Origin of the sequence: Polyangium fumosum (assembly GCF_005144585.1) — a bacterium.
Lineage (GTDB): Bacteria > Myxococcota_A > Polyangia > Polyangiales > Polyangiaceae > Polyangium > Polyangium fumosum.
Map to the genome: position 1 here is coordinate 57,672 of NZ_SSMQ01000029.1, position 83,751 is coordinate 141,422.

79 protein-coding genes (1 of these 79 cut by a window edge) are annotated in these 83,751 nt (G+C 66.5%); 41 read left to right on the plus strand and 38 right to left on the minus strand.

Features of this window, described 5'->3' with window-relative positions; translation table 11 throughout:
* Together E8A74_RS25870 and E8A74_RS25875 are read left to right on the plus strand one after the other, a co-directional pair.
* Positions 1-190 carry the 3' portion of a helix-turn-helix domain-containing protein gene (locus E8A74_RS25870; RefSeq protein ID WP_211365449.1) on the plus strand. 128 nt of this gene lie to the left of the window's left edge, so only the last 190 of its 318 coding nucleotides appear in the window; the start codon falls outside the window, past its left edge; it ends in the stop codon at positions 188-190.
* Positions 191-503: 313 nt separating this feature from the next.
* A complete protein-coding gene (locus E8A74_RS25875; protein ID WP_136931746.1) occupies positions 504-1,361 on the plus strand; it encodes a hypothetical protein in 858 nt (285 codons plus the stop codon).
* A gap of 129 nt (positions 1,362-1,490) precedes the next feature.
* On the opposite strand, the gene E8A74_RS25880 is transcribed toward E8A74_RS25875, so the two are convergent.
* From E8A74_RS25880 to E8A74_RS55610, 4 genes are all read right to left on the minus strand, one after another.
* On the minus strand, positions 1,491-1,901 hold the full coding sequence (locus tag E8A74_RS25880) for a YccF domain-containing protein (RefSeq protein ID WP_232379744.1): 411 nt from the start codon (positions 1,899-1,901) through the stop codon (positions 1,491-1,493).
* A 43-nt stretch (positions 1,902-1,944) separates the two neighbouring features.
* Positions 1,945-2,736 carry an ABC transporter substrate-binding protein gene (locus E8A74_RS25885; protein WP_170229368.1) on the minus strand — a complete coding sequence of 264 codons (792 nt, stop codon included), beginning with the start codon at positions 2,734-2,736 and terminating at the stop codon, positions 1,945-1,947.
* A 184-nt stretch (positions 2,737-2,920) separates the two neighbouring features.
* Positions 2,921-3,847 (minus strand): SMP-30/gluconolactonase/LRE family protein, encoded by a 927-nt coding sequence (locus E8A74_RS25890; protein ID WP_232379745.1) that lies wholly within the window; start codon positions 3,845-3,847, stop codon positions 2,921-2,923.
* A 669-nt stretch (positions 3,848-4,516) separates the two neighbouring features.
* Positions 4,517-4,648 carry a hypothetical protein gene (locus E8A74_RS55610; RefSeq protein ID WP_269749892.1) on the minus strand — a complete coding sequence of 44 codons (132 nt, stop codon included), beginning with the start codon at positions 4,646-4,648 and terminating at the stop codon, positions 4,517-4,519.
* A 10-nt stretch (positions 4,649-4,658) separates the two neighbouring features.
* Here E8A74_RS55610 and E8A74_RS25895 point away from each other — a divergent pair, with 10 nt between their 5' ends.
* From E8A74_RS25895 to E8A74_RS25905, 3 genes are all read left to right on the plus strand, one after another.
* On the plus strand, positions 4,659-5,285 hold the full coding sequence (locus E8A74_RS25895) for an HNH endonuclease family protein (protein WP_136931748.1): 627 nt from the start codon (positions 4,659-4,661) through the stop codon (positions 5,283-5,285).
* 410 nt (positions 5,286-5,695) lie between these two features.
* On the plus strand, positions 5,696-6,607 hold the full coding sequence (locus tag E8A74_RS25900) for a TIR domain-containing protein (RefSeq protein ID WP_136931749.1): 912 nt from the start codon (positions 5,696-5,698) through the stop codon (positions 6,605-6,607).
* Between the two features lie 13 nt (positions 6,608-6,620).
* Positions 6,621-7,322, plus strand: coding sequence for an adenylate/guanylate cyclase domain-containing protein (locus E8A74_RS25905; RefSeq protein WP_136931750.1), 702 nt, complete (start codon positions 6,621-6,623; stop codon positions 7,320-7,322).
* 72 nt (positions 7,323-7,394) lie between these two features.
* Here E8A74_RS25905 and E8A74_RS25910 read toward each other — a convergent pair whose 3' ends face one another.
* The 19 genes from E8A74_RS25910 to E8A74_RS52690 all read right to left on the minus strand — a co-directional run bounded on the left by E8A74_RS25910 (position 7,395) and on the right by E8A74_RS52690 (position 21,590).
* The gene (locus E8A74_RS25910; RefSeq protein WP_136931751.1) at positions 7,395-8,327 is read right to left on the minus strand and encodes a hypothetical protein; all 933 of its coding nucleotides are present in this window, start codon (positions 8,325-8,327) and stop codon (positions 7,395-7,397) included.
* A 140-nt stretch (positions 8,328-8,467) separates the two neighbouring features.
* Positions 8,468-9,727, minus strand: a complete 1,260-nt coding sequence (gene dndB / locus E8A74_RS25915; RefSeq protein WP_136931752.1) for a DNA sulfur modification protein DndB — start codon at positions 9,725-9,727, stop codon at positions 8,468-8,470.
* Positions 9,727-10,017 carry a hypothetical protein gene (locus tag E8A74_RS25920; RefSeq protein WP_136931753.1) on the minus strand — a complete coding sequence of 97 codons (291 nt, stop codon included), beginning with the start codon at positions 10,015-10,017 and terminating at the stop codon, positions 9,727-9,729. Before E8A74_RS25920 ends, dndB begins: the two co-directional genes overlap by 1 nt.
* The gene (locus tag E8A74_RS25925; RefSeq protein WP_136931754.1) at positions 10,018-10,437 is read right to left on the minus strand and encodes a hypothetical protein; all 420 of its coding nucleotides are present in this window, start codon (positions 10,435-10,437) and stop codon (positions 10,018-10,020) included.
* Positions 10,418-10,915 (minus strand): DUF6884 domain-containing protein, encoded by a 498-nt coding sequence (locus E8A74_RS25930; RefSeq protein ID WP_136931755.1) that lies wholly within the window; start codon positions 10,913-10,915, stop codon positions 10,418-10,420. Before E8A74_RS25930 ends, E8A74_RS25925 begins: the two co-directional genes overlap by 20 nt.
* Positions 10,916-10,988: 73 nt before the next feature.
* Positions 10,989-11,243 carry a hypothetical protein gene (locus tag E8A74_RS25935; protein ID WP_136931756.1) on the minus strand — a complete coding sequence of 85 codons (255 nt, stop codon included), beginning with the start codon at positions 11,241-11,243 and terminating at the stop codon, positions 10,989-10,991.
* Positions 11,244-11,246: 3 nt separating this feature from the next.
* Positions 11,247-12,242, minus strand: a complete 996-nt coding sequence (gene recA, locus E8A74_RS25940; protein WP_136931757.1) for a recombinase RecA — start codon at positions 12,240-12,242, stop codon at positions 11,247-11,249.
* A gap of 135 nt (positions 12,243-12,377) precedes the next feature.
* Entirely contained in the window at positions 12,378-13,310 is a 933-nt protein-coding gene (locus tag E8A74_RS25945) for a hypothetical protein (protein ID WP_136931758.1), read from the minus strand.
* Positions 13,307-14,821: a YifB family Mg chelatase-like AAA ATPase gene (locus tag E8A74_RS25950; RefSeq protein ID WP_136931759.1), complete on the minus strand. Its 1,515-nt coding sequence runs from the start codon at positions 14,819-14,821 to the stop codon at positions 13,307-13,309. The genes E8A74_RS25945 and E8A74_RS25950 overlap by 4 nt, the downstream gene beginning before the upstream one ends.
* Before the next feature lie 74 nt (positions 14,822-14,895).
* Complete coding sequence (locus E8A74_RS25955; RefSeq protein ID WP_136931760.1) at positions 14,896-15,234, minus strand: hypothetical protein; 339 nt, start codon at positions 15,232-15,234, stop codon at positions 14,896-14,898.
* A gap of 71 nt (positions 15,235-15,305) precedes the next feature.
* The gene (locus E8A74_RS25960; protein WP_211365450.1) at positions 15,306-15,707 is read right to left on the minus strand and encodes a DUF6573 family protein; all 402 of its coding nucleotides are present in this window, start codon (positions 15,705-15,707) and stop codon (positions 15,306-15,308) included.
* Positions 15,704-16,834 carry a vWA domain-containing protein gene (locus E8A74_RS25965; protein WP_170229369.1) on the minus strand — a complete coding sequence of 377 codons (1,131 nt, stop codon included), beginning with the start codon at positions 16,832-16,834 and terminating at the stop codon, positions 15,704-15,706. Before E8A74_RS25965 ends, E8A74_RS25960 begins: the two co-directional genes overlap by 4 nt.
* 42 nt (positions 16,835-16,876) lie before the next feature.
* Entirely contained in the window at positions 16,877-18,022 is a 1,146-nt protein-coding gene (locus E8A74_RS25970) for an AAA family ATPase (RefSeq protein ID WP_136931762.1), read from the minus strand.
* A gap of 76 nt (positions 18,023-18,098) precedes the next feature.
* A complete protein-coding gene (locus E8A74_RS25975; protein ID WP_136931763.1) occupies positions 18,099-19,064 on the minus strand; it encodes a hypothetical protein in 966 nt (321 codons plus the stop codon).
* A 101-nt stretch (positions 19,065-19,165) separates the two neighbouring features.
* On the minus strand, positions 19,166-19,846 hold the full coding sequence (locus E8A74_RS25980) for a hypothetical protein (protein ID WP_136931764.1): 681 nt from the start codon (positions 19,844-19,846) through the stop codon (positions 19,166-19,168).
* Positions 19,830-20,117, minus strand: a complete 288-nt coding sequence (locus tag E8A74_RS25985; protein WP_136921306.1) for a hypothetical protein — start codon at positions 20,115-20,117, stop codon at positions 19,830-19,832. Before E8A74_RS25985 ends, E8A74_RS25980 begins: the two co-directional genes overlap by 17 nt.
* Before the next feature lie 92 nt (positions 20,118-20,209).
* The gene (locus E8A74_RS25990; RefSeq protein ID WP_136931765.1) at positions 20,210-20,410 is read right to left on the minus strand and encodes a hypothetical protein; all 201 of its coding nucleotides are present in this window, start codon (positions 20,408-20,410) and stop codon (positions 20,210-20,212) included.
* A 143-nt stretch (positions 20,411-20,553) separates the two neighbouring features.
* Complete coding sequence (locus E8A74_RS52685) at positions 20,554-20,718, minus strand: hypothetical protein (protein WP_169508096.1); 165 nt, start codon at positions 20,716-20,718, stop codon at positions 20,554-20,556.
* Positions 20,719-20,930: 212 nt separating this feature from the next.
* Entirely contained in the window at positions 20,931-21,590 is a 660-nt protein-coding gene (locus E8A74_RS52690; protein WP_170229370.1) for a JAB domain-containing protein, read from the minus strand.
* 129 nt (positions 21,591-21,719) lie between these two features.
* Between E8A74_RS52690 and E8A74_RS52695 the strand changes: the two genes are divergently transcribed.
* From E8A74_RS52695 to E8A74_RS26035, 9 genes are all read left to right on the plus strand, one after another.
* Positions 21,720-22,658: a DUF1016 N-terminal domain-containing protein gene (locus E8A74_RS52695; RefSeq protein WP_170229371.1), complete on the plus strand. Its 939-nt coding sequence runs from the start codon at positions 21,720-21,722 to the stop codon at positions 22,656-22,658.
* A gap of 422 nt (positions 22,659-23,080) precedes the next feature.
* Positions 23,081-23,308 (plus strand): helix-turn-helix domain-containing protein, encoded by a 228-nt coding sequence (locus E8A74_RS26000; protein ID WP_136931819.1) that lies wholly within the window; start codon positions 23,081-23,083, stop codon positions 23,306-23,308.
* Positions 23,305-28,659: a DEAD/DEAH box helicase gene (locus E8A74_RS26005; RefSeq protein ID WP_136931767.1), complete on the plus strand. Its 5,355-nt coding sequence runs from the start codon at positions 23,305-23,307 to the stop codon at positions 28,657-28,659. The genes E8A74_RS26000 and E8A74_RS26005 overlap by 4 nt, the downstream gene beginning before the upstream one ends.
* Positions 28,656-31,487, plus strand: coding sequence for a helicase-related protein (locus E8A74_RS26010; RefSeq protein ID WP_232379747.1), 2,832 nt, complete (start codon positions 28,656-28,658; stop codon positions 31,485-31,487). The genes E8A74_RS26005 and E8A74_RS26010 overlap by 4 nt, the downstream gene beginning before the upstream one ends.
* A gap of 2 nt (positions 31,488-31,489) precedes the next feature.
* Positions 31,490-36,067, plus strand: a complete 4,578-nt coding sequence (locus tag E8A74_RS26015) for an Eco57I restriction-modification methylase domain-containing protein (RefSeq protein ID WP_136931769.1) — start codon at positions 31,490-31,492, stop codon at positions 36,065-36,067.
* Complete coding sequence (locus tag E8A74_RS26020; RefSeq protein WP_136931770.1) at positions 36,057-38,063, plus strand: chromosome segregation protein SMC; 2,007 nt, start codon at positions 36,057-36,059, stop codon at positions 38,061-38,063. The genes E8A74_RS26015 and E8A74_RS26020 overlap by 11 nt, the downstream gene beginning before the upstream one ends.
* A complete protein-coding gene (locus tag E8A74_RS26025) occupies positions 38,060-38,836 on the plus strand; it encodes an HNH endonuclease (RefSeq protein WP_136931771.1) in 777 nt (258 codons plus the stop codon). Before E8A74_RS26020 ends, E8A74_RS26025 begins: the two co-directional genes overlap by 4 nt.
* 333 nt (positions 38,837-39,169) lie before the next feature.
* Positions 39,170-39,520, plus strand: a complete 351-nt coding sequence (locus tag E8A74_RS26030; protein ID WP_136931772.1) for a hypothetical protein — start codon at positions 39,170-39,172, stop codon at positions 39,518-39,520.
* Positions 39,521-39,522: 2 nt separating this feature from the next.
* Entirely contained in the window at positions 39,523-40,923 is a 1,401-nt protein-coding gene (locus E8A74_RS26035; RefSeq protein WP_136931773.1) for a hypothetical protein, read from the plus strand.
* Positions 40,924-41,071: 148 nt separating this feature from the next.
* On the opposite strand, the gene E8A74_RS56070 is transcribed toward E8A74_RS26035, so the two are convergent.
* From E8A74_RS56070 to E8A74_RS26055, 4 genes are all read right to left on the minus strand, one after another.
* On the minus strand, positions 41,072-41,380 hold the full coding sequence (locus tag E8A74_RS56070; RefSeq protein ID WP_136931820.1) for a transposase: 309 nt from the start codon (positions 41,378-41,380) through the stop codon (positions 41,072-41,074).
* A gap of 46 nt (positions 41,381-41,426) precedes the next feature.
* Positions 41,427-43,727, minus strand: a complete 2,301-nt coding sequence (locus E8A74_RS26045; protein WP_170229372.1) for a type I restriction enzyme HsdR N-terminal domain-containing protein — start codon at positions 43,725-43,727, stop codon at positions 41,427-41,429.
* A gap of 401 nt (positions 43,728-44,128) precedes the next feature.
* Positions 44,129-46,081 (minus strand): ParB/RepB/Spo0J family partition protein, encoded by a 1,953-nt coding sequence (locus E8A74_RS26050; protein WP_136931775.1) that lies wholly within the window; start codon positions 46,079-46,081, stop codon positions 44,129-44,131.
* Positions 46,082-46,341: 260 nt separating this feature from the next.
* A complete protein-coding gene (locus tag E8A74_RS26055; protein WP_136931776.1) occupies positions 46,342-48,210 on the minus strand; it encodes a recombinase family protein in 1,869 nt (622 codons plus the stop codon).
* Positions 48,211-48,787: 577 nt separating this feature from the next.
* Here E8A74_RS26055 and E8A74_RS26060 point away from each other — a divergent pair.
* The 3 genes from E8A74_RS26060 (at position 48,788) to E8A74_RS26070 (ending at position 52,801) form a co-directional block, all read left to right on the plus strand.
* The gene (locus E8A74_RS26060) at positions 48,788-49,627 is read left to right on the plus strand and encodes a DNA-methyltransferase (protein WP_136931777.1); all 840 of its coding nucleotides are present in this window, start codon (positions 48,788-48,790) and stop codon (positions 49,625-49,627) included.
* A gap of 96 nt (positions 49,628-49,723) precedes the next feature.
* A complete protein-coding gene (locus tag E8A74_RS26065) occupies positions 49,724-52,330 on the plus strand; it encodes a phage/plasmid primase, P4 family (protein ID WP_232379749.1) in 2,607 nt (868 codons plus the stop codon).
* A gap of 291 nt (positions 52,331-52,621) precedes the next feature.
* The gene (locus E8A74_RS26070) at positions 52,622-52,801 is read left to right on the plus strand and encodes a hypothetical protein (RefSeq protein ID WP_136931779.1); all 180 of its coding nucleotides are present in this window, start codon (positions 52,622-52,624) and stop codon (positions 52,799-52,801) included.
* A 7-nt stretch (positions 52,802-52,808) separates the two neighbouring features.
* Here the strand turns inward: E8A74_RS26070 and E8A74_RS26075 are convergent, their stop codons facing one another.
* Positions 52,809-53,957 (minus strand): DUF4236 domain-containing protein, encoded by a 1,149-nt coding sequence (locus E8A74_RS26075; RefSeq protein WP_136931780.1) that lies wholly within the window; start codon positions 53,955-53,957, stop codon positions 52,809-52,811.
* A 148-nt stretch (positions 53,958-54,105) separates the two neighbouring features.
* Positions 54,106-54,972: a serine/threonine protein kinase gene (locus E8A74_RS26080; RefSeq protein ID WP_136931781.1), complete on the minus strand. Its 867-nt coding sequence runs from the start codon at positions 54,970-54,972 to the stop codon at positions 54,106-54,108.
* 1,075 nt (positions 54,973-56,047) lie between these two features.
* Between E8A74_RS26080 and E8A74_RS26085 the strand changes: the two genes are divergently transcribed.
* The 24 genes from E8A74_RS26085 (at position 56,048) to E8A74_RS26190 (ending at position 75,851) form a co-directional block, all read left to right on the plus strand.
* Positions 56,048-56,461, plus strand: a complete 414-nt coding sequence (locus E8A74_RS26085) for a hypothetical protein (protein WP_136931782.1) — start codon at positions 56,048-56,050, stop codon at positions 56,459-56,461.
* 88 nt (positions 56,462-56,549) lie between these two features.
* Positions 56,550-56,783 (plus strand): HNH endonuclease signature motif containing protein, encoded by a 234-nt coding sequence (locus tag E8A74_RS26090; protein WP_170229375.1) that lies wholly within the window; start codon positions 56,550-56,552, stop codon positions 56,781-56,783.
* Complete coding sequence (locus tag E8A74_RS26095) at positions 56,780-57,127, plus strand: hypothetical protein (protein WP_136931784.1); 348 nt, start codon at positions 56,780-56,782, stop codon at positions 57,125-57,127. The genes E8A74_RS26090 and E8A74_RS26095 overlap by 4 nt, the downstream gene beginning before the upstream one ends.
* 3 nt (positions 57,128-57,130) lie before the next feature.
* Positions 57,131-57,658: a hypothetical protein gene (locus E8A74_RS26100; RefSeq protein WP_136931785.1), complete on the plus strand. Its 528-nt coding sequence runs from the start codon at positions 57,131-57,133 to the stop codon at positions 57,656-57,658.
* 4 nt (positions 57,659-57,662) lie between these two features.
* Entirely contained in the window at positions 57,663-59,072 is a 1,410-nt protein-coding gene (locus tag E8A74_RS26105; protein ID WP_136931786.1) for a terminase large subunit domain-containing protein, read from the plus strand.
* A complete protein-coding gene (locus tag E8A74_RS26110) occupies positions 59,069-60,433 on the plus strand; it encodes a phage portal protein family protein (RefSeq protein WP_136931787.1) in 1,365 nt (454 codons plus the stop codon). Before E8A74_RS26105 ends, E8A74_RS26110 begins: the two co-directional genes overlap by 4 nt.
* Positions 60,434-60,549: 116 nt before the next feature.
* Positions 60,550-61,605, plus strand: a complete 1,056-nt coding sequence (locus tag E8A74_RS26115; protein ID WP_136931788.1) for a phage protease — start codon at positions 60,550-60,552, stop codon at positions 61,603-61,605.
* 12 nt (positions 61,606-61,617) lie between these two features.
* On the plus strand, positions 61,618-62,031 hold the full coding sequence (locus E8A74_RS26120; RefSeq protein WP_136931789.1) for a hypothetical protein: 414 nt from the start codon (positions 61,618-61,620) through the stop codon (positions 62,029-62,031).
* Between the two features lie 18 nt (positions 62,032-62,049).
* Positions 62,050-62,997 carry a Mu-like prophage major head subunit gpT family protein gene (locus tag E8A74_RS26125; RefSeq protein WP_136931790.1) on the plus strand — a complete coding sequence of 316 codons (948 nt, stop codon included), beginning with the start codon at positions 62,050-62,052 and terminating at the stop codon, positions 62,995-62,997.
* A 17-nt stretch (positions 62,998-63,014) separates the two neighbouring features.
* Entirely contained in the window at positions 63,015-63,338 is a 324-nt protein-coding gene (locus E8A74_RS26130) for a hypothetical protein (protein ID WP_136931791.1), read from the plus strand.
* Entirely contained in the window at positions 63,335-63,760 is a 426-nt protein-coding gene (locus E8A74_RS26135; RefSeq protein WP_136931792.1) for a phage protein Gp36 family protein, read from the plus strand. Before E8A74_RS26130 ends, E8A74_RS26135 begins: the two co-directional genes overlap by 4 nt.
* Entirely contained in the window at positions 63,757-64,212 is a 456-nt protein-coding gene (locus E8A74_RS26140; RefSeq protein WP_136931793.1) for a phage virion morphogenesis protein, read from the plus strand. The genes E8A74_RS26135 and E8A74_RS26140 overlap by 4 nt, the downstream gene beginning before the upstream one ends.
* Positions 64,209-64,718 carry a hypothetical protein gene (locus E8A74_RS26145; protein ID WP_136931794.1) on the plus strand — a complete coding sequence of 170 codons (510 nt, stop codon included), beginning with the start codon at positions 64,209-64,211 and terminating at the stop codon, positions 64,716-64,718. Before E8A74_RS26140 ends, E8A74_RS26145 begins: the two co-directional genes overlap by 4 nt.
* Entirely contained in the window at positions 64,718-66,766 is a 2,049-nt protein-coding gene (locus tag E8A74_RS26150; RefSeq protein WP_136931795.1) for a DUF2586 family protein, read from the plus strand. Before E8A74_RS26145 ends, E8A74_RS26150 begins: the two co-directional genes overlap by 1 nt.
* Before the next feature lie 13 nt (positions 66,767-66,779).
* Positions 66,780-67,226, plus strand: a complete 447-nt coding sequence (locus E8A74_RS26155) for a hypothetical protein (RefSeq protein WP_136931796.1) — start codon at positions 66,780-66,782, stop codon at positions 67,224-67,226.
* Positions 67,227-67,232: 6 nt separating this feature from the next.
* Complete coding sequence (locus E8A74_RS26160; RefSeq protein WP_136931797.1) at positions 67,233-67,922, plus strand: hypothetical protein; 690 nt, start codon at positions 67,233-67,235, stop codon at positions 67,920-67,922.
* A gap of 148 nt (positions 67,923-68,070) precedes the next feature.
* On the plus strand, positions 68,071-70,698 hold the full coding sequence (locus tag E8A74_RS26165; RefSeq protein ID WP_136931798.1) for a hypothetical protein: 2,628 nt from the start codon (positions 68,071-68,073) through the stop codon (positions 70,696-70,698).
* Positions 70,698-71,285, plus strand: coding sequence for a hypothetical protein (locus tag E8A74_RS26170; protein ID WP_136931799.1), 588 nt, complete (start codon positions 70,698-70,700; stop codon positions 71,283-71,285). The genes E8A74_RS26165 and E8A74_RS26170 overlap by 1 nt, the downstream gene beginning before the upstream one ends.
* The gene (locus E8A74_RS26175) at positions 71,282-71,950 is read left to right on the plus strand and encodes a hypothetical protein (protein ID WP_136931800.1); all 669 of its coding nucleotides are present in this window, start codon (positions 71,282-71,284) and stop codon (positions 71,948-71,950) included. The genes E8A74_RS26170 and E8A74_RS26175 overlap by 4 nt, the downstream gene beginning before the upstream one ends.
* Positions 71,947-72,486 carry a hypothetical protein gene (locus E8A74_RS52700; RefSeq protein WP_170229376.1) on the plus strand — a complete coding sequence of 180 codons (540 nt, stop codon included), beginning with the start codon at positions 71,947-71,949 and terminating at the stop codon, positions 72,484-72,486. Before E8A74_RS26175 ends, E8A74_RS52700 begins: the two co-directional genes overlap by 4 nt.
* A 2-nt stretch (positions 72,487-72,488) precedes the next feature.
* Positions 72,489-72,896, plus strand: coding sequence for a hypothetical protein (locus tag E8A74_RS52705; protein ID WP_170229377.1), 408 nt, complete (start codon positions 72,489-72,491; stop codon positions 72,894-72,896).
* Entirely contained in the window at positions 72,896-74,041 is a 1,146-nt protein-coding gene (locus E8A74_RS26180) for a baseplate J/gp47 family protein (protein WP_170229378.1), read from the plus strand. The genes E8A74_RS52705 and E8A74_RS26180 overlap by 1 nt, the downstream gene beginning before the upstream one ends.
* A gap of 14 nt (positions 74,042-74,055) precedes the next feature.
* Positions 74,056-74,796, plus strand: a complete 741-nt coding sequence (locus E8A74_RS26185; protein WP_136931802.1) for a phage tail protein — start codon at positions 74,056-74,058, stop codon at positions 74,794-74,796.
* Positions 74,797-74,807: 11 nt separating this feature from the next.
* Positions 74,808-75,851 (plus strand): hypothetical protein, encoded by a 1,044-nt coding sequence (locus tag E8A74_RS26190; protein WP_136931803.1) that lies wholly within the window; start codon positions 74,808-74,810, stop codon positions 75,849-75,851.
* Positions 75,852-76,237: 386 nt separating this feature from the next.
* Here E8A74_RS26190 and E8A74_RS26195 read toward each other — a convergent pair whose 3' ends face one another.
* From E8A74_RS26195 to E8A74_RS26235, 9 genes are all read right to left on the minus strand, one after another.
* Entirely contained in the window at positions 76,238-76,531 is a 294-nt protein-coding gene (locus E8A74_RS26195) for a helix-turn-helix transcriptional regulator (RefSeq protein WP_136931804.1), read from the minus strand.
* A 40-nt stretch (positions 76,532-76,571) separates the two neighbouring features.
* Positions 76,572-76,856: a hypothetical protein gene (locus E8A74_RS26200; protein ID WP_136931805.1), complete on the minus strand. Its 285-nt coding sequence runs from the start codon at positions 76,854-76,856 to the stop codon at positions 76,572-76,574.
* Between the two features lie 28 nt (positions 76,857-76,884).
* Entirely contained in the window at positions 76,885-77,523 is a 639-nt protein-coding gene (locus E8A74_RS26205; protein ID WP_136931806.1) for a hypothetical protein, read from the minus strand.
* A 275-nt stretch (positions 77,524-77,798) separates the two neighbouring features.
* Positions 77,799-78,845 carry an RNA polymerase sigma factor gene (locus E8A74_RS26210; RefSeq protein WP_136931807.1) on the minus strand — a complete coding sequence of 349 codons (1,047 nt, stop codon included), beginning with the start codon at positions 78,843-78,845 and terminating at the stop codon, positions 77,799-77,801.
* 39 nt (positions 78,846-78,884) lie between these two features.
* Entirely contained in the window at positions 78,885-79,712 is an 828-nt protein-coding gene (locus E8A74_RS26215) for a hypothetical protein (RefSeq protein ID WP_136931808.1), read from the minus strand.
* Between the two features lie 313 nt (positions 79,713-80,025).
* Positions 80,026-81,084, minus strand: a complete 1,059-nt coding sequence (locus E8A74_RS26220) for a hypothetical protein (RefSeq protein ID WP_136931809.1) — start codon at positions 81,082-81,084, stop codon at positions 80,026-80,028.
* Positions 81,085-81,249: 165 nt separating this feature from the next.
* Positions 81,250-81,735 carry a hypothetical protein gene (locus E8A74_RS26225; RefSeq protein WP_136931810.1) on the minus strand — a complete coding sequence of 162 codons (486 nt, stop codon included), beginning with the start codon at positions 81,733-81,735 and terminating at the stop codon, positions 81,250-81,252.
* Positions 81,736-81,992: 257 nt separating this feature from the next.
* On the minus strand, positions 81,993-82,808 hold the full coding sequence (locus E8A74_RS26230; RefSeq protein ID WP_170229379.1) for a recombinase zinc beta ribbon domain-containing protein: 816 nt from the start codon (positions 82,806-82,808) through the stop codon (positions 81,993-81,995).
* Positions 82,706-83,254 (minus strand): recombinase family protein, encoded by a 549-nt coding sequence (locus E8A74_RS26235; protein WP_136931812.1) that lies wholly within the window; start codon positions 83,252-83,254, stop codon positions 82,706-82,708. Before E8A74_RS26235 ends, E8A74_RS26230 begins: the two co-directional genes overlap by 103 nt.
* Between the last annotated feature and the right edge of the window lie 497 nt (positions 83,255-83,751).

Here is an 83,751-nt window from a genome sequence, read left to right on the forward strand (position 1 = left end):
GCTGTCGAGCGTTCTCGCGCTCGCGAAGGGCCTGGGGGTGCCGCCGGGCGAGCTCGTGGGAGGCATCCACGACCTCGAGCCGGCCGCTATCGAGGCAGCACGGCTCTTCCAAGGCGCGTCCGAGGACGTCCAGGATGCCGTTCTCCGCCTCCTACGTGCAGTGACGCGGGGACGGCGGCGAAGCGGGTGAGCCGGGCCTGGGGCGGGGCCTAGCGGGAGCCCGTCTGGCAACCATGGGGACCATCACCACGGTCGCTGCGGACTCCCCCGCCGCGCAGGGCGAGGATGCGGCTCGGGGCGCGCGTCGAATTTTATTCGCCCTGCGACCCGCCCGGCACAGCGCGTCGAATTTTATTCGCCTCGCGACCCTCGCGCGCCGAGTCCCATTGCGTCGCGCGGCTCAGCGCACGCGTCATCCCCACGGAGGAAGCAGCTTGACGGGCCGCAGCAGGAGGAACGAGCGCGCGACACGATCTTGGGGCTACGGTGTGGCGAGGTCCAAGGTGGGCACGACGCAAGAACAGAGCTTCCCGCGGCTGTACGTCCTGCGGGCCGCGGCCTCGTCGCGCGCTGTCGTCTTCGTCAAGCACCGCCAGAAGCGCTGGTCGCTCCACCTCTGGGACCTCGACACCCAGCGCGTCGAGCTCGGGGCCGTGTTTTCAAGGACGCTCTACCCGCGCCGCTGCGACCTCTCGCCCGATGGGCGGTATCTGCTCTACTTCGCCATGAAAGCGCCTGGCAGCCCCAACTGGCCCTCCCAGTTCAGCGGCCTGTCACGGGCACCGTGGCTCGCGTGTCTGCTCGCGTGGCGTGAGTCCGGCACCTGGACACGCGGCATGCACTTCTCCTCGCCCGCCGCCGGCCGCCTGGAGCTCCCCGACCGCGCGTACCTGCACCACGGCACCGAGCTGGCGGATCGCTGCCCGTGGAACATTGAGAAGACCACGGCCGTCCAGCTCGCGTCCGAGCGGCGGATCGGCTTCGTCGAGGCCCAGGGCTCGCCAACGCCGGCTCCGGAAGATGTCTCGGATGAGCACCGCCGCGCCATCCTGTGCAAGCGCCGCCCTGGCGGCGGACGCGAAGAACTGCTCGTCACGCTGAGCCCCTTCGATGAGGGCGAGGCGCTGATCGAGGGGCATCGAAACCTCTACAGCATGGTGCGCAAGGACGGCCGCGAGGTCGCGCTGCCAGCCTACTGCTGGCTCGACTGGCTCGATCGGGAGCACGTGTACGGCGCCACTATCGAGGGGAGGATCGTCATCTGCGCCCTGCGCGACGGCGAGCTCGTCGAAACGTGGTCTCGAGCGTTCGAGCGGATACCCGCGAGGCGCCCGGCGCCGGCATGGGCGCGGAGCTTCTGACAGCCGCCCAAATCGAGCTTGCAAGCGACCCTGCACGTCACCTCGAACTTCTGGACAGAGTGCCCAGAAGTCGCCCCTGGTGCATCCCGCTGCCCCAGGCGACGCCCAGATGGCCACGGCGTCGACCCGTCAGACGATCTCCTTGCCGAAGGGCCAGAGTGCCAGGACGGCCAGCTTCACGTGGGCCACGGCGAAGGGGATGCCGATGATGGTCACCGCGCAGACGAGCGCCGAGCCGAGGTGCGCGACCGCGATGCCCCACCCAAACAAGAACAGCCACAACAGGTTGAAGCACGCGCCCAGGCAGCCCGATCCGAGGCTGTTCTGCCGGTCGACGACGCGGCGATTGAAGGGGAGCAGCGCGTAGAGCCCCACGCGCCAGATCGCCACCGCGAAGGGGAAGCCCACGATGGTGAGCGCCAGGACGGCCCCTGCGATCAGGTAGCCGAGGAAGAGCACGAGCCCGCCCCCCAGCACGACCCAGAGCACGTTGCCCAGGGTCCCCATCGCCGTGCGCTCGGTCGGTCGTGCGTCGCTCATGGGATCATCCTGTCTCGCTTTTCGCCGTGGGACCGGCCCCTCGTCACCGCGCCTCCGGCGTGAAGAGCGGCTCGCCGCTGGCCTTTACGCCGAAGGCTCCGATGATCGCACGCCCTTCAGGCGAGAGCAGGAAGTCCGCGAGAGCGCGCGCCCCTTCCGCGTTGACCTGCGCGCCAGCCTTCGGCTCGATCACGGCGTATGTATTCCGCAGCGCCTCGTCCCCCTGGAACACGATTGCCAGTTTCAAATCCTTCTGCTTAGCCAGGAAGGTCGACCGATCACAGAGCGTGAAAGCGCCCTCGTCCGACGCCCGCTCGAGCGTCTCGCCCATGCCGGCGTTCGCCTGCATGATGAAGGAGCTGCTCGCCGCGATCCCAGCTGCCTTCCAGAGCGCGAGCTCGCGCTGGTGCGTGCCCGAGTCGTCCCCGCGGGACACGAACTTCAGGCCAGAAGACGCGATCCGGCTCAGCGCCTCGCGCACGTTTCCAGCACCCGCCACGACGCTGATCTGATTGGCAGGCCCAACGATCACGAACTCGTTGTGCATGAACGGAGTCCGGCGTCCGATGTCGCCAGCGGCGAGCGCGGCCTGCTCCTCGGTGGGCGCGTGCGTGATGGCCACGTCCGCCGCGCCGTCCCGTAGTGCGCGGAGCGCCTTGCCAGATCCAAGCGCGCTCACCTCGACGCGGTAGCCCGTCTTCGCCTCGAACGCGGGCAAGAGCTCATCGAGCAGGCCCGCATCTTTGAGGCTCGTCGTGGTGGCGAGTCGCAGCACCCGCCCACCTGCCGGCTGCTTGCCGCAGGAGAGCCCCACGAGCGCGAACAAGAGAACCATCCAGAGCAACCCGACAGATCGGCGTGACAGCGCGTGCATGACGCCCAAACCCTACCACCACCGCCGGTACGCTCGGCTCCGACAAGACCACTCACCCGCGGACGAGCATGAGGGCACGGGACAAGATCAGAAGGCCGAGCACAACCAGGACGAACGGCAGCGCCAGGCGACCCCAGCGCTGGCTTCAGTCGACCAGGAGAATCCGCAAGAGGTGCGTGATGCCGTCGGCCTCGTTGCGGTCGTGATCGGCGACGAACAAGCGCTTGTTCTTGCCGTCATAGGCGACGCCGCGGACGTCCTGGAAGCCGCCCGAGCGTTCCTTGACCTCGCCGCTCCCCAGGACCTGCCGCACGCTGCCGGCCTTGCCTCCGGTGAAGAACGAGCCCTCCGGCCCCGCGCACAGCAGATCCGGCTCGGGCACCTTGGCGACGACAAATTGCTTGTCCGGAGAAGCGATGGGCATGCGCAAGACGGTGCCCGCGACCTGATCGCTGACGACGAGCTCGCCCCCGAGCGCGAGCACCCCGACGGGCTTCTTCAAGCCGCCGACGACCTCGGCCTCAGTCCCGGCCAGGTCGATCCGCGCGATGCCGCCGCTCTTCACGCCGTCCTTCGAGAAGAAGAACGCTTCGTACAGCGCCCCGTCGCTCGTGGCCGCGAGACCGATGCGACGGCGGAGAGGATCGAGGTTCGGCACCGTGCCGCTCGTACCGTCGGGGTTCGCGTAGACGACGTCTCCCGCCTTGCCGTGGCCGAAGCGCGGCACCACGAGCTTGCCATCCGGGAGCTTCACCACCTGGCCGAGGCCCCCGCCCTCGGGCGGCGCCGGGGGCAACTCCGCGACGGTCGAGAACCCGGCCGCGTCGGTCCACTTCAAGATGCGGTTGTTCTTCGCGTCGGCGATGTAGAGGGCCGCCGCGGTCTCGTCCCACCAGAGGCCGTTCGGGTCGCCGTCGACCGGGATGCTGGTAGGCCCACGACGAACTCCAGTGTCCCCCTGCGAGGCGATGCCTGGATCAGCCGTGGCGATGGCGGTCTGAGTACCGCCGCACGCCATGAACGAGAGGGTGCCGCAGAGGGAGAGTGCGAGACGAACTGCGACGCGCAGCATGCGCGGAGCATAGGCGAAGCCGTGGAACCGGCCCACGTTGTTCTGCCGATCGCGGGAGGCGTTCGATGTCGATCAGCTCGGCGAGCAAGGAGTCGTCGTAGTTGCCGACGTCGTTCTCGATGAACTCGCCGATCACGGCCGCTGTTTGCCCGTTTTCACCGACAGGTGCCGGCAAGCGGACATCGAGTTCATGGTGAAGCGCATGAACAAATCTCCGAGCCGAGGAGATGTACTCCCGGCGGTGGTCCCTGGGGGTGTGTCTGCGGGTGCTTGCGCAGCGTCAGGGAGGGGGTGGTGACGACCTCTTTTTGCAGTTGGGACTCGGTGTTGAGTACCGATATCTGATCGGACTGTTCCTAGCTAACTCCATGATCAGACATATATTTTATCTACTCAACACAGACTCCTAACCACAAAATTAAGCGCCCATCCCCCGCACCTTCGACTCAGCCGATCACAACCCTGAGGACTGGGACCGGGTCGCCGCCTGGACCTCCAGGCATGGGTTGAAGCGGTTGTAGTTCAAGGACCAGATGTTGTTCCTGGCAGCCGTTGAACTTCAACGAGGCGTCAAGAACGACGACCGTCTCCTGCTCACCCTGCGCTGCTAGCGCCGCTGTCCAAAGCTCAGCGAGAACGTCGACATGAAGAACAACGACAAGTCCCGCTTCAACCGGGAGGCTGGCGGTTGAACTTCCACGCGAAGAAGAACATCAGGTTCGAGTCGGACATGTAGTCGTTGAACTTGAACCACAACGTGACCGAGGGCAGACCGAGGCCAGCGGCCTTGTTCAACTGCACCGAGTAGAACGTGGACGAGAAGAAGAAGCCGAGCCGTACTCCTCAGCGAGCGACATCGAGTGACCCGGAGGAGCAAAAGCTCTCGTCCTTCGCGAAGTTTAGCGCCCTTGTTCGTCAGGGCAACGGCGACGAGTGCTGGTACTGGCTCGGCGCGGTGAACAACCGCGGGTACGGCGTCTTCCGCGTCGGCCGCCGCGTCGTCATGGCCCACCGCCACATGTTCGAGCTGGAGCACGAACGTCCTCCGTCTGGGATGGTCCTGCACACCTGCGGCAAGAAGACGTGCGTCAACCCCAGCCACCTCTACGAGGGCTCGAAGCCCAACCCGTTCAACTCGGACGCGGTGCTGCTCGAGGAGATCGAGCGCAAGGCGCTTCCCGCGGCTTCTTCATCGCGAGGGCGGCCGGGGATCAACAACCCGCGCGCTCGGCTCACCGAGGAGCAGGTGAAGAAGATCTGCGTGCTGCTCGATCAAGGTGTACCTCCGAGGATGATCGGGTTCAGCTTCGGCGTCGACGCGAAGTCGATCCGCAACATCGACGAGGGCAAGACCTGGAGTCACGTGCCCGAGGTGGCTCGTCGGGCGGAGGCCCCGAAGAAGAGACGGCGCGGAGGATGGCGTCGTCGAGCGCGTTGAGGCTCTGTCGAGGACCCTGCTCGGCACGCGGAGCAGCGGGCAGCTCGTTCCAACGATCGCGGCCTCCGTCATCCCGCCGTACGTTGGCGCCACGAGGCGCAGTTGTTCTGCCGACGCGATGGCGATGATCCTCGTCGATGTCGCCACGGCAGGGGACGTGCTCGCGGAACGGGGGCGCACTCCTGTTGTTCCGACGCCTTGCAGGAGATGGCGTTCAACGGATCGACGTCTGGGCGTCGCGCATCCCACCTCATGCTCCGTCCGAAGGGGTGGACGGAGCCGCGGTGCACCACAAGCGACGAAGAAAACGTCCCGCGTTGATCCCGCCTCGCCGTCTGGTTGCTATCCTCCGCTCCCACTGGCCGACGCGTCGGTGAGAACCACGCGCTCGGTCGCCGAAGGGCATCACGATGCTGAGCAGATTTACGGGGGAACAAGGTCGTCGCCGGCTCGAGGAGGCGCTACGCGAGCAGTCGGTGGTCGCGCACGATGCGCAGGTCGCCAGCGAGGTCGCCGGCTCCGTGACGCTCAAGAGGTACGAGCCGGGCGAAGCCGTGATCACCCAGGGGAACACGGACACCGACCTGTGTCTCATCCTAGCGGGAGTGGTGGGAGTCGAGATCAACGGCCGCGAGGTCGCCAGGCGTCGCGCCGGTCAGCACGTCGGGGAGATGGGCATGATCGACCCCTCCGTCAAACGCAGCGCGACGATCCGCGCGATCGAGGAGACCGTGGTCGCGTCGATCGACGAGCCGGCCTTCACTGCGATTGCCGACCGCCACCCCGTCGTGTGGCGCAGGCTCTCGGTCGATCTTGGCAAAAGGCTTCGGGAGCGCGGCGAGCTGGTCAAACCGTCGAACGAGAGACCTGTCGTCTTCATCGGCTCGACCGTCGAGCGGTTACCTGTCGCACGCGCTATCCAGGCCGCATGCCAACACGACCCGTGGACCACGCGGCTGTGGACCGATGGTGTCTTCGGTGCCGGCCAGACCCCTATCGAGTCGCTTGCCGCACAGCTCCATTCGCTGGACTTCGGACTTCTCGTCGTCACCGCGGATGACGTGGTGGAGTCGCGTGGATCCCGGAACCCGATGCCGCGCGACAACGTCGTTTTCGAGTTCGGGCTGCTCATGGGGGCCCTCGGGCGCGACCGCACGTTCATGGTCCGGCTGCGAGACGAGCGCGACATCAAGCTGCCCTCGGACCTCCTCGGGGTGAAGGCACTTGAGATTGTCCCGGGCTCGGAGGCCGATCTTCCATCGCGTGTGGCGCCAGCGGTCAATGAGTTGCGTTCGATCGTGTCCCGCCTGCGGTGCAGATGAGAAAGGAACCACAATGGCATTCACAGACGACCTCACGGCCGAGGTTATAAAAATCCTCAAAGAACAGTGGCAGACTCGCGACGGCAACAAAGTCCCCGATACGCCCGAACTCAAGCTGGCAAACGATGCCGTAAAACTCAACGGCACCGTTCTGTATGCCGACCTCGCGGATTCGACGGGGCTTGTCATGCTCCAGACACCCGGGTTTGTTGCAGAAGTCTACAAGTGCTATCTGAACTGCGCGTGTCGTATCATTCGCGAGAAAGGCGGTGAGATCACGGCCTTCGATGGTGACCGCGTGATGGCGGTATTCCTGGGCGACGGGATGGCTACGAGAGCTTGCCGTGCCGCGCTGGCGATCAACCACGCTGTCGTGAAAATCCTGAACCCGAAGGTTCGCGAGCAGTATCCCAAGCTGCCCGCCGACTTCGCCATAAAGCAGGCCGTGGGCATCGATATGAGCCCGCTGTTCGTTGCCCGAACTGGAATTCGCGGGGCGAACGATCTCGTGTGGGTAGGACGCGCTGCCAATATCGCCGCAAAGCTCTGCTCCCTACGAGAGGGGAACTATGCCACCTATATCACGAACGACGTTTACGCGGCAGCGGACAATAGCGTCAGGACGAGTTCAGACGGCAAGTCGATGTGGGAGTCGAATCCCCAATCCGTGCGTAACCTGACGGTGTATCGCTCCGGATGGCACTGGGGTCTGTAGCAAAATGGAGAGCTACCAGCATTAGGCACCCCGCGCACGTTGGCAAGGCGACCCCCGATGGCATCGGAGCCATCACGGATTCAACGGATCCTTGACCCACTCCCAGCTATAGCGGCGGTCGTCTGGTGTAAGTCGGTGCGTGCTGTTTACTGCGGTCTCGGGTGCGACCAGCCCAAGCGTTACCGCTAGCTGCAGTTCACGCCCCCTGAGAGGTTTCGGGTCCAACGCGAAGACACCATCCAAGCGTATCCGCGCGCCGGAGTTAACAATAAGGTGCGGCGTCTGAGGGTGGCTGATACCCTCGCCGAACTCATCGCGCAACCTGATATCTCGTGCATAGGTGTAGGGTCCGTCCAGATCTGCCCGGAGACCCAATGCGCACCGGTGCGTTGGTATTACGGCTTTGCCTGCGCCAACTGGCGCAACGTACATTGCTACGGTGACCTCGATGCGCGAAAGGTTGTCGTCGTTTATGCCGACCGTAAGAAAGTCGACTCCGGGCGCCATAATCATGGGTTCGAGAATGCGCAGCAGATCTTCACGACGGGCGGGGTTGGTGCTGTTGCCGCTGCGGTACGGAACCTCAAAGCGAGGGCAGTTGCACCCCTCCTGCGGGGGCACCTTGGTCACGTACGGAGCACGCCCGGTATCAAACTGGACCACGACGACAGAAGTGTTTTCATGCGGTACAACGAGAGTCTCCATCAAGTCGGGCGCGACTTCGCCATCGAAAAGCTTGCGGAGCGGTAGGTACCAGCCTGCCACGTCGCAAGTAGCTGCGCCACAGACGCTCCTGTTCCGTTCGTTTACACCGATGATCCAGATGATCGGTTCACCGCGGGCCGCATTCGCGTGGCCGGCCAGTTGGCGTGCGGTTCTGTAGGAATCCTCGGGTCTAGGCCATTCAGACTTTAATTCGACGTTCCTGTCCTCCATCTGGCGTTTAGCGATAACGCCGTCAATGATCCTGTGAACTCGTAACTCGAGTTTCGTGCGATTGGTCATCGTTCGCACGGTAGTTGTTAGCGGACGGGCAGGCAAGCGGGCGGGGCGTGAGGGCTCGGCTTCATCAAGCTTGCAGGGGCCTACACAGGGCTAAAAGTAGGCGGTGCAGCCCCCAGGCTGCACCGCGCCGTTGTTCTGGTTCAGGCCGCCGTCGCCGCGCCGTCGCCCTGCATGTTGTCCTCGTCGATCTGCGGCTCCTCGGAGACCAGCACGGACTCATGCCGCCGGTCCTCGATGAAGAGCTCCAGTCCGAGGTGCACCTTGATCAGGTTGGCCGTGAGGATGACGCTCGCGGCGTTCTTCGCGATCCTGCCGTTCACCAGAGCGCGCCCCTCCCAGCGCGGGCTCGCTCGGGACCAGTCCAGCGTCCCGAGGCCCGCCAGGACGCTCTTCCAGTCCTCCCGCCGCTCCCGCAGCAGCGCGTTGCCGGCCCGGCCGAGCGCTTCGAGCACGACCGCATGCGCGTGCACGCACCGATCCCGCAGCACCTGCGCCTTGATCTTGCCGAGGCCGACCTCGTGCCAGTCCGGCATCACGCGCGTCACCTCGTTCCAGAACTCGACGGCGATCTTCTTCGCGGCCTCGAAGCTCCCACTGAACCCCGCGAGCAGCGCCTTCGTCGCCGCGTGGATGCTCGCGAGCGCGAAGAGCTTGTTCGAGCCGCCCGAGACCGAGGTTTTCTCCCCGTCCGTGAGCTGCGCGAACAGCGGCACTTCCCGCACGACGGCCCGCGTGAGGTTCGCGAGCTCGTCGCGGTGATCGTACAGGAGCCCCAACGAGTTGTTCGGCCGGACCGCGAAGCGGTTCAAGTCCGCGAACCTCTGCTGCGCCTTCTCGAGCCCCGCGTCGACGAACAACGTCACGCAGATGCTCTCGTCCCCGAGCGATCCTCGCCGCTTCCTGACGTACTCCTGCGAGAGGGCCATCACGACGGCCGCCCGCCGGTGCTGCCCATCTAGGACCGCGACCGTCATGTCCCGCGGGATGTAGAGCGTGCCCATGTGGCTCTTCTCGTGCGCCGGCTCGAAGCGCGGCAGGCCGTCGATCGCGCCGACGAGGGCCGGCAGCGTGTAGTTCGTCGGGTTTTTCGTGATGTAGTCCGCGATCTTCGGGACACGGACCTTACTCAGCACCCGCTGCGCCCGGAGCTCGGGCGGCAGCTTGCCATCCACGGGAGCAAAGAGCTTCGCCACGTCCCGGAGATGCACCATGACCGAGTAGTATTCGCCGCCGGCCTGGACACCCCGGATGGCGGGGAAGGACCACTCGGACGCGATGTTCTGCTGCGGGGTCCTATGCGTCGCCAGCGCCTCCTTGGCCGCAGCCGTCTTCTCGGGCGCGTCTTTCTTGGAGTCGTCCCTCTTGAGGTCGTTCTTCTTGGTCTCGTTCTTCTTCCGCATCAAGTACCTCGAATAGGCTTCGCCTGCTCCAGCGCCGCGCGCTCGAGGGAGTCGAGCTCGACCGAGGCCATGGAGAGGAACCAGTAGGCGCGGCACGGGCTGCAAAGCCGGTCGGGATGGAAGAGCTGCAGGGGGCGCAACCGGCCCCTGAACCTCCGCGCCTTTTCTTTCTGGATGCACGACGACTGCTCCTCGCACTGGAACGCCTCGTGCCGGTTGAGCGTCTCGCAGAGCGTCCGCACTTGCCCTGCCGTTGCCGAAATCTTCTCGGCCTTCTCGCTCGGCGTCACTCAGACCTCCAGCAGCGGGAGGGCATGATCTGGGTATCGGTCATTCCACGACGCGATCTCGCAGTTCGCGACGCGCGTATCGCTGACAGGATCTGCCAGGCGAATGTGCACCGCGAACATGTGCTGCGGGTAGTCCTGGGCGCGCATCTCGCCGTGGCAGTGCGGGCAGATGAAGATCGGGCCGCTGCTCGGGACGGTGACGAACCCGTTCGACTCGCAGTACCCCTCCCAGTGCTTCTGGATGCTCTCCGGCGAGTATGTGGAAAAGCAGAGCTCGTGCTCGCCCCACTTCCCGCCGGTGAAGACGATCCAGAGCTCGCCGCGGTCCTCGCGCACCTCGGCCTGGAGATGCAGGCCATGTCCGTCCCGCACCATGCCCACGATGAGGCGCGTGGCAGCCTCACGCGCCTGCTCGTTCATCTTCCTCCTCTCTTCGCCTCCCGGTGCTCAGAGGCGTGTTGTTCTTGAGCCACTTCACCCGCGTGCCGCAGCCCCGGATACGGCGCAGCGGCTGCTCCGGAAGCGGCAGGTTGTGCCAGTGCGCGCCGTGCAGAAGAGCGTCCGCGTAGATCTCGCCAGCGACGATCACGAGCTGCGGCGGCGGGCGGAACGACGGCAAGATCTCCCCAACCGTCCGCACGCCCCAGCCCTCGCGCTCGCTCTTCCTGAACGTGCGCAGGTTCCGGTCATACGGGTGAAGCACGGTCTTCGGAGTGACGGCGCCGTAGAAGGCCGAGACGATGATCACCACGTCGCACGTCTTCTCGGCGTATGCGTAGGCGGCGCGAAAGAGCGCCGACGTGTAGAAGTCCTTGGCTGGCGCTGGCCTCTTGCTCTTCAGCGCGGCGCAGCCCACGAGGGCAACCCGCTTGGCCCCCGGCTGCTTGTCCGTGAACATGAACCCTCCGAGACGGCAGGGCGCACGTCAGAAGTCCTGCGAGTTGCCTCGGCGACTCCGACGACGCGCTGGTCTACTTCTTTTTGCTCCGCTGAGAACGCTTCGAGGCGATCTTGGCGACCGCCTCGGCGAGAGCGTCGTCAGCCGCCGCGAGGAGCTTCTTCACCTCACCGCGCGAGAGGCGGACACCGACAAACACCCTTCCAACCTCAGGGACATGCGGCAGAAGCTTCGCCACGTCGATCCCCAGGTGGGTCACGTTCGCGTAGACGCCCCCGTCGGACGTCACGGCGATCGGGACGTCGGAGAGCTCGTTCTTCCTGGGCACCGACTACTGCGCCGCCGTCCGCTGCGCGAGCGCGCTCTCGACCGCGCTCCGAAGCGCCACGCCCATCGGCCCCTTGATCGCCTCGCGCGCCTTCTCCCGGCCCTGGCCGAGCGTCTCCCCCCGAAAGGACAAGTAGGCCCCGCTCTTCTCGACGACACCTTGGGCGACGGCGAAGTCGAGGAGGTCACCCGAGATGTCGATCCCCGTCCCCCAGCGGATGTCGAACTCGGCCTCGCGGAACGGCGGCGCGCACTTGTTCTTCACGACCTTCACGCGCGTCTTCGACCCGACCACGTCGTCGCCGACCTTCAACGCTCCGATGCGACGGACATCGAGGCGCACGCTCGAGTAGAACTTGAGAGCGTTGCCTCCCGTCGTCGTCTCGGGGTTGCCGAACGTCACGCCGATCTTGTGCCGGAGCTGGTTGATGAAGATGAGCAGGGTCTCTGTGCGGTAGGCGGTGGCGGTGAGCTTGCGCATGGCCTGGCTCATGAGCCTCGCGTGCAGGCCCATGTGCGCGTCGCCCATGTCGCCCTCGAGCTCGGCCTTGGGCACGAGCGCCGCGACCGAGTCGATGATGACGAGGTCCACCGCGCCGGAGCGCGTGAGGGTCTCGGCGATCTCGAGGGCCTGCTCCCCGTTGTCCGGCTGGGAGATGAGGAGCCGATCGGTGTCCACGCCGATGTTGCGGGCGTAGCCCGGATCGAAGGCGTGCTCGGCGTCGATGAAGGCCGCGACGCCGCCCTGCTTCTGGGCCTCGTGGAGGGCGTGCAAGGTGAGCGTCGTCTTGCCTGAAGACTCGGGCCCGAAGATCTCGACGATCCTCCCCCGCGGGTAGCCGCCCACGCCGAGGGCCTGGTCGAGCGCGAGCGAGCCCGTGCGCAGGACGCGCACGCTGCGGTCGGAGTCGGCGCCTCCGAGCGTCATGATGGCCCCCTTTCCGTACTGCTTCTCGATGGTGGCGAGCGCGCCCTTGAGCGCGTTGCTGAGGTGCTGCATGGTCTTTGGTCCACAAAAGAAAGCGCGCACCCTCCCGAACGGGTGCGCACACTCATGCATCCGGGAGCCGAACAAGCGGCACAACCGGACTCGGGCTGCCTTACAGCAAGTGTTGTTATTCGGCCCCGACGTCGCTCACGTCGTTCCGCGTAGCCGCTCGACGAGCGCAAGGGCCTCGGGGATGCGCCGATCCCGCTGGCGGTCGTCGAGGAGATCGTCCACGAGGTCGAGCAGCTCCGGCGCCGCGGCGACGAGCTCCGCAGCCCCCTCGACGGCCTCCGCGACGAAGTGCTTGTTCTGGTCGAGGATGACCTGCCTGTCGGCGCAGCGGTAGGCGACGTGCCAGCGGACCTGCGGGGGTACCGTGGTCACGTCGTTCTGCTTGCTGGTGGGCGGCGCCAGGGTATCGGCCTCGTCCGAATCGCCCGGACGCACCGTCTTTTTCTTGAGCTCCTCGGCGTACGCGCGGAGAGGACACGACTTGGTGCAAGGCGTGTTCGGCGGGGCATTACAATCCGGGCACGGCTGGTCCGGCCACACGCCAGTCTCGATGGCCACGAGCCTGTTCTGTCGCGCGCTGCCCTTGACGTACATGTCTGGGCGGCAGCTAGGACATTGGCAGGTCCCAGGCTCGTGCGCGGGAGCAGGTGCGCTCTGCACGAGACCGCACCTCACGAGGCGCGCCCGCGCTTCGCTTCTCGTGAGGTCCCGATCTTCTGCGACCCAGAAAACCAGCGTGTTCTCGTCCCAGGTCGGGTCGAAGAAGATGGGCGCGTCGTCGACAAGAACGTCGCGGCTCTCCTGCTCATCGCCCAAAGCTACGCAGATGGTGGAGGCCAGGTAGACCTCCCGCGTGTTCTCATGCTCGATGAGGCGGTGCCCGAGCTCGACGCCCGGGAGACGGCCCAGGAGCTTGAAGCCGTACTTCCCCACGGCGTCGGTCTCGAACTCTGCGATGAAGCGCTCGCCGGTGGTGGGTTTATCCCGACCGCACAAGACGCAGTTGCCGTGCGCGTCCGCGGTGGCGAGATGTCGTCCGCCCCGCAGGCAATCGACAATGGACATCATGTGACGAGCGGGGCGGCGTTGAGGGCCTCGGCGATGTGATGGGCCCGGACGGCGTCGCTGCCGTCGAGGTCCGCGATCGAGCGGGAGACGCGCAGCACCTTGGCGTGGAGCTCGGCCGAGAGCCCGAGCCGCTCCACGGCCTGCCCCAGCATGCGCTGCCCCTTGTCGTCCGGCTTCGCGACGCGATCGAGGTCCGCGAGGCTGAGCCGGCCGTTCACCGCCTCGGTGACCACGAGCTTCTCGAAGCGGTTCTTCTGCACGTCCCTCGCCTTGACGACGCGGGCGCGCATGTCCGCGGAGCACTCGCTGCGGCTGCCCTTGAGCTCGTCCCCGGACAGGATCGCCTTCATGTCCATGCGGTCGAACACGGCACCGCGCAGCCGCTCGCGGTATGCCCGAATGCGCTCCGGCGGGCACTTGCATGTCCTGTCCTTCGTGCGGTGGAAGCCGCACGGGCACGGAAGAACCGACGCGACGGTGAGCGGTCGGGCCGGGAAGACCACGCGGGTCTGGCGCTGGCAGATGACCGATTGCCCGTCCTTGAGCACGCCATCGAGCACCGCGAGCGTCCGCTTCTTGAACTCCAGCAGCTCGTCCAAGAACAAGACGCCGAGGTGCGCGAGCGACACCTGCCCAGGTCGCACCGGAAGGCCGCCGCCGACGAGGCCCACCTCGCTCACCGTGTAATGCGGCGCCTGCAAGGGCCTCTGCGTGAGGAGCCCCTGGGAGGTGTGGAGCAGGCCCGCCACCGAATGAATCGACGTAACCTCGAGCGCCTCCTCGCGGGTGAGCGGGGGCATTACCGTGGGCAGGCGCCGGCAGAGCATCGTCTTCCCCGACCCAGGCGAGCCGATGAAGAGTAGCGGATGGAGGCCGGCAGCCGAGATCTCCAGGGCACGACGGCCGGCCACGAGACCTTGGATATCCGCGAGATCGACTTCCGCGAGCGGAGGCGCTTTCAAGAAGTCACGCGCGAACTGGAGCTGCCCCGCGCCTCGCAGCGAGCCGACCACGTCCTGCAGGTGCGCCGCGACCTGCACCTCCATGTGCTGCACGCTCGACGCCTCGGGGCCATTGGACCAGGGCACGATGGCGCGTGACATGTCCTTCACCCCGAGCAACGCCGGCAGAACGCCGCGCACAGGGCGCACGGCGCCGGTCTGCGCGAGCTCGCCGACGATGACCATGCGCGCAAGCGGCTTCTGCTCGAGGGCCATGAGCAGCGCCGTCGCCACGGCGAGGTCGAGCATTCCGTCGTTGCGGGTGCCGGCCGGGGAGAACTCGACCTTGACCTTGTAGCCGTCGAGCCACTTCCCAAGCCTCGCAAGCGCGGATAGCACGCGGGCCTTGGTATCGCGGACGCTGGCCTCCGCGAGGCCGATCAGCTCGACGGTGCTCGATCCTGCCTCGATCGTGACCACGATGCTGACCAGCGTGGCGACGAGACCCGTGAGCGCGATGGACAAAACCTCGCTGCGGAGAGGTTTCTCCGGCAGGGGATTGGTCCCCATAGTGGTCTCCTTTTTGGGTGATTGAAGCGGAAGGAAGAGGGCCCGGAGGCGTGATGCCCCCGGGCCCGTCGTGGTCAGAGGTCCCCGGACTCCTGCTTGGACCCGCCGGTGCTCGCCGGCTCGCCCTCGGGCGGCTCCTGCCCGCCGAGCTTGCCCTTCTCGATGGCGCTCCGCAGCGCGACCGCCACGTTCGGCATGATGAGCTCGACCTCCTCGGCGAAGAACTCCGTCTCGGCCCGCGTGAGGCGCACGCCCCGCCACTCCTTCCGCCCGCGCCGCTTGTCAGCGGGCAGCTCGTCCTCGTGGATGTAGACGTGCCCGTCGCTGGCGAGCGCGAACGAGGCCATGCACTCCTCCACGCGATCCTGCTCCTCGGTCTCCGCGTTCTTCGTGGGCGACTGCTTGGACGACATGTGTCTCCCTGAAAAAGCGAATGCGGCGCACGGAAGAACCGCACGCCGCATTGTTGTTGTTGGGTTTTCGCTCAATCCTCTTCGGGCAAGAGGATCGTGATGACCGCCTCGCCGTCGTCGCCGGGGCCGATGATGGCCTTCAGCTCGACGAGAGACGGTTCGATCGCGTCCGTGACGACATGCAACTCGTACCGGATTTGAGCTTCATCCGGCCGTTGCAGGGCGGCGCATCGGAACATCCAGAGGATGTCCCAGAGCCGGCCGGTCTCGTCGTTCCCCGCCTTCTCCGCGGCCGGCGACAGCTCGACGTACTTCTCCCAGACGGAGCGCGTCAGCGCCACCGGCGCCTTGATTCCAGCCTGCTTCGCGAGCTCAGTGACGTCGACGAGCGTGCCGTCTTCGAGCGCCTGCGCGCGGCTGTAAGCCGCAATCAGGACAAACTCTCCACCGATATCGTCACCTTCGTCGCTCACGTTGCCCCCGCGAGCAGCGTGATGCTCGAGCCCTTGGTCATCGCGTTGTCGTTGAGTTCGGTATACTGCGCAGCCTTTTTCCGGAGCGGCGAGTCCTCCGAGATGGAGCACTCGATCGCCACCGTCCAGAGCCGCGCGCCGATGCTCGACGCCGCGTCGACCGACTTCTTCTGCTCCTCCTCGTTCCGGTCGATGCCGTCCGTGACGAGGATGATGTCGGCGCCGTGCTGGCCCTTCTGCGCGAGCGCCTTCACCTGATCCACTGCGACGCCGAGGGCCAGGCTGATTGCCGTTCCACCGCTGAGGAAGTGAAGGATCATCTTCAAGACTCCAGCGCTGTCGTCCGGCTTCACGATCTGGACCACGGTCGAGGTCGCGTAATGCACCACGGCCACGGGCCGCTTCTCCTCCGAGGCGACACGGGCGAGCGCCACCGCAGCGGCCTTCGCCCACTCGTTCCGGATCCCGTGCATGCTGCCCGATTCATCGAGCGCGAGCACAAGCGGCCCTTTCGACTTCTTCGTCGTCCCCCGGACCGCATACTGCGCGGCCCGGCGAGAGGCGATTCGCTCGAGGGTCACAACCTCGAGCTGGGAATCGGTCAGGAGCACCGTCTCCGACGGCAGAAGCCGGGCGACGTCATTCCCCTGCTCGACCGAATACACCTCGCCCGAGACCCCGTGGGCCTTCGTCGCGTGCGCGCCGCGCAGCGAGGCAAACATGCGACCGGCCAGCCGAGCAATACGCTCGACCCGATCCATGTCCCCCTGTGCGGTCTCGACCTCCCGCACCTGCGCCCAAGCCGCGGCGAGGTCCCAGCCGAAGCCATCCGAGACGTGCCTGGCCTGCTTCGCCTTCTTGTCGAACGCCGCCCACTGCTCACGAGCGGCGCTTCGCATCTCGAAGGCCGAGGCCCCCTCCGGGACGTCTTTCCCCGCCTTCCAGAGGAGATCGAACGCGTAGGCTGCCCCGACCTCGTCGAGCGCGAGGAAGGCCATGTGCTCGGGCGGCACCGTGTCGCGCACCGCCTCCGCGAAGGTCTTTGCAGGGGGATCCCTGCCCAGACCCACGATCGCATTCCAGAGGTCGCCGGCCTTCTCCGCGTCTTCACGCGAAGCCTCTTTCAAAATGAGATGCCGGCGCCTCGCTTGCAGGAAGGAGCCCATGGCCTACGAGAGCTGGTAGCGCTTCGAGAGGTCGCCCGTGAGCGCGTCGTGGGCCTTTTTCAGCTCGTCGAGCTTGGGCTGGATGCGGGCATGGGCGCGGCGCGACACGCCGTTCTTCAGCATGTCCTGCACGCGTTTGCCCGCCTCCGTGACCTTGTCGGCGAGCTGCGGGAGCGCCGCCTGATACGCCGCCGTGTCGGTGGGCCGATTGGCGTACGCCTTGAGCGCCTCGTCGACGACATCGATGGCCTGCGCGACGACGGAGCGGTCCACCGTCTGCAACACGGCGACGACGCGCGCACGGTCCTCGGGCTTGTTCCAGAGCCCGTACTTGAGGACCGAGAGGTGATCGAGCTCGACGGCCTGCGCGTCGTCGAGCCACGCCGCCGCCTTGAGCACGCGCGTGAGTGCAATCCAGCGCCGGTCCGAGAGGACCAGGCCGTCCGCCTTGAGCGCCGTGCGGAGCCGCAACATCTCCTCGACGACGCGCTGGGGCAGCTCGACCCGCTGCACCTCCTTCGCCGCCGCCTCCCACTCGGCGAGGCCGATCTGCGCGGCGGGCTTGTACTCCGGCGGCGTGGCGACGAGGTTCATCCAGGTGGCGTCCGCCTGGACGTACTCGACCACATCACGCAGGAGGAAGCGGTCGTAGATCGCCGCGAGGATCTCCTCCTCGGGCAGCTCGTTCGACGCGCCGACGAGCAGCCGCAGGGGGATCGGCTGTCCCTTGTAGAGCCGCTCGTTCATCGCGCTCAGGAAGGCGTTGAGCACGCTGTCCGAGCCCTTGAACACCTCGTCGAGGAAGGCGCACTCGACGGCCGCGAGCCGGCCATCCAGGTTCCTCTCCCACAGGTCGTTCTTCAGCGCCGAGAGCTTCACCGGGCCGAAGTACTCGTCCTCGGTGCCGAACTTGGTGACGAGGGTCTGAAACTTCCGTGCGTCGGGGAACGACGCCAGGAAGCCGAAAAAGAGCGCGCTCTTCGCCGTGCCCGGAGGCCCGACGAGCAGGGCGTGGCTCTGCGAGAGCGCGGCGAGGATGATGCACTCGATCGCGTCCTCGCGCTCACGGAAGGCCGCGTTGAGGCCGTCGCGCACGGCACGGAACCGGGCGCGGACGGAGCCGATGTCGATGGATCCGTTTTTCTTCATGCTGGTTATCCGCAGGTGGAAGAAGTCGCGGCGCCCGCCTCGGCGTCACCCGAAGCGGGGCCGGTTTGTCGGAGAATCAGTCGGTGATGGGCACCGTGAACGAGGGCTCGCTGGGCACGCCACCACCGCCACCACCGCCCGCGAGCTGGCGCTGGAAGCTGTCCTTGAGCTCCTTCACCTTCGTGGTGATCTTGTCGGAGACGCCCGCGAGCACGCCGCGATAGAGCTCGGCCTTCGCCACGAGCTCGTTGCAGAACTGGACGCGCCGGGTGAGCGCGTCCTGCCGCATGCCGTCGGTGGTCGCCTTCTCGAGGTCCTTGAGGAGCTCGCCGATGTCGGCCTCGAGCGCACCCTGCGCCGCCGACTTCGCGGTGGCGAGATTGTCCGGCGCGTCGTGCATGACGATGGTGATCGGCTCGACGCGCAGGTCCTCGAGCGCCGGCTTGAGCCGCTGCCACCGCTCGCACGAGGAGGGCGGGAGCAGGTACATGCCGCCGCGATTGCGAAGCGGGACGCCCGAGAGGGCCTTCACCATCGCGACGAGGGCCCCCGAGATGTCCTTCGTCTCGCAGTGGGCAATGAGGTGGTTGGCTTGCGCGGCGATGTTCTCCGCGTGCGCCATGGCCTCCTCGAGCCCGGGGGCACCATCGGGCGGCAAGGAGACGACCCTGCTCGAGGCGAGAGCGACGCGGCACCGTGCGCCGCACGGGTACTGGTCGCCAGCCTCGCCCCCGCCGCTCCTCCGCACGTAGATGCCGAAGGACGCGGGGGTGTCGCCGTTGGGGTTGGCGAAGGGCTGGACGAGAATGCCCGAGGGGCGCTTCACCTCGCCAGCGGCGCGGGAGAGGGCCGTGGCGGGGTCGACGTCCAGGATGAGGTGGTCGAAGCCCTCGGGCTGGAGGAGCACGCGTGCGCGCTCGCGGGAGACATTGATGCGCTCGGTATTCCACCCGACGATGTCGCCGATATGGCGTCCACCGGCGGCGGCCATCTTGCGCTGCGCTTGACGGATGTCGGCGACAGCGCCGTTCTTACCTGCCATGGAATTGGTCCGGAGATAGGACGCAATGCTGTGCGCACGCGGTCCGGAGACGGGAGGCGCCGAAGACGGTGCTCGTCGCGGCGCCGTGTCGAAGGCGCGCTCTATGTGAAGAGCGCCATGGAGACCACCTCATCGCCGAGCGGAAAGGCCGGGCGGCGTGGCCTGGGCGGGGGCCGCGTCACCTGCTGGACGACAGGCGGCATGAGGTAGACGTGCAGCCCGAATGCGATGTCCTTCGGGGCCACGGTTTGCGAGACGAAGTTCAGGCCCCCGCGCCCGTTCTTCCAACGGAAGTGGAGCCCATCGTTGTCGAGCCAGGCGACGAGATCGTCGTACTGTCTCGTAAGAACCCCGGCCACCTGTACAAGGAATGGGCGGGGCATTCGGACCTCGAATGCCCGGACCACGTGGAAGGCGATGAACTTGTTCCCCGCGTCGGCGAGGAGTGGGCCGAGCAGAAGGAGCGGGTCGAGGTAGATCCGATCGCCCTGCCACACAGTTGTCGAGGCGAGCCGGCCGGCGGCGGAAGACGCGCGCCGGCTCATCTTCTCCACGTGTTCGGCCCGGAGCGCCTCGACGCGCGGGTGAAGAAGCGCCTGGAGCTCGGGCGCGATGTGCTGGTCGAGCTTGCCGATGAAAGACCGGAGCTTTTCCGGCTCCACGCCGAGGACAGGCGCGAGCTGATCGCCTTCCTCTTCGAGATACCAGCTCAGGCTTTTCGTATTCGGCTTGGCCAGGCGCAGCACGCGCCCGAGGTCTTCCAGGCTAGGCCGCCTCGGCATGCACGAGCTCGTGCTCGGGGAGCACCGGCTCCGGGCGGTCGAAGTCCGGCGGGGGCACGGGGGGCTGGCCGGGCGGGCGCTTCGCCTGTGTGGCGAGGGCCTTGAAGAACTCCATGTCCGGCGTGTTGTTCTTCGCCGCCCGCGCGATGCGCCGGGCGACCGTGTACGGGTTCATGGAGCGCGGGACGCGCAGCTCGGTGATGCCGAGCGAGAGGAAGAGGCGACGCTCGGCGAGCGTGCCATAGCGGAGCACGCGACCATTGACGCGCATGATCGTAATCCTTTCCGGAAACAAGAGGGCGCCCCGGAGCACGGCATTGCATGCCAGCGAGACGCCCTGGTCGACGGATGACGGAATGGGTTTCAGCGATCCCAGAGCCGGCTGGGTCGCCACGGCGGCGGCTCCTCATCGTCGTCCTGGATGAAGAGGTGCCGCTGGTGCGGTGGGACGTGCGGGCCTGGGGAGTGGTGGCCGTACGGCGAGGCCGGCCGCGTCGGCGCGTGCCGGAAGGCCAGCATCGCGACGGGCTGGTTGCGATCGACGAGCACGATGCCCGTGAACACGGAGCCGTCGGAGCTGACGAGCTCGACGCCGGGCGGCGGTCGGGCCGCCTCGCGGAGCCAGTCGATCGCCTCTTCGGCGGAGGGGCCGAGGTTTTTCAGACGGCGCCGCAGTTCTTCGAGGAGAGCTTCGCCGAGAACGTCGGCTACGAGTTCGAGGGCCAGATGGCCTCGGTCACGACGGCGAGGACGACGCCGGCGACGAGCGCGGCGGCGCCTTTCTTGGCGCTGTCATTGCCGAGCACACGCTTGATGAACGAGGTGCCGGGGTTCTCGGGATTCGACGGGGCAGCGTTGGGCGTGAGGGGCATGGCTTCTTCTGGATACCTTTCCGAGTTGATTGGAACGATGGGGCTCGTCAGCCCAGGCAGACGGTGATGATCTGCGCGACCATCGTGATGACGGCCGCCGCGATACGCAGCGCCTTGCTGACCGCTTTGGGGTCACGAAGGAAGCGAGAGAGACGGGACATCACAATGACCTCCGGGGTGATGGGTTTCCCCAGATTATTATCTCCGCGATATCACTGTTCTTGCGTTGCGCGGCGGACCCATTCATCCGCGACGAACGAGCTGAAGCGGCCCGATGCGGCGACGATGATGTGGTCGACGAGGGGCATTCCGATGAGATCTGCAATCTCCTGCACGCGGACGGTCAGCTTGATGTCCTCGATCGACGGGTTGTGATCGCCGCCCGGATGGTTGTGGACGAGCACGAACCCGGACGCTGCGAGTTCGAGCGCTGCACGCAGGATGTCGGAGGTGCGGACCGCGAGGGCGTGAAGGCCGCCGCGGGCGATCATCCTTGCGCCGCGGAATTCGTTCTGGCCGCTGAGCGCGATGATGTGCATCTCCTCGTGTGCCAGATGTCCGAGCCGGGGGCGGGCCCATGCGGCAACGTCGGCAGAGCAGGTGATCTTGGGCGCGCTCGCGCCTTCGATCAGTCTGCGGTAGCCGAGCTCGAAGGCGGCGGCGAGGCGGGTGGCCTCGTCGAGGGTGAGGCCGAAGCGCTCGGTGAGCGCCAGGGGCGTGAAGCGGGCGAGCGCGGGGAGGCTGCCGAGGGATTCGAGCAGATGGGCTGCGACGCCGGGGCGTCCGAGCACGAGGTCGATCAGGTTCTCGGTGGTGGACTGCTCGATGTGGATGATGGAAGCGATGAGAGGAGCGTCAGGCGAGCCTGTCACGGATACAGGGCCTCCTTTCCGATGCCGTGGCTCTTATCTCCGCGGTGTTCACGAGTTTTCCCAGGACGGATCGAGAGCGCATTCAGGCGACCGTCGGAAGAACCGGTACAACCACGTAGGGGGCACCACTTGGCACGAGCAGGCGCGTGGCTAAGCTGCCGAGGATCAGGTCAAGAGGAGAAGCTGATGCCGAGGTACACCGCTGCCGCCGAGGTGGAGACCACCGTCGACGAACAAGCACAAGCCGAGGAGATGGCCCCCGAGCTGCGCGAGCGATGCGACAAGGTTCGGAAGGCGCTCGCCAAGGCGGGTCCCCAGGACACCCGCGCCCGCTACCAGCTCGGGGAGCTGGTCAAGGACGCGATGACTGATGAAGAGAAGTACGGCAAGAAGGCCGTGGCTCAGATCGCGGTCTCACTAGGCTACGATGAGAAGACGCTCTACCGATACGCGCAGGTCGCCAAGGCTTGGTCCCTCGACGAGCTCAACGAACTGCTGAAGCGGTCCTCGAAGACCGACATACCGATCGGCTTCTCGCACCTGCTCGAGATCGCCGGCATCGACGACAAGCGGAAGCGTAAGAAGTACGTCAACCAGGTACTCAAGGAGGGGCTGTCGGTGCGGGAGCTCAAGGTCCGCATCACGGCTGAGCGCGTGGCGTCCGGCGAAGAGCCGGAGATCGACACGCCGAAGACCCTGAGTGGCATGCGCTCCGCGTCCAAGAACTGGCTCGGGCGCGTTCGCGACTGGGAGGAGCGCCTTCTCCCCGCGCTGAACGAGGCCCCGCCTCCCCCGGAGGTCCGTGCGAAGTTCGAGGAGATGCTCGAGCAGCAACGTGAGCTCGTGAAGCGACTCCAGAACGTCAACGAGAGGCTCGACTCCTGGCTCGGCGCGCCGCCCGCCTCGGCGGAGCAACCGACGCTCAAGGATGCACAGGAGGACGAGCTGGAGGAGGACGACGAGGCGGAGGCCAGCGTGGATGCAGAGGCTCACGACCACGCCCAGGCCGAGGACGAGGAAGAGGCCGAGGAAGAGGCGGCTGCACCCGAGCAGGCGAGAACCGCGTAGGCAGGGGCGAAGAAAGTCGCGACGTCGCGACTTTGTTGACCGGCAATTCCTAGCCAAGGCCGGTGACTGCGGGCCCGGCAGGGCATGGCGAGCACAGCGATCCAGTGGTGCGACGACACCGTCAACCCGACGATGGGTTGTGACGGGTGCGTGCTCTGAGGCCCGCAGCGCAAGAGCTGCTGCGCCAGCATCTTCCACGAGCGTAAGCAAGGCAGCAACCTGGCTTTGCCCCCGTCTTCGCCAAGCCGCTGGACCTCGAAGAGGTATCGGGCTCGGCAACGCCGCTCCGGTTGTTCCAGTGCCTCGCCGAAGGCTGACGCGCCGCCCTAACCGACTCTCTCCGACTCTCCCCAGCTCTTCCAGACGCCTCCCCCGTGCTGTACCGTTGCATGGGCAGGCGTGTGCCTATGGAGCAGCTCAAGATGCCGGAGCCTTGGTCCTCGGTCGACGAGGTCGCGAAACACTTGGGAGTGGCGCAGGACTCGATCTATCGCTGGATCGAGGCGCGAGGACTCCCAGCGCACAAAATCGGTCGACTCTGGAAGTTCAAGCTCTCGGACGTTGATGGGTGGGTTCGTGCCGGGGGCGCGGAGGGCGGCGAGAAGGTCGCCTCGAAGAACAGGACGAAGGCGAAGCGGGGGCGTTCATGAGCGGCAAGAGCATGGACGTCTTCTCGTTGAGAGACTCGATCGTCGCCGAGTATCGCAAGTTCGCCACCTCGTTCACGACGATCCACGCGGACGACATCCGCTCACAGGTCGAGGCGCTCTACGCGAAGGGGCGCTTCTGGCCCGATCCGCTCATCCAGATCAACCCGAGCTACAAGCGCGGGGCGAACATCGAGACGCTCATCGCGGGCAGCGCGCTCGCCCCTGGAACCGCTGAAATCTTCCGCGCCGACGGCGCTCCGCTGAGCCTCTACAAGCATCAGGAGCAAGCCATCGCGCTTGCCTCGCAGGGCGAGAGCTACGTCGTCACCACCGGCACGGGTTCGGGCAAATCGCTTTGCTTCTTCATCCCGATCGTAAGCGCGGTGCTCGCTGAGAAGCGCGGAAGTGCGTCGAAGCGCACGCGGGCGATCATCATCTACCCAATGAATGCGCTGGCCAACAGCCAGCTCGAAGAGCTCGACAAGTTTGTCGCGAACGTCCAAGGCGAGCGACCCATCACGTTCGCGCGCTACACCGGGCAGGAAGACAGTGAAGAACGGCGTCGCGTTGCCGAGAATCCGCCCGACATCCTGCTGACGAACTTCATGATGCTCGAGCTCCTGATGACTCGCCAGGACGAGCTCGATCGTAAGGTAATCGGCAACTGCGCCGGCTTGCGCTTCCTCGTGCTTGATGAGCTGCACACGTACCGCGGGCGCCAAGGCGCCGACGTCGCGCTGCTCGTGCGGCGCGTGCGTGAGCGCTTGTCGCCTGAGAAGCTCCAGTGCATCGGCACGTCGGCCACGATGGCCAGCGAGGGGAGCGCGCGCAACAAGCAGGAGGTCGTCGCGGGCATCGCCTCCAAGCTGTTCTCGACGACGGTGGACCCGAGCCACGTCATCATCGAGGAGCTCGAACGCGTCACCGACAAGTCGAGGCGCGCAGAGTCCGTGAAGAGCGTGCTCGGCGCTGCGATCGACGGGGGACTCCCCTCTAACATCTCCGACGACGGCCTTCACAACCACCCGCTCGCCATCTGGACGGAGACGCGACTCGGCATCACAACCACCGACGCGAACCCTGCGTGGCATCGCGCGCGCCCACGAACGCTCGACGAGGCGGCGCGAGAGCTGGCCGCCGAGGCGGGCCGCGATGAGGAGGCGTGCCGTGCAGCACTTCGGACGCTGCTCCTAGTGTCGAGCCTGCCCGAACGTGATCGAACCGGAGACCCATCCGCCACGCACCGCAGCTTTTTCGCCTTCAAGCTGCACCAGTTCATCTCGGGCGCGGGGCACGCCTTCGCGACCTTCGAGCCGCCCGGCAAGCGCTCGGTCACGGTCGAGGGGCAACAGTACCTTCCCGGCGATCCCGATAAGCGCCTCTACCCAGTCCACTTCTGCCGCGAATGTGGGCACGAGTACCACCCGGTCCGCTTCGTCTCGGACTCGGGCGAACGCGTCTTCCTGGCCCGCGACATCGACGACGCCGCGCCGGCGAAGACCGACGACGAACCGGAGAGCGACGAGGACGAGTCACCCGACCGCGAGGTCTTCGGCTTCCTCACGCTCCACGCCCGCGACCCAGAGTTCACCTTCGCCGACCGCGAGGAGGACTACCCTGAGACCTGGCTGGACTTCGATGCCGCCGGCAATCCTCGCATCAAGAGCCACTACCGCAGCGCCCGTGCGCGCGAGGTCATCGTCACGCCCAACGGCAAGGTGGGCTCCGGCGCAAAGGCCTGGTTCATCCCCGGCCGCTTTCGCTTTTGCCTTCGCTGCGGGGCGACGCACAGCACCTCGGCGCGCGACCGCACGCGGCTCGCATCGCTGTCCGCTGAAGGTCGAAGCTCAGCTACGACGGTGCTGGTCGCGAGCGCGCTTCGCTGGATGCACGGGCGTGACTCGGGGCTCACTACGCACACGCGCAAGCTGCTCGGCTTCACCGACAACCGGCAGGACGCCGCGCTCCAGTCTGGGCACTTCAACGATTTCCTCTTTGTGAGCCTCATCCGCGCTGCATTTCTCAGCGCCCTCGATGTGGCGGGCGACAAGAGGCTCCGGAGCGACGAACTCGGGGCCGCGCAACAGCGCGCGCTTGGCTTCGACCGCCCTGCGCCGGAGCTGCGCAGTGAGTGGCTCCTCGAGCCGACGCTCAAGGGCTTCAACCTGCAGGAGGCCGAGAGCGCGCTCCGGCAAGTTCTATCGTACCGCGTGTGGTTCGATCAGCGTCGAGGCTGGCGCTACACGAACCCGAACCTCGAGCAGCTCGGGCTCGTGAACGTCGAGTACCTCGGTCTCGACGACCTGGCCTCCGATGAAGAGCTGTTCGCGGCGGCGCCGGACGTCCTGCGCCTCGCGTCGCCCGCCGTGCGCAAGTCGGTCTACCTCGAGGTGTTCGACCACCTGCGCAAGTGGATGGCGATCCGCAGCCAGGTGCTCGACCCGACCGTTATCGAGCAGATGCTGCAGAAGTCCCACAGCCGGCTTCGTGCGCCGTGGGGATTCGGCAACGATGAGAAGCCGCGTAAGGCGCGCTGGCTGCTCATCTCGCCGCCGTCGCGCAAGAACACGAGCTTGCGCGACGAGGACCTCATCGTGCGCGGCGGCTCGCGCAGCGCGCTCGGGAAGACGATCAAGTCGTCTCGCGGCTCGCGAACCCCGCAGGAGCCCGATGGGCGCAAGCTCTGGGATAACCCCTCGACGGTGCGTGCCCTCAAACCCGAGTACTTCGACACGCTCATCGAGGTGCTGCTCAAGGCGGCCTGCACGCACGGGCTCGTGTCCGAGGAAGTGACGCCCTTCGGCGACCAGACGGGGTTCCGCCTAAACGACGCCTGCGTGCTCTTCAAGCGCAGCACTCCCGACATCGATCCGAACCACCCGAACGAGAACGCCTTCTTTCGCGACTTCTATGCGAACCTCGCGGTGACGCTGCGCGAGCCGATCCATCCGCTCTTCGGCTTCGAGGCGCGCGAGCATACCGCGCAGGTCGACGGCGAGAAGCGTGCCGTACGCGAGAAGCGGTTCCGCTTCGGCATGAAGGAGCGGGAGGAACTCGGCTCCGACGAGAAGCACCTGCGCGAGATCGGCGAGGCCAACCGGTTCCTCCCGGTCCTCTTCTGCTCGCCGACGATGGAGCTCGGCGTCGACATTTCCGCGCTGAACGCGGTCTACATGCGCAACGTTCCGCCTACACCCGCGAACTACGCGCAACGTAGCGGTCGCGCGGGCCGCAGCGGCCAGGCCGCGCTGGTGCTCACTTACAGCTCTTCGCAGAGCCCGCACGACCAGTACTTTTTCCGCGACCCAAAGGCGATGGTGCACGGCGAGGTCCGCCCGCCGCTCCTCGACCTCGCGAACCGCGACCTTGTCGAGAGCCACCTGTCCGCCGTCTGGCTCGCGTGCACGGAACTGCCGCTCGATCCGTCGATCGCGGAGCTGCTCGTGCTCTCGGAGACAGGGCGCCCGCTCAAGAAGGACGTGAAGGTGCCGATGGCGCTTCCGAAGGTCGCCGAGGAAGCCCGTCGTCGTATTCGGCGCGTGCTGGACCTCCTCGACGAAGATCTCACGAAGGAGCTTGCCCCCTGGTACCGAGAGCGTGGGCGCGACGTGTTCGCCGACGAGGTCGTCGAACGCGCGCTCACGCGCTTTGAGCAGGCCTTCAACCGCTGGCGTTACATCTTTGCCGCCGCCGAGCAGCAGCGCGACGCCGCGCGCCGCACGATGGACGACTACTCGGCACCGCAGAACGAGAAGCGCGCGGCGCAGGGCCGTCACGCACAGGCCATCGACCAGCTCAATCTGCTCCAGTCGGACACGCGGAACTTGAACAGCCCGTCGAGCGACTTCAACACGTACCGCTACCTCGCGACCGAGGGCTTTCTACCCGGGTACAACTTCCCGCGCCTTCCGCTGATGGCCTACATTCCCGCGACCAACGATGGGCGCGGGCGCCAGACGTACCTCCAGCGACCTCGTTTCCTCGCGCTCTCCGAGTTCGGGCCGAGGAGCCTCGTGTATCACGAGGGCCGCGCGTACCGCGTCGTGCGCGCGATGCTCTCGCTCAACCAGCAGGCGAGCGCCACGGCGGACGTGCGCCTCGCCACGAAGACCGTGCGCATCTGCAAGGCGTGCGGCGCGGGGCACTGGAACGACGAAGCGTCGATGTGCCACGCGTGTAGCGCGTCGCTCGGAGATGCGGAGATCGTCAACCACACATACCGCATCGAAAACGTCTCGACGCAGCCCGCCGAGCGCATCACCGCGAACGACGAGGAGCGCCAGCGCCAGGGCTTCGAGCTGCAGACGACGTTCGAGTGGGCCACGCGCGACCACGCGCTCGACGTCCGCAAGGGCGTCGCCCTCGACGAAGAGGGCGAGATTGTGCGGCTTGCCTACGGACCGGGCGCCACCATCACGCGCCTGAACAAGGGCCTGCGCCGCCGGAAGAACCGCACGCAGCTCGGGTTCATGATGGACCCGGTTTCGGGCTACTGGGCGAAGAACGAGGACGAAGGCGATGACGGCTCTGATCCGACGGCGTCGCCGCGCCAGTGGATCGTGCCGAGCGTGCAGGACCGGAAGAACGCGCTGCTGCTCCAGCCCAGCGATGCCGAGCTCTCCCAGGCCACGCTGACGACGGTGCAGCACGCGCTGCTGCGTGGCATCGAGGCCGTGTTCCAACTCGAGGAAGGCGAGATCCTCGCCGAGCCGATGCCCCAGCGGGACGCGCGCACGGGCTTCCTGTTCTACGAGGCGACTGAAGGCGGCGCCGGCGTGCTCACACGCCTGGTCGCCGAGCCCGAGAGCCTCGCCGAGGTGGCGCGCGAAGCGCTCGCCATTATGCACTTCGACCTGGCGGACGGCCTGCCCTCGACAGTGACCACGTTCGTTGACGCGCCCGGTGGCGCGTGCGTCGCGGCCTGTTACCGCTGCGTGATGTCGTACTTCAACCAGCCGGACCACGAGCTGCTCGACCGTCGCAACGAGGGCGCGCGCGGGCTCCTACTCCGGCTCGCGGGAGGAAGGCTTACCGGGCTCGAAGCGCCGGTTTCGCGGCGTCCGACCGAGCCTCCTCACATGCCTGCGGGCGGCGACCTCGCTTCCGCGTGGCGCATCTACGCTCACGGGCGCGAGCTTCCGTCACCAGATTCGGAGCCCCTCTTGATCGATGAACAGTCCGTTACGCTGGTGTGGCGCGGCCACTACGTCGCTGCGCTCTTCGCGCAGAACAGCGTGCTTGCAGCGAAGCTGGAGAACAAGGGCTTCGAGGTCGTTGTCCTCGGTGAGAACGAAGAGTCATGGGCCGAGCCCACGTCGTCGCTCGCGAAGCTTCTCGGGAGGCCGGCGTGAGCACGACGGCAACGACGCCGCCGCCCTCGAACGCGCGGTGGAGCCCCGGCAGCCTTGTGCGCGCACGCGGTCGCGAGTGGATCGTGCTCTCCGGAAGTGACGCCGAGGTGCTACGCGTTCGTCCGGTCGCGGGCTCGGAGGAGGACCAGACCTCCATCCACCTCGCGCTCGAGGCGACCCCGGTCGCCGACGCCTCCTTCCCGAAGCCCGAGCCCACGCAGAAGGCTGGCCACGATGCGGCGCTGCTCCTGCGTGACGCGCTCGTGCTGTCGCTTCGTCGCGGCGCCGGGCCGTTCCGCAGCTTTGGCCAGATCGCCATCGAGCCGCGCGCCTACCAGCTCGTGCCGCTACTCATGGCGCTCAAGCTCGACCCCGTTCGGCTCCTGATCGCCGACGACGTCGGTGTTGGAAAAACCATCGAAGCAGCGCTAATCGCGCGCGAGCTGCTCGACCGTGGCGACGTTGAGCGCTTCGCGGTGCTGTGCCCGCCGCACCTCGTGGACCAGTGGGTGACCGAGCTCGAAGGCCGCTTCCACCTACGACCGGTCGCAGTGACCGCAGCGAGCGCGGCGCGCCTCGAGCGCAACTTGCCGCCGAGCGAGAGCATCTTCACCACGCACTCGCACACGGTCGTCAGCCTGGACTACATCAAGGGCGAGCGCCGTCGCGCAGAGTTTCTACGCGCGTGCCCCGAGTTGGTGATCGTCGACGAGGCGCACACATGCGCGTCGACCGGTCAGGGGCGGCACCAGCGCTACGAGCTGCTGAAGGGGCTCGTCAGCGAAAAGGCGCGCCACCTGGTGATGCTCACGGCGACACCGCATAGCGGTGACGAGGACGCCTACTTCCGACTGCTCGGGCTCCTGCATCCCGACTTCGCGGCGCTGTCGGACGCGGCGGGCGACGAGCACAAGAAGCTCCGCGATCGCCTTGCAGCACACTTCGTCCAGCGCCGACGCCCGGACATCGCCGAGTGGAAGGAGGGCAACCTCTTCCCGCGCCGTGAGACCAAGGAACTGACCTACAAACTCACGGGCACGTGGGAACGCTTCTTCGACGCCGTGCTCGACTACTGCGCCTCTGTCGTTGCGGCAGCCGGGGAAGACACGAAGAAGCAGCGCCTCAACTTCTGGGGCACGCTCGCCCTCATGCGTTGCGTGGCTTCTAGCCCTGCGGCCGCCGTCCAGGCACTGCGCACCCGAGCGGGGCTCGAAGAAGAAGTCGCCGAGGACGACATCGAAGCACGCGTTTTCGACGGAGCCGCCGACGCGCTCCCGGACGACGACGTCGAGCCGCCCGCAGCGTCCGAGGAGAAGGCACTCGCGGCGCTCATCACGCAGGCCGAGGAGCTCACCGGACAGGCCGGAGACCCAAAGCTAAAGATCCTCACCGACCACGTCGTCGAGCTGGTGAAGGAAGGCTTCAACCCGGTCGTCTTCTGCCGCTACATCGCGACGGCCCACTACCTCGGACAGCACCTCGCCACGAAGATCAAGGACGTCGCGGTCGGCGTCGTCACGGGTGAGCTGACCTCGGACGAGCGCAAGGAGAAGGTCGAGTTGCTCGGCGACGCCGAGCGGCGCGTCCTCGTGGCCACCGACTGCCTCTCCGAGGGCGTGAACCTTCAGGACCACTTCGATGCGGTCGTCCATTACGACCTCTCGTGGAACCCCACGCGCCACGAGCAGCGCGAAGGCCGCGTCGATCGCTTCGGGCAGAAGAGCGGCGTGGTGCGCGCCACGTTGATCTACGGAGCGAACAACCCGGTCGACGGCGCAGTGCTCGAGGTCATCCTCAAGAAAGCCGACAAGATCCGCGAGGAACTCGGCGTGCCGGTGCCGCTGCCCGACGACGGGCACACGCTGAGCCAGGCGCTCATGAAGGCCGTGCTTCTCCGTAATCGCGAGCGCGAAGGGAAGCGTCAGCAGGCCTTTGCGTTCGTCGAGATGGACGAAGCAAAGGCCATCGAGACCCGCTGGCTCGATGCGGCCGAGAAGGCGAAGAAGAACCGTACGGTCTTCGCACAGCGCCGCCTCAAGCCCGAGGACGTGCTGCCCGAATGGAAGAAGTCGCTGGCTGTGCTCGGTGGCAAGGAGGACGTGCAGCGCTTCACCGGCCGCGCCCTCGCTCGTCTGGGTGGTGCGCTGGAGCCCGTAGGCAGCTCTGGACGTCGAGGCTTCAAGACGCCGCTCACGGCGCTCCCCGAGGACGTCCGCGAACGTCTCGATGTCGAAGGGCTCGTAGGCTCGCTGCTCATCGATTTCGAGTACCCGCCCGCGCCGCGTTGCCGCCCGGTGCAGCGGAGCCACCCGCTCGTCTCGGTGCTCGCCGAGACGCTTCTCGAACGCACCCTCGGGAACGTCGCCGGTGCCGACGTGAATGATCCGGGCGTACTCGGAAGGGTCGGATGCTGGGTGGCCGAGGTCGTTACGTCGCGCACGTTGGTGGCGCTCGTGAGACTGCGCCACCAGCTCACGTCGCAGCGAGGCCCGCAGGCCACGACGTTGCTTGTCGAAGAGGCGACGGCCATCGCATGGACCGGTGGTCCGAGCTCGCTTGAAGGGCCGGACGCGCTCGCGCTGCTCTCGCCCGTTCCCGCTTCCGATCCTCCCGCGCACGTGCGCGAGCGCGCGGTCACGCAGGCGCTCGGCCAGCTCGACACCCGCATGTCGGAGCTCGATGCGTTCGCGGAGCGGCGCGCACAGGCGCTCCTCGCTGACCATCGCCGCGTGCGCGAAGCCGCTGATGCTCTCGGTCGCTACAGCGTGAAGGCACTTCTTCCAGCGGACGTCATCGGACTGTTCGTTCTGCTGCCGAAAGTGGACTGAACATGGCAGCAAAGCGAAAGACCCGAGCCCGTGAGGCCCAGCTCGCGTTCGAAGCGCTCTCGATCGAAGGCGGCCTCCTCTCGCCCGAGTGGCTCTCGAAGGTCGCCCAGCTTCAGGCGGGAACGCAGGCCGAAGCGGACTATCGCATACATAAGGGCCTCAACCTCCGCGACGAGATTGGCCGCTACTGGCGCATCGCGCAGGCCCAGTGGGCCGACTTCAAGTCCGGCCGTGACGCGAAGGCCGACCCGAAGGCCGTCTCCGAGCGCTTCGTGCCCGCGCTCCTCCGCGACGCATTCGGCTTCACGTCGCTCGCGGCAGTGGAGCCTGCGCGCCTCCAGGAGCGGACGTACCCCATCGGGCGCGCAGCGCTCGGCGGGCGTGTGCCGGTCGTCATTGCTCCGGCCAACAGCGGACTGGACTCGCTCTCGCCGTCGTTCGGCGACGGCAGCCGTCGCCGTAGCGCCTTCGGTCTCGCGCAGGAGTACCTGAACGCCCAGGAAGGCGCGCTCTGGGGTATCGCCAGCGACGGCTCCGCCCTGCGCATCGTGCGCGACAACGCGAGCCTCACGCGCCCCGCGTGGATCGAGGGCGATCTCCAGCGTATCTTCACCGAGGACCGCTACGCCGACTTCGCTGTGCTCTGGCTCCTCCTCCACGAGACGCGCTTCGGCCGTGAAGGGCAGCCCGTCACCGAATGCGCGCTCGAGGTCTGGCGTAACGCAGGCCGCGAAGAAGGCACACGTGCGCGCGAGCACCTTCGACGTGGCGTCGAGGAAGCGCTCGTTGCGCTGGGCCAGGGCTTCCTTTCGCACGCGGAGAACCAGACGCTACGCATCGACCTTCAGAACGGCACGCTGCCGGTGAAGGACTACTTCAACCAGCTCCTGCGGCTCGTCTACCGGCTCATCTTCCTGCTCACGGTCGAAGAGCGCGGGCTGCTTCACCCCGACGGGACGAGCGACGCAGCGAAGGCGCTCTACGCCCACGGCTACGGTATCCGGCGCCTGCGCGAGCGCTCGGTGAAGCGCAGCGCCCATGACCGATTCTCCGACCTGTGGGAGGCGACCAAGGTCGTGTGCCGTGGCCTTGCTGCCGGAGAGGCGCGCCTCGGTCTACCGGCGCTCGCGGGCATTTTCGCGGCGAGCCAGTGTCCCGCGCTCGATGCCGCGAAGCTCGAGAACCGCGCGCTGCTCCTCGCCGTTTTCAAGCTCGCGTGGCTTCGCGAGGACGGCAGCCTCTCGCGCGTCAACTGGCGCGACATGGGCCCCGAGGAGCTGGGCAGCGTCTACGAGAGCCTCCTTGAACTCGTTCCGCAGATCGCCAAGGACGGACGGCAGTTCGGCTTCGCCTCTGGCGGTGAGACCAAGGGCAACGCGCGCAAGACGACGGGGAGCTACTACACGCCAGAGAGCCTCGTGCAAGTGCTGCTCGACAGCGCGCTCGAGCCCGTCATCGCCGACACCATCGCGAAGAACCCGGCGACCCCGGTTGAGGCGCTGCTGGGCCTATCGATCGTCGACCCGGCTTGCGGCTCGGGTCACTTCCTCCTCGCGGCCGCGCGCAGGCTTGCGGCGCAAGTCGCGCGCCTTGAGGCGAACGGCACGCCCTCGGCCGCCGAGTACCGGCACGCGCTGCGGCAGGTCGTCGGACGCTGCATCTTCGGCGTCGACCTCAATCCGATGGCCGTCGAGCTGTGCAAGGTCGGCCTTTGGATGGAGGCGGTCGAGCCGGGCCTGCCGCTCACGTTCCTCAACTCGCACATCCAGCACGGCAACGCGCTCCTCGGGACGACGCCGGAGCTGATGGCAAAGGGCATCCCCGATGCGGCGTGGGACCCGATCGAGGGCGACGACAAGAAGACCGCGAGCGCGCTCAAGAAGCGGAACAAGAAGGCCGCCGAAGGACAGCGTTCCCTCGACACGCTGTGGACCAAGACCGCCGACACCGAGGCGCAGGCCGTCACGCGCGCGGTCACCGAGCTCGATGCGGCGAGTGATGCGAACGTCGAAGCGCTCGCGAAGAAGGAGGAGCGCTGGGACGGCATCTTGGGCTCGCCCGAGTACCGCCACCAGAAGTTCGTGGCCGACGCATGGTGCGCCGCGTTCGTGTGGCCAAAGCAGCCGGGCGAGCTGACCGACGCCACGCCGACGAACGAGCTGTGGCGCCAGCTCCGTGATGGGCAGGGCAAGGCGCCTGCACTCACGACGAAGACGGTCGGTGAGCTCGCGGACCAGTACCGGTTTTTCCACTGGCACCTGCAGTTCCCGCAAGTTTTCGCGAAGGGCGGTTTCGATGTCGTCCTCGGCAACCCGCCGTGGGAACGCGTGAAGCTGCAGGAGCAGGAATTCTTCGCGTCACGCAGCGAGGAGATCGCGAAGGCCTTGAACGCGGCGGCCCGCAAGAAGCTCATCGCGAAGCTGCCCGATGAGAACCCGCAACTCTGGGAGGAGTGGAGCACTGCGAGCCGTAAGGCCGAAGGAGAGAGTCATTCGATCCGGCAGTCGGGTCGGTATCCACTCTGTGGCGTCGGAGACGTCAATACGTACGCGATCTTCGCGGAGCACAACCGTTCGCTCCTCAGTCCCAGAGGGCGAGCTGGGTTCATTGTCCCCAGCGGCATCGCAACGGACGACACGACCAAGGAGTTCTTCCGCTCCCTAGTCGACGAGCGATTCCTGCGATCGCTGCTCGACTTCCAGAGTGGTCCTGGCCTCTTCGGGGAAGTTGGCCATGCCAGGTTTAAGTTCTGCCTCTTGACGCTCGGCAGAGGCGAGGCCCCCGCCGACTTCCTGTTCTTTGCGCGAGGCGTAGAGGAACTGGCCGATCCAGAGCGTCGGTTCTCTCTCAGCGCTGAGGACTTCGAGCGACTGAACCCGAACACGAGAACGTGTCCGACATTCAGGTCGAAGCGCGACGCAAGGCTCAACCGCGACATCTACCGTCGGAGCGGGGTGCTTTGGCGCGAAGACGTGCCCGACGGAAACCCGTGGCGTCTCCAGATTCGCACTCGCCTTTGGCACATGGCTGAGGATGCGTCGTACTTCCACACGAAGACTCAACTGGAGTCGGAGGGCTGGGAACGGCACGGCAACAAGTACTCGCGGGGCACGACGGAAATGGTCCCGCTGTACGAGGCGAAGATGCTGCACCACTTCGACCATCGATATGGCGACTATGCCGACAAGCTCGCGTCGAGCGAAAGCACCAGTCTTCCCGACGTACCGATCGAGCGTCTTGGGGACGCAGACTACTCACCGCTGGCCCGTTACTGGGTGGACGGCGCAGAGGTTCGCGAACGCCTCGCTGGGCTTTGGACGCGAGGATGGCTGGTTGGGTGGCGCGATATCTGCCGAAGCACGGACGAGAGGACGATGGTCTCGTCGCTGCTGCCGACGACGGCAGTCGGCAACAAGTTCCTCCTGTTGTTCCCGTCGGTCGAACCGAGTCTTGCGGCGGCTCTGTACGCGAATCTATGTAGCTTCATCTTCGACTACTGCGCGCGACAGAAAACAGGTGGCACGAGTCTCAATGTCTTCACGATGAAGCAGCTTCCGGCGCTGCCGCCCTCTGCCTACGAAGCGGCCCCTTCGTGGGCAGGGGGAATGCGTGTCGTCGATTGGCTCGTGTTGCGAGTTCTGGAACTCACGTACACCGCATGGGACCTCGAATCGTTTGCTCGTGACCTCGGCCACGACGGCTCGCCGTTCCGCTGGGACCCGGAGCGGCGATTCCTGCTTCGATGCGAGATGGATGCCGCCTTTTTCCACCTCTACGAGGTGGCCCGCGACGACGTCGAATACGTGATGGAGACGTTTCCCATCATTCGCCGAGACGATGAGAAGGCCAACAACGGCGTCTACCGAACGAAGGACGTGGTCCTCGCGATTTACGACGAGCTGGCCGAGGCCGAGCACTTTGGCAAACCGTACCAGACGCGCCTCTCGCCACCACCTGCCGACCGCAGCGTGGCGCATCCGGCACGCGGTGGCGGGAAGGTCATCGCGTTCCCGAGTCGCCCGGCGGCCCGGCCGCAGCCCGAAGTTCGACCGGCTGCAGTCGCAACCACCGCGGTGGTGCCGGACCTCGCCGCCGTTGGTGCGAAGGCATGGGAGCGACCGCACATGATGGAGCGCGGCGAGATCCAGGCCGCCATCCTCGCGGTACTCAAGGCGAACGGGGCACCGATGGATCGGCGACAAGCTCGTCTCGCCGCGCTGCTCTGCTTGGAGCCGCACCTTCTCGCTCCCCAGCTCGACAGGACTGAGAAGGCCCAATGGGCGAGTGTGATCGGGCCTGACGCGAAGAAGGCAGCGACCGCCGCGATCGACGCTACGACCCAGGAGTGGGGGGCCGCGCTCACTGGCTTGCGTGGCCGCGGGAGGTTGCTTGAGGACCTACAGCAGAACACTTGGGCCCTCGGCACGGGCACCGAGGCCATCGACACGAGCGGCTGGCCCGAAGGGCGAGCGGGCTTCGTGGTGAACGTGCTGCGTCGCCTCCAGGAGTCGATGCAGGTGAACGCGATCATCCTCAATCTGCCGACGCCCATCCGGCAATGGTTGGAACATGCAGCGTGAATTGTTCAAGCCACGGGAACTGGACGTGAAGCCGACCGCCACGAACGGGCCTCGGCTCTGGTTCAGACGGCTCGTCATCTGGGGCGAGCCGGACGCCAAGCCCATCCAGGACATTGAGTTCGGGCCCGGGCTCAACATTATCTGGTCGCCCGATCCCGCCGACCGCAGCGCGCGCGACGACGGCGAAGTCCCTCCGGGCCCGGGCCACGGCGCGGGCAAGACGCTAGTCTGTCGCCTCTTGCGCTACTGTTTGGGGGAACCGCACTTCGCTTCCGATGTGCTGCGAAGCAAGATCAGCAGCGCGTTCAAGGATGGCCGCGTCGGAGTAGAGCTGATCGTTGACGGTGCTGAATGGGTTGTCGTGCGCTCGATCGGCGTGTTTGGGCATGACGTCGTGCTTGAGGGCGGAACGCTCGAAGCGGCTGTCTCGTCGAACACCGCGCCGACCGGTATTGCGCCGCTCATCGACATGCTCGTCGAGCGCTTCCTGACCGCAGACGTTGCCGCACTCGTCACGAAGTCCCGCGAAGGCGAGGAAGAGACGGAGGCTCAGCGTCGGGCATGGCTTTTCGCCATTGCGTGGCTGACACGTGACCAGGAGTGCCATTTCGGCAAGGCGACGGAGTGGCGCGCGGCAGCCTCCGAGTCCGGCTCGCCCGCTCGTCGACTCTCAGTAGGCGATGCGAACAACGTGGTGCGCGCGCTGCTCGGCGCCATCACCCCGCGCGAACACAGGTTGGAAGCCGAGGTGGAGAAGCTCGGGAGACGGCGAGAGGACGAGGGTCGCGGCATCGAGCGGCGCCGGTGGCTGATCGAGCAGTCACTCAAGAGGATTTTGAGGGCGGTCGAGCTTGAGGGAAAGCCGCTTCCCGAGGGTGATCTCCTCGGCCAGTTCTTGCGGAACGCGGCACGCGTACGCGTGGCGCAAGTTGCCGTCGTGGACGCGAAGGGCGAACTCGCGTCAGTGGACGACCTCGAGGCGAAGTACGAGAGCGAACGAAAGGAGGTCGAACGGCTTGAGGCCGAGCTCTCCAGCGCGGAGACCAAGCGGAGCACCGCCGAGGCAGTAGCGAAGCAAATCGCGAGCGAAACGCCCGGCCTGACGGCGAGCCTCGACGAGGCGGAGATACCTACGTGCCCCGTCTGCGAGGTGCCCATTGACCGCGTTCTTGCGGAGGGATGCAAGCTCTCGCACAAACTGCCCGATGTCGAATCATTGCGTCAGCGACAAGAGAAGAACCAGCGGGACTTGCGTGACAAGAAAGCCGAGCAGGCGGCTGCAGAGGAAGCGCTCAAGCGTCTCGGACCCCAACTCAAGGCGGCTACAACGAGGCGCGACAAGGCATGGGCGGATCTTCGCGCTGCGAGGAGGCAGCGTGATGCGCGGACCGAGGTTTGGTACGCCGCGAGGCGGATCGGCGACGACGTCGGCGACCTTGAGAAGCTGCTGACCGAGAACGCGGAAGCGGAGAAGACGCTCGCCGACATCGACACGACCCTTAAGCAGCGACGAGAGGCCGCCGGGGCAGAGCGCGACCAGCATGGCCAGGTCTTCGCCCGCCTCGGGCAGCACTTCGACCCGCTCGTGCGACGGCTCCTCGGCCCCAAGTCAGAGGCCACCGGGCGAGTGCAGCACGACGGAAACGGCCTGAATCTCGTAGTCGAGTACGGCGGCGAGCGCTCGACGCCCGCTATCAACTTGGTGAAGGTGCTCGCCTTCGATCTCGCGACGCTGTGTCGGAGTATCGAGGGGGCGACCAAGCTCCCGCCGCTGCTAATTCACGATAGCCCACGCAGCTCCGACCTCGGACTCAGCATCTACCACGAGCTTTTTCACGTAGTGCGGGAGCTGGAGAAGGCGGGCTCCGGCCCGCAGTTCCAGTACATCGTGACGACTACGTCGCGTCCCCCGGACGACTTGGTTGGTGACAAACGTGTGCGGCTCAAGTTGAACGGCTCGCCCGCAGAAGCTCGACTTTTGCGGCGGGACCTATGACGACAACGCTCTCGCCGATCATCGCCTCGCGTCTCGCTAAGGCGGCCACGGACAACGGCTTCGACCAGGAGTTCCAGCGCGAGGGCGACTGGCTCGTCTTTGCGAGCACGCAGTGCCCGCTTCGGGTGTGGCTCGGAGCGTTCGGTGCCGCCGTCTTCCTCGCGGCGTTCTCGCAGCAAAACGTCGCACGTGCCCTCGGCGAGTACGGCACGCCCATGGCTGCGCCGCTTCCGAAGGGCGCCATCGCTGGGCGCACGGTCCCGGACGTGCCCGCATTGCATCGGCTCCTTCGTCGCGCCTTCCAGCTCTCGAAAGCGCTGCCGACAGAGCTGCTTCACACGTTCGAGAAGCAGATTGCAGCCTTGCCGAAGAAGACCGAGGCCGAGCACCTCGTGGTTCAGCGCGTCGGCCAGAACCTTTTTCGCGACGGCTTGCTCGACCTGTGGGAGGGGCGGTGCGCCGTAACCGGGCTCGCCGTGCGGGAGCTTCTCCGCGCGAGCCACATCAAGCCGTGGGCCGATTGCGAGACCGACGCCGAGCGGCTCGACGTCTACAACGGCATCCTGCTCGCACCGCATCTCGACGCGGCTTTCGATCGAGGCTTCATCACCGTCGCAGACGACGGCGCCATCGTCGTGAGCGACACGCTCGGCAGCGCCGCCCGCGCCACGCTCAGTCTCGACCAGCCCCTTCGCGTCCGTGGACTCGCGGACGGGCATCGCTCGTACCTGCCGTGGCACCGAGAGCGGGTGTTTAAGACGGGAGGTGCGTGATGCTCGTGGACTACACCGTCGCACGGGTCTGCCTGTATGCTCAACCGCTGGTGAGCGAGCGCCCTAGCGATCACGTCCTCCTCCCCGTAGCGGGATACGCGCGTAGCCCATGCCGCGGGCTCGGTTGTCCTGGGCCCGTCTGAGCCCGCGTCCGTCGCGTCCCTGAGACGATGTTGCGAATCCCGCAGGGCGCGGTGAGAGGCGGTGCAATGTCAACGGGAATGGACAGAGATCAAAAGGAATGGACGGCGGGGGGGCGGGTGACCGCGAACAGCCGGAAGAGCCAATTGGCAATGATCTTGCTGTGAGACCGGATAACAGGAGGTTCGGGCGATGAAGATGATGTTCACGTGGACCAGCACTCACGAACGGCTTGAGGTCAGGTTCATCCTGCTGAGCGCCGTCGACGTGCAAAAAGTGCGCGGAGCCGGGGGAAATTTGCGCGAGTTGCCTGTCGTCGTGGGCAAGGGGGAGGAGATCTCGATCGATCCGAACGACGTGCCTTATGGGACCTCGAAATGGGTGGTGCGGGTCTTCCTCGCAGATGTCACGGGGACGCCGATGGAAGGATTGGACATCCTTTGCGATGGTAAGCTCGTCATCGCCTCCAAAGGGAAGGTCGAGGCCAACAGCGTGAAGGATTTCGAAGAGACCATCACCAATCCTCCGGGAGGCGTGGCATGAGGATGTCGAACCGCATCGGCCTCATGGGCGCCACGCTGCTCGTGTGTATCGGCTCGGCGCGAGGCGCGCTCGCCCAGAGCGACGAGACCGAGAACAAGCTTCCCGCCGCCGGCACCGATGTCCCCTCGGTGGGCGGGGATATCGGTGGAGGCCCGAACCTACTCGATCTCGAATACGTGACGGCCCGTGTCGCCTTCAGGCCGGGCAACACGATTGGAACGGTGACATTCGCTCCTTGGATGAAGCCGCCCTACAGGTGGTACTACTCGGAGACCCGATTCGGGTTCTCCGTCGAGCAGGATGGCACCCTAGGTATAGGCGCCGGGGTGGGTATCAATGGTCCCCGCATCCGCCTCAAAAATGAGAAAAAGTGCAAGGCGCATCCAGAGTACGAAGGGCCAGGGACGATCGCCGAGAAAGCCAGGGCGAACCTTGCTGCCCTTGAGATGCGACAGCGAGCGGAGGTGGACGTCGCGTGCAGGCTCATCGCGGATTGCAGGGCTGACGACGCGGAATGCAGCACGCTGACGAGACTGACGCAGACTGACTGCAAGCCGGATCGGCGTGTCGCCGCGCGCGCGCCTGGCATTGAGGACGCATTGAAGCGGAGCTGGGATGCCATCCTGGCCAAGGACACGGCCTATCACACGACCCTCCGTATGATGGCTTCGAGACTCGAGTCTGTGCGCGAGGAGAGTGAGGCGGCGCTCAAGGGCGCCAAGACGAGCGCGGACGACGTCCAGCTCAAGAAGAGGAACGCCTGTCGGCTGGAGGAAGCCTATTCGATGAAGGGTGGCCTCAATCTCCTCGGCTCGGCGCGGTTCTTCTCGGTGGTGAAGGCGCCGAGCATTGCGCCGAAGGGCGGCGAGAACACAGAGGAAACCCGTCGCGACGCGAATGCTCGGTTCCTGCGGAGCATCGATCTGATGGCGGCCGGGCGCCTGCACTTGACGCGCAATTTTATGTTCCAGGGGCGCGGCGGCTACCGATGGGGGCGGGTGGATGCACTAGAAGACACGACTCTTCAGGGACAATATATGCTCGGACTGGACGTGGGCGTCTTCGTCGGGACAGGGGAGACCGATGCGAAAGGCTTTACGCCGGGCGTCGGCATCGGCTTGTCGACCACTTACTTCGGTTGCCAGGCCGGCGATGGCTGCAAGACCAACATCGCCACGAACGACGAGGAGTTCCCCAAGGGCATCCCGCTCGACTGGCGCTTCCAGAACTCCCTCTTCGCCGAGGTGCGCGTGAAGCAGGAGCTCCAGTTCCGCATCGGCTTCGACTTTTACGCTGATCAGGTCCATGGCGCGCTCGACCGAGCGGATCCAGGCAGCAAGGATCCGATCATCGTCCGCTTCGTGCCGAAGCTCGCGGCGGGGACGTCGTTCTGGGGAATTTGAGGTATTTGGCGTGTAACCGCGCCCCCTTCGTCCACCGCCGTTTGCATATGGATCGCCTTATCGAAACCGCGTAGCCGCCTCCCTGAAGATAGCCGCGGAGGCCGCTCAAGCTAGTGCCGATCACGGAACGGCACCCGCTAGAACTCACTCACGGACCGTCCAACCGTCCAGGAGCGTCCTGAAGGAACAGGATCATGCATCCGAGGCAGACGAAGCCGAGGGAGTTCTCGGCATGGCGCTCGTACCGTACCACGATGCGGCGGAAGCTTTGGAGCCAGGCGAAAAGGCGCTCAAGCTTCCAGCGGCGCTTGTATCGGCGGAGGGGGCGGAGGTCTTGGGTAAGGCGCTTGCGATTCGAGCGATTGGGTGCGATTAGCTCGATCCCCCGCTCCTTCGCAAGCCGCGCGTCGAGCGCGTTGCTGTCGGAGGCCTTGTCGCCGATGAGGCGCTTGGGAATCTGGGCGAGGAAGCAGTTATCGAGGGTTCGCTCGACGAGCGTGAATTCACTCTTCGTCTCCCTCGTCGCTCGCTCTTTGCTCCCACTCGACTGTCTCTAGCCTTTCTCCGATGAAAGCGTGAAGGTGCTTCCGAGCGACTTCAGCATGTATGCGGATGCTCTCATTTGCGATTTGGGCCGCAAGGCGAGCAACCGTGTGCACGCGCCAGGCAAGGTGTACCTCGTTCTTCTCGACAGCGGCGCGAGCGAGCAGAACAAGCTCATCCGGGCGATGCTGGGCGTGCGTGAGCATCGACTGCGCCAGTGGCTCAACGAGGCCCGCGTCGATGCATGGGAATGCGCCCACGCCAGGCACTTCATGGAACGGTATGCCGTCGAGCCGGTCGGGAGTTGATGGCTCGACATATCGAAGAAGGTATGGCGTTTTGCCAAGACGCGCGAACAACTTGGCGTTCGCCGTAATACCGTCCCCCTCATCGAGCACCGCCCCTAGGAGGTGTGAGAGCACAAGCCACGGGAAAAGATTACCGACGAGTGGCGCTGGCTCTTGGCCGAAGTTCATGTCGATCGCGCCACCCTCAAGCAGCAGTACGGCACGCGACCCACTGGTCGGTGTCGCGACATTGGGCTCGTCCTTGGCGAGCGTCATGAGTATTGCGTTGGAGGTTGCAGGATCCTCAGCGTGCTCCATGCGCAATAGGAGAGCGAGCGCCGCGAGCACTGCACCATGCGGCATAAGCTCAGCTTGGGCGATCACCTCACGAACAAAGTCCTCGGGTTTCGCGCTGTCCCCAGCACGAGCAAGCTGCCAGGCCGTAGCGTGTGCGAAAAGCTCCTCTGGTCGCAGGATCACGCGCCCGCCGAGTGTCTCGTGCTCTACTGCCGCAGCGAATCCTTCTCTGATTAGGCGTTCGATTCGACCTTCGCCCACGGCACGCTCCGCGATGTCGCGATCAACTGAAGGCCGTCCGTACGTGGCTGCCGCCCAGTCTACGTCGCCGCGCCTTGCAGCACGTTCTGCAAGGAGCGCTTCGACGACCTTGCGTATATCGCGTGCCAGTTCCGGCTCGCCGCCGATCCATGTGTTCCAGGCGGTAATAAGGGTGCCTGGGCCGAGCATCGGAAAAACACGGACTACTTCACCGGCCTCCACGTCCTCCGCGGCGGGGACCGTGGCCGCGACGACTCGCAGCATCCGGGGGGCTCGAAGCTCGCGTGCGTACATTGCGCCTGGGAAGAAGGTGACGTGCCGGCCGCGGAGGAGTTCGGTCGCGTGCGCGAACTCGTCGTCCGAGAGCGGCTCCACGGGAACGCTCGCGGCGCCGCGCGCAAGCGGGCTTGCCTCAGTGCGTCCCACGCGGCGGGTGAGGCGTTGGTGCGCGGCGTCGCCGACTCCCACGACCAGCGACATGCTGGTGCGGTCGATGATTTCTCGGAGTTCCGATATACCCTCACGTGGTTCCCCATCAATGGCGAGCAGCAGCGCCGGAGCGCCGGGCTGCGCGAGGCTCGATATAAGCCACCTGCGCACGTCATCGGCCGTTGTCGTGGTGAAAAGCTCTCGGCTCAGGAGGTTCGCGAGGTGCTGGAGCACGTTCGGTGCAGCGGCCGCGTCGATGAGAAGCACAGGGAGCGAGGACGGTACCTCTTCGGATAGCTCAGCGAGGATGTTCGTAACGCCAGACAGGGGCGGGCCGTGCACGAAGACTAGCTTCGTTCCGTTCATGATCAGCTCTCGCACGCGCACCGTCGCCTCCCGCGGGATGCGGAAGTCCGCGACGAGAGGTGCGCGCACGTCGGCAACCGTGCTGGTGCGGGCCGCTCGTGCCTCGCGGCTGAGCTTCTGGGAAAGTTGCCGCCAGACGCGCTCGTCCGAGCCTAGAAGTATCCGAACCGTCTCATCAACATCGTGTGCAGCGCGCCTCGCGCCCGCGGCGATCGATGCTTCCAGTGCTTGAGCTCCTGCGATCCCTGGATCGAGCGGAGCGCCATCGTAGGCTTGAATGATACGCGTGTCGGCACCGTTGGTTACCACCACAAGCGGCGCGACCTCAGGCAGGTGGAGCGCGTAAGAGCGCCCTTGGATGACGTCCGCGTCCTGAAGCGCAACCCCTGGCGCCTTCAGCTCGAACACGATGCGTGGGCGGCCTTCGACTCGGATGAGTGCGTCGAGCCGACCGTGCACGGGTCTGTCCCCCGCTCGTTCGTAGCCATCAACCTGGATCGTGTGATGGCCAAGGCGCAGTGTGAGCCATCGTTCAACCTCCACGCCCCTGCTCCCGCACAAAAGCGGGAAAATTCGATCGAATTCCGCGATGATGAGGGCCTGGAAGTGGGCTTCGTTCACACGGCTGATCTTACCAGTCGTGCGGACGGACGCACGAGCCTTGGAGCCCCGCTCATCATCATCCACGTGGGCGGGCCTGTGGCTGGCTGGCAGGCACGACCTTGTCATCGAGCGCATCGCCCTCGCGGGCTCGCAGTCGCACCCGAGGCGCCCGAGGACATCGACCCGAACCCGGAAGTCGGCGCCGTTGCCACCCCCGGTGTGTCGGACGCGCGCGCTCCCCATCGCCTGCGCCGGTGAGCCAGTGTCCGGTGGTCTGAGCATCGCGCTACCGATCCTGGCCTCGCGCCACTCGTGGTGCTCCTCGAACGGTTCCACCCACGATGAACGAGAGCGACCCCGTACAGGGACAGAGGCCACGCTCAAAGGGGCCACGCCGGTTCCCTGACGGGCGCCTGCCATCACGCAGCCGGCAACAGCGCCCGCACCAGATCTTGTGCGGCCTGCGTCGTCTCCGGCGGCCAGTTTTTCTTCTGAATTGCCTCCATGACATGTGCGGGGCTCGCCAAGACACCATGCAAGTAGTCGGCAAGCAGGGCGCCGACTTCGTTTCGGACGTTGATCGACGTGGCGGACGGTGTGCTTGGCCGTTCGGGCACTGTCGGTCCCTTCGGCACACTGGCAGGCGGCACCCCACGGGCGCCTCTGTGCGGCACGGCAGGAGGCGATGCAGGACCTCCCCTTGCCCCACCGTGAGATGCAGCCGCTGCGAGCACGTGCGCTCGCTTCGGCCGTGCGGTGAAGTCCTGCATGCTCTGCAGCACCTTGTCCGAGAACCGATTCAGCGCCCGGAGGTACGCCACCATTTCCTGCTCCATCGCCCGCGCGGCGACGTGAAACGCTTGTGGATCGGCGCGGTATGCCTTGAGGTAATGGACGTACGAGAAGCTGTTGTCGATGATCGCGATGCCACCGTTCTCGAGGAAGCGGTCGATCTTCTCGCAGATCCGCGCGCTCTCCGGGTTCTCTGTGCGCGTCGCCGCGTACTCGTTGTAGATGGGCTCCAGCGTCGGCTCGTGTCGCTCGAGATAGCGCTGAACCGTGCTGTACGTCTTATACGACAAGAGCCTCCCGCCCTGGTCGACGACGTCGTTCGCAGGCACGACACCACGGCCGCACCTCGATCCCCGCGATTCGCGCGCTGCTCGTGTCTGGATCATCCCCCGCACCTCCGCGAGCTGCTTGCGAAGCCCCTGCGGATCGGTCGGATCCGCGCAGAGGACGTCCATGAAGGTCATCGGCGGCGCCTTCAAGATCCCCTCGCGCTCAAGCTCGAACATGGCCTCGACGGCAGCGAGGACATCGCTGCGCGGCGTGTCTGGACGCTGCGGCGGTAGCTGTTGCTGCACCTGCACCTGTGCGTCGCGGGTCGGCAAAGACCTCGCCTCGACCGAGGTTGCAAGCGCGCTGAGCTTCTTCTCGACCGCCGAGATCTCCTCGCCCAACGCCTGCGCCTCCTGCGCGCTCGCTGTGTCCAGGCCCGACGCGAGGCGTGCCAAGCGCTTCTTGGCGTCCAAGAGGGGCTCGACCACGCCGCGTACGAGGGATGCGATGCCTCCGCGTGGGTGGCGAGGCTGGGGCTTCTCCTTCACGCCGAGTTCGATAACGGCCTGCTTCACGGTGCCGCATCGCCCCGAGGCAACCGCGTCGGCGACGGCCGCCTGCTTCTCCGGCGCGATCCGGGTGATCTGCAGGAGCACGCGCTTCTGGTCCTCGAGCGGCGTGCCGCGGATAGCCTTCTTCGTGTCGTCGCCGAGCCGCGCGATCTTCACGTCGTCCTGGATGGTCCGGACCGAGGGGCCCGTCTTTGCGGCGGTGTCCTCGGCGAAGGACGCGACGGTCGCGTCTTTCGCCTTCTTCCCGCCGCCCTTCTTCCCAGGCGCGCCGCCGTGCTTCGTCTCGGGGTAGAGTTGCTCGTGGATCTCCTTCCGCCGCAGCAGGTGTTCCCCACGCTCGAGCACCGTGAGCTCGGTTCGCATCAGGTTTTCGTCGAGCTCCATGAGCTCGGCCTCGAGATCGGACACCTCGATGATGCGCGCGAGGATCGTGTCACGGCCGAGCTGCCGATGGGCGTCCAGCCGGTGCGCCCCGCACACGAGTACGAGGCGCCCGTTCGGCAAGCGACGCACGACGATCGGCTCGATGAGGCCGGATTGCGCGATGGACTCGACGAGCGCCGTGACGTCGCGCAGCCGCCGGGCACGCTGGCGGGGCACAATGATGTCGGCGAGCGGAAGCTCACGAACCTCCGCCGCCGAGACCGTGCCCGTCGCCGCGTTCTGCATCTGGGTACCAGGCATCTTCTTGCTCTTCATCTCGGCCTTCTTGCCGGCGCTGAGCGCCACGGTTGCCATTTCCGCTGATCTTCCGCATCTCGTGCGCTGCCAGCACCCGGCGAGCAGCAGTTCATCTAAGCTCCGGCCCGCGAGACCGCGTGCGGCCCGCCAGGGATTTGCCGAGCATTCATCCACAGGGCACCTCGTCCTCGACGACTGCCTTGCTGCCGCGCTTGGTTGAGGGAGAGCCAGGGGGCTGGAAGACTTCCCGCCGGACGGGCTTCCATCCACTCAGCAGAAGCGATACGACCGCATCCCGTTTATTGATGTGGTGCGTGTTACAAATCAGTGCGGTCTGCTCCCTGGTCAGGGTGTGAGCACCGATGTGCGCTAGCGTCCCACATGGGGAGTAGCCGGCTCGAGCTCTGAATTCGACAATAACGTCCAAGGCGGACGGGACGACGACGGGAGGATAGGCGTACCTCACGCGACCGCTCGCATCGCTCGCGGCAACTGGAACCCCTGCAAAGTGGCTGGCGCACGCCGTTTTGACGGGTGCACGACCGTGCGTACCCCGCTGGGGACGCTGATTTAAGACATCCAGCCGCGAACAGGGCCCACAGGTTCGCGGATCCCTCCACCCAGAACCGCTTCCCTTCGGGGGTCTCGATCGGCGTGAGCTTGATCGGGCCCTCGAAGAGCATGCTGATCACCTCGCGGGCCTGCTCGGGCTTGCGCGTCAAGGTGCCCTTCAGCTCATCGAGCCGCCGCCGGGCCTCCGCCTCCATCCGTCGGAGCTCGAGCTGGATCGCCTCGGGCGCTGCCTTGGCCCCGCGAAGCCGGGCTTCGAGCGCGGAGAGCTCTTCTTGACGGTCGGCGATGGCGCGGATCACGGCCTCGGGCTTCTGGTCGATCGTCGCCAGGGCCGTGACGAGACGATCGATCTCGGTCCGGAGTCGCGCGGCTTCCTTCTCCATCCGGGGGAGATCCGTCGTCGTCTTGGTCGTCCGCTCGGCGAGGAGGGTCCGCACGTGCTGGATCACGTCGAGAAGGAGCGCCTCGGACAGAACGGTCTGGGAGATCCACCGGGCGACGGCGTCGTTGATGCCGTCGACAGGCCGGCGCAGCGTGTTCGCGCAGACCGTCTTGCCCCGATCGCGGCTGTAGGCGCAGCCGTAGACCTTCACGGTCTCGTAGCTGCGCTTGCCGTTCGTCACGGTCATCGGGCCGCCGCACTGGCCGCAGCGGGCGAGGCCTGAAAGAAGATGGCGCGCGGGCCGCCCGGCGCCGCGCCGGGTCTCGCGGTGCTCCTGCGCTTGGGCTCGGGCCTGAACGGCAAACCAGAGCTCATCGTCCACGATCCGGAGATGGGGCACCTCGGTACGGATCCACTCGGAAGGATCCCGCGCGATCCGGACCTTGGTCCCGCCCTTGTAGGTCTTCTCCCTCGTGTTCCAGACGAGGATCCCGCGGTAGCGCTCGCGGCGAAGCATCGACCAGACGGCCGAGGTCGCCCACGAGCCGGTGCCACGCTTCCCCGCGCGCGGCGGTGGGACGCGGCGAGCGTTCAGATCCTTCACGATCGAGCGTAGCCCCTCGCCGTCCGCGTACCGTTTGAATAGCTCACGGATGATCGCCGCCTGCTCCTCGTTGATCTTGTATTCGACGCGGATCCGCTGTTCGCCGCCTCGGACTTCGGCGTTATCATAGCCGTACACGCGCCCGCCGACGACGAGCCCGCGCCGGGCCTTCGTCATCAGATGCTCGTGGGTCCTCTGGCTGATCTTCTCCCGCTCGAGCTCGGAGGCGAAGTTCCGCACGTTGATCATGAACTTGTCGACAGCGCCGTCGATCGTCACCTCTTCGTCCGTGAAGTAGTAGAAGAGACGGACGCCCGCATCGAGTAGGTCCTGGATGAATAGCGAGGTGCGGTTGGTGTCGCCCCCGAGGCGCGACTCATCGCGCACAACGACAACATCAAATTCGCCGCGCTCGGCGGCGTTCAGCATGGCAATGAGGCCGGGCCGCTTCTTGAACTCGGCGCGGCCGTGGTCGGCATCGACAAAGACGTGCTCGGGGGCGAGTGTGCCCCCATGGTTGGTGAGGTACCTCGAACCCTCCCCGGTCTGCACTTCGATGGATGCGGCTTGATGTTCTTCTTTGCTGCGGCGGGCGTAGATGGCGCAACGTAGACCGAAGAGCTTCATGGCTTCTCAGGAGGATAGTCCAAAAGGTCTGCCACGACAAGCGCGGCGAGTGCCCGGACGAACGCTTCGCGATCAAAGGGTTTTCCCGCGGGGGAAGGGCTCACGGTGATCCTCAGCTTGTCCTGGGGCGCCGTGGTGCTCGGCTTCGTGGTCCCCTCTCCCGTTCCTCGCGTAGACCGCGCGCACGGCGTGCGGGGGTTGGGCACCTCTGCACCCTCCTCGCGGCGCTTGCTCGGCTCATTCTTGGGACGGGTCGCTCGACGTGCCATCGCGTGCGAGGGCACTATCGGCCGTGCAGTGGGCGATCTGCCAGTATGGAATCGCATCACTTCGGACATTTTGTGTCCTACGCTGAGATGACATGAATCATAGGTCGAGACGTGCATTCGTCATGGAAACGGCGTCGATCCGGCCGTGTTCGCGGTTGTCTCGGCCTACGCTCGGAAGGGCGCTCTGCACCGTTACAGTGTCGGTGCGATCGGCCATTCTCTGTCTCATTTGGATCGGACCGATAATGTCCACCATTGCGACTTGTTTCAGTTGAGACGTTCGATCGCGGGCTGATACCGTCCTCGCCATGGTGGCCAGGTCCAAGCCCTCGCTCCTCGATGGCGCTGCAATCGGGAAGGAGGGCTCGCCGGATGAGGTGATCGCCGGATCGGCCGGGTGGCACGTCGCCACGGCCGACGCGCTCGATTTCGCCGAAGCGCTCCCGGACGCGTGTGCTCACGCCGTGTGGACCGATCCGCCCTACTGCTCGGGCGGGTACACGGAATCGGCCAAGCGCCAAGCGCGCGGGATGATCACGCACAAGAGCGTGAAGTCCATGGGCTGGTTCATCAATGACAACATGGGATCCGCCGGGATCGTGTGGCTCCTGCGCTGCGTCGCGGTTCAGGCGTTCCGGATCCTGGTTGACGGCGGGAGCCTCGGCGTCTTCTGCGACTGGCGGATGGTTCCGCTCCTCGCTCCCGCCCTCGAATCAAGCGGGCTTCGCTGGCAAGGGATGGTGATCTGGGACAAGCGAGCTCCTGCCCTCGGGACGGGGTTCCGGCGCCAACATGAGGTCGTCCTCCACTTCGTGAAGGGGACCGGCGTCTTTCATGACGCGAGCACGGGGGACGTACTGAACGTTTCGCGGCTCCATCATGAGGCGCGGAATCACCAGACGGCCAAGCCTCCCGAGGTGATCGAACGGTGCCTCGCGGTGGTGGCTCCGCCCGGGGGCCTGGTCGTCGACTTCTTCACGGGGGGCGGCTCGACGGGCGTTGCCGCGCGGCGGCTCGGGATGCGGTTTCTCGGGAGTGAGATCGATTCGAGGATCGCGGCGCGAGCTCGTGAGGCGATCCGGGCGCAGAGCACGGACGCGCGACGCGTGGGCAAGGCGCATCAACTCGGGCTCTTCGACGGCGAATAACCTTGTCGATTTTCAGTGAAGACCATGGACCTCGACCCGAAATATCTTCCGGATCCTGACGATCCGCCTTCGCTCGCGGCATCCCTCTACGTGAGCATGGGCTGGAGGCCGCTTCCCCTTTGGTCCGTCGATCCGAGGACAGGGGCCTGCGAATGCTCGCGCGGCATGCGCTGCGGTGGGAGCGCGGGCAAGCACCCGCGCATGCGCGCGTGGCAGGATTTGCGGCCGACGCGCGAGGACGTCCTCGCGTGGTGGAAGAAGTGGCCCGATGCGGGGGTCGGCCTGGCGATGGGTGGTGAGGCGCGGCTCGTCGCTCTGGACATCGACGGGCCTGCCGGGCGGGAGAGCTTGCGCGCGCTCGAGGCGGTCCATGGTCCCCTCCCCCGGACCTTGACTTCGCGCTCCGGGCGGGTCGACGGGGGCGAGCATCGCGTGTTCGTCGTGCCGCGCCACTTCGACATGAGCGCGATCCGGAACAACGCGGGGAAGCTTGCGACGGGGCTCGACGTGCGCGGGGATGGCGGGCAAATCGCGACCTGCCCGACGGTGCATCGCACCGGGAGCGTCTACACGTGGATTGATCGTGTTCCGGTGGCGGAGTTGCCGAGGTGGCTGTTCGAACGGATGGCATCGGCGAGCACGCGCGCGGCGGCTCCGGCGCGCACGGAGGCGAGCGTGGCGCCTGAGGCCCCCTCCTTCGGCGAGGATCACGCCCGGTATGCGCGGGCGGCGTTGAATCAGGCGATCGAGGTGGTCGAGCGGGCGCCGAAGGGCTCCCGGAATGACACCCTCAATCGTGAGGCCTACTCGCTCGGTGGGCTCGTCGCGCGTGGGCTGCTCTCGGCGAGCGAGGTCGAGGATGCGCTCTACGGCGCCATGCTGAACGGTCGGTGGGATCCGGAGGCGATCAAGGCGCAGCACCTTCGAACCTTGCGCCGGGCGCTCGAAGATGGGCGCGCGGCTCCTCGGACGGTTCCGCCGCGGTCGAGCCATGGGCGAGGCGCTTCGGATTCGCTGCAAAACGGGAGGTCGCGCGAAGCGGGTCGGGGGGCGGAATCGGTCGTGGACGACGATGACATCGAGCGGGCGGCGATCATGGCCGAGGGCAAACAGGCTCCTACCCGGTCGGACGTGGGCCGAGCTCCGAGCCCCCCGCCTGCCGCGAGTCCTCGGCGAGACAGCACGGATCGCGCGCCGCGTGCGCTACCTGCTCTCCGAGCGGGTACGGGTGAATGTACCGAACTCGCGAACGCGGAAGGCCTCGTCGCGGTCCACGGCGCGGATCTGCGATACGTGGCAGAGCTCGGCGGCTGGTATCACTACGATGGGCGGCGCTGGTCGCGTGATTCGCCAGCGGCCGAGCGGGCGGCGAAGGATTACACGCGGCTCCTTTCGCTCGTCGCGGCGGAACGCCTCGCGGCGGCGCGGAGGGCGCTCGATGCGGTGGCCGAGTCCTCGGACGAGACGGCGATCAAGCGGGCTCGGGCCGCGCTCGACGGCGCACAACGTCGTTACGCGTGGGCGATGCGCTCGCAGGGGGCGCGTGCCCTCTCGAACATGCTCGCGCTCGCGTCGTCGGAGCCGGGGGTGGTCGTGCCGGCGTCAGCGTTCGATGCGGATCCGTGGTCGCTCTGCTGCCTGAATGGCGTGGTGGACCTGCGGACGGGGAAGCTGCGCCCGCATCGGCGGGAAGACCTGATCACGCGGCTTGCTCCGGTCGTGTACGATCCCGCGGCGCGGTCGGAGCTCTGGGAGACCTTCCTCCACGACGTCACGGGCGGCGATCGGGAGCTCGCCGGCTTCCTTGGCCGCGCCGTCGGCTACTCGATGTCGGCGGACACGAGCGAGGAAAAGCTTTTCTTCGTGCATGGGCCCGCGGCCTCGGGCAAGTCGACGTTCCTCGAGGCCGTCAAGGCGACGCTGGGGGACTACGGCACGACGTCCGATTTCGAGACGTTCCTGGTCCGGCCGCTGGTCGGCGCGCCTCGGAATGACATCGCCAGGCTCGCGGGGTCACGATTCGTCGTCTCGATCGAGGTGGACGACGGCAAACGGCTCGCGGAGGCGCTCGTCAAGAGCATCACGGGCGGCGATACGGTGACCGCTCGGATGCTCTATCAGGAGTCGTTCGAGTTCAAGCCGACGTTCAAGTTATGGCTTGCGGCAAACCATGCGCCCCGCGTGAGCGACGAGGATCTGGCCATGTGGCGGCGGATCCTGCGCATCCCGTTTGACAGGGTGATCCCGAAGGAACGGCGCGATCGACGCGTAAAACGCACGCTCACCGACGTGCGGAAATCGGGAGCGGCCATCCTCGCGTGGGCGGTGCGCGGCTGTCTGGCCTGGCAAAAGGATGGGCTCGCGGTGCCTGCGTCGGTCGAGGCTGCGACCGAGACATACCGGCAGGAGAACAACCCGCTCCGGGAGTTCCTGGACGATGAATGCGTGGTCGCCAAGGACCGGGCGGTCTGGCCTGATGTGTGGGTCACGCGTTCAGCCCTCCGCGAGGCCTACGAGCGCTGGGGAAAGGAGAACGGCGCGCGGCATCTGCTCGGGCCGAAGGCATTTACGCGGCATCTGCGGGATCTTGGCTGCAATGACAAGGCGAAACGGTGGGTGGATAATGCTTCGGTGCGGGCTTGGGAGGGAATCCGATTACGGCAAGCGGCGGACGATGCGATGGACGAGGTGGGCCATGCGTAACGACGGCGGGGCGCGCGGCAATGGGCGGTCGGACGGGGAGAGGCGCCCTCGGGTGGTTGCTGGTCACGACATGGGCAGCACGCGAGGGTCTGGACACGAGCATGTGTCCAGGAATTTTGTACGAGGATTCGGGCACTTGGGCCTGTTCTGGTCACGTCTGGTCACGTTTTTTGTATCCTCGCGCAGGGGTGTGCGCGCGCGCAGGATCGGGAGTTTTCAAAACTCGTGTCCAGACGTGACCAGGTGACCAGGTGGCGGCGATGTGTGGCTCGGCCGGACGGGAGGCAGCGCGTGAGGCTCGGCGAGCATGACGGCGACGAGGGGCCTGAGGACGAGCGCGATCCTGGGCTCGCGGCGGTCCCGTGCGCTCCGCTTGCTCCGCCGACCGAGGAAGAGCTCGCGTGGGTCGAGTACCTGGAGGAAACGGAGGCGGAGGGGCCCGCGACGTGGAAGCCGGGGTTCGCTGGATAGGCGAGGCTCACCCCTGGTTCTGCTCGATGTCGTCGGGGGTGAGGGGTTCGATCGGGTCGAGGCCCGAGTTCTTCTTGTGCTCCATGCGGTGCTCGAAATTGGCCATCGAATCTGAGGGGTCGATCGCTTCGAGCCTGAGCTGGAAGAAGGTCTCGATGTCGAACGCTACGGAAAGAATGGGGTAGCGATCTGGGAAGCCCGTCTGGGTGTTCGTCCACGGGTAGGCCACGTGGACCAGCGTGACGGGGATCCGGAGGATCGCGAAGACCTCCCGGGCGATGCGGAGGGCGGCGCTGCACACGTGGTCCTGGTAGATCGACCAATACCGCTGGGTCGGCATCGTCTTCCGGGAGATTCTACCCGTCGACGTGTAGGAGACCGCCTCGTCAGGCAGGACGCTTTGATCGTTCGCGGTGAGCCATGCCTCCACGCACCATGGGCGGGTGATGCACACGTTCAGTGAGGATCCGAGCTGCTGGAAGGCTTGGAAGGGGCCGAGGTGGTCGAGGACCGCCTGGCAGGCTTCCGGGTCGCCGGAAAGGACGCCCTGCGCGGCGCGCTGGAACCATTTCCAGCGGTCGAGCTCGTTCATGTACGCGGCGTAATGGGCGCCGTACTCCTGCTCATCCTGAGCGCGGGCGACGTGGACGGCTTGCTGGAGTTCTTCGAGGCGGCGATCAGCTCCGGTGAGCTTTCCGAGGACGCCGGGGCGGTGCGCCTGGAGGGCCTGGAGGGCGGCGGCCTCGCGGTGGTTCTGGCGGTACGGCTGCGGGGGCGCGGGCGATGCGGCGATCTGGCGCCAGTCCCAGGGGGACCACCCTTCGTGGTGAAGCGTGGTCAGGGCGCGGAGGTGCTGCTCGTGGAGCTGGACCTCGTCGAGGATCGGCTGGTGGTAGGGGGCGCGGCTCGGGTCGTGCTGGGCCGCGAGCATCTGCTGATACTGCGCGCCGGCCGAGGAGCCGACGCGCTGGCCGGCGCCGAGGTTCTGGCTCCAGTGGAGGCCGGCGCCGGGGATGCCGAAGTGGGCGCGGGAGCCGGCAGGTCCGGTGCTGACGCGGAAGCCGGGGACACCCCAGGATGCGCCGATGCCGCGGCTGCTCAGGTTGACGCGGAAGCCTCCGGGGATCTTGATGCTTTTACGAAACCGGAGCGCCATGGCAGATCGTTGGGTCGGTTGGCATCAGGAGTTGCCATTGGCCGCTACGCGACCTGGGCGGGGCAGCAAGCAAAGAGGAGAACGACGAGCCTGGCGGGAAGCGGCGCATGGGTGCGGCTGGGACATACCGGCCGAAACTCGCCACGGCTTAAGGCTGTTGCAAGTCTCGCCACAATTCAACCGCCGTTTGTGTCCTTTGGGCGACAGTTCGCCGGAGAGCTTTTTCGAGCGCTGGTCCCCAAGGTGGAGGCAAGTCTGCGGCCACGCTTCGGGGCAGTCCATCCAGAATCTGCGATTTTTCAAATTGGAGATCCTGCCCGTGCCAGACTGAGAGCAAGAGCAATCCCGCGTGATAGATATCGGTCTGCGGACCAACATAACCAAACCGGTCCGGGGCGAGGAATTCGGGCGGGAGCATCCACTGGGCAAGCACGGTGCCGAAAAAGTCGATTTCGGTTGCGAGCCTACTGATACCGAGGTCTCCAATTTTGAACGTCACGGAGGATGCTGGCGTCGCATCCATCTCGTTTCTATGCATCAACCAGAATATATTTCCTGAGTGAATATCCTTATGAACATACCCCTGACTGTGGACAAAATGAATGCCACTAAGGATACACCTTGCTATTGGGCGCATCCAGACGCTACCGTCATAGCCCGGCATCGCGAAAAGATCTTTAAGCGTGCCGGTGCAGCGTTCGATAACGATCGAAAATGCGTTCTGGTGTTCAAACCAGCTGTAGACGTGGGTGATATGTGGATGCCGTAGCGTACTCAATGCCTGAATCTCACGCTCCCAATTCGCCTTGATTTCTTCGTACGTTCGGTTACGGGGACTCAGCGTCTTGACGACGAGTGCGTTATCGAAGTCATCGACCGCCTCATGCACGAGGCCAAAGGCTCCGTTACCAAGCCTTTTCCCGACCGTGATGGTTTCTCCCGTAGGAAGGAGGTATCTGTGCCCAGGTTCCGGGAGGACAACCAACCGATCGCGAGTCGTGAGCGTGCGTGCCATATAGGGGAGCGCAGTTACGTCATTCTCACGCGCCGCGCAAGTCCCTCTGGTGGGTCCCCGGGCTGCCGAGAGAGCAAAATATCTACCCAGAATGCGATCAAAAACTGGTTGAGTACCTACATTTGTTGCATATTGTTGTTGATGTCACGGACAGTGGGTTTGGGGGGCACTCAGGGGACCAGCACTTTCGCGCTTTGCAACGCCCACTGACCTCGGCGGGATCGGTCGAGGGCGACCGGGAGGTCGGGGCCGCGTCGAGGGCCTCGCGGTCGGCGAGCCCGGCGCGCGTAAGGGGTCGAGGGCCCCTCGGCTGGCCGGCCGGGCCTCGGCGAAAATCTTCCCCGGGGTCGAGGCGCCCTGACCGCGCTCAACATCGTATTTCCGCCACCCCCGCATCCGGGGGGGTCAGAGTGGCGGAAACCAAGGCGGCGGAAACCCTCCGCGTCGAGCTCGTCGGCGAGCGTCGCGGGGCTCGACGTCGAGGGCTCGATCGTCGGTTCGTCGGAGTCGCACGATGCCGCGGGGGCCGGCGTCGAGGCAGGTGATCGCGGCGTGGTCGAGGGCGACGGCGAGGCCGGGCGGCGTCGAGGGCGTCGAGCCCGGCGCGCGTAAGGGGTCGAGGGCCCCTCGGCGGGCCGGCCGGGCCTCGGCGAAAATCTTCCCCGGGGTCGAGGCACCCCGACCGCGCTCAACATCGTATTTCCGCCACCCCCGCATCCGGGGGGGTCAGAGTGGCGGAAACCAAGGCGGCGGAAACCCTCCGCGTCGAGCTCGTCGGCGAGCGTCGCGGGGCTCGACGTCGAGGGCTCGATCGTCGGTTCGTCGGAGTCGCACGATGCCGCGGGGGCCGGCGTCGAGGCAGGTGATCGCGGCGTGGTCGAGGGCGACGGCGAGGCCGGGCGGCGTCGAGGGCGTCGAGCCCGGCGCGCGTAAGGGGTCGAGGGCCCCTCGGCGGGCCGGCCGGGCCTCGGCGAAAATCTTCCCCGGGGTCGAGGCACCCCGACCGCGCTCGACATTTTATTTTTTGCTTTCTCGGATCACCGGACGGAGCGAGGCTTCGCGAAGGAGGTAGCTTATGGACGGGCTGCGATCGAATTGGGAAGCCGTCGTCGAAACGATCTCCAAGGGAACACGGGATCCGAGGCTCGCGGCGGCGCTCGATATCCGCGCGTCGGGGCGCATCAGCCTGGCGGAAGCTGCTTCGATGCTCGGCGAGCCCACGGCGGCGCCAGGGTGGCGAAGGAAGCTCACCCGACGGCTGCGATACCTCGAACGCATCCACGGCGTTTCACTTCTGGTGCCACAAATCGGACGCCGCGGAACGGTCGTCATGCTCGAGGGGCTGCGCGAGGCGTGTCCGATTCCGGTGGCGTCGGTCCTCGCGATGCAAGAATTCCACGCGCGGCTCGTCGGGATGGAAGGCAGGCTCGGCACTTTCGAGGGAGAGGTCGAACGGTTGAAGTCCCCCGCCGCCTCGAAAAGAGGATAGAAATAGGCCGCGGGCGGCTCCTTTCTCCTCCAAGGGTAGGATGGCTTTACCTTTGGCGGAGACCCCACAACGGCGATACAGGCGCATCGTGCGCGAAGTCCTCGACGCTCGCGGCCGCTTCTGCGAGTGCTGCGGCGTTCCCGCGCGGCACGTTCACCACATCATCCCCTGCTCGATCTCGGGGATCGCCTCGGAGCTCGTGTTCGATCCCGCGAATCTGATCGTGATCTGCAACGATTGCCACATGCTCATGCACCCCCTGATCCGGAGGCCGTCATGGACCAAAGCAGCGAAAGGCCGCGGGATCGCGCTCAATCGTTGACGCCCGAGGAAGCCGAGCGCGCTTCCGCCGAAGGGCGGCCCGCACCGAACCCGGACGCGCCGAAGATGGACGCGGACGTGAAGACGCTCCGGTGGCTTCTCCGCGTTGAAAAGCGCCGGCTCAAGGAAGCCGTGCGCATCGAGCGGGAGCGGCGAATCGTCTTCCCCGAGACGAGCGTGATCCTGCGCGATGTGCATCGGCTCCTCGACGCGATTGCCATCCGCGAAGGGCGCCTCTCCTCGCGCACGGCAACGGCTCCCGAGCCAGGGCGCTTCGAGGGGAGCGCGAACGGAGGCGCAAAGCCTCGGGATGAATTCGACGATTTCCGGAACCTGCTGGAGTAGACCATGAACGGCGGCCGCCCGACCCTCCGCACCCCCGAGGTCGAAAAGCAGATCCTCGACGCGCTTCGGCTCGGTCAACTTCACCGGCCGACGGTGTGCGCGCTCGTCGGGATCAAGCCGCGGACGCTGCGAGATTGGCGAAAGCAGGATCCGGCGTTCGATGCGGCGATCCGAGCCGCGGAGGCGAAGGGCGAAGCGCGGCTCGCCTCGATCGCGACGCAAGGGGCCGCAGACGATCCGCGCCTCGCGCTCGACATCCTGCGCGCGCGGTACCCCGAGAAGTGGAACCGCAGGCATACGCGGGTCGATGGCAACGTGCATGTTGACGTCGCTCGCCCCCCAACGCTCCCCAAGGAGCTGCGCGTCGCGTGGGATGCGGGCGCGAAGAGCGGTTGGAAGGATCGGAAGGCTTGTCGGGAGCTCGAAATCTACTGGGCGACGGGCGAGATCGGGAGGCCTGAGCAGATAGCGGCGCTCGAAAAGCTCTTGGCCGAGCTCAAGGCAAACCCCGAGCCGTACCTCGGGGAATAACTCGATGGCGAAGGCTTTCGGCTATCGGGTGGGCGATTTCTCGTTCAAGGAGCACGGGCGGATAGCTGCGGCCCCCTCCGAAGGCCTCGCGGCGTTCATACCGGCTGTTACGCCAGGCTATGCGCGTCCGGATCATCTCGCTCCGCTGATCGAGCTGCTCGAACGTGCGCGGCGCGAGCCTGTCCGCGCGGTCATCCATGCGCCTCCACGGCATGGGAAGACGGACACGATCCTCCATGCGATCGCGTGGTACTTGCGAAAGGATCCGACCCTCCCGATCGCTTATGCGACGTACGGAATCGAGCTGGCCAACAGCAAGAGCCGCGACGCTCGGGCGATAGCGCGCGCGGCCGGCGTCGAGCTCGACGCGGGCGCGAAGGGCGTCGGCGAGTGGCGGACGCGCGAGGGTGGACGGGCGGTGTTTACCGCGCTGAATGGCTCACTGACGGGCAAGGGGTTCCGCGTCCTCTTCGTGGACGACCCTTTCAAGAACCGAATCCAGGCCGAAAGCCCCACGTACCGTTCGCGGATATGGGACCTCTGGCAGGGCTCGACGATCAACCGCGTCGAGCCGGGCGGGAGCGCGATCGTCCTTGCCACGCGGTGGCATCCCGAGGACCTCTCGGGGCGGCTGATCTCCCAGGGCTGGCAGTACCTTCGCTTGCCTGCGCTCACCGACGACGAGCGCGCGCTGTGGCCCGAACGCTGGCCCGCGGCCGAGCTCGAAGCACGGCGGCGCGAGGTCGGGGAATACACGTGGGCCTCGCTTTACCAGGGCGTCCCGCGGCCGCGAGGCGGGGCCGTGTTCAACGCAGAGCCGGCCCTCTACACCCCCGAGGCCCTCAACGAGGTGCGGGAGTATCGCGACGGGATCGGCGTCGATTTCGCGTATACCGCACGAAAGCATGCGGATTACTCGTCCGCGGTCGTCATGCGCTCGCACGAACCGGAGCGCGGGCGGCGCGTGTACTACGTGCTCGAATGTCTGCGAAAGCAGGTCCTCGCGCCCGAGTTCGCGGCGGACGGGGCGCGGCTGCAACGGGCGCACGGGGGATGCAAGGCGATGGGCTACGTCACGGTGTTTGAAAAGATGATCGTGCCCTTCATGTCCGATCGGGGCTTCACGGTCGAGGCGCGCCGCGTGAAGGCGGACAAGTTCACGCGCGCGCAGCCGTACGCGGCATCCTGGAATGACGGCCGCGTGCTTCTCCCTCAAGACGTCGGCCCGGATTCGTGGGTCAACGTCTTCCTGGCGGAGCATCTTCGATTCACGGGGCAGGACGACGACGAGGACGACCAGGTCGACGCCGGCGCCGCCGCGCATGACCTGCTCTCCTCGCCTGCGGGGCGGATCGCGGGCTCGTTCTCCGCGGCGAACAAGCGACCGGTGAAGCTGACGAGGTACACCCGATGAACCGCGCTCCTCGCGTTCGGTACGCGCAACACGTGTTTGCGCCGCTCATGGGCTGGGATAACGACCGCGTGCGGCAGGCGCTCGAACGGCATGAAGCCGGCGATTTTCGCGAGTCGGCGGACCTCGCGGAAGCACTCTTGACGGACGAGCGGCTCGACGGCGCCCTTCAGCAACGGATCGACGGGCTGCTCGCGCTGCCGCTCTCCTTCGAGGTGTCCACCGAGACGGATGACAAAGACGCGGCGGAACTCGCGCAACGGGAGGCCGCGGAGGTGTGGTGGCGCTTCTGCCCCGAGCCCGTGCTGCGGGACGTGCTCAAGTGGTTGATCATGCTCGGCGTCGCGGTCGTGCAACTGAATTGGACCGAGGAGCGCGGGCAATGGCTGCCCCTGCTCGAAGTCTGGCATCCGCGGGATCTGTGGTTCGATGGGCACGAGGTCACATACAAGGTCGGCACTCCGACCACGCAGATCGCGCTTGGCGCGGATCCGCACAAGTGGGCGATCTTCGCGTCGGGGAGCCAGACCCCTTGGATGAACGGCGCCGTTCGGCGGGTGGCCATGTACTACCTCGCGAAACAACAGATGTTCACGGATTGGGCCCATTACTCCGAGGTCTACGGGCATCCCACGCGCGTCGGTCGGTATCCCGCGGCCCTCGATGAAGCTGAGGAGACGGCGCGGGAGCGCGACGCGTACCAGGACGCGCTCGTCAACGCAGGGAAATCGCCGGTGATCATGCTCCCGGTGGACATCGATAGCGAGGGGAAAGCGGCAGCGGGCTGGGGTTACGAGCTCGTCCAGGCGGACGGCGCGAGCGCGGTCGAGGTGTTCGAGCGCGGGATCCGATACTGCGACAGCGCGGCGGCGATGGCGATCCTCCGGCAGACGCTCACCATGGAACCTGCGCCGATCGGCTCGCATGCGCTCGGAAAGGTCCACAACGCGGTCCGGCATGAGGGGAAGCGGGCGGATACCGAAGGGCTCGCGACGACGGGGCATTTTCAGGTGCTACGGCCGTGGGCGCTGTTCAATTACGGGGACGAACGCCTCGCGCCGTGGCCGAAGTGGGATACGAGGACGCCGGAGGAGCGCGAGGCGCAAGCCGAGGCCGAAGTGCTCGAAGCACGACGGCGCGCGGACGTGGCGAAAGCTGAGGCGGAGGCAAAACGCGCTACGGCGGACGCCATCAAGGCGCATGCGGCGGCGGAAGCTGAGGCGCTGAAGTTGCGCGCCGAGTCGCTCGGTACGCTCGCGGAAGCGCTGGCGAAGCTCGCGGGTGGGTCGGTCGTGGAGCGAATCGACGTCGAGGCGCTCTTCAAAGAGCTGGGGGTGCCGCTGCGCGCTTCGACGGCGGAGTAGACGAGGACGGCCAGGGGAAAATCGTCTCGACAGGCAAAAGGTGCTCGAAAGGAGATCTCCGCGTCCTGTTTCCCCCCAAAGGGTGAGGGAAGCCTATCCCTCGCTGCGCTGGGTGTATGGCTCGAAACGGTCGCGCAACGCTCCGCCTTGTAGATTTGTCCGGGGATCCGCCCGGCGAGGTGCTGCTCTTCCGCGCAGGCGTGAACAAATCGTACAAAGGCCTCCTCCTCTTCGATGAGGAAGCCGCGCGCCGCGTCCTCGCTGACTTCGAGGCGCACGGCGCGGAGCTCTTCTTCGATTACGATCACGCCTCCCTCTTCGGCTTCTCGAAGGGCGCGGGCGAGGCGGCCGCGTGGTTCCGGCCCGAGGTCCGCGAGGGCGCGCTATGGGCCGTCGAGGTCCGGTGGACCGAGGAGGCCGCGGAGAAGGTGCGGGCGCGGAAGTATCGCTACATTTCGCCCGCGGTCGACTACGAGCTCGATAGCAACCGGATAACGCGGCTGATCAACGTCGCGCTGACGAACCTGCCCGCTTCGCACGGGTTACCGCCGCTGATGGCGGCTTCGCAGGGAGCAAAAGGGATGCTGGAAGGCGCGCTCGCACATATCGCCTCGGCGCTCGGGCTCGATCCCGATTCGGCGAGTGAGGACGACGTGATCAAGGCATTTGACGATCACATGGCCGAGGAAGGCGGCGATGAGGGGGACGACGCGTTGAAGGATAGCGACGCGGCGGAGGCCCTCGCGCAGATCCGCATGCTGACCGGGAAGGCGACGACGCGCGAGGCGCTCGCTACCGCGGCCGAGGAGCTGCAAGCGGCGCGCGCGTCGGCCATCGAGGACGAGATCGGCGCGCTCGTGGACCGTGGCATCGCGGCGAAGCTCATCCCCGAGGCCGGGCGGGAGGCATTCGTCAAGCTCGGCCGGAAGGACCTCGACGCGTTGCGGGAACTCGTCGGGAGCACGGGCGAGGATCCCGAGCGGGAGAAGCCGAAAAAGGAACCGCCGAAGGGCGATCCCCCGAAGAAACCGGCGGCGAGGCCCTCCCCTCCGGCAAACCGCTACCAGCAAGCGAGCCTCGCGGCGCGTACGCGGCGAAATGGCGAGTTCGATCTCCAGGTGGCGAAAACCCTGCGGATCGATCCCGCCGCGATGGACGACGGCGACGATTGAAGGAGCTGGCTCATGGTCCGTGACGTCAAGCGATACGGGATCGGCGTCTGCGTCGAGCGGCTCGCGCCGGGGATGAAGGCCGGCGCGGTGATCGAGGAAGGCAATATCGTCTGCGTGGATGCCTCGGGCTACGCGGTCGAGGCGGGCGAAGCCGCGGACCTTCGGCCGGTCGGGCGGGCCTGCGAGACGAAAGACAACAGCGCGGGCCAGGACGGCGCCGAGCGGATCAACTGCGAGCCGGGGACTTATCTGCTCCAGAATTCGAGCGGGGCCGACGTGGTCACCATGGCCGATTTCCTGAAGGACGTGTTCTTCGTGAACGGGGGCCGCGTCGCGAAGACCAGCGGAGGCGGCAAACGCTCGGTAGCGGGGAAGATGATGGGGCTCGACGGGGGCCGCGTGGCGGTCTCGATCGGTCCGCGGTGACGCGAGGAAGGGCGTTCGATGATCATCACGCGTTCAAGCCTGCGGGCGATGTTCAAGGGCTTCCAAATCCTCTTCAAGAGCGGGATGGGCATGGCGGAGCCCTGGGGCTCGAAGGTCGCCCGCACGTTGCCGAGCACGGGCGAGGAGGAAACTTACTCTTGGCTGACCGCGATCCCGGGCCTTCGGCATTGGGTCGGCCCGCGCGTGGTCGAGAACCTCCGATCGCGTAGCTTCACGATCAAAAACAAGCCCTTTGAGAAGACCCTCGGCGTCGAGCGGGAGAAGATCGAGGACGACAAATACGGGATGTACGGCGATTACGCGAGCCTGCTCGGGCAGCAGGCCGCGAAGCATCCCGACGACTGCATCGCGCCGATCCTCCTCTACGGGGAGCAAGCGAGTTACCTCGATCCTCTCGTCGGGCCGGTCTCCCTCGTCGTCTACGATGGCCAGCCTGTCTTTTCCGAGGTGCATCCGGTCGACCAAGACGATCCGGATTCGCCCGTCCAGGCCAACTATTACCCCTCGGGGATGGCCCTCACGCCCGAGAATTACGAGCTCGTCCGCGCGAACATGCGGTCGCTCGTCGACGTGAACGGGCGGCGCATCGGGATCAAGCCGGACACGCTGATCGTGAGCCCGCAGAAGGAGGGCGCGGCGAAGCGGATCGTGGAAGCCGAGACGATCGCCCGCGGCGGCGCGCAGGAGGACAACATCAATCAGGGGACGGCCGAGGTGCTCGTGATCGATGAGCTGAGCGATTCGCCGGGGGTCTGGTTCCTCGCCATGCTCAAGAATCAGTTGATGCGGCCGATCATCTGGCAGGAACGGCAGAAGCCGCGATTTCAGGCGCTCATGAACGGGAGCGAATACGCGTTCGTGAATAACCAATACCTCGCGGGGGTCGACTGCCGGGGCAACGCGGCTCCGGCCGTCTGGCAGAGCATCGCGAAGTGTCGCCCGTAGGGCCGGAGGAAAGGACGATGATTATCGTTACGTGTGTTCCGCCTCCTGGATATGATTCCTACCGCTGCGGGTGGCGCGAAGAAGAGCGCGACGGCAGGAAGGTCCGGATCGGGCTCTGCTGGAAGGCTGGGGCGACCGAGCTCCCGGATGATGCGCTGACGCGCGAGCAGATCGAAATGCTGAAGCGCGATCCCGGGAAGCGGATCACGGTGCGGGAGCTGCCGGGCGTCGAGCACGGGCGCGAGGCGCGCGGGAAGGCGTCGCCCGAGGCAAAGGGCAAGGCGTCGAAGGAGAGCGGCGAGGAGAAGGGCCCGAGCATGGCCGCGACGGGGGAGACGTGAACGCGTACGCCTCGCTTTCGCAACTGTACGCGCTCGGCGTGAATGCGGAGGCGCTGGCTCGCGTGCCGGTGGCGGACCAACTCGAAGGGATCGAGGCCGCTTCGCGCAAGGTGGACACGTACCTCGCGGACCTGCATCCGCCGCTTGCGGTGTTCACCGGGGCGATCGTCGAAGCGACGGCGGCGATTGCTGCCTACATGCTCATGTCCGCTTCGGGCTTCGATCCCGAGCACGACGATTCCAAGAACCTGCGGCAGAGATACCTCGACCAAATTCACTGGCTCGAAGGGCTCGACGGCGGGAAAAAGCTGCCGGGCGTTGTGGGGCAGTCGGGGGTGGGAGGCCGACTGCTCGGGCCTCGTGTGCGCGCGGCGGAGCTGCGCGGGTGGGAACGTGGATGGCGAGGAGGGCGGCGGCCATGAAGCTGTCACGGGTCGCGGGTCGCGGGCTGCTCGAAATGGCGAAGGGGCTTCGAGGTCTCTCGAAGGGATCGCATCAAACCGAGGTGCAAAGGACCCTCGGCAAAGAGGCTGTCGAGCTCGTGCGGGATGGCATCGAGGCCGGCCGCTCGCCCGATGGGGACGCCTGGCCAAAGCGGGCGGCGGATGGCGCGCTCGCGCTACAGCCGCTCGCGGCGCACGTCGAGTATCGTCCGCTTCCGCCGAACCCCTTTGAATGCGCGGTCGAGGTGCGGGTGAATCACTGGACCGCGCATTTCGCGCAACGCGGGACGCTTCAGCATGGGGTCATCCATAACCCCGAGCGGCCGCTCGTTCCGGATGGGCAACCCCCTCCGGGGTGGATTGCGCGCATCCGCGCGGGCGTCGGCGTCGCCTTTTCCGCCGCGGTGCGGCGCGCGGTCAAGGGGGAATGATGGGCGGCTGGGACGAGACGAGCCTCGGGCGATTCGCCAAGGAGCTCCATGCGAAAATGAACGTCGAGGGCCTCGATCTTGCGATCGGAAAAGACGAGGGGCGCGGGCTCGCCTCGCCCGCGCGGCTGATCGTCTCGGTGCCGGAACATGAGGACCTCGAACCTCCGGCGCAGCAAGGCGGCGTGGGGAAACACATCTGCGAGGATCGCGTGATCGAAGCGACGTTCACGGTCTGGGGGAGCTCGCCCGTCGAGGCGGAAAGCGTCTACCTCCGCCTGTTGCAATCGGTGCGGGAGCTCGGGGTGAGCCGACGGGCGCGTGGTTATGGGCGCGTGCAGTGGATCGCGGGGGCCGGGCGCGCGGGTTCGGCGGGGGTCAAGGTGGTCGTCCCGATGTCGATCCGCCTTCCGGTGGTGGACGTCGAGCTGCGGCATGCGCTGATCTTGAAAGCCTCGGCCGAGGGGGAAACGGCTGCGCCCGATGGCTCGAAACGTGAGGGGTTCTGATGCCGAGCGCTGAGATCACGTTTACTGAATTCGGACCGGCGGGCGAGCCGGCATCCGCTGCGCGGGTGGTCGCCAAGGTCGGCGTCTGCGCGGCGGGCTCGACGAATGCCGTCTATGCGTTCGATGTGCCTTCGCCCGTCGCGAAAGCGCTCGGCGAGGGGCCGCTGACGGAAGCGACGGCGCAAGCGGTGCGCGTGTCCAAGCAGCGCACGCTCGCGGTCCCCATCGAGGCGAGTATTCCGGGCGTGCTCGGGCCGATCACGCAATCCGGTCCGGGGCCGGCGCTCCTGCTCTCGGGCGCACCGACGGATACGGCGGCCGTGCGGGTGCGGGTCACGAAGAGTGGGGCGCAGGGCGTCGGGCGATTCCGCGTCTCGATCTCGGGGACGGCGGCCGGCGCAGCGGTCGTTCCACGGTTCGGAACGGAGCTCGTGATCCCGACGCGCAAGGCGGCCGAGGTGACGGGCACGCGGGATCTATCACGGCTCACGTACGCGAAACCGGCGCAGATTCGCGGGGACAAAGACCTCGGGGCCTCGGGCCTCTACGGGTCCGGGGGCTTGCTCGATGGGAAGGACATCGAGGCCAAGATCAACGGCACTGAGGTGACGTGCGTGATCGAGGCCCCGAAGGACGCGGTCGCGCTGCTCGCGCAATTGTCGAACGCCTTTTCCGCGAGCGTGTTCTCACTCGGTGCCGGCGCGCGGCTCGTGTGGGTCTCGAAGGCGATCGGGAAGGCGGCGACGATCGAGCTCCTCGGCGGCTCTGCGCTCGGCGCGCTCGGCCTGGTGGTCGGTTTGAAGCAAGGCGAGGCGGGGGATCTCGACGGGGCGATGCTCGATTTGCAGGAGGACACGGGGGAGGCTCAAACCGTCGAATTCAAGGATCCTCCTGCTGATCCCGCGGCGGTCGTCGCTGCGCTCGGGAAGGTCAAGAACGTCGCTGCGTCGCTCGTAGCTCCGGCCTCGAAGCTGCGGCTTGCGAGCCTCACGGTTGGCGAGGGGTCTGCGCTGGCGATCCTCGGCGGAAGCGCGCTCGAATTACTCGGGCTTCCGAAAGCGGATGTGAAGGGCCGCGAAGCGGACCATACGATTCCGGGCGTCGGCGTGACGATCCAGTTTCCGGCGGCGTCGTTCGTCAAGGATACCGAATACGCCTTTGCCTGCTATGCGCCGGGGTTCTCGGTCGAGGCCGTGATCGAGGCGCTCGACAAGCTCGTCCAGGTGAAGGCGGATTTCCGGATCCTGCATGTCGCTGGCGAGCTCGCGGACGCCGCGGAAACGCGGGCGCTCGCGGAGGCCCTCGACACGAAGATCGCGGAGCTCGAAGCGCTGAAGCGGCCGATCGTCGCGATCATCGGCGCGCCCCTCGGCGAGACGGACGAGGCGCTCGCGGAAGCCTTCGAGGGCTTCGCGTCGCGCCGGGTGTGCGTCTGCGCCCGCGGCGCGTGGCTGCGCGGTGGGACGCTCCAAGGGTCGTTCTTGCGCTCGCAATCGTGGGCGGCCGCGTACAAGGCTGCGGCGATGCGGTTCTCGTCGGATCTCGGCAACCACGATGACGGGCCGTTGAAGGAAGTCGACGCGCTTCCCGTGGACGAGGGGCTCGCGACGGTGAAGCTCCGGGCCGCGCGGCTCACGGTCATGGATACGAGCGGGGGAAACGTGTACTTCGCCCGCGGGCTCACGATGGCGGACGAACGGAGCCGTTATCGGGATCTGAACGTGACGCGCGTCATGATCGAGGCATACCTCGCGGCGCAGCCGGTCCTCGACAACGAGATCAACAACGATCCACCGCTGCACGAGGACGGCACGCTCGAAACGAACACCGCGGGCGCGATCGACCGAGCGGTCACGAATGCCCTGGCAAGCGCGCTGATGCCCGACCACGCGAGCGCTGTCCGGGCGCGTGTCATCCGCACGGACAACATCTTCGAGACGAACTTCCTTCGGGCGACGATGACCGTTGTCCCGCGGGGGCAAATCTACGGGGTCTCGGCTGAACTCGGGCCGGGCCTGTTGACCGACAACGAGGAGGAAGGCGGCTGAGATGGGGCAAACCGTGACGACTCCGCGCGGGGAATTCGCTCATGATGATCTCACGATCACGGCGATCCTCCACAACGGCAAGCGGCACACGTTCACCACGTGTTCATCGCTGACCTATGGCAATGGCCTGTCCTCCAGCACCGTCGGCGGGACGCAACCCGGGCCGAAGGCGCACGGGGGCCGGAAGGCCGAGCCGAAGTGCGAGATGGAGGTTTCGCGAGGCGAGGAGGACGAGCTGCGCGGGAAGCAGGGAGACGGCTGGATCTATCGGACGGTGGATCTGCAAATCGTTTATTCGCTCCCGGGCCGGCCGGACATCATCGATCGCGTGGAGACGTGGCTGCCGCTTGGGGATGAGACCTCTTCGCAGGCCGGGGATCCCTCGATGACGAAGCTCGAAGGGAATTGCCTCAAGGTGATCAAGAACGGGATCGATCCATTCAAGAAGCCGAGGAGCTGAGCGAACATGCGCAAGCTGACGGATGACGTACGGGCAGAGCTCCGCCGGACGCACGGCGGGGATCTGCGGGTGATCGAGGTCGAGGGACACGAGGGGCTCGCCCTCGTGGTGAAGCCCCCGGATCGGAAGGCGTGGGCAGCGGCGTTCGATGGCCTTGCAAAGCCGGCCGGGCGCGTGGATGCGCTCCATAATCTGCTCGTCGACTGCGTGGTGTGGCCCGAGGCGGCCGCGCTGCCGGCGGTGCTGGACGAGGTGCCGGCGCTGCCGGAGCTCGTGTGGCCCGTGCTCGCGGGGCTCGCGGGGGCGCCCGAGGACGAGCTGCAAGCCATGCCGCTGTTGAAGCTCGGGGCCGAGGAGCGCGCCGAGCTCGCGGCGGCAGGCCTGACTGAGGGCAGGCTCGCGGAACTCGCGGCGACCGCGCGAGGGCCCTCGCAACGGGTCGCGGTGCGCATGCCGACGGGACTCTGGCTGTTGAAGTGTCCGAGTTCCGCGCATTATGCGGCGTCGCGGCGGCTGAGCGCGCAGGGCAAGGTCTTCGAGGGGCTCTATCGCCTCTCGCTCAACGCGATCGAATGGCCGACGGCTGAAGCCGTGGCGGCGGTGTTCGAGCGTGCGCCGGGGCTCGCGAGCGCCGTCGGCGAGGTGGTGATGGAGCTAGCCGGCGCGGAGGCAAAGCTTCGCGTGGGGGGGATCTGAGCCTGCTGCGACAGGCGCGGACAGATTTGGGCCTGGTCGCAGACGGGCTCGTCGAGCTTAGCGGCGCGGACGCGGACGCGGAACCGGCACGCGCTGCGGCGCTCACAATCGCGGCGTTTCTCTACTCCAACATCCGATGGCCTGACCTATGACCGTTTCCGAGAAACTCGTCCTTCGTGAAGACGTCGCGCGTCCTGCGGCGAAGGCGGCGGAGGGCGTGGAACGCCTCGCGGGCGCGCTCGGCGAACTTGGGGCCGTCGAGGTGGACACGCAAGCGGCCGCAAAGATCGAACGGACGGCGAAGGCGGCGGCCGCAGCGCAGGATCGGGCGACAGAAGCGGCAAAGCGCGCGGCCGCGATCCGGGAGAAGGCATCAAAGACCGACGCGAAGGCACGCGAGGCGGCCGGACGCGTGGCAGACGCGACGCGCGAGGCGGAGGACAAGGCCGCGGCGACGGCGAAAAAGGCCGCGGCGCTCCGCGAGCAGGCCACGAAGGCCTCCGAGAAGGCAGAGGAAGCCGCGGCGCGCGCGGCGCGGCTGCGGGAGACGGGCGTTGCATCGGAGAAGGCAGACAGGGAGGCGGCGAAGGCAGCGGCGAAGGCAGCGCGGCTTCGGGCGAGCGCGGAGAGGGCCGAGGAGGAGGCAAAGGAGCGCTCGGCGGCGGCGTCGAGGGCGCAGTCGTCCGCGGAGCGGCAAGCGGAACGGCTCGGCGAGAAAGCCGCCAAGCAAAGGGCGTCGGCAGAGCGCGCGGAAGCAACGGCGAAGAAACGTGCGGGTTCCGCGGAGCGCGCGCAATCCGCCGCGAACAAGGCGAAGAGCAAGGCCGAGGAGGCCAGCGCGAAGCGCGCGGCGAAAGCCAAGAAGGACGCTGATAAGGCGGCCGCACGGGACGCCAAGAAGCTCCCGGCGGGGATGAGCAAGACCGAGAAGCGCTTGCTGGATTCGATCCACAAGTTCAATCCGGCGCAGGAACGGCGTGAGGCGATGCTGGAGAGGCAACTGCGCAAGATGCGGGAGGGGGCGCGCGTCGGCGTTGATGAGCCATCCAAGGAGGGGATCGGCGGCGGATGGGAGACCCTTCAACGAGGGGTGAAGGCCGCGGCGCTCGCGGAGATCGCCTCGCGCGTCGCCTCGGGCGCGGGGCGGGCTGCGTTCGATCTCGGGGCCGCGGCCGTGGATGCGGCTGCGTTTCGGGAGGATGCGACGCGGGCGCTCGCGATTTTGCGCAAATCCAAGGGAGACGCGGATCGGGTGCTCCTGACAGCCATCCAGACTGCGGACGTCATCGGTCAAGGACGGAGGGACGTGCTCGGGCAGTTCGTCGGATTGCTGGGACAATTCGAGGACGTGGGCCTGGTCGATCGAATCGTTCGCTCGATTGCCGATCTCGGCACGGTGAACCCCGAGGCCAACATTGATTCGATCATCCGCGCGATGGGCAAGATCCAGGCGCAGGGGTACCTCCAAGGGGACGAGCTGAACATGCTCACCGAGGCGGGCCTCGCGGCAAACAAGGTGTACGGGCAGCTTGCGCAGCGGCTCGACAAGACAACCGACCAGATCAAGAAAATGCAGGGGGCGCAGCAGCTATCCGCCGCGGACACGATCGAGTCCATCCTGGGGGCAATCAACGAACAGGCAGGCGGCAAGGGCGCTGGGCTCGCGGCGCGCGCGAAGTCGTTCGAGGACATCTCCGGCGCGCTCGGTCGGCTCCGCGCAATGCCCGGGAATCTGCTGATGGACCTTGATGTGACGCCGGGCATGCGCGCTTTCAAGTCCTTCGTGGGTGGGGTGCTCGAGAGCCTCGATCCTGCGGGGCCACGCTGGGCGAGGATCACGGGGGCTCTCGGGAGGATTCTCAACAGCACGTTCGGCGGGATGTTCGGGGACCAGGATCCGGGGAGGTACATCGATCGCCTGGTCGCCAAGATGGAGCAGGCGGAGCCGATCATTTCGGCCGCGGTTTCGGGGTTCCGGACGGGACTCGGCGGAGTCCTTGGCGTGTTCGAGAAGCTCGATGCGATGAACGCAGGACCGCTCGGCGAGCTCTCCAAGTTTCTCGGGGTCGACAAGGTCCCCTGGATCGAACGCGTGGCGCAGGGGGTGGGTCTGATCGCAGGCGTGGCAGGCGTCGCGGTCGGGGTCGTCGGGGCGCTCGCGGCGAAGTGGGCGTCGTTCGTCGGGGCGGTCTACACGGGGATCCTGGCCTCGTACGGTTATGTCGCGCATTTCGCGGAGCAAGTCGGGGGATTGCTCTCCGGCGAGGGCCTGGCGGAAGCCGGGCGTTCGGCGGGGACCGCGATCGCTGATGGCCTGGTCGGAGGCATCCGCTCCGGGGCGCTCGCGGTCGCTACCGCGGTGAAGGCCATGGCCGGTGGGGCGATCACGACGGCCGAAAAGACCTTCGGCGTTGCCAGTCCCTCGCGGGTCTTTCTGGGGATTGGTCACAATGTGGCGAGCGGCGCGGAGCTCGGCATCAGTGGCGGCGCGGGGCGCGTGATCCGCGCCGCGGAAAACATGGCACTCGCGGCGACGCGCGCGGCGAACGACAACGTTACGACCCCAAAGGCGGCCGGGATCGGCGGAGCGGGGACCGGATTGGGGGCGGGAGGCCGTGCGACGGGGCGCGCAGGGCAATTCGGCGGAGAACGCGTGGTGATCAACATTGAAACGATCCAGATCATCGTCCAGGGCACGGCGACAGAGCACGACGGGGAAGCCGTCGCCCGCGGGCTCTGGGCCGAGCTGCAACGCATCGCCGAGGAAGGGGCCTGATGCCGATTCCTGCGCCGAGCGAAGACCCGGACGTCTGGGATACCGTGACCCTCGGGCCGGGCGATCTTCCACCGAACCCTCGCGAGGGGACGGCGACGCTCAAGGTACAGCCGAAAGCGAAGCTCGATACGAAGCGAAAGGCCGGCGCGTCGAAGCCTACCACGACGAATGCAGCGCGCGAGCTCGCCGAGGTGACGATCACCGTGCGTTTCACCGAGGCCCTATGGCCCGACATGGAAGCAGCGCTCGAGCGGCTGCAACCGGGGAGCGGCCCGCACAAGATCGGGCATCCGAAATGCCGCCTCGCGAAGATCAACGCGGTCTCCATCGAGTCGTATGAGGGGCCGGATTGGGACGAGTTCCAAGTCGGGACGATCGTTTGGCACTGCAAGGAATGGGCGCCTCCGCCTCCAGCCGAGGTAACGGCGAAGAAGCCTGACGCGGTCCAAACCCCGAGCACGGCCGTCTCCTACGAAAACAAACCGTGGCATGAGGTGAAGCCGGGGAGCACAATCGCGCACAAGGGCGTCGGGGCGCTCTTCGCCACGGCTGCGGCCAAGGCCGCGGCGGGAGCGAACCGGCCGTGAGCCTCGTTCAAATCGGGTCACTCGAAGTGATCTCGCTGCGGCTGTCGATGCCGCTCGCGGGGGCGTGGACGGCGGAGGCGGAGGTGGACACGGCCGAACCTCTCGCGGGGCCCGCAGTGATTGCCCTGGGCGTGGAAAACGCCGCGCCGGTCGAGTTTTCGGGGACTGTGCTCGAAAGCCGGGCCTTCGAGGGGCGCGCGCGGGCCTTCATCGTCGGCGGGCGTGGAGGCCTTCGGCGCGAGCTCCCTCCGCGGCAATATCAACTCGCTCCGCCTCGGCTCATCGTCTCGGCGATCCTCCGCGAGGCCAATGAGGACGCGGGCGAGCTCGAAGGGCTCGACGGGCTACCGGTTCTCGCGCGATGGGTTCGAGCGCGTGCGAGGGTGGCGGAGGGCCTCAACGTCGTTTGTCGAAGGGCGGGTGTCTCGTGGAGAGTTCGTCGGAACGGTACAATCCGCGTGGGTGTCGAGACCTGGCCCGCGTACCACGGCCGCCCCTTCTGCATCTCGGAAGACGGCGCGCATGCGCGGGCGGTGTACGCGCAAGAGGCTCCAGACATCGAGCCGGGAATCCTGCTCGAAGGGCGGCGCGTGGGGCGCGTGGTCCACCGGGTCGACGATGCGGGCGCCTTTCGGACCGAGGTCCTTTTCGAGGAAGCGCCATGAGCGCCGAACGCGAGCGGGAGATCCTGCGGCGGCTCGTGGCGCAATCGCTCGCGGTTCCACTGCAATACCTGGCGGTGCATGATGCCACGGTCGTAGCACAAGGGGCTGACGGGACGCTGGATCTGCGCCTCGACAGCGCGGAGATACCCGGTTTGTCGGGCGTCCCTGTCTGGCTCGGTCTGCCGGGGATCCGCGTCGAGGTGGCGAAGGGCGCCCGCGTGAAGGTCGGCTTTTCCGAGGGGGATCCGGGCAAGCCCTTCGCGGGGCTATGGGAGACGGACGCGGCCATGATCCGGATCGTTCTCGGCGGCGGCACGAAGGCCGTTGCAAGGGTCGACGATGCCACGGATTCGGGGACGCTCGTCCTCCGCACGGTCACGGAACCGGCGGCCCTCTGCACGATCGAATGGAAGCCGCCCGGCTCGGCGGTCGCAATCGTCCTCGGGGCCCTCGGCGTTCAGGTCTCCGGGCCTTCCATCGTGGAATTTCCGATTCGGGGCATCATCACGAGCGGGCTCGCCTCGTTGCTGGGATAACTATGGCAATCGACTACGGCGACGATATGAGCACCTTCGGGTCGGACGGCTCGATCGATATCGATTTCGAGGCGGTCGTCGAAGGGCCGCGCGTCGTCCTCGAAGCCGTGGCGCGTCGATGGCTCATGAGCTCGGGCGCGCTTCCCTGGTCGCCCGCAGAGGGCGTCAACGTCCTCCGGATGATCAACGCGGACCCCTCGCCGACGAACCTGTATCGCCTCGGCGAGCTCCTCGAAGGCGAGGCGCTCCAGGAGCCGGGCGTCGTCGGGGCCTCCGTGCGGGCGGAGCTGCGGGGCGGCGTGCTCTTCATCGTCGGACGGCTCGACCTGGCCGAGGGGAGCTACCTCCTCACGGTCGAGACGGGCGAGGCGCGGCGCGTCTTGTTCCGGTCGCTCGGGGAGGCCGCGTAATGGGCGCTCCGTCGCTGGCGGGGCTGCTCGCGGCTCGCCGAAAGGACGTCATCTTCGAGGACCTGCTCGAAAAGGCTCACGGGCTCGGGCTGCGCGCGCGGGGCTGGGATTCGAAGCGGATCGGGCGCGTGCTCCTCGAAATCGAGGCGCAAACGGTCGAGGCGTGGGAGGCGGCGAGGATTGCGATCACGCGCGGCGGGTACCTCGGCGACGACGAACAGGGGCCCTTCGGGGCGTGGCTCGATCTCGTCGCGCTCGGTTGGTTCCAAGAGCTGAGGCGCGAGGCCATTCCGACCGAGGGGCGGATGGTCTTGACGGAGTTTGCCGATGATTCGCTGCACGTCATTCAACCGGGCGAACTCGCGGCGGTCTTCGGACCGGAACTCCCTGATCCGCTCCGGTACGTGAATGTCGACGGGGGCACGCTTTCGAAAGGCGGAACTCTCGCGCTCACCTTCCGCGCGGAGGCGCCCGGCGCGCGGTACAACGTCCCCCCTTCGACCGTTTCGTTTCTGAATACGCCTCTCCAAGGCGTCCGCATCTCCAACCCAGCGGAGCCCGCCACGGGTACATGGATCACGAGGGCCGGCGCGGACGAAGAGAGCGATCCGAGCCTCCGCGCGAAGTGCCGGGACAAGTGGGGTTCCCTCGGCGCAGGTGGGAACCTCGCGGCGGTCCGGTACCGGATCCGAAAGGCGGCTGAACTCTTCGGGCTCTCCGTCTCGCGGTTTCGCGTCCGCGACGACAACCCGAACGGGCCGGGGAGTGTCGACGTCTACCTTGCCAATCCGGCCGGGCCAGCGTCGGCCTCCGAGGTAAAGGCGGTTCGGGGCTACCTCGCGGGATTGAAGGCCGTGGGGACGGGGCCGCTGCGATGCTTCTCGGCGACGCTGCTCGAAGTGCCGATCGTCGCAGGCCTACGAAACACGACGAACCCGCACGCCGTCGCGGAGGCGATCGGGAGGCTCGTCGCGCTGCAATCGGATTACCCGCTCGGCGAGGCTCTCTACCGCGCGCGGCTGATTGAGGAGCTCGTGGACGTCGCCAGCGGGACGGTCGATGTTCGTCTCGTGTCGCCCGCGCGGGACGTCCTTCCAAAGATGACGGACGCGATCGTCTTCGTCCCACAGATCACGCTGCTTTGACGAACCGAGGACGCATGGCCGACGAGTTTCGAGAGCTCCAGCGCGGCAACATCCCCGACGGCGGGCAATGGACCGACGCGGAATGGCTACGTGGCCCGAACGCGCAGGCCTTCCTGGCTCTGCTCGGCGAGACCAAGGACACCACGCTGGACGAACTCCGGGCGGCCATCAAAGCGCGCTGGCCAGGGATCGGGCCGCCCGATGCGCTGCGATGGCAGGGTCAAGGCTTCGATATTGAACGCTTCGAGGGGGAGACCGACGAGGCGTACCTGGCGAGGCTGGAACGGGCCTGGGAGACGCATCAGCGGGCGGGGACGGCGGGCGCGATCGAGGAAAGCCTACGGGCCTTCGGGCTACCCGATGTGCTCGTGATCGAGGATTGGCAAGGGCGCTTCGCGGAGGGGTCGTGGTATTCGAGGTTTTGGGTCGTGCTCGGGCCGGATTTCGGGCTGCTCGGGATCGAGCCGTTGCGAATGCCGTTCCTGTTGGGGGAACCTACGCTCGGAACGACGGCGACCGAGGTTCAGGTTCGGGCCATCAAGCGACAGATCCTCAAGTGGAAGGATGCGCACGGCTATCCCGTCCACGTGATCCTCCGCTTCCGGGACGCCCCGATCCTCGGCCTCGGGCTCGCGCTCGGCTTCAAGCTCGGCGGCTCCGAGGGGAGCGGCGTCGCATTCTGGCCGATAGGCGCGGGGAACATGCTTGGCGAAATGTCGATGCCGTTCCGGCTCGGCGGTGGTTACGACATCTGACGGAGGCGGTCATGGCTTACGATTTCATGGGCTCGATGGTCTTCCATGCCTTCGTTCGCATGCTGAACGACGGGGAGCTCGTCAATCACGAATCCCTCTACCGTCTCGGGCTGGTCCGCCTCGCGGATCGGACGGCGTACCTCCTCGATGCCATCGGCCGGGCGCGCGCGGAGCTGGCCAGTGTGGCGAACGGGACGAGGGCGACGCTTCTCGGCTCGAAGCGGCTGTCCACGTTTACGCAATATGACGCTGAGACGAACCCGGGCGGCGAACTCGGGCCGGGTGGGCTGCTCGATGGGAAGACCCTTCTCCTCGGCGAGGACTCGGGACCGGCTGAAATGGTCCAATTCGTTGCCCCGTTGACGCCTGCGGACATCGCACAGCAGATCAAGGCTGGCGCGCCCAAGAACAAGGACGCGAGCCTCGACGATGGATCCCGGCTCGTGCTCGTCTCGAAGACGTTGGGCGCGAGTTCCTCGCTCGCGGCGAGCGGGACGGCGGCGGCGGTCCTCGGACTCCCGAGCGGGACGGCTACGGGAACGGGGGCGATTGATGATGGCGCGTCTCGGATCGGCTTCTTCGAGTATGGCGCGGTCGCTACGGGAACCGTCCGTTCGGCCCTCGTCGGGCTGATCCAGGCGGTAGACAAACTCGGGAAGGCGAAGGCTGCGCTCGCCGGGGATACGTTCACGGGGCCGGTCACGTTCGCGGGCCCGGTCACGTTCAAGTCGGGGACGCAGGACACGGTCTTTGCGAATGCGCCCAATGCTGACGCTGTCCTCGACGCGAACACGGCAAACGTCGTCCTCTTGCCGATCTTGACGGCGAGCCGTACCTACACGCTGGCAGAGCCCTCGGGGGGCGCGCGGCGAATCCGGATCGTGCGCCTCGCGGTCTCGGGATTCGGGGCGACGTTCCGACGGCAGGATAGCGCGATGGTCGGATTTCCGCCGAACGGCCAGGCGTGGGCGGAGTTCACGCACTTCGACGATGGGGCCGGCGCGCGGTGGCGCCCTACGGCTTGGGGCGGGAGCGTTTCGCAGGTGATTTGGTAGTCTTCCGGGGCGAGCTCGGGCGCCTGGCCCGTCGGGCGTCTTTCTTCGACCAGCCCTTGATCAAGCGGCAAGTGCTCCACTGGAGCTCAGACGCCATTCTGCGGACCGTCTGGTGGAACTCGTCCTCATTCGTCAACTCGTACCCGAGGAACATATCTCTTCCCTCTCCGGGGACGGGCAGCATACTCCAATAAACGTAAACACGCCCATCACTGCCGAGCGCAATCTCCCCGGTAACTGCCCACGCCAGGAGAGGCCAATGCCCGAGCCGCGCGAGTTCTTGTCGAGAAATGGCGAGCCCCATAAACCAACGCCGGCCCCGCTTCGGGCGGCCACGCACGTAGACGCGCCCATCCGTCGCACACACGAAGTCGCGTTTTGCGGCATCATCCTGCGCGCTTGACATGGCTTCCCGGGTCGCTCTGTCGACCCCTCGACAGCAGATCCTCCAACCCGCTGGGAATCACGTCCTGGACCCGGACCCCGAGGCCCACGGCGATCTTCACACACGTTTCGACCGTGGGATTGACGCGCCCTTGCTCGATGCTGGACAAGGAGCCTTTACTCACGCCACTCGTATCGGCGAGATTGGCCAACGACATTTTCCGGTTGTGGCGCAACTCCCGGATGCGGTCGCCAAGGGGCTTGAGAAGTGGTTGGGTTGTTTTCCGGCGCGGCATGGAGAGTCCTTAAGGCGAAGGAGCCCCGGGCGGATCGTAGTCAGCGCTTCCCCTTGCTCTTCGGGTTCGTTCGACGGACTTCCGCTGTGATATTGAAGGCGATCTTGTGCATTGCATTTGCTGCGCATTTCGCTTCCTCGGGCGTCAATGCGTAGCCCTGGAACATGCGGCGTCCCTCGCACTGCTCGGCGCTCAGGTGCTCCGCATTCACGTAGACAAGGCCATCGGAGCCGAGCGCGAGCTCGGTGGTCAACTCCTCCGATTCCTTCTCCTCGGGGGACGTCGAGGGCGCAGGCTCGCCTCGCTGGGTCTGCTTCTTTGCCATTGTTTTTTACCTTCCTTGCTGCGCTCCGTCAGAGCGGGTGGCGGAGTTCGATATGCGTGAGACACCCGCGAAAGAGGTTCGTGATCCCGAGGGCAACCTCGTGCGGGTTGTTGGTCTCGATGGAAAGGAGCGCGATGACCTTTTGCTCCTCGAGCTGTTCGAGGGCACGGTTCAGATCGGATCGGCGGACCTCGGGCAGACGCGCGCGAACCCAAGCGACCGGCACCGGCTCGCGGGTGGTTGCGCAAAGGCGTGTGATAGCGAAGAGCACGAAGTAAGGGAGCTTGTCGCAATCCGGGAGGCGCTGGATATACTGTGCCTCTCGGACAACGTGCTCTGCCGCGCTCAAATATGCGGGCGATAGCCGGAAGATGTTGTGGAGCAGAATCTCGCCGATGTGCTCCAGGGGGATCTCGCCTTTGCGATGCAGCGGCGGAGGCGGCAGGAAGCTCGCCAAGGGCGGCGGGTCGAGGCGCGCGGCGAGGTGCTCGCGGGCTCGGCGCAGCGGGGTGCCAAGGAGCGCGAGAAAGGCGAAAATGAGATCGAGCCCTCGACGATGCCAGGGCACAGGCGGCCGGGGATCGTACAACGTGTCGCGCTTGTCCTCGGGGGGCGCGCTGGGACGAACGCCCGAGGCCGGCGGCGCGGCGCTTCGTGCGGAGACCACGGCGGTATCGTCCCCTTCCATTGTGTCGATTGGTTGCGCGGACATAAGACCTCCAGGCGAATAGATGCCCGCTGCTCGGGCGGATCACGGTGCCCAAAGACACGCGTCCCCTTGCGAGCCGCACGGGAAATACACGACAAGCGAAGAGGGCCGCGCGTCGACCAGTGCGCCACGCCGGCTCCTCCTTCTCTTGGTCTCTCGCCTGTATAGTCGGAGGATGCGCGCGGTTTTCCAAAAGAAACCGCATGCGCGTGTTGGATGGGTGGGGGAAGGTGTTACGGTGTAGGCTTGCAGGGCCCGTGGGTCGCAAACGCGGCCGCGAAGGCTCCCGTGAGTCGGCGACGGAGCTTGTTCGCGGTTTCGCAGTCCCCGCGGGCCTCGGCCGCCTTGATGATTCGCCCGAGCTCGCGGTTTGTCGCGTTGATGTCCGCCGCCGCTGGGGCGCCACCTTGCGGGGTCGTAGCGGGCACGGGTGCTGACACCACCTCGGGGCAAACGCATGCGCGGTCGGGCTCGATGATCCCGCCCGGAGTGCTTGGCTCCCCCGAAGCCGCGACCGTGACGACGATGGGCGAGAGCCGCGCGACGGGGTGGGCGCCACGCATGAGAAGGAAGACGATAAGGGCCCCGGCGGCTGCGCTGCCGAGCATCGAAAGTGCGCGTTGAGCTCGGTCGTTCGGCGGAGGGGTGGAGGGCCGGCTGGGGGCCCCGAAGGTGACCGGTGCGTCCGCCTTGTCTCCCGCGCCGCCTGCCTCCGTGGAGCCGTCGTGCGTGTGGCTCTCCTCGACGAAGGGCAGGACGCTGCGACTCCTGATCCCACGCTTCTTGAACTCCTCGGCGAGCGTCGCGACGGCCTTCGTGACCAAGTGGTGCGCGGTGCTCGTCGCCAGGTGGAACTCCGCCGCGATCTCCTTGGTCTTCTTGTTGTGGCCGAACCGAGCCCGTAAGAGCGCGCGGCCGCGCGGATCGCTTGCCTCAAGGGCGGCGAGGATCTCGTCGAGGTGGCGCTGGATCTCGGCCTCGTTGTACTCGTGCTCGGGATTCGACGGGGCGACGTCCTCTTCCGTGAGTTTCGGGGCCTTGCGGCTTTGGATGCCTCGCTTCTTCCAATCGTCGGCCGCGACCCTCTCGGTAATTCGTTGAAGGAAGCTGCTCATGGCTTGGACCTCGTGGTCCTGGAGGTACAGGATCGCCAGTCGGTACACCTCCTGCCGCAAGTCCGGCACATCGACGGCGGGGACATGCTGCTTCCGGAGCCAGGCATCGATGGCGTCCTGGTAGTTCGTCAGAAGGGCGAGCGGGTCCTGGTCAGGTGCATCCATGCTGTGGTTCCTCGGTCCTTCGGCAAACGCGGTGCGGGTTCACGGACGGCAACACAAGGTCCGGGGGCCGGCGAGGACCACCTCGCCCGAGAGCACGCCCCCGGAAGCCTCGCAAACCCCGGAATGGTAGGTCGGGGCCGTCGCTGTCTTGGCTGCGATGCCTTGGCCTTCCGGGTTGATGTCGAGGCATGTCGGCTTGCTGGAAGAGACGGAGATGTTGAACGTCTCGGCCGAGCAAACGGCATCCTCGTACAAGGTGATCCACGCGGAGCAAGAGCTCCCTTCGGGCGCGCCGCACGTGCACGGGGAGCACGTGCGCTGGTCCTCGAATGAATCGTAAACGATGAAGCGCTCGGTGTAATCCACGTCCGGACACGCGTGGATGTCAGGACGCTCGACACAGTGGCGATAACCGTTCTGCTCGGCCGGGATGCAGTGCTCGTCCGAATCGCACGCGCCGAACGCGCTCCCTTCACATACCCGAACGAGCGATGACCATGAAGGCTTCGTGGGCGCCGTGGTCGTGTTGCTGGAGGGGTCGATCGCCGCGCACGCTTCGCCCTCGACGCCAAGGGGGCTGATGGTGACGGACTGCACGCAAGGCACGCCAGGACCACAAGAGAGGCCGGCGGGGATGGCTTGTTCGGCGGCGCAGGACCCATCCCACGCGGCCGGGGGATTCGTCGGCGTCGCGATCGTCCCCTCCGGCGGCCAGCACGTGGCCGCGTGCGCGGTGATGCTCGTAGGCAAGGTGCACGACCCCGACGACGGGCCGCACGAACACGGGCCGCATTTCTTCGGGGGGATCACGAGATCGGCGTGCCACGTGAACTGCTCGACGGGCGCGGCGTCCGGGCAATCAGGCACGGTGCCGTCGTTCGGGCCAATCCAGGCAAGGAAAGGGAACGTGAAGCCGGCGGGGCGAAACGGCGCGCAGTCGCCGAGACACTCAAAGTTACAGTCAACCACCCCGTTGGTACTTGGGGCGTCGGCGTCTTCGTCGCCGGCGTCGGTGCCGGCGTCAGGCGTTGCGTCGCCGCCTGTCGTCGTGTCCGGATCTTGCCATTCGGCAACCGTGACCGCGTCTCCGCATGCGACAAACGACGTTGCGACCACGATCCCGAGCACGGGGACCAACAGAGTATGACGACGTGTGAAAACGAATTTCATGGTTGTTCATTCACTCGGACAAGGTTGCTGCAAACATGACGCCCAAGCCTAGACGCACGACAGGCGCCCGCCAATCTCGGACGGTTGCCCCCGTGGTGGGGTCCACCGTCGTGAAAACGACGCTCCGCACATCGGCCACTGCATCTCCGTACATTACGAGGGAATATGTCGGATGAAATTGCCAATTCCCGGCGACGCGCCCCCCGAAACCTACGGTAAAACCATCGGACATGAGAATCGGATCGGGGGCCTCGAAGTGGAAGGCCGCTCGGCCTACAGCCACGGACGCGCAGAGATCGACGAACCGCGTCCTTGCACATGGAAGGATCGAGGCTGTCCACAGGGACGTGCGCGCTGGGATGTCACGCGGACCGATGCCACGCACCGGTGTGACGACACCGCGGACATCAACGGCTAGCGCAAACGGCTTCCACCTGAAGCTCATCAACCCACTACCGCCAACCGCGAGGCTCGGCAGGCCGTAGGGCGTGATCGCAGGGCCGATCGCGGCCGTCACCTGGACCGAACTCTGCTCCCCCGGGGATGCTGCATCCGTAACCATGGCCGTCGGCCGCGGCATCAAGAGGGCAAGGGACTCGGGCGGCCGAAAGGTGAAGGGATGAAGCTCCGGGGACTGAACCTCGATCGTGGGCGGCGCTGCCAGGTGCGGCGGCGGTGCTTCGTTTCCCCACGCGCGCGCCCCGAGCCGCGCCTCGACGAGGGCCGCCACGTCGTACGCGAGCTCCCGGCACGTGCCCTGTGGGTCTGTTCGGCCGTGCCAGGGCTCGGCCCCCTCGACAGGCTCAGGGGCCCAAAGCTCCGCCTCGAAGCCCCTCCCGACGCGGTGCACCTCGATCCGGACCACGGGCGAGACATCGGTCCGGACAACCAAGTATCCAAACTCGCCCGCGAGGAGGAGCGCGAGCTCTTCGGCGTCGGGGCACCCCTCGGCCGGCGTCGGCGGTGCGTACTCGAGGCGAAAGGCGATCTTCGGCTTCGCCGCAAAGGCGGACGGCGCGAGGGTGAGCCCACAGAGCACGGCGGCGAGGCTGGCGAGGCGGCGCGGCATGTCGGGTCGACACGAAGCTACGCTCGGACTCCGCCAGGATGCAAGCGCCGTTTGCCCGGGCTCACCATCTGCCGGTCACGAAAGGGGATTTCAGGGGGGCTCGCTGGTCGAGAGGTTCGTCCGGGGCGACGGCGGCGGGTGCTCTCGTCCCCGGCTCCCCGCGCATCAGAATTCCGCGACGGCCTTCCGCGTTTTGCTGATGAGTTGCGCCGGCACGGCTTGCCCCCGAAGGTTCATCAGGAGCACGAAACACCAGTTGCGCTCCGAACCAACGAAAACGAGTTCTTTCTCCGGCTTTCGGGGCTCGACGGCACGATATTCCTCTTCGGTCCGGCACTGGGGGACCATCACGGTATTGTCGACGGACAGGCCAAACCCGTTCGGCGTTTGGACGCACGTTCCAGCGCCATGAGCGGTCCGGAGTTTGTCGCAGAGTGTGCGGGCGTCGCGCGCGGGGATGGTCGTGGTGGCCGACACCTCGGACGAGGTCGGCTCGGTCTTGCCCTTGTTGGACGCTCCTCCCACCACGACGAGCACGCATGACCCAAGCCAGATGAAGCCGCCCGCGAAGACCAGGAGCCAAGGGATGGGGGTGGATTTTTGCGGCTGCGGCTGCGGCGCGGGTACAGTCTGCGCACATGCGGGGTGCATCGGACCTGCGGGAAAGGCGACGTGGGGGCCTTGAACGGGGTGGTGACACCGCAGGCACGTTCCGACGATCGGCGGGTTGGGAGGAGGGCCGTAGGGCGTCATGGCTCGGAACCTTACCACATGAAGGTTCGTCCGGGAACGTTAGATGATGGTCGGGGTCATGGGCGCGAGCGCCGGCCGCGCGCGTGGGGTAGGGGAGAGCGACGATGGAGACGGTGCGGTGTGTTACGGCGCGTGTCCGGGGGCCGGCTGAGGTCTCACGCCGCGAAGCCCATGCGCGCGGAGGCGACGCGGGGCAGATCGAGCGGAAACGCGGTGTTTTGTGGATGTCTTAATGTTTCGAATCCCGCTGGGGACGCTGATTTAAGACATCCAGCCGCGAACAGGGCCCACAGGTTCGCGGATCCCTCCACCCAGAACCGCTTCCCTTCGGGGGTCTCGATCGGCACGAAGCGAAGCGGCGCCGTGACGAGGCGTTCCAGGGCTGAGCGCGCCCTCTCGGGGTTGCGTTCGAGCAGCCCGGCGATGTCCGCGATCCGGCCGCGCGCTTCCTTCTCCATGCGCCGGACCTCCAGGTCCAGGACAGACGGAGCCGTCTGGATCGCCGCAAGCCTCGACTCGATGGCCGTGAGCCGCTTCTCTCGCTCGGCCATCATCCGGACCAGCGTGGTCGGGGCATCCGTGGTCGCGATGATCGCCTCCCCGAGCCGCGCGATCTCCTCCCGGAGCTTCCGCGCCTCCGCCTCCAGCGCGGGCGTCTCGCTTGGGGTGGTCTTCGCCCGCTCGGCGAGCCGCTCCCGCAGGGTCTTGAGCGCGTGGAGGATGACGTCCTCCTGGAGCACGTTCGCCTGGAGCCATCGGATGACCGACGCATCCACCGTCGCGATCGGCCGCCGGAGCCCGTTCCGACACACGGCCGGCCCCCGGTCCCGATGCCACGAGCAGCTATACATGAGGACCGTTTCGTAGCTCACTTTGCCATGGTCAGACCGCATCGGGCCGCCGCACTCCGCGCACCGCCCGATCCCGGAGAGCAGGTAACGCGCCCGTGGTCCCCGGGCCTTCGTTCCCATGGTGTGCGCCTGCTCCTCGTTCCGGGTCTGGACAGCCAGCCAGAGCTCCTCGGAGACCATCCGCAGTTCAGGCACCCAACGGCGCCGTCGAGGGTCACTTCCTCGCCGGTGTAGTAGTAGAAGAGCCGAACGCCGCTCTCTAGAATGTCCTGAATCACGAGCCCGGATCGGAACGTGTCGCCCCCGAGCCGGCTCTCGTCGCGGACGACGACCGCATCGAACTCCCCGGCTTTCGCCGCATTCAAGAGCGCGAACAGGCCCGGCCGTTTCTTGAACTCCGCCCGCGAAACCGCGTCATCGACGAAGAGATGGTCCGGCGCGTGGGTGCCCCCTTCGGCTTCGACGAAGCGCGCGCCCTCCTCGCGCTGGACATCGAGCGACGCCATTTGATGTCCATCCGTCGAGCGACGGGCGTAAAGAGCGGTCCGCAGTTGATAGAGCCTCATGACGAGCGTGGAGGGTACTTCAGGAGGTCTTTCAGGACAAGCTCCGCAAGCGCGACGGCAAACTCGGCGCGCCTTCGGTCCAAGGGCTTCGCGCGGGAGGGGGTTGTCGCGACATCCGTCTCGGGAGGTCCGGCATCCGGCGGTCCGGTCCCTCTCCCAGACACCTCCGGAGGGGGACCGCCGACACCTTGCGCCCGAGGCAGGGGACGGGCTTGGGGGTCGGGGGGCGATGGTCTTTGAGCTCGAGCTCCTCGGCGCATGGTGGCCCTTGGGCGCGTGACGTGCTGGCGCCTTGTCGGAGGAAGCTACCCGCCGAAGTGTCGGATTTACTAGGGAAAACCCAGACAAAGTCAGACAAATTCTGTCCTAGCAGCCCGTGGACCTATCCCGAAGGGACGATCGACAGAGACGGGAGACGATGGTAGGTTTGTCCGCGTCATGTCGATGGGTCGAACACGGGAGAAGCAAGCGCCGCTCTGGGTGGCGGCGCCTTCGCT

Bases quoted from the DNA above. Each gene is read 5' to 3' on its own strand.
- E8A74_RS25880 (WP_232379744.1), bottom strand. From the start codon at position 1,901: ATGAGCGACGCACGACCGACCGAGCGCACGGCGATGGGGACCCTGGGC.
- E8A74_RS25885 (WP_170229368.1), bottom strand. From the start codon at position 2,736: ATGGTTCTCTTGTTCGCGCTCGTGGGGCTCTCCTGCGGCAAGCAGCCG.
- E8A74_RS25890 (WP_232379745.1), bottom strand. From the start codon at position 3,847: ATGCTGCGCGTCGCAGTTCGTCTCGCACTCTCCCTCTGCGGCACCCTC.
- E8A74_RS25900 (WP_136931749.1), top strand. From the start codon at position 5,696: ATGCTGAGCAGATTTACGGGGGAACAAGGTCGTCGCCGGCTCGAGGAG.
- E8A74_RS25905 (WP_136931750.1), top strand. From the start codon at position 6,621: ATGGCATTCACAGACGACCTCACGGCCGAGGTTATAAAAATCCTCAAA.
- E8A74_RS25910 (WP_136931751.1), bottom strand. From the start codon at position 8,327: ATGACCAATCGCACGAAACTCGAGTTACGAGTTCACAGGATCATTGAC.
- dndB (WP_136931752.1), bottom strand. From the start codon at position 9,727: ATGCGGAAGAAGAACGAGACCAAGAAGAACGACCTCAAGAGGGACGAC.
- E8A74_RS25925 (WP_136931754.1), bottom strand. From the start codon at position 10,437: ATGAACGAGCAGGCGCGTGAGGCTGCCACGCGCCTCATCGTGGGCATG.
- E8A74_RS25930 (WP_136931755.1), bottom strand. From the start codon at position 10,915: ATGTTCACGGACAAGCAGCCGGGGGCCAAGCGGGTTGCCCTCGTGGGC.
- recA (WP_136931757.1), bottom strand. From the start codon at position 12,242: ATGCAGCACCTCAGCAACGCGCTCAAGGGCGCGCTCGCCACCATCGAG.
- E8A74_RS25945 (WP_136931758.1), bottom strand. From the start codon at position 13,310: ATGATGTCCATTGTCGATTGCCTGCGGGGCGGACGACATCTCGCCACC.
- E8A74_RS25950 (WP_136931759.1), bottom strand. From the start codon at position 14,821: ATGGGGACCAATCCCCTGCCGGAGAAACCTCTCCGCAGCGAGGTTTTG.
- E8A74_RS25955 (WP_136931760.1), bottom strand. From the start codon at position 15,234: ATGTCGTCCAAGCAGTCGCCCACGAAGAACGCGGAGACCGAGGAGCAG.
- E8A74_RS25970 (WP_136931762.1), bottom strand. From the start codon at position 18,022: ATGAAGAAAAACGGATCCATCGACATCGGCTCCGTCCGCGCCCGGTTC.
- E8A74_RS25975 (WP_136931763.1), bottom strand. From the start codon at position 19,064: ATGGCAGGTAAGAACGGCGCTGTCGCCGACATCCGTCAAGCGCAGCGC.
- E8A74_RS25980 (WP_136931764.1), bottom strand. From the start codon at position 19,846: ATGCCGAGGCGGCCTAGCCTGGAAGACCTCGGGCGCGTGCTGCGCCTG.
- E8A74_RS25985 (WP_136921306.1), bottom strand. From the start codon at position 20,117: ATGCGCGTCAATGGTCGCGTGCTCCGCTATGGCACGCTCGCCGAGCGT.
- E8A74_RS52685 (WP_169508096.1), bottom strand. From the start codon at position 20,718: ATGCCCCTCACGCCCAACGCTGCCCCGTCGAATCCCGAGAACCCCGGC.
- E8A74_RS26000 (WP_136931819.1), top strand. From the start codon at position 23,081: ATGCCGGAGCCTTGGTCCTCGGTCGACGAGGTCGCGAAACACTTGGGA.
- E8A74_RS26005 (WP_136931767.1), top strand. From the start codon at position 23,305: ATGAGCGGCAAGAGCATGGACGTCTTCTCGTTGAGAGACTCGATCGTC.
- E8A74_RS26015 (WP_136931769.1), top strand. From the start codon at position 31,490: ATGGCAGCAAAGCGAAAGACCCGAGCCCGTGAGGCCCAGCTCGCGTTC.
- E8A74_RS26020 (WP_136931770.1), top strand. From the start codon at position 36,057: ATGCAGCGTGAATTGTTCAAGCCACGGGAACTGGACGTGAAGCCGACC.
- E8A74_RS26025 (WP_136931771.1), top strand. From the start codon at position 38,060: ATGACGACAACGCTCTCGCCGATCATCGCCTCGCGTCTCGCTAAGGCG.
- E8A74_RS26030 (WP_136931772.1), top strand. From the start codon at position 39,170: ATGAAGATGATGTTCACGTGGACCAGCACTCACGAACGGCTTGAGGTC.
- E8A74_RS26035 (WP_136931773.1), top strand. From the start codon at position 39,523: ATGTCGAACCGCATCGGCCTCATGGGCGCCACGCTGCTCGTGTGTATC.
- E8A74_RS26050 (WP_136931775.1), bottom strand. From the start codon at position 46,081: ATGGCAACCGTGGCGCTCAGCGCCGGCAAGAAGGCCGAGATGAAGAGC.
- E8A74_RS26055 (WP_136931776.1), bottom strand. From the start codon at position 48,210: ATGAAGCTCTTCGGTCTACGTTGCGCCATCTACGCCCGCCGCAGCAAA.
- E8A74_RS26060 (WP_136931777.1), top strand. From the start codon at position 48,788: ATGGTGGCCAGGTCCAAGCCCTCGCTCCTCGATGGCGCTGCAATCGGG.
- E8A74_RS26065 (WP_232379749.1), top strand. From the start codon at position 49,724: ATGGGCTGGAGGCCGCTTCCCCTTTGGTCCGTCGATCCGAGGACAGGG.
- E8A74_RS26075 (WP_136931780.1), bottom strand. From the start codon at position 53,957: ATGGCGCTCCGGTTTCGTAAAAGCATCAAGATCCCCGGAGGCTTCCGC.
- E8A74_RS26080 (WP_136931781.1), bottom strand. From the start codon at position 54,972: ATGGCACGCACGCTCACGACTCGCGATCGGTTGGTTGTCCTCCCGGAA.
- E8A74_RS26085 (WP_136931782.1), top strand. From the start codon at position 56,048: ATGGACGGGCTGCGATCGAATTGGGAAGCCGTCGTCGAAACGATCTCC.
- E8A74_RS26100 (WP_136931785.1), top strand. From the start codon at position 57,131: ATGAACGGCGGCCGCCCGACCCTCCGCACCCCCGAGGTCGAAAAGCAG.
- E8A74_RS26105 (WP_136931786.1), top strand. From the start codon at position 57,663: ATGGCGAAGGCTTTCGGCTATCGGGTGGGCGATTTCTCGTTCAAGGAG.
- E8A74_RS26110 (WP_136931787.1), top strand. From the start codon at position 59,069: ATGAACCGCGCTCCTCGCGTTCGGTACGCGCAACACGTGTTTGCGCCG.
- E8A74_RS26115 (WP_136931788.1), top strand. From the start codon at position 60,550: ATGGCTCGAAACGGTCGCGCAACGCTCCGCCTTGTAGATTTGTCCGGG.
- E8A74_RS26120 (WP_136931789.1), top strand. From the start codon at position 61,618: ATGGTCCGTGACGTCAAGCGATACGGGATCGGCGTCTGCGTCGAGCGG.
- E8A74_RS26125 (WP_136931790.1), top strand. From the start codon at position 62,050: ATGATCATCACGCGTTCAAGCCTGCGGGCGATGTTCAAGGGCTTCCAA.
- E8A74_RS26130 (WP_136931791.1), top strand. From the start codon at position 63,015: ATGATTATCGTTACGTGTGTTCCGCCTCCTGGATATGATTCCTACCGC.
- E8A74_RS26140 (WP_136931793.1), top strand. From the start codon at position 63,757: ATGAAGCTGTCACGGGTCGCGGGTCGCGGGCTGCTCGAAATGGCGAAG.
- E8A74_RS26145 (WP_136931794.1), top strand. From the start codon at position 64,209: ATGATGGGCGGCTGGGACGAGACGAGCCTCGGGCGATTCGCCAAGGAG.
- E8A74_RS26150 (WP_136931795.1), top strand. From the start codon at position 64,718: ATGCCGAGCGCTGAGATCACGTTTACTGAATTCGGACCGGCGGGCGAG.
- E8A74_RS26160 (WP_136931797.1), top strand. From the start codon at position 67,233: ATGCGCAAGCTGACGGATGACGTACGGGCAGAGCTCCGCCGGACGCAC.
- E8A74_RS26165 (WP_136931798.1), top strand. From the start codon at position 68,071: ATGACCGTTTCCGAGAAACTCGTCCTTCGTGAAGACGTCGCGCGTCCT.
- E8A74_RS26170 (WP_136931799.1), top strand. From the start codon at position 70,698: ATGCCGATTCCTGCGCCGAGCGAAGACCCGGACGTCTGGGATACCGTG.
- E8A74_RS52700 (WP_170229376.1), top strand. From the start codon at position 71,947: ATGAGCGCCGAACGCGAGCGGGAGATCCTGCGGCGGCTCGTGGCGCAA.
- E8A74_RS52705 (WP_170229377.1), top strand. From the start codon at position 72,489: ATGGCAATCGACTACGGCGACGATATGAGCACCTTCGGGTCGGACGGC.
- E8A74_RS26180 (WP_170229378.1), top strand. From the start codon at position 72,896: ATGGGCGCTCCGTCGCTGGCGGGGCTGCTCGCGGCTCGCCGAAAGGAC.
- E8A74_RS26185 (WP_136931802.1), top strand. From the start codon at position 74,056: ATGGCCGACGAGTTTCGAGAGCTCCAGCGCGGCAACATCCCCGACGGC.
- E8A74_RS26190 (WP_136931803.1), top strand. From the start codon at position 74,808: ATGGCTTACGATTTCATGGGCTCGATGGTCTTCCATGCCTTCGTTCGC.
- E8A74_RS26195 (WP_136931804.1), bottom strand. From the start codon at position 76,531: ATGCCGCGCCGGAAAACAACCCAACCACTTCTCAAGCCCCTTGGCGAC.
- E8A74_RS26200 (WP_136931805.1), bottom strand. From the start codon at position 76,856: ATGGCAAAGAAGCAGACCCAGCGAGGCGAGCCTGCGCCCTCGACGTCC.
- E8A74_RS26210 (WP_136931807.1), bottom strand. From the start codon at position 78,845: ATGGATGCACCTGACCAGGACCCGCTCGCCCTTCTGACGAACTACCAG.
- E8A74_RS26220 (WP_136931809.1), bottom strand. From the start codon at position 81,084: ATGCCGCGCCGCCTCGCCAGCCTCGCCGCCGTGCTCTGTGGGCTCACC.
- E8A74_RS26225 (WP_136931810.1), bottom strand. From the start codon at position 81,735: ATGCACCCCGCATGTGCGCAGACTGTACCCGCGCCGCAGCCGCAGCCG.
- E8A74_RS26230 (WP_170229379.1), bottom strand. From the start codon at position 82,808: ATGGGAACGAAGGCCCGGGGACCACGGGCGCGTTACCTGCTCTCCGGG.
- E8A74_RS26235 (WP_136931812.1), bottom strand. From the start codon at position 83,254: ATGAGGCTCTATCAACTGCGGACCGCTCTTTACGCCCGTCGCTCGACG.